The organism is Prosthecodimorpha staleyi, from assembly GCF_018729455.1.
Lineage (GTDB): Bacteria > Pseudomonadota > Alphaproteobacteria > Rhizobiales > Ancalomicrobiaceae > Prosthecodimorpha > Prosthecodimorpha staleyi.
Map to the genome: position 1 here is coordinate 171,362 of NZ_JAHHZF010000005.1, position 112,773 is coordinate 284,134.

Genomic DNA, 112,773 nt, shown 5'->3' on the forward strand with positions numbered 1-112,773 from the left:
CACCGCCCCGCGCCGGGCCGGTCACGCTCCAGGGGTCAAAAAGTGAGCGGTTCAGATTCACGAGACGGATGAGAACCATCCGTCTCGATCGAACCACTCGCACCATCCGCGACGGCGCCGATACCCCGATCCTGAACCTTCGAAGTGTCGTCGCTCAAGATCGGCCGCGTCCGCTTCCGGCCGGCCTGCACCCCGGGGGGCACCACGACGGCCATGGTCCCGCGACAACCCGACCTCGAAACGGCCGGCCTTCAAAGCAATTCGGACATCACACCAACATCACTCTCAAAACAAAAACCCGGCAGTTGCCCGCCGGGTTCTCGTGTCCGTCAGAGGACTTCCGGATCCTTGTTAGGATCAGAAGTTCCGCTGGAAGCGGAGCAGACCGACCAGGGCGTCGGTGTCGCCGCCCTTGGTGAAGTCGATCTTGCGGTATTCGAGCTCGCCGCCGATCGTCATGCCCGGAACGATCGTGTAGACCGTGTTGATCTGAGCGTCGATCTGCTTGTAGTCCAGGAAGGACGTGGTCGCGGTGTCGACCTTCAGGTACGAACCGTTGACCGCGGTGGACAGCTTCGGGGTCCAGTAGTGGACGACGCCACCGGCGACCGACCAGGCAGTGCTCTGGGCGAGGTTGTTCTTGCCGGTCTGGATGAAGTCGAGAGCGCCCATCGAGAGGTCGGCGCCGGCATAGGCAACCGCGCCCTTCGAGTAGACGGCCTGCAGGTTGATGGTGTCGCCAGCGGCGATCATCGGCAGGTTGACGGTCACGCCGCCGCCGACGGCATAGCCCCACTTGGTGGTGTTGGTGAGGCTCGACACGTCCTCATGAGCAGCGGCCATCAGCTGGGCAGAACCCCAGGCCTGGGCGATGCGCACGTTGCCGACCACGTCGAGCATCTTGACGCCGCCATAGGGAGACGTGGCGAAGCCGTTGAAGATCGACGACAGACGGCGGCTGTTCGAGCCGACGGTCGGGTCTTCCAGCGAGAGGCTGGCGGACACGCCGTTGCCGAACGAGAAGGTGTAGGCGAGCAGGTTGACCTTCGTGTCCGAATGCGCGGCTTCGAAATACGAGCCGTAGGTCGTGCCGGTGTAGAAGTCGAAGAAGGACTGGGCGCGACCGGCGGTCAGGCCACCGAACTGGATGTAGGCGTTCCAGAGGGTGACGGTCGGGGTCGAGTTGCCCGAGTCGACGGTCCACCAGGCTTCGGTGAACGAACGCAGCAGACCGAACTCGGTGTTGGTGCGGGCGTCGAGGGTCACCTGAGCGCGAACGCGGGTGGTGAAGTCGTTGTGGGTCGGATTGTTGGTGCCGACCGTCTTGCCGGCGAGAGCGGCGAAGGTGTCGTCGAAGTCGTAGGCGCGATACTCGGCGCGGACATAGCCGCCGATCTTGAGGCAGGTCTGGCTGCCCGGGATGTAGAAGAAGCCGGCGCCGTAGGCGTCGCAAACCTTGACGTAGTCGACCGCGGCCGGGGCCGGACGGCCCAGGTCGGCCGCCGAGGCGGCACCGGTGGCGGCGAACATGGCGGCAGCCATGGTGGCGAGCTTGAACTTCATGTGGTGAACCCCCTGTTGGTTCGTGTCTGCCGGTGACCAATCCTGACCCGATTGGAGGTTCACGTGGACCCTCGCGTCACCGATCGACACGACATTACGCACCGACGCTCGAATTTGAAGTCTAATCAGTCCCCAAATGCTGCCGGAGGGGCGCTATCGGATGGAACGTTGCAGCCAAAGCACGATAATTATTCTGATAGATGAATTTTAAAGAACGACGATATTGCTCAATATTCATTTTTATAGATATATTTGACTTTCTATATTGAAACTCGAGAAGGTTCAAAAACTGCCGCGTTTCAGCCATTCGGGAGCGGTCGGATCGAATCCGTCGGGCGGCCGCTCCCGAGCTCGGGCACGCAGGCGCGCCCCCTCTTCCGTTCGGGAGCCGCCGGATCGATTCCCCCCGGGCGCCGGCCGAACCAATGGACGGCAGCGATCCGGAGCGGGCAGATTCGGGGGGGCGCACCCCGCCGCCATCGCTCGAATCGACCGCAATGCCGGTCGGTTGCCGGGCGTGCGACGATCGCCGCCTGTCCGGACGGGAATCGTCCGACGGACGCGACGAGCGAGGCGGCCGCATCCGGAGCACCGTCCGATTCCTGCGGATCCGACCGAGCAGTCAAAAATGTAAGTGGTTCGATCGAGACGGTTGGGAGATCATCCGTCTCGATCGAACCACGAACTCTAACGCAGGTCGTTGCGCCGGCGGCGGCTGCGTTCCCAGGCCAGGGCATGGCCGACGATGGTATCGAGATCGTCCCAGCGCGGCGCCCAGCCGAGCACCTGCCGAACACGCTCCGACCGCGCCACCACCTTCGGGCTGTCACCGGGACGGCGCGGCGCGATGCGGACCGGCAGGCTCAGGCCGGCGACGCGCTCCACTGCCTTCAACACCTCCAGAACCGAAAACCCCCGCTCGTAGCCGCAATTGGCGATGAGGCTCGGATTGCCGGCGCGCAGATGGTCGAGGGCGCGGACATGCGCGTCGATCAGATCGGCGACATGGATATAGTCGCGCACGCCGGTGCCGTCGGGCGTGTCGTAGTCGGTGCCGAAGACCTGGATCTCCGGCCGATCGCCGAGCGCGGTCTCCACCGCCACCTTGATCAGATGCGTCGCGCCGCGGGTCGACTGGCCGGTGCGCCCCTTCGGATCGGCGCCGGCGACATTGAAGTAGCGCAGGGCGGCATAGCGGAAGTCGTGAGCGGCCGCGACGTCGGCCAGCATCAGTTCGGTCATCAGCTTGGAGGTGCCGTAGGGCGACAGCGGCTTCAGCGGCGCATCCTCGCCGACGGGGATCGTCGGCGGATCGCCATAGACGGCCGAGGTCGAGGAGAAGACGAAGTGCCGGACGCCGTTGCGCACGGCGGCGGCGATGACAGCGCGGGATTTGACGGTGTTGTTGAGATAGTAGCCGAGCGGGTCGGCGACCGAATCCGGGACCACGACCGAACCGGCGAAATGGATGATGGCATCGACGCCGAAACGCGCGATCACGTCGTCGAGCAGTGCCTCGTCGCCGATGTCGCCCTCGACGAATGCCGCCTCGGGCGCCACGGCCCAGCGGAAGCCGGTGCTCAGCCGGTCGAGAACCACCACCGGCTCGTCGCGGTCGACCAGTTCCCAGACCATGTGGCTGCCGATATAGCCGGCGCCGCCGGTGACCAGTACCGTCATTCCGCTCTCCGCGTCTCGTCCATGGCGCGCGCTCCCTTGCGGAGGCGCAGCCGGAGCATGTCGGAGAAGGGTTGCGCGTCCGTGAAGAGCGCCGGCGTGGCTGACATTCCGGGTTTCGACCGATCCCGGCCGCTGCCCGGTACCCGCCGTCGGTCAGGCCGCAGCCTGGGCCCGGCCGAGCCCGTCATAGAGATCGAGGCAACGCTCGAACCAGGCGGCAACCGGGTCGTCCTCGGCGATCAGACGGAAGGACGACACCACGCGCGGCCATTGCAGGGTGCCGAACAGGATATGGTCGGCGTAGTTGGCGCCCGCTCCGCCGACGAAGGGCTGGTGGCGCAGCATCAGGCGCAGCGGCAGCAACGTTTCGCGGAAGCCGGCCAGCCGGTCCTCGCGCCCCGCGACGACCTCCTCGAGCGGCTTGCCGAAGCGCTTCTCGCGCGTGGTCCGGAAGTAGCTCCGGTCCTCGGGGCGCAGAATGCCCTCGATGTCGAGCGTGACCATGCGTCCGATCTGCACGAGAAGGCTTGTCGCATAGCCGTCGATCAGCCGCGCTGCGGCCCGGCCGCCCGGCCCGCCGAACAGGCTCGGCCGGTCGGCGAACCGGTCTTCCAGATACTCGGCGATCACGAAGCTCTCGCGAATCTGCCGTTCGCCATCGATCAGGACCGGAACGGTGCGATGGCTGCCGTCGCCGATCGCGGCGATCTGCGTGAAACCGGTCGCCACCGTCTCGAACGGCAGCCCCTTGTGCGCCAGCGCCAGCTTCACCCGCCAGCAATAGGGACTGAAACGGCGATCGTCGGCACCGGCGAGATCATAGAGCAGCATGAGGGGATCCGGTTGTGTCCGTCGCGATCTTCGCGACCGAGGCGATGGAGACTGGCATGGCGGGCCACCGCTGGCCAGACCGCCGATCTGCCGGTCTGCCAACCGGCCCCGGCAGAGGTGCGGGCCGGGCTTCGCCGATGCCGACCGGCGCGGCCATGCTCAGGCCCGCGCCAAGCCGTCCCGGATGGTGCCGGGCCCAAGCAGACCGATGCGCCGGGAGGCCGGGCGCCGGCGCGCCCCGCCCGGTGCGGGCGCGATCGGGGGACGCGGCGCCTTCATCGCCGGATCGCCGTCCGCTGGGTCGCCATCAGCTTCTCGCCGGCAACGACATAGATCATCACGGCATGCGCGCCCGGCCGATCGGCAACCTCGAACCGCGCCTTCACGGGCGTCAGCGCCTGACCGCACAGGTCGCCGCTGCGTTTGACCCGCATGGTCACCGGAAGCGTCGCGTCCGGCTCGACCAGCCCCGCCGGGGCGCCCTCGGTCGCACCGTCGAAGGTCCAGCAGGTCTGCGCGGCGACCCAACCGGTCTCCACCGCCACCTTCCCGCCGGCGATCGCCTTGGCATGGGTCCCCGGATCGCTGGCACGCGGCGCATCGAACGTGGCGATGGCGAGCGCAATGATGCCGAGCAGCACGACGCGGGTGTCGAGGGGGCGAAACATGGGCGGTCCTTTCCGGCGGCTTGCAGCGGCAGCGGGCGCACATAGCCTCGCCGACCCGTGCCGCAGCCGATCAGGCCGCCAGACGGTCAGGGAGACGCCGATTCCCGTTGCCGAGGTTCAGGTTGGCGGGTCGATGGGGCGACAATCGGGCTCGATCGGGGCACCCGCTGGGCCGCACTTTCCTCGCCGCCTTTCAAAGACCCTCAAGGTTACCGGATTCCTAACATCCACCGCCGTCCACAGGACGCGTCACCCCGTCACCCGCGGCGCCGACCCTCTCCGCGGGCCTCTGCGCATCGAGCGTGAAAGGCGCTCGATCTTGGCTTGAAAGACAGCAGCGCCTTTGGCAGACTGCAGATATTCGTTGGAATATGGAGATTATGCCATGTCATTTCATCGAACCAATCTCATCGTTTTTTTATTTGCCGTCGTTTTTGTCTTCATGCCACAAATTGCCGAGGCCAAGCGCGTTGCGCTGCTGATCGGGAATGCTGCATACCGGAACGATGCCGCATTGCAAAATCCTGAAAACGACCTTCGAACCATGCGGAGAGTTCTTGAAGAGGCAGGTTTTGACGTCATTATCGATCGTACGAACGTGGATCGAATGGCGTTTTCCGATGCCCTGAATGCCTTTGAATTGGAATCGAAAGGGGCAGAAATCGGGGTCGTCTTCTTTTCCGGCCACGGCATCGAGGTCAACGGGGTCAACTATCTGATCCCGGTCGACGCACATCTGACCTCCGATCGGGAGGTCAAATATCAGGCCATCCCGCTCGACGACGTCATGGCGGCGCTGGAGGGCGCATCGCGGCTGAAATTGATCTTGCTGGATGCCTGCCGGGACAATCCTTTCATCGGCACTCTGCGCCGGACGAAGGGATCGGTGAGCAAGGGTCTGAGGCGGATCGACGATACCCCCGAGGATGTTCTCGTCGCCTATGCGGCGGCGCCCGGCCAGACTGCCCTTGACGGGAGCGGCCCGAACAGTCCCTTCACCAGCGCCCTCGCCCGCCATCTGACCACAGTGGGTCTGGATATCCGCCTCGCTCTCGGCCGCGTCCGCGACGATGTCGCCAAAGCCACGACCAATCGACAGATACCCTATGTCGCCGGGTCGCTCGGCGGGCGGACGGTCGCGCTCCGCCCGGGGGCCGGGAACGCGCCTTCGAGCAACGACCGACCGGGGCCGGGAAGCACGACCGCGGCGACCTGGAATCCCCCGATCGACGCATCCCCGACGCGTTCGCGGGTGCGCGACTTCATCGTCTACGAATATCTCAAGGAAACTGCCCGCTACGCGGAGTCCGTCGACTACTATCAGAAGGGCTTGGTCCGCCGCGATTTCGTGCTCGCCGACCAGATCGCGTTTCAGAACCGCTGGCCTATCCGCAGCTTTCAACTCATCGAAGAAACCTTGCAGGTCGCCACCTTCTCAAGCGACAAGCTGATCGTGACGTTCAAGATCATGTATCGCCACGCGCGGAGCGACAAGACGACCAGCGGCGTCAGCGCCGTACAGCTCACCTTGAGGCATCTGCAGGGGTCCTTCGTGGTCGAGGCCGTAAAGGAGGTTCTTCTGTAGCGGCCGCCGGTTCCTGTTTGGGCAGAGGGCGCGAGACCACCGACATCCGGCACCGCCGGCCCGGCGACGGAGGCGGTCATTCCGCCCGGGTCGGACCGAGCCGCGCAGACACGATCGTAGTGCGAAGGCAGGGCGGCGCGGATCCTGGGGGATCACCGCCGCCCCGACCATCTCAAACCAGGGCGAGGATGCGGCTCGGGCCGCCGGTGGCGTCCTTGACCTTGGGCTGGCCGACCACGATGGTCGCGCCGACCGGCGGCACGGCGCCGAGATTGGCGACGCATTCCAGGCCGAAGCGGCCCGACGGCAGCCACATGTAGTGGACCTTGAAGTCCTTCGACGGCCCGTGGTCGAGCGAGGCGGAATCGACCGCCATGCCGCGCACGGTGCGGTTCTTGATCAGGAATTCGGCCGCCTCGGGCGAGAATCCGGGGAAGTGCAGCACCCCGCCGGCATCCTTGCCCATGAATTTCGGGCTCGTGACATGCTTGTCCCAGCCGGAATTCATCGCCACCACGCAATTGTCCGGCAGCTTGCCGTGGGCCTTCTCCCAGGCCTCGATGTCGGCGACGGTGACCAGCGCGTCGACATCCGCGGCCGCCTTGGCGGTGATGTCGATCACGGCCAGCGGCGCGACCAGCTGGTCGGCGGCGATCTTGTCGATCGTGGCGCCGGCCTCGGAGAAGTGGATCGGGGCATCCATATGGGTGCCGGCATGCTCGATGATGCGCCACCAATAGAGATTGAAGCCGTCCTTCTTGAAGTCGAACTGCTTCTGCATCTCGATGCCGGGCACGCCGAAGAAGGTCGGGAAATCCGGGCTCATCGTGTGGGTCAGGTCGACCACCTTGGAGAAGCTGCGCGCCGTCGACTGGGCGGCCGCCACGCCCGGCACCGCCGTCGCCGCGAAGCCGGCCGCCGTGACCGCGCCGAAGCCCTTGAAGAGACCGCGCCGGGACAGGCGCTTCAGCACCGCTTCCTCACATCCGGGTACGCACATTCGGTCATCTCCCTCGCTGACGGACCTGTCATGTCCGGCCCGTTCACCGGGAGACTATTGCCCTTAACCGTGGATCGTCATCCCGTTATTAAGTAACACTACGCTGTCGGCAGGCAGACGAAGCGGCCGGCGGCATTGGGAGGTTTGCAAGTGAGAATGCCCCTCTGCCTGGCGGTCGGTCTGGCGCTTTGCAGCCAACCCGCCACGGCCGCCCCGCCCGCCTCAGTCGGCCCGGCGCCGCAGACATCGACGGCCGGGATCCGGGCCGATCCGGCCGCCGGCTATGCGCTGGTCAAGCGCCTCATCGCGGGACTGCCGGAGGTGGCCGAGCGCCTCGCCGCCGCCGAGGCGGCCGGAACGGGGAGTGAGGTATGGGATTTCGGCTGCCCGATCGTCACGGTGGCGGCGGGTCCCGACGCCGACCATGCCGGCCTTCTGGTCGATCTCGCCCTGATGTCGGTCGTCGCCCGCGCAGAGATCGTCAAGCTCGGCTATGCCAAGGTCGAGGTCGACCGGATCCTCGACGGGCTGGAGGCGAAACGCCTCGCCGCCCTCAAGCCCGTCCTACGCGACGCGACCGATGCGGACATCGCCTACAGCAAGGTGCAGCGCGAGACCGAGAAGGCCGCCGTGGCCGCCTTCGCCAAGCTGCGCGCCGGCATGAAGCGCAAGCCGATGCGGATCGTGGTGCCGGAAGAGTGCTTCGACGAGGGCTTCTCGAAATCCGTCGTCACCGAACCGCCCGGCGGCAAGGTCCGCCTGCTGGCCGATTTCGCCGAACGCCTGTGCCGCGCCCAAGGGCTCGACCCGGCCGACCCGGCGCGCTGCGACCGCTGGACGGCAGCCGATGCGGAGGCCGCCGTCGGGCATTGGGGCCGCTATCGCTATGCGATCGCCTGGGCCGACGGCCGCTCGGCGACCGGCACCGTCGACATCGCGGTCGATCAGGCCGAGACGGTGACGATCCCGCCGCCCTCCCCGCCCCGCTGAACCGCAGGACGGCACCGCCGCCCCCAGTCGCCGGCCCGCCAGTCGTCCGGTCCGGCAACCATCCGGGCCGGCTTCGCCCGGTCAGAAGCGCCAGCGCTGGTCGGTCACCGAACCGTTCGGGTTCCGGCCGCTATTCTCGCAGTCCCAGAGCTGGACCGGGGCACCGTTGCCGACACCGGGAGCCCCCGACACGTCGATGCACTTGCCGGACGTCTGGTTGACGATGAATCCGTCCGGACGCAGGGTCCAGAGCTGGTCGGTCGCCGCTCCGTTGGCGCTGCGCCCCGAGGTCTCGCAATCCCAAAGCTGCAGCTTCGCGCCATTGACGACGCCCGGCGCGCCGGCAACGTCGATGCACTTGCCCGACAGCGCATTGCGGATGAAGCCGCCGGAAAAAATCCAGAACTGGTCGGACGGCGTTCCGTTCGGATTGATGCCGGAGCGCTCGCAATCATAGAGAATCAGCGGCGCCCCGCGGTTGACGCCGGGCGCCCCGGATACGTCCAGGCACTTGCCGGACAGCGTGTTGACGATCATCCGGCCCTGCTGCTGGGCCTCGGCGGCCGGCGATACCAGAAGGGCGGCGAAGGCGATGGCAAGTAGACGCTGCATGGTCGGTCCCCGTTGACGGGCGCAGGGATCCCGACGGCCACCGCGAAGTCAACACGGGCAGGTGGCCCAATCGCGCGACCCGCGTGCCGTTCCGGCGATCCCGTACCGTGTTCTGGCCGCCCGCCGCCGTTTCGGTCTCGACGAGCCGGCGTTCCGCGGCTATGCCCTGCCGCATGATCAGCATCTCCGAACTCACCTACCGGATCGCCGGGCGCACGCTCCTGGACAAGGCCTCCGTCGTGGTGCCGACCGGCGCCAAGGTCGGGCTCGTCGGCAAGAACGGGACCGGCAAGACGACCCTGTTCAAGCTGATCACGGGCGACATCGCCGCCGAATCCGGCGCGATCGGCATGCCGCGCGGCGCGCGCATCGGCGGCGTCGCCCAGGAGGCGCCGGGCAGCGCGATCACGCTGCTCGATTTCGTGCTCGCCGCCGATACCGAGCGGGCCGCGCTGCTGACCGAAGCCGAACACGCCACCGATGCGCACCGGATCGCCGAGATCCACACCCGGCTGGCCGACATCCGCGCCCATTCGGCGGAAGCGCGCGCCGCCACCATCCTGGCCGGCCTCGGCTTCGACCACGAGGCGCAGCGGCGGCCCTGCTCGGACTTCTCCGGTGGCTGGCGCATGCGCGTGGCGCTCGCCGGGGTGCTGTTCGCCGAGCCGGACCTGCTGCTCCTCGACGAGCCGACCAACTATCTCGACCTCGAAGGCACGCTCTGGCTCGAGACCTATGTGGCGCGCTACCCGCATACCGTTCTGATCATCAGCCACGACCGCGATCTGCTCAATGTCGCGGTCGACACAATCGTGCATCTCGACCAGGGCAAGCTCGTCGCCTATCGCGGCGGCTATGACAGCTTCGAGCGGCAGCGGCGGGAAAAGATGATCCTGACGCAGAAGATGCGCGAGAAGCAGGATGCGCAGCGCGCCCATCTGCAGGCCTTCATCGACCGCTTCAAGGCCAAGGCGACCAAGGCGCGCCAGGCGCAGAGCCGCGTCAAGGCGCTCGCCCGGATGGAGCCGATCGCCGCGCTCGCCGCCGACGAGGTGATGCCCTTCACCTTCCAGGCGCCGGCCGTGAAGCTGTCGCCGCCGATCATCGCCCTCGACAAGGCCTCGGTCGGCTACGAGCCGGGCCGCCCGATTCTGAAGAACCTGACGCTGCGCATCGACGACGACGACCGCATCGGCCTGCTCGGCGCCAACGGCAACGGCAAGTCGACGCTCGCCAAGCTGATCGCCGGCCGGCTCGACCCGATGGGCGGCGAAATCCGGCGCGCGACCAAGCTCGACATCGCCTTCTTCGCCCAGCACCAGCTCGACGACCTGATGCCGAACGGCTCGCCGGTCGACCATGTCGCGCCGCTGATGAAGGACCAGCCGGAGGCGCGCATCCGCTCGCGCGTCGCCCAGATGGGCCTGCCGACCAGCCGCATGGACACGCCCGCCAAGGACCTCTCCGGCGGCGAGAAGGCGCGCCTGCTGATGGGGCTCGCCACCTTCGCCGGCCCCAACCTGATGATCCTCGACGAGCCGACCAACCATCTCGACATCGACAGCCGCGAGGCGCTGGTCCAGGCGCTCGCCGATTATGACGGCGCCGTCATCCTGATCAGCCATGACCGGCACCTGGTCGAGGCGACCGTCGACCGCCTGCTGATCGTCGCCGACGGCACCGTCTCGGCCTTCGACGGCGACATGGACGACTACAAGAAGTTCATCCTCGATCGCGCCAGCCGCGAGGCGCGCCAGGACAACGCGTCCGGCGCCGCGGAGGCGCCGAAACTCTCCGCCCAGGACCGCCGCCGCATCGCCGCGACCTTACGCGAGCAGATGGCGCCCCTGCGCAAGAAGATCCGCGAGGCCGAACAGCGGATTGAGAAGCTGCAGGGCGAGCTCGCCAAACTCGACCGCGACCTCGCCGATCCCGCCCTCTTCACCAAGGACCCGGCCCGCGGCACCCGCCTTTCCAAGCAGCGCGCCGACACCGAGAAGGCCATCGCCGAGACCGAAGAGGCCTGGCTGACGATGTCCGCCGAATACGAGGCGGCGGAGAAGGCGGCCGTGGAGGGATAGGCGGCGCCGCCGCGGCGGACCGACATCGCGGTCGCAGGCCCTTTTGTCGGCATGCGCCGGCGCCGGCTGCCGCGACCATCAGGACTGGCGACGATCGTCGGCGTCCGGACCGACGACGCCGGCTACGCAAGGTCCTGACCCGCGCTCTGGCCCCCGGTCTGTCATGCCAGGGCTTGTCCCTGGCATCCACGAGCGATGCCCGATCTGGCCGAGTGCCCCCCGGGGACAAGACAAGACAGGGCTGATGTTTGCGCTCTTTGCTGTTTGCGCGTTGCGCCTGGCATCGGCAGCGTCGCCCTGCCGGGCTGCCGAGGATTACCCCTCGGGGTAACATGCCCGACCGGCAGACGAGGGCAGCGCGTCAGACCACGCCGGCTTCGCGCAAGGCGTCGGCGCCCCGCAAGACCCGCCGCACAGCGGCTCCGAGATCCTCCAATTCGGGCCTTACCTCCGCGTGGACGGTGATCGACGGGTGCAGCGTCTTTCTCGGCCGGGCGTCGAGGAGCACGCCATGCAAATGCGCCTCTATGGCGACCTGGAACGATCGACTTTCAAATGACGTCATTGATTTCGCTTTTGATGCCATAAAAATCGGCCAGTTATTTTTAATTGAATAACTCATGCCCCTGGGCGATCCGCCTAATATCGGGTTGCTAGACTCATGGCGCAAAAGATGCTCACAGATAGTCTTGTTCAGAACTTCGTTTTCGATATCGATGGGCAACACGGATGGATCACCGAATTCGCGTGACAACCCATCTTTCCATTGTATGGACGTAACAAGGAACATCTTCCGGTCGTAACGATACACCGTCGCCTTGAGCGGGTGTCCGTAATGTTCGCACAGAACCCGGATCGGAATGTGCAGTGGGCCGCCCCCAAAATTCCGGACAGCGTCAATATCGAGTCCCTGTTGGAGCCCCTTGTCGACCGCTGGCTGGACGTCGGCGACGATCTTCTTCAGCCAATCGACCATCTTCATCGCGGCAACCTTCGATATCGTCCAATCCTGATGCTACAATCGATTTCAGCATCCCGTTCAAGCGCCATGACGAAGCGCCCTGCCCGCGGAAGGCCGGTGCAGGTGACGACGCCATGGCCGGATTCCAATCCGGAACGGACCCTGACGAATCGCCGCCGTCGGCGAGGCGCCTTCGAACGGTGCGAACCTCAGTTCTGGCCCTGAAACAAAAAAGCCCCGCAATCGCGAGGCTTCTGATTGACCGGGAATGGCGTGGTCAGCCGCAGGCGACCGACTTGTTGCCTTTGAGTTTGGCCCGCAGAGCACGCGCCTCATCGGCATGCTTCCGGAACACGCCCTTGTCGGCCATCACCTGAATCCAAGCGACCGCCCGCCCCTTCGCCTGTTCAGCGTCGGTGAGGATCTCAATCTGACGGTCGAGGTCCATTCCAAACACTTCTATCGTTGCCACCATTTCACGCCGGCGACCAAAAAAATGAACGATCGAACAAGAACAGCTTTATGTTGTACAAGATTTAAGGCCGGCGTGTGGCGATATGCCGGGAATGCCGATCCGGACAACGCCTGCGGAAATCCGCGTGCCTCTGCCCCCTCACCGCACCGGGAAATCGAAATAGGTTTCGGGGAACGGTTCCGGCGACAGCGTGAAGTGCCACCATTCCTTTGCGTAGCCGACGAAGCCGGCGGCCTGCATGGCCTGGGCGAGGCGGGCGCGGTTGTTCGCGGGGGCGCCGGCGATGGCGGGGTGGCCGGTCGCGGCGCGCGGGTCGAAGCAGTCGAAGGCGGTGCCCATGTCGAGGCTGTCGTCCGGCGCGCGCTCGGCCTCAGGGGCCGTGCAGGGGCCGTGGGGGCCGGCGGCGCCGCGCAGGCCGGGCGCGCCGGCGGGCACGAGGGTGAGATCGACGGTCGAGCCGCGCGAATGGCCGGACCTCCCGGAAATATAGCCGTGGCCGAACAGGCGCGCCTTGTCGACCGCGGGGTAGAATTCCGCCTTGGTCGCCTGATCCGGCGAGCGTGCCCAGCGGCCGAAATCGGCGACCGCCCGGGCCGGGCGGTAGCAGTCGTAGACCTTGAGCGACAGTCCGTCGGCGGCGAGCCGCTTCTGCGCCTGAGACAGCGCCGTCGCGGCCGCCCGGGTCAGGATGCAGACCGGCTTCTCGTAGCCGGCGACCGGCCGGCCGACGAAATTCTGCGCGCCGGCATAGCGCATGTCCTGGCGGATGCTGGCGTCGATGTCGGCCAAGCGGACGAAGCCGGGCGGCAGATCCTCCGCGGCCCCGGCCGGCAGCGCGGCAATCGCCACGACGCCCGCCAGCGCCGCCGCCGGGACCGAACACGATCGGACCCTGCCCCCGGTCACGGCGGCCTTGATCGCCCCGTCCTTCGAGTGGACCGTGCGCAAACCGGCCGTTTTCATCCCGGTAGCCGTCATCGATCCGCCTCCCCGGCGGTACCGGCGGCCCCCTCGGCAACATCGGCGGCCCGCTCCGCGCGCGCGCCCGCCAGGAACGTGACCACCAGCCGGTCGGCCAGCGCGCCGGCGGATTCCGCCGTGACGATGCCAAGCTTGCCGCGCAGCGCCAGGGCGGTGATGCCGTGGACCGAGGCCCAAAGCACGTCGACCGAGGCCTTCACGTCGGCGCCCGAACCGTCCAGTACCGCGGCCGCATGGGCCTGCACGTCGGCGACCAGGCGCGCGATCCGCTCCAGGTGCCAGTCCGGCATCGGTCGTTCCGAGGCGGTGGTGTATTCGAATAGCATCGTCCAGAGCCGCGGATGGGCGACCGCGAAGGCGAGATAGCGCTGGGCGAGATCGCGTAGCGCCGCGACCGGTTCGGCCGGCAGCGGCGCGGCGAACAGGGCGCCATGCATCTCGTCGAGCACGGTCGCGGCAACATGGACGATCAGGTCGTCGAGATCGGCGAAGATGTTGTAGATCGTGCCGACCGAGCAGCCGATCGTCTCGGCGACCCGGCGCACGGTCAACGCCGCCGTCCCCTCGCCGACGACCAGCGCCCGCGCCGCGGCGACCGCGTCCCGCCGCAGGTCGTCATGCGATTTCGCCATCCGCCTGGCCATGCTGCGCCCGTCCCGTCGTTGCTCCGACCCGGATCTAGAGCGGAAATGAGCACCGTTCAATGACGTTCCGCGACAGACCTCACGCCTTCTTGATCCAGCGACCGCGCTCGTCCTGCTGCCAATAGGTGACCTCGAAGCCGGCCGCCTTGGCCTCGCGCCAGCGGCGGCGGGCATCCTGCAGGGCATCGGGATCGTTACCGTCGAAGATGTAGACGGCGCGCGCATAGCCGGCGAGATCGGGCGGCTCCGCCCGGTCGACCAGGAAGCGCACCGTCGCGCCGTTCGGATTGTCGGCCTCGGCGGTCAGGTAGACCGGCTGCACGGCCGGGTCGCCGTCCTTGCGGGTGCCGTGCGGCAGGAAGGACTCGTCGGCATAGGTCCATAGATGCGCGTCGAGCGCGTCGCGCCGCTCCTCCGAGCCGGCCTGCACCACGACCCGCCAGCCGCGCTCCAGCGACCGTTCGACAAGCCCCGGCAGGACCTGTTCGAGCGTGCGGTCACGCAGGTGATAGAACCAGGCTTCGACGGGCACGGCGGCTGGTCCCACGATTTAACGATTGAAGAGGCGCCCGAGTCCCGGGCCGTCTCGCCCTACCATTCTAGCTTCGGCGGCTTGTGCGCGGCAAATAGCGGCGCGGCCGCCTCGACCAGTTCGCGCGGCATCATCCGCAAGGCCTCCGCCTCGAACGGCAGATGCAGAAGCCGCGTCGCCACGATTTCGGCCACGGCCCGCGCCTGTCCGGCATCGCGCTGGCGCTTGGCGGGGTCGCGATAAAGCCGTCCCGACAGCCAGAGTTTGTGGACCGCAAAGGCCCGGGGGTCGCAGGCGACCAACCGGACCGGTACCCCCTTCTGGTCAAAGGCCACAGTCTCCACCGTCGGGGCATTCTGGAGCCAAAACAGGCCCTCAATCCCTGAAGCGACAAGATCGTCGACGTCCGAACTGACGCCTTCGGGTTCCGGTCGCCAGGGTGGCCTGGGTTCGGGCTTGATCAGATCGACATAGAAGCCATCGCGGTTGACAGCCCGAAAAGTCGCGCCAGCCCGCCCGAAACTGCGGTCGACACGACGCAAAAGGGCGATCAGGGACTCGCGCGACAACTCTTCCTGAGCGGTAAACCGCAACCCGGCGCCAGCATGGAACAGGAGGTCCATGTCCTCGGTCGTCGTCAGACCGGGATCGAAGTTGGCCGCAGCGATCGCCTCGTAGGCAAATAGCGCGTTGGTGCCCACCAATCGCAGCTTTCGGCCGAGAAGTCCGGCATCGTCCAGCATCCGGAGAATTCGGGCCGAGAGAGAAGGAACCCGCCCCAGCCCGAGCGATTCCACGACGGCCGCCATGCGCGCGACGCCATCCTCCAGGTTGACAACCCGCGCTTCGGCCTCCGCGCGCCCGACTTCGAATTCGCGTTTCAAGGCCTCGGTTTCAGGACTGCGCAATCCCAAAGACTTTTGACGGCGAGCGCTTCCGCCTTCCGGGTAAAGCGAGCGGATAAGATACTCCGCCCCGCCTCGCTCAACCCAGGTCATGGACCCGCGATAACCGTCACGTCGGCGGCGGGCATCGACGAGCGCAGAAAAGCGCTGGCGCGCATCGATGACCATCCGCGCTTGATCGTTGTTATACGGAACGAAACTCGCTTCCATGTCGCCCTCAACGACATGCACCCTATGCGAGAGATTCTTATTTTTCAACAGTGAAGTTGGATGTCAACGGTTGTCTGTTGAAATCCATGAATTTTATCATGTTTTTTCCGTCTTAAGTCGAGATACAACCGAGGATCTACCCCTCATAGTTGTCTTTCACCATCCGGTCGAGCAGGCGGACGCCCCAGCCGGAGGACCAGGCCTTGTTGATCTCGGAGGCGCTCGCCTCCATGCCGGTGCCGGCAATGTCGAGATGCACCCAGGGCACGTCGTTGGTGAAGCGCTTGATGAACTGCGCCGCGGTGATCGAGCCGCCGTAGCGGCCGCCGGTATTCTTCATGTCGGCGAAAGTGGAATCGATCATCTTGTCGTAGTCGGGCCCGAGCGGCATGCGCCAGACGCGCTCGCCGGTCGCCTCGCCGGCGGCGCTGACCTGGGCGGCAAGCTCGTCGGAGGTCGAGAACAGGCCCGCATGGGTCTTGCCGAGCGCGACCAGGATCGCACCGGTCAGGGTGGCGAGATCGAGCATGAAGCGCGGCTTGAAGCGGTCCTGGACGTACCAGACCACGTCGGCCAGCACGAGCCGGCCCTCGGCATCGGTGTTGATGATCTCGATCGTCTGGCCCGACATCGAGGTGACGATGTCGCCCGGACGCTGCGCGTTGCCGTCGGGCATGTTCTCGACCAGACCGATCGCACCGATCACATTGGCCTTGGCCTTGCGGGCGGCGAGCGCGTGCATCAGTCCAGTGACGCAGGCCGCGCCAGCCATGTCGCCCTTCATGTCCTCCATGCCGGCGGCCGGCTTGATCGAGATGCCGCCGGTATCGAACACGACGCCCTTGCCGATGAAGGCGATCGGCTGATCCTTCTCCTTGCCGCCGCTCCAGCGCATCACCACCAGCCGTGGCGGCCGCGACGAGCCCTGGCCGACGCCCAGGAAAGCCCCCATGCCGAGCTTCTTCATCTCCTTCTCGGTCAGGATCTCGACTTCCACGCCGAGTTTCTGAAGCTCTTTGGCACGGCGCGCGAACTCTTCCGGCGACAGCACGTTCGGCGGCTCGATGACCAGATCGCGCGCGATCGTCACGCCGTCGGCGACCGCCTGCCGGCCGGCCCAGGCCTTCTTGGCCGCCGCATGGCCCTCGACCGCCAACGAGAGCTTCAACCCCTTGGAGCCGTTCGCCTCGTCGTCCTTCTTCTTGGTCTTGTAGCGGTCGAAGCGGTAGTGGCGCAGCGACGCGCCGAGCGCGATGTCGGCCGCCTGCGCCGCCTCGATCGCGACGCCGTCCGGCCGCTCGACGACCAGCGTGGCGGCCTCGGCCTTGATCTCGCCGAGCTTGCCGGCGATCGCGCCGCCGAGGCGGGTCCAGTCATATTCCTTCATCTCGGCCGGCTTGCCGAGGCCGACGACCAGCACCCGGTCGAGGCCCGAGCCGGCCGGCGCGATCAGGTCGAGCATTGCGAACTGCTTGCCCTTGTAGGCTGCCGCCGCGATCGCCCGCGCCAACGTTCCGCCCGTGGCGGTGTCGAGTTCGCCGGCCACCGGACCGAGCGCCGCGCCGTCGCCGGCGAGAAGAACGACGATGCCGGTCTCAGGGAGGACAGGTTTCTGGAACGCAATCGTGGCGGCGGACATCGGCTCTCCTCCGAGGCGGGTATCGGTCTCAGCCGCGCGTCAGGGGCGCGCGAATGGGGCGGGACAGCGAACATGGCGGGGCGGAGCGCGGACGGCAAGGGCTGCGGCGCATCTGTGGCCTGCACGCGACACCGGCACGCAGACGTTCGGGCACCGCCGGGCCATGACAGGAATCCGCTGCGTCATCCGGGCATTAACCATAACTCTTCGTCAAGCATTAGGTCTTCATCGGTGGCATGGGGATAGGGTAAAGAGGACGGACCGGCCGCGTGCGCCGGGGTCGGACGGTGCATGGGACTGATCGAGCGATACCTGCTCAAACGGCTGACGGCAGCGTTTCTCACGACGCTGGTCGCCCTGGCCGGCGTCGTCTGGACCACCCAAGCGCTGCGGCAGATGAGTCTCGTCACCGCCAAGGGCCAGACGCTGCTGATCCTGGTCGAGATCTCGGTGCTGGCTCTGCCCTATCTGTCGGTCGTGATCGCCCCGTTCGCGCTCCTGGTCGCCGCGATCTTCACGCTCAACGCGCTCAATGCCGACAGCGAACTGGTTGTCATCAATGCCAGCGGCGGTTCGCGCATGGTCGTGCTGCGCCCGCTCCTGATTCTCGCCGGCCTCGTCGGTGTGGCCATGCTGGCGATCGCCACCGTCGCCGCACCGGAGGCCCAGAAGCTGCTGCGCACCGAAATCACCAAGGTCAACGTCGATCTGATCGCCACCATCGTCCGGCCCGGCCGGTTCACCGAGATCGAGCCCGGCCTGACCTTCCACATCCGCAGCCGCGGCGGCGACGGGTCGCTGGTCGGACTGGTCATCGACGACCGGCGCGACAAGGAGATCGCCTATACCTACATCGCCGACCGCGCCGTGGTCCTGGAGACGCCGGGCCGGACGCTGCTCGTCATGCGCGACGGCGTGTTGCAGCGCATCCAGACCCGCGACGATTCGCTGTCGATCGTAAAATTCGAGGCCTACGCCTTCGATCTGTCCGAACTGACGCCGCAAAACGCCAAGCCGGTCTTCCGCGCCAACGAACGCAGCACGGCGGAATTGTTGGCGCCCGATCTCGCCGACGACTACACCGCGAAGAATATCGGCCGCTTCCGCTACGAACTCAACGATCGCCTGTCGCAGCCGCTGCTGCCGGTCGCCTTCGCGGTGATCGCCTTCCTGTTCCTCGGCGATGCCCGGACGAACCGCCAGGGCCGCGGCCTGGCGGTCGCGCTGACCCTGGTGGCCGCGGTGCTGGTGCGCGGCCTGCATTTCGCGGCGCTGAGCGGCTCGATCGGTTCGGCCGCCGCCGCCGGGCTGACCTATGTCGTGCCCGTGGCGGTAATCGTCGCCGGGCTTGCCATGATCCGGCTCGACCGCCAGTTCGCGCTGCCGCGCACCGCCGAGCGCCTGCTCGAGACTCTGGCCGATTTCGGCCAGTCGATCGTCGACCGCTTCGGTCCGCGCACGCGGGGGGAGGCCGGATGATCGGTCGCACTCTCGCCACCTATTTCGCCGGCCGCTTCGTCCGCGCGATCCTGCTCGTGTTTGGTTTTTCCTGCGCGATCATCTGGTTGTTCGACTTTCTGGAGTTGTTCCGGCGCACCGCCGACGCCAAGGGCTTCTCGGCCGGAGGGGTCGCGCTGATCTCGCTGTTCCGGGTGCCGTCGATCGCCGAGCAGGTGCTGCCCTTCGCCACCCTGTTCGGCGCCATCGCTGCCTTCCTGGGCCTGTCGCGCAACCTCGAACTGGTCGTGGCGCGTGCGGCCGGCATATCGGTCTGGCAGTTCATCGCGCCGGCCCTGGTCGTGGCGGTGACGCTCGGCGCGATCGGTACCGCGCTCTGGAACCCTGTCGCCGCCGGCCTCAAGGACCGCGCGGAGGAACGCCTCTACGAACTGACCGGGCGCGACAAGCGCCTGAACCCGAGCGCATCGACCAGCGATGTCTGGCTGAGACAGGACGGGCCGAACGGCGAGTCTGTGATTCGCGCCCGGCAGTCGCTCGACCAGGGCGCCCGACTCGGCGACCTGACCGTGATGAGCTTCGACCGGCAGGGCCGTTTCCGGGCGCGAATCGATGCCCGCGAGGCGGTCTTTGCCGACGGCGCCTGGGTACTTTCGCAAGCTCTGGTACGCAGCGAGGACCAGGCTCCCGCGGAACATGCGGCTTATACGATCCCGACCTATCTGACGATCGAGCAGATCCGGGAGAGCCTGTCGACGCCGGAGACCATCTCGTTCTGGGCCCTGCGGAGCTATGTCGAGATTGCCCGCAATGCCGGATTGCCGGCCTACGGCTATGAACTGCAGTATCAGATGCTGATGGCGCGCCCGCTTCTGCTGGCCGCCATGGTGCTGATCGCGGCCACCGTTTCGCTGGGGGTGTTCCGGTTCGGCAATGTCGGCCGCTTGATTCTCGGTGGCGTGTCCGCGGGCTTCGTGCTTTATGTCGTGGTCGAGGTAGCCCGGGATCTGGGCGGGGTCGGGATCGTCAATCCGGCCCTCGCAGCCTGGACGCCGGCAGTGATCGGTTCCTTGATGGGATTTACGATTTTGCTGTACCGGGAGGATGGCTAGGCATGTCGCCGCCCCTCCATGAACGGCGCCAAAGCCGAGCCGCGGAACCTGTCGGTCCGCGGAAAGCGAAGGTGTGCGCCGACCAACGGACGAGTGATCCGGGCGTTTCCAGCGTCCCGACTGCGGCCGGCGCCCAAGCCCGGCTGCGCGCCCCATTCTGGTGTCGCGCCGCGGCGCTCGGCGCCGTCGTGCTGACGGCGCTGTCGCTGGCCGATGCCGGCCTCGCCGGCGGGGCGGCCGCGCAGGACATCATGAAGCGCCTGACGCAGCCGAAGAACGGCGCGGCTCCGAAGATGTTCCTGGAGTCCGATCAGGTCGTCTACGACAACAAGCGCAACACCGTTACGGCCGTCGGCAAGGTCGAGATCCGCTACAACGGCTACACGCTGTCCGCCGCCCGCGTGACCTTCCATCGCGTCACCAAGCGCGTCGTGGCCGAGGGCTCGGCCCGCCTGGTCGAACCGCAGGGCAACGTCATCAACGGCGAGACCATCGACGTCACGGAGAATTTCCGCGACGGATTCGTCACGTCGCTGGCCATCGACACCACTGAACGGTCGCGCTTCTCGGCCGGCAAGGCGGATCGGCGCGACGGCAACGTCACGGTCTTCGAGAACGGCGTCTATTCGGCCTGCCAGACCTGCGTCACCGAGCCGAACAAGCCTCCCTTCTGGCAGATCCGCGCGGCCAAGATCATCCACAATCAGCAGGAGAAGACGGTCTACTACGAGGATGCGAAGCTCGAATTCCTGGGCACGCCGATCGCCTACGTGCCCTATTTCTCGCATCCCGACCCGACCGTCGCCCGCAAGACCGGCTTCCTGGCGCCCGGCTTCCTCGCCTCCAGCACGCTCGGCTTCGGCATGCAGGCGCCCTATTTCTGGGCGCCGACGCACGACTGGGACGTGACCCTGGCACCGACGCTGCTGTCCCGCCAGGGCGTGCTCGGCGACGTAGAGGTGCGCAACCGCCTGGAGACCGGCAAGTGGTCGGTCCGCCTCGTTGGCATCAATCAGAACGATCCGAGCGCCTTTTCCGGCACGAGCGGCGACCGCGTCTCGCGCGGTGCCGTCTTCACCAAGGGCGAGTTCAACATCAACGAACAGTGGAAGTGGGGCTGGGACGCCGTCCTGCTGTCCGACCGCAAGTTCCTGCTCGACTACAAGCTGGTTCCGTCCGACCGACAGGAAGCAACCTCGACCATCTATATGACCGGCAAGGGCGAGCGGAACTATTTCGACGCGCGCATCTATCAGTTCCAGGTGTTCGAGGACGACTACTACGTCTTCCGCAAGGATAACGGCAAGCCGCTGCCCTATGGCCGCTTCCTGGAACAGAAGCAGCCGCTGGTGGCGCCGGTCATCGACTATGACTTCGTCTATCCCGACCCGGTCATGGGCGGCGAACTGGCGGGTCGCTTCAACTTCACCAGCCTCAACCGGCTGAAGACCGACATCGATCAGATGCGTCAGGTCTACGGTGCTTCGGGCAACTACACCCGCATGTCGGCTGATGTGACCTGGCGGCGCCAGTATATCGACTCGATCGGTCAGATCTTTACGCCGTTCCTCGGCCTCAGGGCCGACCTGTTCTCGTCCCAGAGCACCAATCCGCATATCGGCTGGGTCGACACCGGCACCTATGCTCGGATCATGCCGACCGTCGGCCTCGAATATCGCTACCCGTTCATCGCCAACACGACCTTCGGCAACCACATCTTCGAACCGATCGCCCAGCTGGTGGCGCGGCCGAACGAGCAGTATGTCGGTCATCTGCCGAACGAGGATGCACAGAGCTTCGTCTTCGACACGAGCAATCTGTTCGATCCGGACAAATTCTCCGGATTCGACCGGGCCGAAGGCGCGACGCGGGCCAATATGGGCTTCCGTTACACCTTCCTGCCGACCGGCGGCGGGTCTGTGACCGTGCTGGCCGGACAGTCCTACCTGCTCGCCGGGACCAACAGCTTCGCCGACCCGCAGATCGCCCGGATCATGGTCATGGATCCGCGCCCGCTGACCGGCTACGGCTCCGGCCTCGACACTGACCGGTCCGACTACGTCACTTCGATCGCCATCGACACCGGCCGCGGCTTCCGGTTCGGGTCGAGCGCCCGCTTCGACAACCGGAGCCTGGCGCTGAACCGCGCCGAACTGCAGGCGACCGGCACCAGCGGCCCGCTGAGCGGCTCGCTGACCTATGCCTACCTGCGCACGCCGCAGTATTATTACAACCTTCTGAACAACACCTCCTACCAGATCGGCAAGCTCGATCCCGCACGCGAAGAAGTGCAGAGTGCCCTTAACCTGCGCATGGCTCAGAACTGGCGCCTGTTCGGCGGCATCCGCTACGATGTCGAGAATTCCTTCGTGGTCAACAACACGCTCGGGCTCGGTTTCGACAATGACAGCTTCTCCGCGTCGCTTGCCTACACGGAGGATACCGACCGGGCGCTGACCAAGTCGAAGGACAGCCGCATCCTGTCGGACCGTGTGCTCTATTTCCGTTTCGGCCTGCGCACGATCGGCGACGGCGCCGTCTCGAACAGCCTGATGCGCTGAGGTCCGGCTACCGGTCAAACCGGGGCCGTCCGGGCATTCCCCCCGCGGCCGATTCGGGTCCCACCGATGGCTCGATCGGATCCCCTGGCTCGGGCCGCCGGGATGGGCCGCCGGGGGCGGGCCGACGACTTGGCGGCCCGCCGCGATGGGGGCGAGTCCCGGCCTCTGGGCCTGCCGGTCCTGAGGCCGGTTGCCGATTTACCGGATCGACCGCATTCCGCCCGGACCCGAGTTGCGCTACAGCGGTGCGCATCGGGCCGGGTGGCTGGCGACCCGGTGCGGCAACATGCTTTCGCCATGTCGGCAGGGCATAGGGCGCTGGGGCCGCTGGCCGATCGCTGCATCCCGCATCGATCGGTCCGACGGGACCCGCGATACACATGTTGACTGGTTCGGATCCAGGAACGGGACGGCATCGTTCCTCCTTCTCGGATCTCCGGGTCGGTGCCGGACCAAGAGAGGGCTTCGAAGAATGCATCGCATCGGCAGCGCGATCCTGGGATGCGGCTTCGCCGTGGCGGCCTTCGTCACGACGACGGGCGCGACGACCACCGGCGCTGCGGCGCAATCGGCGATCAAGGCGATCGTCAACGGCGAGCCGGTGACCACCAACGAGATCGCGCAGCGCGCCCGCTTCCTGCGCCTGGTGCAGCGCGACCTGTCCGGCGACGCCCTGATGAAGCAGGCGACCGAGGAGATGGTCGAGGAGAAGCTGAAGCTGCAGGAGGCTAAGCGGCTCAAGATCTCCGTCAACGAAGGCCAGGTCGATGCCGCGGTGGCGTCCATCGCCCAGCGCGTCCGCCTGACGCCCGATCAGCTGCGCATGGCGCTCGGCCAGCAGGGTATCGACTTCGCCACCCTGCGCGGGCGGCTGCGCACCCAGGTGGTCTGGCAGCAGATGGTGGTGCAGCGGTTCCAGCGCACCGTCTCGATCACCGACAGCCAGATTGCCGCCGCGCTCGAGAAGCAGCGCGCCAAGGACGGCGGCAAGACGCCCGACGCCAGCCAGCGCACCACCGCCGAATATGCCCTGCAGCAGATCACCTTCGTGGTCTCCAAGGCGCAGCCGGGTTCCGGCGCGGCGCGGCTCAAGGAGGCCGAGGCCTTCCGCGCCAAGGTCAATGGCTGCGAGGGCATGGTGGCGATCGCCAAGGGCTTCTCGGAAGTCGTGATCAAGGGCATCGGCAAGCGGACGGAAGACGAACTGCCGCCGCAGTTCCGCGGCGTGCTCGCCGAGACCGGCGTCGGCAAGGTCTCCAAGCCGGTTCCGACCCCGACCGGCGTCGAAATGCTGGCCGTCTGCGCCCGGCGCGACATCAAGGGCGACTTCTCAGTGCGCGGCAAGATCGAGGACGAACTGCGCGAGCAGGAGGGCCAGTTGCTTGCCCGGCAATATATTACCGAGTTGCGGCGTATCGCCGTGATCGACTACAAGCGGTGAACCGATGGCCGCTGCGCCTGCGATCGCCGGGGCCGGGACGGCTCCGGCAAAATCCGCCCTGCCATCAGCCCCCCTGCCGCTGGCCCTGACGCTCGGCGAGCCCGGTGGAATCGGCCTCGACGTGACGCTTGCCGCCTATCACCGGCACCGCGACCTGCCGCCCTTCTATGTTCTCGGCGACGCGGGCGCCCTCGCGCGCCGCGCCGCGCGCCTCGGTCTCGAGGTCCCGATCGAAGCCACTGAGCCGTCCGCCGCCGCCACGGTCTTCGCCCGCGCGCTGCCGGTCGTCGCGACCGGCCATCCGGTCGTCGGCGAGCCGGGCCGCCTGGTCCCTGCCGACGCACCGGCCGTGATCGCCTCGATCGAGACGGCGGTCGAGCATGTCCGGACCGGCCTCGCCGCGGCGGTCGTCACCAACCCGATCAACAAGCACGCGCTCTACGGCGCCGGTTTCCGCTTCCCCGGCCATACCGAATTCCTCGGCGAACTCGCCCGCCGATTCGGGCCAGGACCCGCTGCGGGCGGTGCCTGGACGCCGATCATGATGCTGGCCGGCCCGGAACTGCGGACCGTACCGGTGACGGTCCATGTCGCGCTCGCCGCCGTGCCGGGGCTCCTGACGACCGATCTGATCGTCGCGACCGGCCGCATCGTCGCCGCCGATCTCGCCGGCCGCTTCGGGCTCCGGACGCCGCGCCTGGCCGTCGGCGGGCTGAATCCGCATGCCGGCGAGAACGGCACGATGGGCCGGGAGGACGACGAGATCGTCGCCCCGGCGGTCGCCGCTCTGAAGGGTCTCGGCATCGATGCCTTCGGCCCCCTGCCCTCAGACACAATGTTCCACCCCGCCGCGCGCCGGGGCTATGACGCAGCGCTGCTGATGTATCACGATCAGGCCCTGATCCCGGTCAAGACCATCGCCTTCGACGAGACCGTCAACGTCACCCTCGGCCTGCCCTTTGTGCGCACGTCGCCGGATCACGGCACCGCGCTCGATATCGCCGGCACCGGCCGGGCGCGGCCGGACAGCCTCGTGGCCGCCCTGCGCATGGCCGCACGCATGGCTGCAGCGGATGCGACCGGCATCGCTGCCGGCGCGGCCGCCTGACATGGCGCAGATCGACGATCTGCCGCCGCTGCGCGACGTGATCAGCCGGTTCGGGCTCGATGCGCGCAAATCGCTCGGCCAGAACTTCCTGCTCGACCTGAACCTGACGGCCCGAATCGCCCGGGCCTCCGGCGAGCTCGAAGGCGCCACGGTGGTCGAGGTCGGCCCGGGGCCGGGCGGGCTGACGCGGGCGCTCTTGGCCGGCGGCGCGCGCCGCGTCGTCGCCATCGAGCGCGACGAGCGTTGCCTGGCGGCGCTCGCCGAGATCGCCGCCCATTATCCGGGCCGGCTCGAAGTGATCTCGGGCGACGCGCTGGCGGTCGACATGGCGGTGCTGGCCGGCGGCCCGGCCCGCATCGTCGCCAACCTGCCCTACAATGTCGCCACCCCGCTGCTGGTCGGCTGGCTGCGCGCCGAGCCCTGGCCGCCATGGTGGACCAGCGCGACGCTGATGTTCCAGCGCGAGGTCGCCGAACGGATCGTGGCGGCTGCCGGCGACGACGCCTATGGCCGGCTCGGCGTGCTCGCCGGCTGGCGCTCGGAGGCCCGCATCCTGTTCGAGGTCGGTCCCAAGGCCTTCGTACCGCCGCCCAAGGTCACATCCGCGATCGTCCATCTGGTGCCGCGCCCGGCGCCGCTCGCCGCCGATCCGGACCGGCTGGAGAAGGTCGTCGCCGCCGCCTTCAACCAGCGCCGCAAGATGCTGCGCTCCAGCCTGAAGTCCGTCTTCGCCGACCCGGAAGCCGCGCTTGCTGCCGCCGGCATCGAGCCGACCCGGCGCGCCGAGGAGGTCGACGTGGCCGGCTTCGCCGCCCTGGCGCGAATCGGTCGGCCAGAGGCCTGATCCGGCCGGCCGGCCGATCGACCCGCCGGCTGCCGCCCCTGCCCTGCCGAAGGTCTCGCCGCTCCGTCGTGCTCGAACGGCCTTGTCGCATCAGCCGACCGGCGGGCCGACGATCGTCTGCCGCCGGAGAGCCCGGGGGGTTGGGACGGCGACAATGCCGGCGCGACAGCGAGGCCCGGACTTCCGTGCCGGGCGGTCGCGCGCGCGCCGATCCGGCGCGGTCCCGACCCCCTGCTCCGAAGCAGGCTCGGAACAGATCGGCCCGATTCGATCGGGAAGACTTCCGCGCAGTCAAAAAAGGATGCGGAGCGCTCTCCGATCCCCGCAGATCGGAAGCTCCTTTCGTTCAAGAGCCAATCCGCCTTCGGAGCGATCGCTTCCCGGTCAGGGCGCGACAAGGACCCGATCGGTCCAGCCGCAGATCGGGCGGCGGGTTCGCCGGAGTGTTGAATTCCGTATTCGAGCGCCGTTCCTACAGAATCTTAAATATTGCCCAATCAGGAATGCGTTAGAATTATTTTTTATTTCAGGAACAATCAGATAAATCATATCATGCAGATCATGAAATGACCCTATTTTGGTATAATTGGAATGAATACTATGCAGTCTCATATGTCTTTCCGAATGTACAAAGCTACGGCATGGAGCGGCAAGTATACAGGCGATCTCGGCACTTGCGGGATACGAAGCCGATGATCGAGCGCCGGTCCGAGGGTTTCGACGCGACCGCAATGCCCGTTTATCAATCCAAGATATATAGTAAATAAAAATGCAATTTTGACTACACGAAACCGAAAGACCCCTCGCCGATGCAGCCCGATCCAGCCGTTTCGCCACGCGCGAATGCATCCGACGCCGTGGCGGATGCGAGCGATCCGATCACCCAGCAGACTTTGGCAGATGCCGCCGTCAAGCCGACATCGGGCTCACGAGCAGCACCGGCACGCAGTCGCCGCCCCGCGCGCCGCGACGGATTTCTGGCCCAGGTGCTGACTTCGGTCGGGGCGCTGCTGCCGTTGCCGCGGAACACGGGCAGCCTGCGGATCCGCTTCGCTTCAGGTCCTCTTCGCAGCCGCATGACGGATGCGGACGCCAAGGCATCGCAGCGCCTGGAAGCGCCCGTTCCGCCCCCCGACCAATGCGCCGCCGCCGTCTCGGCAGCGGAGTCGCCGGCGAGCGCCGGCCTGCCGCCGATCGATCGAGACGCGGCCCGAGCCCAGGACCACGCGTCCATTCCCGCCGGGAGGATCGCGCCCGTTCACGATGGACAGGCATTGGCGGACGAGATCGCCGGCTCCGATCTGTTCGACGCGGATTTCTATGTCACGCGCAATCAGGGCCACCCGATCGGGGACATGAGCCCCGCCCTCCACTACATCCTGTTCGGGGCAGCGCGCGGGATCGCGCCGTCGGAGCGTTTCGACGGCAATCTCTATCTCGAACTCAACGCCGACGTTCAAACGTCGGGGATGAACCCGCTGATCCACTACCTTCGCCACGGCCGGGCCGAAGGTCGCCCGATCGCGAAAGGCGCAGCGCAGCGCCCCCCCGAACCGGCCCCCAAGCGCGCCAAGTCTGCGCCCGCCTTCGACGAGGCCAACAAGAGCACCTTTTCGCGGCGACGGCTCTATGAATTCGCGGCTGCCGAGCGTCTGGAGGCGGACCGCATCCGCTACTTCGCTGCGCGTGCCGACCGCTGTCGGGTCGGCATTTTCACGGCCAATGTCAATGCCTATGAGAGCATCAAGTATCACGAATACATCAACCCAGGTCACGACTACATCCTCTATACGGACCAGCCCCCGCTCTATCCGCATGTCTATACCGTCCGCCCGGTGCCGCTGTACGATCAGGACCCGACCCGAAGGGTGCGGTATATCAAGAACCATCCGCATCTCCTGATGGCCGACTACGAGGTTGCCGTCTGGATCGACAGCAACATTCTGATCCGCGGCGACATCGAGCCGATCGTGCAGGCCTTCAAGGAGTCGGGCGAGCCGATCGGCACCATCCCGCACCCCTTGCGCCGATCGGTCTATGAGGAGGGCGAGGCATGCATCAAGAGGAGCAAGGACGACGCCGAGGTCATTCGCGCCCAGATGCTGCGCTATCGCCAGGAGGGCTTCGACTGTGACACGCTGGTCGAAAGCTGCATGATCCTCTATCGCATCGGGCATCCCCAGTTGATGCCGGCCATGGCGAACTGGTGGAAGGAGATCGACGGCGGCTCGCGACGCGACCAGCTGTCCTTCAACATCGCCCTGGCGCGGGCCCAGGCATCCTTTCATCCGGTGATGCAGCGCCCGGTCAGTGCCCGCAACCACCCGGCCCTGGCCTTCTTCCACCATGATTGCGACGGGACTCCGATCAGCGCCTTCCGGGCCACCGGATGGGAGCCCATTCCCGCGCGGCGCGACGACCTGGAGTGCCGCATCGGCGCGCAGGCGGAGCGGTCGGCCGATATCGTGATCTGCGTCCACAATGCCCCCGACTGGGTCCGGCGTTGCCTCGCCTCCGTGGCGGCGACCCGCAATGCAGAGCGCCATCGCATCATCCTGATCGACGACGGCTCGGGTGCCGAAACGGCTGACCTGCTGCAGTCTTTCGCCGCCGAAACCGACAATGTCCTGCTCGTCCGCCACGATACGGCGCTCGGCTATACCCGCGCGGCCAATGTCGGGTTGAAGCTCTCCGAGGCCGAATTTGTTGTGCTGCTGAACAGCGACACCGTCGTGACCACGCACTGGATCGAGAAGCTGATGGATGTGGCCTTCTCGAAGCCGCATATCGGCTTGGTCGGCCCCCTGTCCAATGCGGCCTCCAACCAATCCCTGCCCGATCACCGCAGCACGCCCGGACAGACGGCCGTCAACGATCTGCCGCCCGGGATGGAGCCGGACGACATGAACGCCTGGTGCGAGGCGCATGCCCGCGCCGACGGATGCGTTCATGCGCCCCTCGTGCATGGCTTCTGCCTGGGCGTCACGCGCGCATTGATCGATCGGATCGGCGTCTTCGACGAGGAGAACTTCAAACTCGGCTACGGCGAGGAGGACGACTACTGCTTCCGGGCCGTCGACGCCGGGTTTGCACTGGCGATCGCAACCCACACCTTCGTGTACCATGCGAAGACCCAGAGCTATGGCGCCGACCGGCGCAAGGCGCTCTCCAAGGCCGGCAACACCCGGCTGCGCGAACTTCACAGCAGCGTCCGGGTCGATCGCGCGACCAGAAACCTCGCCGAGGACCCCGAGCTGGTGCGGCTGCGGACGCTCTGCGCGGCGCTCCATCGCGCGGGACCGCACGGCGAACTCGCCGTGACCGAGCCAACCGATGCACCGGGGGTAACCGCGCCGCCGGCGATGCCGGACGGGATGCCGGACGGCTAGAGGTCCGGATCGGGATGCCGTCGGCAACCCGGCTCGGCCGCAGTTCCCGGAGTGCGGCCGCACAGCGCCAGCGCTCACCTGAGGCGCCCGCCGCGCCCGGCTCCGCCGCCCTGGCGCGGATGTGAGGATCGGCGGGCACGGTCGCCCGGATTGCGCGCCGACCCGTTCGGCCGCAGCCGCCCGACCGCTTGATTTCGCCTGTCTGCTCCGGCTCTAATCCGTTGCGCGACAACGAGAAGAAAGGCCGGGGGGATGCTGCGCCAGGCGATCGTCGAATATGGGATGCCGCTGTGCGAGGCGGTCGAGCCGACGCCGGAGCCGCGCGGGCGGGAGGTGCTGCTGCGCATCCGCCATTGCGGCGTCTGCCATTCCGACCTGCACCTGCTCGACGGCCATTTCGATCTCGGCGGCGGCAAGAGCCTCGACGTGCGCGGCGGCCGCGAACTCCCGTTCACGCTCGGCCACGAGATCGAGGGCGAAGTCGAGGCGGTCGGACCGGAGGCGACCGGCGTCGCGATCGGCCAGCGCCGCGTGGTGTTTCCCTGGATCGGCTGCGGCCAGTGCGACAGCTGCCGGGCCGGCGAGGAGCAGATCTGCGTCAAGCCGCAGCAGATGGGCATCCAGGTCGACGGCGGCTATGCGACCCATCTTCTGGTGCCGGACGCGCGCTATCTGATCGACTATGCCGGCATCCCGGCCGAGCGCGCCGGCAGCCTGATGTGCTCCGGCCTGACCGCCTATGCGGCGCTGCGGCGGCTCGGCAGTCTGGCCGAGCGCGGTCCCGTCCTGATCATGGGGCTCGGCGGTGTCGGCATGATGGGCTTCGCCTTCGCCAAGGCGATGTTCGCCCATGCGCCCGTGGTCGCCGACATCTCCGCGGCCAAGCGCGAGGCGGCACTCGCCGCCGGCGCCGCCTCGGCCTGGGACCCGTCCGATCCGGAAGCCCGGCGCGCCTTCCTGAAGGCGACCGGCGGCGTCTTCGGCGCGGTCGACTTCGTCGGCGCCGAGGTGTCGTTCAACTTCGCCCAGGCGGCCCTCAAGAAGGGCGGCAAGCTGGTCGTGGCCGGCCTGTTCGGCGGTTCCTTTTCGATGCCGATTCCGTTCCTGCCGATGCGGGCGATTGCCATCGAGGGCAGCTATGTCGGCACGCTCGGCGAGGCCGAGGCGATGATCGATCTGGTCCGCTCCGGCAAGGTGCCGCCGCTGCCGATCGAGACGCGCCCGCTCTCGGCCGCCAACCAGGCCCTGGACGACCTGCGCGGCGGCCGGGTGATGGGCCGGATCGTGCTGACGCCCTGACGGGGTGGCGCCACGACTAGAGCCTGTCCCGTCTGGATCGAAGCGATCCAGACGAAAAGGACTGGCTCAAGGTGTTGATGCTGGAGCATTTCCTTATGGATCGGATGATTCCATCCGATCCGGAAATGCTCTAGGTCGGGCGGCCTCCGGTTTCCGGGCTGCCCGCGGCGTACTCAGGCCGATCGGGCGCGCTTGCGGTTCGGACGGCGGTCGGCCTTCTCGACCGGATCGGCAGGACGGGGCGCAGCCTCCGCCGCGACCGACGCTGCGGGGTCCGGCTTCCGGCCGTGCAGCGCCTCGGACATCATCTTCAGTTCCTCCGTCAGCGCCGCCAGGGCGGTGCCGAGCGGCCCGATCCGGGCGGCCGCGACCTTTGCATTGAAGGCGACGGGCCGGCCGGCCGCGGGTTCGCCTGCCGCCGCCGGGGGCGCGTTCGGTTCGGAAGGCTGGTGACCGCCGCCGGCACGCGGGCGCATGGCCAGGATGGCCGCACGCTCGGCCTCCAAGGCGCCGACGACCTCGCCCAAGGCCGTCAGGACGGCGTCGCAGCGGCGCTGGACCAGGCGGGTCACGGAAAGCGCGACCGGCATCCCGTCGGCGGGCGCCTCCGCCACCGCACGCACCTCCTCCAGGAAGGTGGTGACCCGCTCGCCGACCGAAGCCGCCCCGCCCTCGAACAGGCTGCGGGCGGTGCCGGCGGGCAGCGGCGGAATGCCCATCGCCGGATCGCCGGCGAGCAGGTCACGTTGTCCGGCCTCGAACTGGCCAACTGCCGTCAGCAGGCGCTCGCGCATTGCCGCGCGATCGTCCAGGCCGCCGAACAGCAGGAGTTGGAGCCCGATGCGCTGACTCAGCATGCGCAGCCGGCCCGCCAGGCTGATCCAATGCGCATAGAGGGCCGCGCCATCATCTTCGCGGCAATCTGGTTCGCGGTCGGTCGGCATGGACGGCGTCCCTCGGACGGAGCGTTGGCGTGGTTCGATACCGCCATGCTCTCGCCGACAGGGTTAATGCCGCGTTAATGCCGCGATCCGTCCGTTACGATTCGTTAAAACCGATGACGGCGCGCCGAAGGCGATCGCGCAAGGGCGCCGCGCGGCCGGGCGTCAGCCCGTCAATCCTTCGATGAAGCGGCCGATCCCCGTACGCCGGGCACGCTTCAGCCGCTCCGCGCGCAGGATGGCGGACACGTCCGCGAAGGCGCCGTCGAGATCGTCATTGACGATGACATAGTCGAAGCGCTTCCACTCGGCCATTTCGCGCGACGAGTTCTTGAGACGCTTCTCGATCACCTCCGGAGCATCCTCGGCCCGGCGCTGCAGGCGCAGGCGCAGTTCGGCCATGGTCGGCGGCAGGATGAAGATGGTCGCCACATCGTCCGGCATCCGGTCGATCAATTGCACGGCGCCCTGCCAGTCGATGTCGAACAGCACGTCCCGCCCCGCCGCGATCGCCCGTTCGACCGGCGCGAGCGGCGTGCCGTAATAGTTGCCGTGTACTTCCGCCCATTCGAGCAGCCCGTTGCGGTCGCGCAACGATTCGAATTCCGGCACCGAGATGAAATGGTAGTGGACGCCGTTGACCTCGCTCTGCCGGCGCTCCCGGGTGGTCACCGACACCGACAGTACGATCTGCCGGTCGGTATCGAGCAGCAGCCGCGACAGCGTCCCCTTGCCGGCACCCGACGGCGACGACAGCACCAGCATCACGCCGCGCCGGCCGATTTCTGTGCGGGAGCGGCCCGCTTGCTGCAGGCTCTGGGGAAGGTCGGCGGAGGCCATCGGTTTCACTCGACGTTCTGGATCTGCTCGCGGAACTGGTCGACCACCGTCTTCAGGTCGAGACCGATCGCCGTCAATGCCCGATCGTTCGATTTCGAGCAGAGCGTGTTGGATTCGCGATTGAATTCCTGGGCCAGAAAGTCGAGCCGGCGGCCGACCGCGCCGCCGTCGCGAATCAGGGCGCGGCCCTGGGCGACATGGGCGAAGAGCCGGTCGAGTTCCTCGCGAATGTCCGCGCGCGTGGCGATCAGCACGGCCTCCTGGTGCAGGCGCTGCGGATCGAGCGCCGGCACGGCGTCCAGCAAGGCCCGCACCTGCTCGGCGAGACGCTCGCGGATGGCCTCGACGCTGCGCGCCGGATTGGCCTCGGCGGCCTTGGCCAGCGCCTCGACGGTGTCGAGATGACCGGCCAGCACGGCGGCCACCGCAGCCCCTTCGCGCGCGCGCGCCTCGACCAGGGCGTCGAGCGCACGGTCGAGGCCGTCGAGCACCGCCGCGTCGAACGCCGCCCGCGCCGCTTCGTCATCCTCCGCGTCGGCGGTCTCCACCACCCCCTTCACGGCCAGGATGCCGTCGAGGCTCGGCGGCGCGGTCTCGATCCGCTCCGCGATCAGGCGCATGGCTTCGACGACGGCCGCGAGCGCCGCCTCGTTGATGCGCAACTGAGTGGCGGCATGCTCGCGCAGCACCGTCAGCGTGAAGCTGCAATTGCCGCGCACCAGCCGCCGGCCGGCCCGCTCGCGGGTCGGTATCTCCAGGCGTTCCAGGCCGGGCGGCAGGCGCAGGCGCACGTCGAGGCCCTTGCCGTTGACGCTGCGCAGTTCCCAGGTCCATCGCTGCCCCGCACTGGAGCCATCGGTGCGGGCAAAACCGGTCATGCTGTTGAGGGCCATGACGCCTCCGTGAAATCCGATTGTCCTGCCCGCCGGCACCGTGCCGAAGCCCGCCGAACGGACCGGCACCTTACCGGCTGCCGTTGCAGGGCGAAATTGCTCATTGGTGTCACGTCCGCGGAATCCTGCCGGGCGCGCCCGGTCACCGGCGCCCCCAGCCGGCACGAAAGGCGGGCATGATGTGGTCGCGCGACAACTCCGCGATCTCGATCGGCGGCAGGTCGAAGGGATCGACCCAGACAATCTCCTCGATCTCGGCCTCCGGCCGGACCGGCCGATCGATCCGGATCACGAACACCTCGGCCTCGACCCGGTGGCCCGCTTCGTGGGCCGCCCGGGCCGCGAAGCGGCCGAGCGGTTCGGGCATGTCCGCGCCGAGCGCCAGCCCGAGCTCTTCCATGAGTTCCCGGCGCAGCGCATCGATCGGGCTCTCGCCGGGCTCGATCTTGCCGCCGGCCTGCATGAAGGTGCGGCTGCCGCGCTTGCGCACCAGCAGCACCCGGCCGCTCGGATCGGCAATGACCGCCGCGGCGATGCGGATGACCGGACCCTGCGGCGGCAGTCGGTCGCTCACGACCGGACGCGCCCCGTGCCGATGCATCGGCTGCATCGGCCGATGCCATTGCACAGAACCGGCCTCGGCCACGACGCGCTCGCCGCCGCTGCCGGGTGCCGGCCTGGACCGGGCACAGGGGCGAGGGTGAAGGACGCGGCGTCTGCCAGCAAGACCACGGACCGGATCCGGCTACTCCGCCGCGGGCGGCGGTGGGGGTGGCGGCGGAGGCGGAGGCGCTCCGGCCGGCGGTCGAGCCGCCGGAGGGGCGCCCGTCTGGCCGGACGGGCGGGCCGCCGCTCCGGGCGTCGCTCCACCCGTACGCGGCGTGGCCGGCGTGCCGGCGGCAGGCGTGACCGGGCGCGGGGCGGCCGCACCGCCGCCTCCCGGCGTGACGGCGGGTCGCACGACCGGAGGCTTGGCCGTCGGCGTTGCGAGGCCTGACGGACGCGCCCCGGCCGGCGCCGGCAGGCCGCCCAGGCCTTGCGCCACGGGTTCGCCCTCGGCCCCGGCTGCGCCGCCGCGGCGGGCCGCCTCGATCAGACGCCAGCGCTGGACGTTGCGATTGTGCTCTTCGATCGTCTCCGCAAAGGCATGCCCGCCTGTGCCGTCGGCAACGAAGAACAGTTCGTTGGTGCGCGACGGATTGGCGACGGCCTCCAGGGCCGCCCGCCCCGGATTGCCGATCGGCCCCGGTGGCAGGCCGGCATTCTTGTAGGTGTTGTAGGCATTGGGCGCGGCGAGGTCGGCCTTGGTGATCGTCCGCCCCTCAAGCCAGGCCTTGCCGCCGTAAAGCCCGTACAGGATGGTCGGATCGGTCTCCAGGCGCATGCCCTTGCGCAGGCGGTTGATGAACACCGCGGCGACGCGCGAGCGCTCGTCGGCGCGCGAGGTCTCCTTCTCGACGATCGAGGCCAGCACGACCATGTCGCGCGGCGTGGCCAGCGGCAGTCCGTCGACGCGCTTGCCCCAGATTTCGGCGAGGCGGCGCTCCTGGGTCGCCTTCATCTGGGCGATCAGGCTCTCACGGGTACGCCCGCGCTCGAACTTGTAGGTGTCGGGCATCAGCGAGCCCTCTTCGGGCACGGCTGCGATCTTGCCGGTCAACATCGTGTTTTCCAGCAGGCGCGCAACGATCTGCTCGCTGGTCCAGCCTTCCGGGAAGGTCAGCGAATGCTGCACGACCTTGCCGTCGGCGATCAGGTCGGCGACCTCGTGCATCGAGATGCCGGCCTTGAACTCGTACTCGCCCGGCTTGAGCCGGTCGGCGAGGCCGGACAGCCGCACCCCCCAGGTGAAGACGAGATCGTAGGTGATCACGCCGTTCTTGGCGAGGATGTCGGAGATTTCGCTCAGGCCGACCCGCTGCGGGATCGCGACCACCTTGGTCTCCTTGAGCGGGCCCGGGTCCTCAAACTCGCTACGCCCCATATAGACCGCCGCGCCGAGGCCGAGCAGAATCAGCGTCACGAAGGTGATCAGGCCGCTCATGAAGCCGAGCGTGGAGGAACGCGCCATCCTGGAGCGGACGCGCTTCGCCGGCGGCGGCGGGACCTCGCCGGTGACGATCGATTCGCGCGGCGATTTCGGCACGGCTTCCCTGACCGCCTTCGGCGCCGGACGCGGCGCGAGTTGATCGGAGCGGTCGGCCATGAGGATGCCAGGATCGCGAGCCGGGCCCGCGGTCGGCCTTCTCTCCTCCGGTTCCGGTGCTACGTCGGACATCGTGCTGGTCAACTCCCCGCGGCCACGGATGCGGGCCGCAGATTCGGCCCAGCCTCGTCGCTTCTCGTACGAGAGGGTGGCGAGAATACGCCGAATCCTCCCGTCACGACGGAGTTAATCCATTTCGCGCCGCAATTGCCAGCCGCACCGTTACGGCATGGCGAGCGTCGAGGGCACGGTCGCAGCGCCGGCGGCTCCCGCCGGGACGGCTGCCGGGCAGGCCGAACGATGCGCCGACGGCGTCGTTCAGGCGACGCGGCGCAGGATCAGGGTGGCGTTGGTGCCGCCGAAACCGAAGGAATTCGACAGCACCGTGTCGATCCGACGCGGCTTGGCCTGCAGCGGAACCAGATCGATCGGCGTCTCCACCGACGGATTGTCGAGGTTGATGGTCGGCGGGGCGACCTGGTCGCGGATCGCCAGGATCGAGAAGATCGCCTCGATCGCGCCGGCGGCGCCGAGCAGGTGGCCGGTCATCGACTTGGTCGACGACATCGAGATGCCGGCCGCGGCATTGCCGACCAGACGCTGCACGGCGCCCAGTTCGATCTCGTCGCCGAGCGGCGTCGAGGTGCCGTGGGCGTTGATGTAGTCGATGTCGGCGGCCGTGATGCCGGCCCGCTTCATGGCGGCCGACATGCAGCGGAAGGCACCGTCGCCGTCCTCGGACGGCGCCGTGATGTGATGGGCATCGCCCGACATGCCGTAGCCGACCACCTCGGCATAGATCCGCGCGCCGCGCGCCTGGGCATGTTCCAGGCTTTCGAGCACGACGCAGCCGGCGCCCTCGCCCATCACGAAGCCGTCGCGATCCTTGTCGTAGGGCCGCGAGGCGCGGGTCGGATCGTCGTTGAAGCCGGTCGACAGCGCCCTGCAGGCGGCGAAGCCGGCGATCGAGATGCGGTTGACCGGCGATTCGCTACCGCCGGCGACCATCACCTCGGCGTCGCCGAGCGCGACCAAGCGCGCCGCATCGCCGATCGCGTGGGCGCCGGTCGAGCAGGCGGTGACGACGGCGTGGTTGGGTCCCTTCAGGCCGTGCTGGATCGAGACGTGGCCGCTGGCCAGGTTGATCAGCCGGCCCGGAATGAAGAACGGCGAAACGCGCCGCGGACCGCGCTCCTTGAGCGTGATCGAAGCCTCGTAGATGCCCCCGATGCCGCCGATGCCGGACCCGATCATGACGCCCGAGGCGATCTGCTCCTCGTAGGTCTTCGGGTGCCAGTTGGCGTCGTTGAGGGCCTGGGTGGCAGCCGCAACGGCATAGACGATGAAATCGTCGACCTTGCGCTGCTCCTTCGGCTCCATCCACTGGTCGGCATTGAAGGTGCCGTTGGAGCCGTCGCCGCGCGGAACCTGGCAGGCGATGCGGCAGGCGAGATCGTCGACCTCGATCGAAGTCACCTTGGCGGCTCCGCTCTTGCCGGCAAGGATGTTGGCCCAGGTGGCCTCGACGCCGCATCCGAGCGGCGAGACCATGCCCAATCCGGTGATGACGACCCTGCGCATCGTGATGAGATGTTCCCGATCCGGTCCGGCGCGAAGGACCGCGCCGCTTCAGAAAAAAATGCCGACCGGGCACGGTTGCGCCCGGCCTGGCCGGTTCGACGAAGGTCCGCGCGCGAACGCGCGGCAAACCTTCAGCCCGCGTTCTTCTCGAGGAACTTGACGGCGTCGCCGACGGTCAGGATCGTCTCGGCCGCGTCATCAGGGATCTCGACGCCGAACTCTTCCTCGAAGGCCATCACCAGCTCGACAACGTCGAGCGAGTCAGAGCCGAGGTCGTCGATGAAGCTCGCGTTCTCGGTCACCTTCTCGGCGTCGACGCCGAGGTGCTCGATCACGATCTTCTTCACCCGCTCCGCGATATCGCTCATGTCATTCTTCCTCGAAGTGATACGACTGTTTCGACCTAGGTCTTTTGCGAACATCGTCGCCGGGGACCGCAGTCCAGCCGGTTCCGATACCATCCGATCGTCGCGGGGAAAAGGCTCGTGCTCTTTCGACCGATCGCCGCCGGGCTGCTCAGGCCACCCGGACCCAAGGCCGGACCACCGTCGCTTCCGGCCTCATGGACCGCCCCCAGCCTCGCGACCGCCCTCATCGCACCCGTTTTGCCGACGAGACGCGCGTGGTGCTAGCATACTTTAAATTCCTTGACCAGCCGCCGGAATGGCCGGAAAGCGCGCTTCCCGCCCCTTGCTCCGGCGGTTGTTTTCGTCGTCAGATCATGGCCATGCCACCGTTGACGTGAAGCGTCTGACCGGTCGTGTAGGCGGCTTCGTCGCTCGCCAGATAGACCGCCGCAGCCGCGATCTCCTCGGAGGAGCCAAGCCGGCCGGCCGGGACCACGCCGAGAATCGTCTCCTTCTGCTTCTCGTTCAGCGCATCCGTCATGGCCGTGCCGATAAAGCCCGGCGCGATGCAGTTGACGGTGATGTTGCGGCTGGCGACTTCCTGGGCGAGCGACTTCGACATGCCGATCATGCCGGCCTTGGCGGCGGCATAGTTGCCCTGGCCTGGATTGCCGGTGACGCCGACCACCGAGGTGATGCCGATGATGCGGCCGAAGCGCCGCTTCATCATGCCCCGGAGCGCCGCGCGGGCGAGACGGAAGCCGGCGGTGAGGTTCACCTCCAGCACCTTGTCCCATTCCTCGTCCTTCATGCGCATGAACAGGTTGTCGCGCGTGATGCCGGCATTGTTGACCAGGATGTCGATCTTGCCGAGGGCCGCCTCGACGGCCGGCACCAGCGCGTCGACCGAGGCGCGGTCGCCGAGATCGGCGACGAAGACATGGGCGCGAGCGCCCAGTTCGGCGGCCAGTTCGCCGAGCACCGCTTCGCGGGTGCCGGACAGTGCCACCGTGGCACCCTGGGCGTAGAGGGCTCGGGCGATCGCGCCGCCGATGCCTCCGGTCGCGCCGGTCACGAGCGCGGTCTTGCCGGTCAGGTCGAACATGCGGTCGGACTCCAATGAGAATGGACGGGAACGCGGATCAGGCGAGCGCCGCGGCGGCCTTGGCCACGTCGTCGGGCGTGTTGACGGCGAGGCCTTCGACGCCGTCGGCGATCCGCTTGACGAGACCGGTCAAGACCTTGCCGGAGCCGATCTCGACGAGACGCGTGACGCCGTTGGCGGCGAGCCACTGGACGCTTTCGCGCCAGCGCACCGTGCCGGTCACCTGTTCGACGAGGCGGCGCCGGATGTCCGCCGGATCGCTGATCGGAGCCGCAAGCACGTTGGCGACGAGCGGCACGATCGGCGCCTTCAGGTCGACCTCGGCCAGCGCCGCCGCCATGGCGTCGGCGGCCGGCTGCATCAGCGCACAATGGAACGGGGCGGAGACGTTGAGCAGCATCGCCCGCTTGGCGCCGCGGGCCTTGGCCAGCGCGACCGCGCGTTCGACCGCCGCCTTGCTGCCGGAGACGACCACCTGGCCGTCGGCATTGTCGTTGGCGGCCTGGCAGACTTCGTTTTCGGCCGCGGCGGCGGCGACCTCGGTGGCGGTGGCGAAGTCGAGACCGAGCAGGGCCGCCATGGCGCCCTCCCCGACCGGCACGGCGGCCTGCATGGCGCGGCCGCGAATCTTCAGGAGCCGCGCGGCGTCGGCGATGGTCAGCGAACCGGCCGCGGCCAGCGCCGAATATTCGCCGAGCGAATGGCCGGCCACATAGGCGACCGGCCCGCCGATGCGGACACCATCGGCTTCCAGCGCCCGGAGCGCCGCCAGGCTGACGGCCATCAGGGCCGGCTGGGCATTCTCGGTCAGCGTCAGTTCGGCCTCGGGTCCGTCCCACATCAGCGCCGAGAGCTTCTGGCCGAGCGCCGCGTCGACCTCCTCGAACACCGCGCGCGCCGCCGGCACGGCCTCGGCCAGCGCCTTGCCCATGCCGACCGCCTGGCTGCCCTGACCCGGAAAGGTGAATGCCGTCGTCATCGCTCGCGTTCCGCCCTGGCTGGATTTTGGCGCGATCAAGCGGAGATACGGAAGCGAGTCAAGACGAGGCACACCGTTTTCGAAGGCCGGGTCCGGAATATCACGCTCAGATCGTGAGCGTACCGGCCTTGGCGGCCGCGTAGCGCTCGGCGACCTTGTCCCAGTTGACGACGTTCCACCAGGCCTTCAGATAGTCGGCGCGCTTGTTCTGATACTTCAGATAGTAGGCGTGCTCCCAAACGTCGTTGCCGATCAGGACGCGGGCGCCATCCATCAGCGGGGTGTCCTGGTTCGGCTTGGCGACAATCGCCAGCTTACCCTCGCGGGTCACCGTCACGAACACCCAGCCCGAGCCGAAGACCCGGGTGCCGGCGGTGTTGAAATCGGTCTGCAGCTTGTCGAGCCCGCCGAGATCGCGCTCGACGGCGGCGGCGAGTTCGCCCGACGGGGCACCACCCTTGCCGCCCATGATCTGCCAGAACATGGTGTGGTTGGCATGGCCGCCGCCATTGTTGCGCAGCGCCGTGCGCATCGCGTCCGGCATCTCGCCGAGCTTGGCGAGAATCTCGTGCAGCGGCAGCTTGGCAGCCTCGCCGTTCTGGGCGAGCGCGGCGTTGAGGTTCGAGACATAGGCCGCATGATGCCGATCGTGATGGATCTCCATCGTCATGGCGTCGATATGCGGCTCGTTTGCGGCCGGCGCATAGGGCAGCGGATCGAGCTTGAACGGCCCCGCGGGCGCTTGCGCTCGGACGCGGGTGCCCGTGCAGGCGGTCAGCGTGAGGGCAGCCGCGCCGAACAGCATGCCGCGGCGGGTGGTCAGGACGTTGGTCATGGTCGTCTCCTCCACGGCCCGTCTTCGGTTGGGCCTGTCGACGAAGAAGCTACCGCGGCAGGGCCGAAGCACAAGACCGGAGCGCGCGCTTCCCGCACCCGGTCGGTCTCCTCTGCCGAAAACGACCCTTTTCCGGCCGAACTGTTCTGCTATCACGGTCAGCCGATCGAACGAGCCCCGACAAGACGAGGAAACCCCATGCCCGCCTACCGCTCGCGCACGACCACCCACGGACGCAACATGGCCGGTGCCCGCGGCCTCTGGCGCGCGACCGGCATGAAGGACGCCGATTTCGGCAAGCCGATCATCGCAGTGGTCAATTCCTTCACGCAGTTCGTGCCCGGCCACGTGCACCTGAAGGATCTCGGCCAGCTGGTCGCCCGCGAGATCGAGCAGGCCGGCGGCGTCGCCAAGGAATTCAACACCATCGCGGTCGACGACGGCATCGCGATGGGCCATGACGGCATGCTCTATTCGCTGCCCTCGCGCGACCTGATCGCCGACAGCGTCGAATACATGGTCAATGCCCATTGCGCCGACGCGATGGTCTGCATCTCCAACTGCGACAAGATCACGCCCGGCATGCTGATGGCCGCGATGCGGCTCAACATCCCGACGGTGTTCGTCTCCGGCGGCCCGATGGAGGCCGGCAAGGTCGTGCTGCGCGGCGCCAATCGCGCGCTCGACCTGGTCGACGCCATGGTGGCGGCGGCGGACGAGAAATACACCGACGACGAGGTCAAGGTGATCGAGCGGTCGGCCTGCCCGACCTGCGGGTCCTGCTCCGGCATGTTCACCGCCAACTCGATGAACTGCCTGACCGAGGCGCTCGGCCTGTCGCTGCCCGGCAACGGCTCGGTGCTCGCCACCCATGCCGACCGGCGCCGCCTGTTCGTCGAGGCCGGCCACCTGATCGTCGATCTCGCCCGCCGCTACTACGAGCAGGACGATGCCAGCGTGCTGCCGCGTTCGATCGGCGGCATGACGGCTTTCGAGAATGCAATGACGCTCGACATCGCCATGGGCGGCTCGACCAACACCGTGCTGCACCTGCTCGCCGCCGCCCATGAGGCCGAGGTGGACTTCACCATGGCCGACATCGACCGGCTGTCGCGCCGCGTGCCGGTGCTGTGCAAGGTCGCCCCGTCGGTGCCGGACGTGCACATGGAGGACGTCCATCGCGCCGGCGGCATCATGGCGATCCTGGGCGAATTGGAGAAGGCCGGCCTGGTCGACACCAACGTGCCGACCGTCCATGCCGAGACGCTCGGCGCGGCGATCAACCGCTGGGACATCAGCCGGACCAAGTCCGAGACGGCGCTCAAGTTCTTCTCGGCCGCGCCGGGCGGCGTGCCGACCACGGAAGCCTTCAGCCAGGAGGCGCGCTGGGAACCGGATACCGATCGCGCCAAGGGTGCGATCCGCTCGGTCGAGAATGCCTTCTCGAAGGATGGCGGCCTCGCCGTGCTCTACGGCAACATCGCGCTCGACGGCTGCATCGTGAAGACCGCCGGCGTCGATGCCTCGATCCTGAAATTCACCGGCCCGGCCAAGGTGTTCGAGAGCCAGGACGATGCCGTCAAGGGTATCCTGGGCGGCAAGGTCCAGGCCGGCGACGTGGTGGTGATCCGCTACGAAGGTCCGCGCGGCGGCCCGGGCATGCAGGAAATGCTCTACCCGACCAGCTACCTGAAGTCGAAAGGTCTCGGCAAGGCCTGCGCGCTGGTCACCGACGGCCGCTTTTCGGGCGGCACCTCGGGCCTGTCCATCGGCCATTGCTCGCCGGAAGCGGCCGAGGGCGGCACGATCGGTCTGGTCGAGGACGGCGACACCGTGGCGATCGACATCCCGAACCGGACGATCAATCTGCTGGTCGCCGACGAGGTGCTGGCCGCCCGCCGCACCGCCCGCGAGGCGGCTGGCTGGAAACCCGCCAAGTCGCGCCCGCGCAAGGTGACCGCCGCCCTGAAGGCCTATGCGGCCATGGCGACCAGCGCCGCCAGGGGCGCCGTGCGCGATGTCGAGCAGCTGACCCGCAAGTAAGTCTTGCCGGGCGATCGCACGCTGCGCGATCGCCCGATCGGGGGCATCGGACCGGACGGCGCGGCGGGAGGCCTCGGCTTCCCGCCGCGCTTGCGTTCCGGCAGGTGCTCAGCCTGCCGCGATCAGGGCGGCGATCTGGCCGACCAGCGCCTCGACGTCCAGCCGCCAGTCCGACGGCTCGTCGGGCACGCCGCCGATATCGATGTGCCGGCCGCGCAGTTCGGCCGCGAAATCGATCACCGCCTGGTTGACCAATAACCGGGTCGCCAGCGAGATCACCATCGTGCCCGGGCGCGCGAACAGCGCCATGTGCAGGGCGGAGCCGTCGAGGCCGGCGACGATCTCGGCATTGCGGATATGGGCGATCTGCCGCTCGACGCTCAGCTCTTCGGGATAGATGACCTTGAAGCCCAGTGCCTCCGCGAGACGGGCCTCCAGCGCGCGCTCATTGACCGGCGTCGGCCGAGTCGGCGTGAAGCGCGATCGGGACAGGTAGATCCGGCGATGCGCCTCGACCGGCGGCAGCGGCATGCGCCGCACGATGCGACGGTAGACATCGTGAAAACCGGCCCGGATGCTCTGGCTGATCGCGATCGTCGGCTGCGGCACCAGCAAGTCCTCGCACAGCATCGGCCCCCGCACGACCACGATCCGCCGCCGCCCGAGCCCGGCGGCGAGGAGCAGCGGCCCGAGATAGGACCAGGATTCGTCCATGCGGTTTGCCGGTGACTGGACCTGATGGAAAACCACCGGCCGCCGATCGCCGGGATCCGGACAGGCCCAGAGCCGACCGGGCAGTTCCAGCAGGTTGTGGCCGAACTGCGGATAGATCAGGCCGCCATAGACGGCCGGCCGCCGGATGACGCGGATCGGTACGAACTGGGCGGGATCGATCGCTTCAGGCGCGAATGCCAGGCTTTCGGTCCGCCGCGCCGAAATGGGCACCACGAAGCCGTGGCGATCATAGACCGCGGACGCGTAGGTCTGCTCCCAATGCGGCACCGCCTTGGGCGCGATCGGTGGCGTCAACGGCAACAGGGCCCCGTCCACCCGCACCGCGGTCGGCACTTGGCGATAACCTTTCGGAATGTCGGCGATCGCCCGCCGCTGCCGATCGAATTTAGAGGTTTCGAAGCCGATCAGACGAATCCAATCCGAAAGCCCGGTCAGATCGGCTCGCGGCAGGACGGCCGGCATGACGGACGGGCCGTCGGCGACACGATCGATCGCTGCCTCAATCGGCGCCCGATCCGCCTGCCCGCGCGGCGCCGTCCGGCCGCGCGCAGACGGCGCAGCCCCCCCGATTTCCGCTTGCATGAATAGGTCACCGATCGTCTCGCCGTCGAAACCCTTGACAGCCAAGCGTCATGTTAAACGATACGCAATGCAAACAGAAACATTCGGGAAGCGGGAGGCACGCCTCGGCGGGGACGGCGCGGCGAGTGTGTCTCGGAAGCAACAACGCGGCGTTGGCAATCCAGATACTCGCGACGCGGCGCCAGTCGCCCCCGCACCGGAAGCGGCCATTGGGTCCCCGAGCGGCCGGCAGCCGGTATGGTCACGAGGCGGCTACAGCCAGCGGCGATAGGTCTCGAAGTCCCGCGCATAGAGCCGCGCGATGCGCTCGCGCGCCGCGGGCGTCAACAGGGAGGCTTCTTCCGGCCATGGGTCGTCCCCCCTGGCATGGCGGATCGTCAGCAATGTCTGATCGTCGGCGCCGGTCGCCTCGATGCGCGCGGGCCGCCGTCTCGCTTCGAGCGAATGCAGCCAGGAGATCGAGGTGAAGTCGGTCGCCTTCAGTCCGAGCCGGCGTTCGACTCGGTTCAGTTCCTTGAACAGATTCTGTCGCGAGACGTTGATTACCGTGTCCGGATCGAGATGCTCCTCGATCGGGTGCCATTGCTGCCGGAAATGCGGATCGCAGGATACGACCCCGACATGCTCCATGTAGGTCAGAAAATCGGACAACGAGTAGCCTCGAACCCGGTGCAGGCGACCATGCGCCCAGTCCATCGAACCGGCAGCGTTAAGGCCGTAGATCAGGGAATGGCGGTAGCTGGACAGGAAGCGCGAATAGGGGTCTCGAAATACCCGGACGATCCGATAGGTCGACAGGTTGCGGGCGACCGCCGCCTTGGTCTCCGGCGAGACCTCATAGACCCCGGTGCGATGATCATGCGGCCACGCACTGCGGGCGCGGACATCCTCCAGACGACCCGTAATCCCGGCGAACCAGGTGTAGACGGTCGTGCAGGCCGATTTCGGCGACCATAACACCATCAGCTTCAGGTGAGGGTCGATCAATGGCAGATTGGTGCTGCGCAGGATGCGCGGCTGCCCTTTCGGCAGCGGTAACTCGCGCCCCCAGAACCGCAACCATTGCCGTTTCGAAATCATCGCCTGACCGCCTCTCCGACTCCGCTGCCATGGCATGACCACGCGATCGGCAACAGGACGAATGAACCCCTAGTCCAGGCGGACACCGGATCGCAAGGGAGGCGCGGCCTGCCGAGCCGGCGCGCCGGTCGCGATTGGCGCTTGCAATCCGGCCGGGTTTCTGTAGAACCCCCGAATTCCGTCGGGCACCCGGCCGGGGGCTGAACGGACGGTCATGCGCGCGTCACGGCATCGTGGATCGCGTCTGACAGGAGCAACAGACGTGCTCCGTCGTCCGGTGTCTCCGCTCTCCGACAGCTGAATTTCTTTCCGTGTGTCCTCGTCCGGGGGCTCCGGGAGGCTTGGCGCCGGTGCCCGATGGCGACGAGGAAAGGTCTGAATATCCATGGCGCTCTATGAGCACGTCTTTATGGCTCGCCAGGACGCATCGCCCCAACAGGTCGACGCCCTGATCGAGCAGTTCAAGTCCATCATTGAATCCAATGGTGGCAAGATCGCGAAGGTCGAGAACTGGGGCCTCAAGTCCCTGGCCTATCGCATCAAGAAGAACCGCAAGGCCTTCTATGCGCTCCTCAACATCGACGCCCCGTCGGCGGCGGTGGTCGAGCTCGAGCGCCAGATGCGCATCAACGAGGACATCCTCCGCTTCATGACCATCCGGGTCGAGGCGCACGAGGAAGGCCTCTCGGCGATGATGCAGAAGCGCGACCGCGACGACCGTCGCGGCGATCGCGACGACCGCCCCGGCGGCCGTGACCGCGACCGTGGCGATCGCGGTGATCGTGGCGACCGCCGCGGCCCGCCGCGCGACCGTGCGCCGCGCCGTGAGGAATTCGTCGCCGCTGTCGAAGCCGAGGAGAACGACTGATGGTCGACATCAACCAGTTGCCCACCCGCCGTCCCTTCTTCCGCCGGCGCAAGACCTGCCCGTTCTCGGGCGCCAACGCCCCGAAGATCGACTACAAGGACGTGAAGCTGCTGCAGCGCTTCATCTCCGAGCGCGGCAAGATCGTGCCGAGCCGCATCACGGCGGTGTCGACCAAGAAGCAGCGCGAGCTCGCCCAGGCGATCAAGCGCGCCCGCTTCCTCGGCCTGCTGCCCTTCGTCATCAAGTGACGGCAGCCGCAAGGCTCTGACCATCGGTGGCCCCGTCGCGACGGGGCCACATCTCTTTCGAAGCCCGTTCCGGTCCGGCGCCTCGGCGGCGTGGTCCGGAACCGGCTTCGAAAGTCGCCGGGCGGTTCGTCTGCCCCGGCCTTGAGAATGATCGCGCGCCGCAGCCGGCCGATTCGAACAGGCTGCCAGATTTGTCGGGTTGGGGCCCTTGCGGCTCCTAACCGCTCGAAAGGCGGGACAGCTGGACGATGCCCATGCTCGCATCGCCCTATGCACTGATGATGGCGCTCGGCTCCGGCCTGGCGTCCGCGGTGCTGTTTGCCTCGGTGATCGCCGGCACGACGCTGGCGCTGCCGCTGTTCATGATGTCGGCGCTGCCGATCGTGATCGCGGCGCTCGGCTGGGGCACGCGGGCCGGCATCCTGGCCTCGATCGTCGCCGGCGCCGTCGTCGCGGCCGGCCTGACCGGGCTTTCGGCCGCCTCCTATCTGGCCAATATCGCCTTCCCGGCCGTGTTCGCCTCGCACCTGATCGGCCTTGCCCGGACCGAGGGCGACCATGTCGAATGGTATCCGCTCGGGCGCGTCCTGGTCGCCTCGGCGCTGATCATGGCGGTGCTGGCGGTGATCATCGGCAGCGTCTACGGCTATGCGCCCGAAGGCATGCTGCCGCGGCTCGCCGGCATGTTCGCCGAAATGTCGCGCGCGCCGGGTGATACCACCCCGATCGAGACGCTGCGCGTCCAGTACGAGCCGGTCGCCCGGCTGACGCTGCGCATGCTGCCGGTGGTCATCCCGATCGTCTCCACCGTGGTGCTGGTGCTCAATCTGTGGCTCGGCGCCAAGGTGGTGGCCCGCTCCGACCGGCTGGCGCGGCCGTGGGAGGATCTGTCCGCCATTCGGGCGCCAGGCAGGCTCGGGGTTGTCTACGCGGTGGCGGTCGCCGGAACGGCCCTGCCGGATCCGGTCGGCCTGTTCGCCGGACCCTTCTTCGGCGCCCTCTCGGCCGTCTACACGCTGATCGGCCTCGCCGTGATCCACCACGTCACGCGCGGCACCGGCCCCCGGCCGATCGTGCTGGCGACCGTCTACGGTCTCCTGTTCCTGATTCCCTTCGCGGCCCTGGTTCCGATCCTGATCGGGCTCCTGGACCCCGTGTTCAAATTTCGCGAAAGGCGGCGCAACGGCCCGCCCGCCGCGACCTGACAATCCCGCGCATTCGAAGGAGAGAAGCCATGGAAGTCATTCTGCTGGAACGCGTCGGCCGCCTCGGCCAGATGGGCGACATCGTCCGCGTCAAGGACGGCTATGCCCGCAACTTCCTGCTGCCGCGCCACAAGGCGCTGCGCGCCACCAAGGCCAACAAGGAGCGCTTCGAGGGCCAGCGCGCCCAGCTCGAGGCCCGCAACCTCGAACTGAAGAGCGAAGCCCAGACGATCGCGGAGAAGATCGACGGTCACGTCTCGATCGTGATCCGTTCGGCCGGCGACATGGGCCAGCTCTACGGCTCGGTCTCCGCGCGCGACATCGCCGAACTGCTGACCAAGGACGGCTTCTCGGTCGACCGTTCGCAGGTCGTCCTGCACACCCCGATCAAGACCATCGGCCTGCACAACATCGTCGTTGCCCTGCATGCCGAGGTCCAGGCCAAGGTCGTCGTCAACGTCGCCCGCAGCCAGGACGAAGCCGAGCGCCAGGGTCGCGGCGAGGAAGTCCTCGCCCGTGAGGAGGATGTCTACGAGCGCGAAGTCGGCCCGATCACCGACGAAGAAGGCTATTCGGACCTCTGAGTCCGGATCGGCGGCGGCCCTCGGGCCGCTGCCCCGCTCCACTCTGCCAACGCCTCCGGACCGGGCCGCCCCCGATTCGGAGGCGTGTTCGTGCCTGCACGGCCGCTGCGGGATGGCTAGCCCGGGCCGCCGGCACTGGCCCGGAAAACCCGATCGCCGTTAACGCATCCTTTCCGGATTGCGCGTCATTTTCGCTCCATGATGCGCTCAGCCCCTGGTATTGCGTTGCTGATCGGCGCCTCGCTCCTGCTCACGGGTTGCGGAGGCCTGTTCGGATCCTTCGGGCCGGCCCGCCAGGCATGGCGGGGCGCGGCCGAGAAACAGTGCCTCGCCTCCGGGCGGGTCAAGGTCTCCGCCTATGTCCAGCCGATGGGCGAGGCGGACGGCCCGGGCAATTGCGGCGCGGACAATCCGTTCCGTGTCTCGGGCGCCCTGGACGGTCAGGTCGGCATCCGCCCGACCGCCACCATCAACTGCCCGATGACCGCCGCCCTCGACGACTGGCTGTACAATGTCGTCGAACCGGCCGCGATGCAGACCCACGGCCAGCCGGTGGTCGAGGTCAAGCTGCTCTCCTCCTACAGCTGCCGCCGGATCAACGGCGCCGCCTCGGGTTCCATGTCCGAGCACGCCTACATGAACGCGCTCGATATCGGCGGCTTCAAGTTCGCCGACGGCAAGGACATCAGCGTCAAGAACGGCTGGCGTTCGCAGGATCTCGCCACCGTCACCTTCCTGCAGGAGGTCGGCGAGCGATCCTGCCTGATCTTTAACACGGTGATCGGCCCGGACGGCGACATCCACCACCAGGACCATTTCCACATCGATCTGGCCAACCGGCGCAGCGGCCGATACTGCAAGGGCGGGCCGGTTCGCGGCGGCACCGGACTGATGTCCTATATGGGCGGCGACAAGTCTTTCTTCCGCAACTCGCCCTTCTTCGGGGTGCTCGCCGACAGGCCCCTGCCCGGCCACGACCCGAACCACGACGACTGACGACTGACGGCAGCCGCAGCGCCGTCGTCTTCCGGCTGTCGTCTTCCGGTCACCGTCGTCCCGCATCAGGACCGAGCCCGCCGGGACCGGCCGGCACCAGCCCGCAGAAGGGATCGACCGTGAACGGACAGGTGATGCAGCGGTTCGACACCGGACGGGAGGCGGCGCTGGCCCTGCGCCCCGATCATCCGGTCTACTGCTTCCGGCCCTCGGTGCTCTACGCCGATACCCGGGCCTTCCTGAAGGCCTTCCCGGGCAAGACCGCCTATGCGGTCAAGACCAACGGCGAACCGCTGGTCCTGGAGACGATCGCGGCGGCCGGCGTGACCGCCTTCGATGTCGCCTCGCCGGCCGAGTTCGAGGCGGTCGCCGCCGTCGCGCCGAAGGCCGAGCAGCTCTACATGCACCCGGTCAAGGCGCAGGCCGATATCCGCCTGGCGCTCGAAGGCTTCGGCATCCGCACGCTGTCGCTCGACCATCCGGTCGAGTTCGACAAGATCCAGCGCATCGTGCAGGCCTTCGATATCGATCCCGGCGAGGTCAACCTGTTCGTCCGCCTGCAGACCCGCGGTGCCGCCGCCTACGAACTCTCCAAGAAATTCGGCGCCGCCCCGCGCGAGGCGACGGAACTCGCCCAGCGCATCGACCGCCAGGGCTTCCGCGTCGGTCTGTGTTTCCATGTCGGCAGCCAGGTCGAGGATGTCGAGACCTATGATGCAGCGCTGAAGGTCGCCGCTCAGGTCCGCGCGCAGGCTGGCGTGCCGCTGGTCGGGCTCGATATCGGCGGCGGCTTTCCCGCCCCCTACGGCCGCGATCCGCGCGGCGCGCAGCGTCCCGTGCCCGATCCGGTCTCGCTGATCGGCGAGATCGGCGCGGATCTGCGCCGCCACGGCTTCGGCGACCTGCCGCTGGTGGCTGAGCCGGGCCGGGTCATCGTCGCCCGTTCCCTGTCGGTGATCGTGCGGGTGCTGCTGCGCGACGGCAAGCGGCTCTACATCAATGACGGCATCTGGGGCTCGCTGTCGGACAGTTGGACCGGCAAGATCACGCTGCCGGCCCGCCTGATCCCGGATCCGGCCAGGAAGCGCCGCGCCGGCAACCCGAACAAGCTCGACGATTTCCGCATTTGCGGCGTCACCTGCGATTCCGTCGACATCCTGTCCCGGCCGTTCTGGCTGCCGGAATCCGTCGATACCGGCGACTTCATCGAGATCGGCCATATCGGCGCCTATTCGCTGTCGCTCAGGACGCGCTTCAACGGCTTCTATCCGGACACCATCGTCGAGGTCGAACATCCTTTCGAGGACGATCGCGATGGTCTGGAAGGCTTCGCCAATGTCGAGACCTGGGGCGAGGCGACCGTCGAGCCGGTCAGCGGCACCGAAGCCGTCTGAGCCGGTCGCAGAAGAAGAAAGGCCCGGCGCTCGATCCCTTGCGGGAGAGCGCCGGGCCTGCGGACGCCTCAAAATGCCGCCCGCCACTACCGTCGGTCAGACAACGCCGCTTCGCCGCACCGGTTCCCGACCGCTCGCCATGATCCCTGTCCCGATCGATGGCGCCCGATCGATAGCGACGGGCGCACCACAAGTTGTACACATAGACGTGACGCCGCTGCGGCGGGCGGACGGAAACCATCCTGACTCCGGAGTGTTGTATTGATAAGTTTCACGATGGAGCCAAACCATGTGGCCAATGAATAAGCCAGAAGAACTAAAGCTAAGCTTGAGAATGCGAACGATCTATCCGCCGGCCGATTCCGGCGCGATGCCGGGGCGGATGACCGCACTGTTGGACAGACTGTCAGAGACGACTCGCCCGGTCGACGCCGAGGATCGCCGCCGCAGGAACACGGAAGCGATGACTGCCAATGGCAGTGAAAGCGCAACCCGATCCGCCGATCGCCCTCCCCCGAAACCGGAGCCGGAGCGGCGTTAGAACGGTCTGGGACATGCCATGCGTTGGCGAATGGATCGGCGCACTCCTGCGGGCTTGGCCCCTCGAGGAGACGGTCACTTGTGGACCAAAGGCCGTTGACGGTTCGGCGGCATTGACTGAAAGACATTCATGTAATCTGATATATAGGAATCAAAATTAGGGGCTGGCCATGAATGTCTGGGCATTTCTGACAAGTGCGGTGATCACTGCGATCTCGACAGGGGCCGCGCTTGCGCAGGGTCAGGGGCCGTGGAGCGGAAGCTATGTCGGCTTGTCGGGAGGCATCGCAAGCGTCGACAATAAGATCACCCAGGTCGAGGGCACCGAATTCGAGAAGCCATCCTACTCGAATACGGGCCGCGGCTTCTTCGGCGGCATCTTCTTCGGTCACAACATCCAGTGGGGCTCGGTGGTCGCCGGCGGCGAGGCGGATTTTTCCTTGGCCTCCGTGCGCAAGAAGTCGTTCGAGAAGGCGGATCCGGACGACGGCATGAGCTCCAGGCTTGACGCCTTCTCGACGGTGCGCGGTCGGCTCGGCTATGCGGCGAGTTCATCCTTGCTTATCTACGCAACCGGCGGCTTGGCACTGGGCCAGTTCAACCAGATTGCCGGCGACACCGATCTGTCCCCCTCGGGCAACAAGAAGTGGGACAAGGTGGACACGTCCGGTATGCGCGACCACTGGAAGGTCGGCTGGGCGGCCGGCGGCGGCGTCGAAATGATGATGCTCGGCAATTGGACTGTGCGCGGCGAATATCTTCACGCGGATTTCGGCACTGCACTGTCGGGCAACGACTATAATCTGAAGGACAAGTACTCCAATTCCGGTCATTTCGGCCGCGTGGCGGTCGGCTATAAATTCTAGTGGTTTGATTCTGGCGGATGCTTGCCATCCGTCTCGTGAATCCGAGCACTCACTCTTTGATTGCGTGGCCAAAGTCCGGCATTGACGGTCCCCCCAATGCCGGACGATATCGGTCACGCGATCCAGGCATTGGCAGGTTCGATCGAGAGCGGCGGGAATCATCCGTCTCGATCTGGGCGCAGGCATGCCGATGCCGATCGGATGCGACATACGATCGGCCTGAAAACCCCGTCCTTCGGATGTCGAGCCTGTCCTGTTCGGATACGAACCGGGCCGGTTTTCAGCGTGACGTCGAAGCCATGTGGCGCCGGCTGAGCAGCACATAGAGGGTCGCGACGGCGACGGTCAGCACCACGAAAACCACGCCGACGACATTGACCACCGGCGACAGGCCGAAGCGCAGGCGCGAGCCGACCTCGGTCACCAGCGTCCAGTCGCCGCCGATCGAGAAAACGGTGGTGTTGTAGTTCTCGAAGGACTGCAGAAAGGCGATGGCCGAGGCGGTGATCGCCGTCGGGCGCAGGTAGGGAAACAGGATCCGCCGCATCACCATGACCTTGGATGCGCCGAGGTCGAGCGCCGCCTCCTCCAGCGTCAGATCGAAGCGTTCGAGCCGGGCCAGGAACATCAGCATGCAGTAGGAGGCGATGAAGCTCGCCTGGGCGACCATGGCCAGGAACAGCCCGCCCGGCACGCTGAAATGGCGCCAGAAGATCAGCGTCGAGAGCCCGATGATCAGTCCCGGCATCAGCACCGGCGAGACCATGATGGCATAGAGCAGCCCGCCGGCGCGCGACTGCAGCCGGTGCAGCACCAAAGCTCCGGCCAGGCCGAACGGGATCGACAGCGCGATCACGCCGAGCGCGATCACGATCGAGTTGAACAGCCCGCGCATCAGGCGTTCGTCGCGGAACAGCGCCGGAAACCAGTCGAGCGTGAAGCCGCGCCACTGGGTCACCGACGGATACGGATAGGCATTGAAGGCCGCCACCGACATCACCACCAGCGGGGCGAACAGATAGACCAGGAACAGCCCGATATAGACATCGAGCACGATGCGGGCGGCGCGTCCTTCGGACCGGGTCATCGCGCGATATCCTTCAGCCGGATGCCGAACACGGTCATGACCAGGAACACGAAGACCATGCAGGCGGCCAGCAGCGAGAAGGCGTAGGCCGCGCCGATGTTCCAGTTGTTGGCTTCGAAGAACTGCCGGTAGACGAGTTGGCTGAACCAGTCGCCGCCTTGCCCGCGCGTCATGATCTGCGGCACCGAATAGGAGCCGGCCGACAGCATGAAGGTCATGATGCAGCCGACCGCGATCCCGGGCTTGGCATGCGGGATGATCACGCGGGCATGGATGCGCGGTACCGAGGCGCCGAGGTCGCGTGCCGCCTCGATCTGGTTGCGATCGAGCGTTTCCAGCGTGTTGTAGATCGGGAAGACCATGAACAGGACGTAGGTATAGACCATCGCCATGAACACCGCCGCCGGGCTTTCCAGGAACGGAATCCAGCGCCGGGCCGCCAGGTCGGTGATGCCGAACCACTCCAGGACGCCGTTGATGACGCCCTGGTAGTCGAGGATCATCAGCCAGGCATAGATGCGCAGAAGCTCATTCAGCGCGTAGGGAATGACCAGGGCCAGCAGCAGCAGCGTCGCGCGCAGGCCCGACGAGGCGAGCGCCGCCATATAGGCGACCGGATAGCACACGACCAGCGCCAGCAGCGTGACCATCACGGCATAGAAGATAGTCTTCATGAAGATCTGCAGATGGATGTCGGTCATCCGCGTATAGTTCTGAAGGCCGTAGACCTTGTCGGGCTGCTTCTCTTTCAGCTCCAGTTCGGCGATCTTCTGGGTAAGCCCCTGGATCTTGACATCGAGTGCCAGGCGCGCCTCGGCGTCCTTGCTGTGCTCGTAGTCGTATTTGGCGGTGGACAATTCGTTATAGGTGCGGTCGATCTCGACGGTCAGGTCGACGGTGCCGCGTTCGAGCGACCACAATGACTGGTCGAGCATGGTCGCCTGCGGGGCGATCACCATGCCGAGGGTCCAGATCGCCACCAGGAGGAGGAGGATCGTTGTGATCCCGGCGCCGTAGGCGTCGACGAGCTTACGCATCGGACGCCTCCGCCGGGAACACGACCGCGTCGTCGGCATCGAAGCCGATGGCATGGACCGAGGCGAGCCAGTGCGAACGGATGCCGAGATTGGGCGCCTGCGCCACCATGGTGCCGCCGTCCATGGCGAATTCGTGGGTGACGACGGGCCCTTCCAGCACGCGGTTGGTCAGATGCGCCTCGAAGCGGTTGGCGGTCTCGCGGTCGCCGACCAGGCCGACCCGCTCGGGCCGGACCATCGCGATGGCTGCGGCGCCGACCGAAACCGGCTGGGCGGCGCGTCCCCGAATCCGGCCGATCGGCGTGTCGACCGCCGCATAGCCGTCCGCCGTCTCGGCGACCCGGCCGCGATAGCTGTTCTGCTCGCCGACGAAGCCGGCCACGAAGGGCGTCGCCGGAAGCGCATAGAGCCGGTCGGGGGTGTCGACCTGTTCGATCCGGCCGGCATTCATCACCGCGATCCGATCCGACATGGCGAGCGCCTCGGATTGGTCGTGGGTGATGTAAATGAAGGTGACGCCCGTGCGGCGCTGGATCGTCTTCAATTCCGCCCGCATGTGCTGGCGCAGCTTCAGGTCGAGCGCCGAGAGCGGCTCGTCGAGCAGCAGCACGGCGGGCTCGACCGCCAGGGCCCGGGCCACCGCGACGCGCTGGCGCTGGCCGCCGGACAATTGCCCCGGCATGCGGTCGCCCATGCCGGACAGCGCGACCAGATCGAGCAGTTCGTCCGCCCGCCGCCGCCGCTCCTTGCGGCCGACACCGCGCGCCTCGAGCCCGAAGGCGACATTCTCGGCGACCGTCATCAGCGGGAACAGCGCCAGATTCTGGAAGATCAGCGCGGTCGGCCGCTCGTTGGGGCCGAGATCCGTCATGTCGGTGCCGCCGATCAGGACGCGGCCCGCCGTCGGCGACAGGAAGCCGGAGATCACGCGCAGCAGCGTGGTCTTGCCGCAGCCCGAAGGACCGAGAATCGAGAAGAATTCGCCGGCCTTGACCTCCAGGTGGTTCGGCGCCACGGCCGTGAAGGTGTCGAAGGTGACCGACACGGCCTTGAGGTGAACGTCCCTGCCATGCGTTGCCATGAGCCCCCCGAGCGCCCCGGTGGGCGCACCGCCCGATCCGGCTGAAACCGTCGATCGTACCCGACCCGCGCCATGCCCGCGCGCGGAGACCCGATGGCCGATCGTCTTGAATTCCGAGCCCTGACGAAAGACGGGCCGGACACTGCCGGCCCTCCGCCCCCTCCTCGGGAACGGAGACCCGGGTCGGACGCGAATCCGACCCAGGCCGTCCGGCACCGTCAGCCCCCGGCCCGGTCAGGCGTTGGTGAGCTTCTCGACATACTCGCCGCGCAGCTTGCTGAAGAACGGCGTCATGATCGGCCACCACCAGAGATTGTCGATGGTGCCCGGCGCATAGGCCATCTCGAAAGCCGCCTTGGCCTCGTCGCTCAGATACTTCTCGGCCCCGACCGCGCAGGAATTGTAGCCGGTGGTGTTGGCGAAGACGCCGCCGGTCTCGGGCGTGAAGATGTAGTTCATGAAAGCATAGGCCTGATCGACATTGGCGGCGCCGGCCGGCATAGCGATGGTGTCGGTCCAGGCGAGGCCACCCTCCTTGGGCATGCCGTACTTCCACTTCTTGTTGGTCTTCCGGTTCAGGAGGATGCCGGTCGTATCCCAGGTCTGGCCGATCACGCAGCCGGCGTCGGTGAAGGCGGCCGTCGCCTCGGTCGCATTGTTCCAGTAGGCGCCGAAATTCTTCTTCTTGGAAACCGCGAACTTCAGGCACGCCTCGAAGATCCGGCGCGAATCGTCCTCGGACTTGTACATGTCCAGGGCGCGGTTGGTCTTCAGCTGGCCAGTGGCGTCCAGATAGATCGCGATCGAGGTGAAGATCGACTTCTGGCGCAGCGCCACCTTCTTGTCGAGGCCGTCGGCCCAGAGGTCGCCGTAGGAGAGTTCGCCGGACTTCTTCGCGAGGATCGAGCTGTCATAGGTGATCGCTTCGGTACCCCAGTCGAACGGCACCAGATAGCGCTTGCCGCGATTGGTCGCGCCGAGCGTGATCGAGTTGCGGTAGATCGACGGCACCACCGCCGCGACGTTGAACTTCTTTTCGTCGATCTCGGCGAGCAGATTGTCCTTGTAGTAGTTCGGACCGGTATCGACCGAAGGCGTCACGATGTCGAAGCCCTTGGCGCCGGCGGCACGCAGCTTGTTCTCGGCCTCTTCGTTCGATCCGAAGGTCGAGAGATTGACCTTGATGCCGGTCTTCTTCTCGAAATCCGCCAGGATGGTGTTCTTGTCGAAATAGTCACCCCAGGCGAAGACGTTGACCGAGCCGGACGTGGCGAGCGCATCGTGCGCGCGCAGGATGGCCGGCAAAGCCACGGCGGCAGCCCCGGTCTTGAGCAGGGAACGACGGTTGATCATGATAGTCCTCCAAGGCCTTCCCGGTCCGATCGCTTGGGCGACCGCCCGAGTGCTCCTCCCCGCAAGCGCCCTTGCGTCCGGATGGACGGAAGCGGGCGCTCTCTCTTTGGTTCCGGAGCATCCAAAACGCGATCGGGTGATTCTGCCCGATCGGAGGATGCTCTAGTGGTCGACGCTGAAATGCCGATGACACCGGAACGACGATAGGATCGAGTCCCGATGCTGGGCAAGCGATCGCACGGAGCAATCCGCGCAAACCGAGGACAAGTGACACCGATGCGCAATGTCGTCTTCATCACGGCCGACCAGTGGCGTGCCGATTGCGTCGGCGCGGCAGGCCATCCGGTCGTCCGGACGCCGAACATCGACCGCCTGGCCGCCGAGGGCGTCCGCTTCGCTCGCCACTTCACGCAGGCCGCGCCCTGCGCCCCGGCGCGGGCCTGCCTCTATACCGGCCTCTACCAGATGACCAACCGGGTGGTGCGCAACGGCACGCCGCTCGACGCCCGGCACCTGACCCTCGCCCAGGCGGTGCGCGGGCTCGGCTACGACCCGACGCTGTTCGGCTATACCGATACCGGCCTCGACCCGCGCTCGACCGTGCCCGAGGATCCCTGGCTCAAGACCTACGAAGGCATCCTGCCGGGCATGACGGTCCGGACCTTTCTGCCCGAATATCCCGGCCCCTGGCTGTCCTGGCTCGCCGCCCGCGGCGTCGACGTTCCGGGTTCCTGGCAGAATGTCTACATGCCCGCCGACGGCGAACCGGCCCTGTGGGGAAAGCCGCCGCGCTACGGTGCCGACGAGACGCAGACCGCCTTTCTGGTCGGCGAGTTCGAGCGCTGGGTCTCAGAACAGCGCGCGCCGTGGTTCTGCCATCTCTCCTTCCTGATGCCGCATCCGCCCTTCGTGGTGCCCGAGCCCTACTGCTCGATGTACGATCCGGCCTCCGGACCCGCCTTCGCCCGCGCCGCCCATTTCGAGGTCGAGGCGCAGAAGCATCCCTATCTGCGCTACGCCCAGGAGGCCCTGCGCAAGCACGAGCGCATCTACGGCCCGCCGGGTCCGACCACCGACGGCTCGGAGGCCGACGCCCGCCAGGTGCGCGCGACCTATTGGGGCATGGTCAGCGAGGTCGATGCCCAGATCGGCCGCATCCGGTCGATCCTGGAGAAGGCCGGCCAGTGGGACGACACGCTCTTCATCGTCACCTCCGACCACGCCGAACAGCTCGGCGACCATCACCTGTGGGGCAAGCTCGGCTTCTACGACCAGAGCTATGCGGTGCCGCTGATCATCCGCGATCCGGGCCGCCGCGCTAGCGCCGGCCGCGTGGTCGAGGACTTCACCGAGGCGGTCGACCTGATGCCGACCATCGTCGACCTCCTCGGCGGCGCGGTCCCGAACCATCTCGACGGCCGCCCGCTGACCGCCTATCTCGACGGCGGCGCTCCCGCCGACCCCCGTCGCGAGGTGCATTGGGAGTTCGATTTCCGCGACGGCGCCGACCGACGCCCGTCGAAGCATCTCGGCATCGGCTTCGACGACTGCGCCCTGGCGGTGATCCGCGACGAGCGCTTCAAATATGTCCACTTCGCCGGCTTGCCGCCGCTTCTGTTCGACATCGCCGCCGACCCGGCCGAGCTGGTCAATCTGGCCGAGGATCCGGCCTACCAGACGGTCCGCATCGCCTATGCCGAACGCATGCTGGCCTGGCGCGCCCGCCACCTCGACCGCCGCCTGAGCGGCATCGAACTGACGGACGCCGGACCGGTCGACGGACGGGCGGGATAGGTCAGCGCTTGGATTGCGAGGGCTTGAGGGGCGGCGTAAAGACCGGCCCCTCATCAATCATTCGCTTCTGCAGGGCCGTTGGCGTCTTGTTCTTGTCACTGCGGCGTTGTGCGAAAAACCGCCTTGCAAGATCGCGAACGGCCTCCGACGGCTGGCCTCGTTCTTCATGCGTCGTAGTTTGCTCTCGCGTGCGAGATTTCAGCATCTCTGTCGCTCCGGGTCCACGCAACCTCTGAGACGCGAGACGGAGCAGAGGGCGAATCTTCAACAAAAAGTTGGGTGTAATCGTACTCTTCTTTACCGCTGCGCGCAGCTCTGCTGCAAGCCGCGGATCATAGGCTTCGAGACGGCCGTCATGGAGAATCGCAGAAATCTTCCGCCTGTAGTGAAGAAGACTGCTTTGAAGCTGCGCCTTAGAGGAGCTTTTGTCCACTGAAGACGACGACCTCCCAACAGGTTGACCAAGTCGGGCTGCTTCACTCCTTGTCTCTCGACCGGATCTAATCGACATGGCCGACCAATTCCCTCAACTCAAACAATGCGCCGTCGCCATCTTCCTCGTAGATTGCGCGCTCAACGCGAAATCTAGCACCAGGCGCAAAGAGAACCTCGTTCTCTCCGGGCATGGAAGTGTAATATTCAATCAGTCTGCCGGATAAACCGTAAACAATGAGTTGCGTGTTGCCCTTGAAGCCATCGATGGCCGCCAAGGTTGTGGTCGTACTCGTGAAGCCATAAAGCGTAACTTCAGGTCGCGCAAACAGCTGCCGTCGCTCTTCCAACCGCATATTCATGCCGCGATAGGTAACCCCCGAATAGGGCGGCAGCTTGCTCAATGCGGATGACAAGCAATTGGCGACGATTTGAATATGGCCAGGGCAGCGACCGGATCGCAGCGCGCGGTTGATTTCGAGATGGTAGCCCTCCGTCGTCGTATAGACGTAAATGGCGAGCCGTTCCCACGTCGACAAGTCACCGATACCATCCTTGATATCCGGCCGATCGAGTAATTCCTGGCAGCGCTCACTGCCCAGGAGACGATTGAAGGCATGCTGAAACATTGAGCAGAACGAATCAACTTTGTAGGAGACTGTAACAATTTACCACTTCGACTTGCTTTCACAAGAATGATGCGAGATCGCGGAGCCGATATGCGACGGCGCCAAGACGGTTTTCGGGCGATCGGTCTCCCGCTATGGTGCCGCCGGATCAGGAGTATTCCCGGATGAAATACACCCGCCTCGGCCGGACCGGCCTGGAAGTCTCGCGCATCTGTCTCGGCTGCATGACCTATGGCGATCCGACCTGGCGCGGCTGGAATTGGGTCCTGACCGAGGAGCAGGCGCGTCCGTTCATCGTCAAGGCGCTGGAACTCGGCATCACCATGTTCGACACCGCCGACTATTACAGCGGCGGCGAGAGCGAGCGCATCGTCGGGCGGGCGCTGAAGGACTATGCCAGGCGCGAGGACGTGGTCATCGCCACCAAGGTCTGCCTGCCGATGAACGACCGGCCGAACGGCAAGGGCCTGTCGCGCAAGCACATCATGGAGGGGATCGACGCCAGCCTGAAGCGGCTCGGCACCGACTATGTCGACCTCTACCAGATCCACCGCTTCGACTATGCGACCCCGATCGAGGAAACGCTCGACGCGCTCAACGACGTGGTCAAGGCCGGCAAGGCGCTCTATCTCGGCGCCTCGTCGATGTGGGCGCGCCAGTTCGCCCGCATGGTCATGACCCAGCGCGCCAAGGGCTGGGCCGAATTCGTCTCGATGCAGAATTTCTACAACCTCGCCTATCGCGAAGAGGAGCGCGAGATGATCCCCTTCTGCCAGGAGGAGGGCATCGGGCTGATCCCGTGGTCGCCGCTCGCGCGCGGCTTCCTGGCCGGCAACAGGCCGAAGGACGGCGAGGCCTCGACCCGCGCCAAGGTCGACACGCTGGCGCAGGGCTATTTCGGCACCGAGCAGGACTACCGGGTCAAGGACCGCCTCGACGAGACCGCCGCGAAGCTCGGCCTGAAGCCGACCGTTCTGGCGCTGGCCTGGGTGCTGGCGCGCGACGGCCTGACCGCGCCGATCGTCGGCGCCTCCAAGCCCTATCATCTCGACGACGCCGTCGCCGCGCTCGACGTGACGCTCGACGCGGAGACCATCGCGGCCCTGGAGGAGCCCTACGCGCCGCGCCCCGTGCAGGGTCATCAGTGACCGTGCCGGCTGCGGGTCCGCTCTCCCTCGAAAGCCGCCGTATCGAAGCCCTGCTGGTCGATCTCGACGGCACGCTGACCGACCCGTTCGACGGCATCACGCGCTCGCTGCGCGAGGCCGCCGCGGCGATCGGCCGGCCGGTGCCGGCGTCGGACGATCTCTCATGGGCGATCGGCCCGCCGCTGTTCGAGAATATCCGCCGCGTCGCACCGGATGCCGACGAGGCGACCGTGACGGCCGGCGTCGCCGCCTATCGGGCGCGCTACGGCGCGGTCGGCAAGTTCGAGAACGTCGTTTATCCGGGCATCCCGGAGGCGCTCGCGGCGCTCAATGCGGCCGGGCTGACGCTGCATCTCGCCACCTCGAAGCTGGAAGCCCACGCCATCGAGATCCTGGAGCATTTCGGGCTCGCCGGCTTCTTCGCCTCGGCCTACGGCTCGCAACTCGACGGCTCGCGCGCCAACAAGGCCGAGCTGATCGCCCATATCCTGTCCGATCGGGGCCTGTCCGCCGACCGGCTCGCCATGGTCGGCGACCGCAAGCACGACTGCCTCGGCGCCGCCGCCCACGGCATTCCGACCATCGGGGTCGAATGGGGCTATGGCGGCCGCGCGGAATTGACCGCCGCCGGCGCCGCCGCGATCGTGGCGACGCCGGCGGCGTGGGTCGCGCTCGCCCGGTCGGCGGCGGGCCTCTGACGGCGGCGCGAGGGGGAGCGGGATGACGGTTCGGACGATACGGGCGACGGTGTCGGGCCGGGTACAGGGCGTCGGCTATCGCGAATGGACCCGCCGCAATGCCGGCGCGGCAGGCTTGGCCGGCTGGGTGCGCAACCGGCGCGAAGGGACGGTCGAAGCCGTCCTGTCCGGACCCGACGCGGCGGTCGCCGGATTGATCGAGCGGCTCCGGCGTGGACCGCGCAGCGCCGAGGTGACCGGTGTCGCGATCGAGGAGATCGCGGCACCGGAAGGACTTCCGGCGGAATTCGAGATCCGCCCGACGGTCTGAGGGGCGAACCCTACAATTCCGCACCGATCTGAGGTCGCCCCGGGCATCGGGGCGGCGTGCCGACCGCCCGTCTTCCGGACGGATCGCCGCCGCGCCGTTCGATCCGGGCGGAGCGGCCCGGCCCTCAGCCCTTGTCGGCCGCCTTGACCAGCGGGCACTTGCTGTCGGACAGCGGCCAGACGGTCTCCTCCGGCGGGATCTTGCGGACGATCTCCAAGTAGTCCCAGGGATATTTCGAGGCCGCCGGCGCCTTGACCCGGGCCAGATACATGGTCCGCGTCACCCGGCCATCCGGCCGGATGCGGGCATCCTGCGAGAAGAGATCGTCGACCGGGATCTCGCGCATCGCGGCCGCGACCTTGTCGGCATCGTCGGTGCCGGCCTTGGCGACGGCCTTCAGATAGTGCCGCACCGCGCCGTAGACGCCGGCATGAAGCATCGAGGGCATCATGCCGGTCCGCGCCATGAAGCCCTTCGACCAGGCGCGGGTCTCGTCGTTCAGATCCCAATAGGAGGCCGTGGTCAGATAGGTGCCCTGCGCGGCGGCGAGGCCGAGGCCGTGGATGTCCTGCAGGAACAGGATCAGCGCCGCCAGGCTCTGGCCGCCTTGGACGAGGCCGAAATCGTTGGCCTGCTTCATGGCCGTGACCGTGTCGTTGCCGGCGTTGGCGAGGCCGACCACCTTGGCGCCGGACGCCTGCGCCTGCAGCAGATAGGACGAGAAATCGGCTGTGTTGAGCGGGTGACGCACCGCCCCCTTGACCGATCCGCCGCCCGCCGTGACGACGGCGGTTGCGTCGGCCTGCAGCTGGTGGCCGAAGGCATAATCCGAGGCGAGGAAGAACCAGGACGTGCCGCCGGCCTTGACCACGGCGGAGGCCGTGCCGTGCGAGACCGCATAGGTGTCGTAGGTCCAGTGGAAGCCGTAGGGCGAACAGCGGTCGTTGGTCAGAGCCGTGGTGCCGGCTCCCGAATAGAGCACGATGCGCTTCTTCTCGCGCGCCAGGTCCTGGACGGCGAGCGCGACGCCCGAATTGGGCACGTCGGCGATCGCGTCGACGCCGTCGACATCGAACCAGCGCCGGGCGATGCCGGTGCCGACATCGGCCTTGTGCTGGTGGTCGGCCGAGACGATCTCGATCCGCTTGCCGAGGACCGTGCCGCCGAACTCGGCGACCGCGATCTCGGCGGCGGCGAGCGAGCCCTTGCCGGTGATGTCGGCGGTCACGCCGTTCATATCGGTCAGCACGCCGATCTTGACCACGTCCCCACTCACCTGAGCTTCGGCGGCTGGCGTCATCAGCAGGCCGGCCAGGCCCGCGGCAAATAGTGCCGGCTTCATGACATATCCTCCCATGGTGTTTCTTGGTCGTTCAGGCCCGATCGCCCGGCAGGCCGTCCAGCCATTGGCCGATCAGCCGCACGATCGCATCGGAATTGTCCTCGATCATCATCATGTGGCCGTTGCCGGTGATGCCGCGGTCGGGCAGCCACAGGAACGTGGCGCCGAGATAGGCAGCGGTCGCCGCATCGACGGATCGCGGATGGCGGCGGTCGTGATCGCCGGTGACGATCAGGATCGGCCGGCCGGCAAGGTTGGCGGGATCGGCGATCCGCAAACCGCAGCCGCCGATGTTGAAGCGTTCGTTGAGAACGCGCGCGCTCTCCGGGACAATCGAGCGCAGATAGGCGGCAAATCCGGCCTGCGGGAAGCGCGGGGCATTCGCCCAGTAGGCGGCCGCGAAGGCCTCGTCGAACCAGACCGGCCGGTCCTCGCGCGAGTAGACCGGACAACCGACGCTCTCGTCGTCCTTGAGCGCCAGGACGGCGGCCGGGTCTCCGGGCAGATCGGGCAGGAGGTTGGCCGGCGGCCCCGGCGCGATACCGACGATGGCGGCAACCAGGTCGGGCCGCTTCTCGGCCATCCACCAGCCGATCGGGCCGGCGGCCGAATGGGTCATCAGGACCGCCGGGCCGACCTCCTCGAGCAGGACCAGCAGGGCGCGGGCGATGTCCTCGGTGCCCAGGGCGGCGAAATCGGCCGCCATGGGCGAGCGGCCGTGGCCGGGCCAGTCGGCCACGAACACGTCCCGGCCGCCGGCGGCGAAAAGCGGCGCCCAGCCGGCCCGGCCGTCGGGCGTCGCCATCCAACAGGTGCCCGTATGGCCGCCGCCATGCAGCATCACGAGCGGCAGGCGCCGGGGCGCCGCGGACGGCGGACTGAAGCGGTCGACATAGACCGGGTGGCGCCGGGTGCCGGAATAGAAGCACCGCGCATATGCGCCGCCGACGGCCGCCGGGACCGCCGTCCCCTCTGGAGCGTCGCCCATCATCCCCTCCCCTGCGATCTCTGCGGATCGTTTCTTGTGATCGGGCGGGATGCTAGGATGCGGGTTCCGAAACCGCAAGAGTAATGTCTCATATGAGACTATTATCGATCGCAGATGAGACCAACTCCCCATCCGCCGACCCAGCGCCGGGCAGTCCCGGCATGGCCGGCGTGCTCGGCGGCACTGAGATCGCAATCGCCTACAAGATCGGCTACGTGCTGAACTTCTACCGGGAGCCGTCGTTCCGGCGCATCGAGACGGAGTTCGGCATCACGCGTCCGGAAATCGTGACGCTGATCGTGCTGACCTATCGCGAGGGCGTCACGGCGAGCGACATCTGCGAGTTTTCCGGCCATCTCAAGGCCAATATCAGCCGCGGCATCCTGGCGCTGGAGAAGAAGGGTCTGTTGCGCCGCGAAGCGGATGCGACCGACCGCCGGCGGCAGTTCCTGTTCATGACCGAGGCCGGCCGGGCGCTCTATGCGCGCTACATTCCGATGCTGCGCGAGCGGGAGAAGGCGATGCTCGCCTGCCTGACCGCGGCGGAACGGCGCAGCTTCGAGCGCATCCTGGACAAGCTGGCCGCGCATGTGCCCGACTGGTCGGAGGCCGGCGACCTGTAGCCGGCGCACGGCATTCGATGCCTCGGCGGCCGATGACGCGGTGCGGGACGGACCCGGCCGCAGAAAGCGAAATCGGCCGATCCAGGGGGCGGAACCGGCCGATTTGCTTGATTCACTTCCATCCAACCGATGGTGCCTTGACCGGCTCTTGTTGGGTCCGGGACCGCCGCCGCTGGTGCCCCGTCTCCGCCGTCGGGACGCTCCGTTCAGAGCGCTCCAACCAGAACTGCGCCGACAAATGCGAACGCGGCGCAGATCATGAAGAACTCCATGCTACGGGTCATGGTCATGAGTGGCCTCCGCAGTCGTTCTCCGATGGGAGGACATTAAGGCGTGGCGCGGCCGCAACGAAGCAAAAAAGTTTGTGCGCCGCCGCGCCGCATGGCGAGACCGTGGCGGCGAAGCCAGGGTCCGCCTGATTTGTGCCACAGAGATTGACGCTTAGCTCATGCTGCAGTGCAGCAACGATTCTGGTGGGCCGTGGCCTCACCAGGGCAGTTCGGAGCCGTCGTAGTTGTAGAAGCGTGGGCTGTCCTTGGCGCGCATCTTGTCGATGACCCGGACGATTCCCGCCGCGCTGACATCCGGCGACAGGTCCGCGGTGGTGCCGCCCATGTCGGTCGCGACCCAGCCGGGATGCACCACCGAAACCGCGATCCCCTCCCCGCGCAGATCGGTGGCGAGGCCCTGCATGACCTTGTTGACCGCCGATTTCGAGGTCCGGTAGGCGATCCGGTCGGAGCGGTTGTAGGCGAGCGAACCCATCCGGCTGGACACGGTCAGGATCTTGGCGGCGGCGGACAGGCGCAGGTTCGGCAGGAAGGCCTGCACGACCCGCAGCGGCGAGATGGTGTTGATCTCGAAGGTCCGGAGCCACGCGTCGAAATCGATGTCGAGGGTGGACTGGCGATCCGGGCCGAGCACGCCGGCATTGTTGACCAGGATGTCGATCGGCCGGCCGGTCAGGGCCGTCGCGGCGGCACGAATCGAGGCCGGGTCGGCGACATCCATGCCGATCACCTCGACGGCGAAACCCGGGCTTGCGGCGAGCGCCTTCAGATCGGCCGCCTCGCCCGGCCGGCGGCAGGTCGCATGGATGCGGTCTCCGCGCATGGCGAGACTCCTGACGAGCGCCAGACCGATGCCTCGGTTCGCTCCCGTGATCAGGACCTCAGCCACGCCGTGCCTCCGACACGCCTTCGAGCCGGTACGGCCGTCGGGCCGCCCATGCTTCTCTCGTCTTGACCGGCACCGCGTCCCTCTCCTCCGGCCTATCCGGACGAAAAGGCGCGGCCCTTGGATCGGACTTATAGCGCAAAGCGCCCTCGGCTACCTATGCCGTCGAGGCACCATGTCGGCAGGACATGGACGGCCGCGTAAGCGTGGCCGCGACGACACAGCAGTCTCACCGTAGTCGGTGGATGGCCCCGGTGGAACAGGCCCGCGCCGATTCCCGCCGGCAATTTTCCGGCACCGGTCAGGCGCCGGACAGTTGCCGCTCGAGGAACCGGCCGGCCTCCAGGCAGGCCCGATCGCGACCGAACGGGGCGACGATCTGGACCCCGAGCGGCAAGCCACCGGCCCCGGTCAGGCCCGGCACGTTGAGCGCGGGCGTGCCCATCAGGGTCCACAGGCGGTTGAAGATCGAGGTGCCGGTGGTGGCGAGCCCTTCCGGCGCCGCGCCCGGCGCCGAGGGCGTCAGGATCACGTCGATGTCTGCAAAGAGCTCCCGCAGCGCCAGGCGGGCCTGCCGGGCGGTGCGGCGGGCGCGGTCGTAGTCGGCGGGCGTCAGCATCCGCCCGAGCGTCAGCGCATCGCGCAGGATCGGGCTCAGCGCCGCGGCGTGGTGGTCGTATTCCCAGGCGAGCGCCTGCGCGGCCTGGAAGTCCTGGATCACCTGATGGGCCGAGAAGGCATCGGCAAAGAGGCCGGGCAGGTCGATGTCGACGAGGCTCGCACCGCCGGCTTCCGCCAGCCTTCCGGCGGTCTCGACCGCCTGGCGCATCTCCGCGCTCGCCTCCTCCCAAAGATGCGTGCGGACGAGGCCGATGCGCGGGGCCGACGGCGCGACGGTATCGACGCGCAGGTCGCGACCGGTCAGCGCGGCCAGAAAATAGGCCGCGTCCGCCACGCCGGCGCCGAACACCCCGACCGTGTCGAGCGACCAGGAGAAGCATTTCACCCCGACGGTCGGGATCAGGCGGAACGACGGCTTGAACCCCGCCACCCCGCAGAAGGCGGCCGGACGCACGACCGAACCGCCGGTCTGGGTGCCGAAGGCGAGCGGGATCAGTCCGGCCGCCACCGCCGCCGCCGAGCCCGACGAGGAGCCGCCGGGCGTATGGTCGAGCCGGGCCGGATTGCGCGTCGGCCCGGGCTGCAGATAGGCGAATTCGGTCGTCACCGTCTTGCCGATCACGGCCGCGCCGGCCCGCCGGGCCAGGGCGACGACCGGGGCATCGGCACGCGGCCGGTTGCCGGCATAGAGAGGCGAGCCCATCTCGGTCGCCATGCCGGCGGTATCGATGATGTCCTTGACGCCGAGCGCCAGGCCGGCCAGCGGCCCCGAGACCGCCGCCGCAGCCCGGGCGTCGTCGAATGAGGTCGCCACGAAGGCCGAAAGCATCTCGTCATGGGCTTCGACCGCCGCGATCGAACGCTCGATGGCTTCGGCGGCCGTCGTCCGGCCGTCCTCGACGGCAGCGGCGAGGGCGACGGCGGAGACGGGCGCGGGAAAGCGCGATGCGGACATGACGACATTCTCCTCAAGGCGGCGGACGGAGGCGACGTCTGGCACGGCGGCGGCCGAAGCGCCATCTCCGGGCACCCCCTCCCGCCGCACAAACAGCCAGGCTCCGACCGGCTCCGGCCTTCAGGCGCCCGGAGCCGCGAGCCGGCGGCGCAGGAAGATTTCCGTCGTGCCGGTCACGGCGAGATCGGGGATGGGTCCAACCGCCTCGAAACCGAGCCCTTCGTAGAAGGCGCGCGCGGGCGCGTTCCAGTCGGTGACGCAGAGCCAGAGATTGCTGCCGCCGGCCTTGAGCCCCTCCCCGGCCAGCCAGTCCATCACCGCCCGCCCGATGCCGTGCCCCTGAAAGGCCGGCAGCACGGCGAGAAGCTCCAGATAGGGCCCGCGCATAAAGGGATCGCGCACCGCGACCGCCCCGGCGAGTTCGCCGTCCGCCAGGATCGCGAAGCGAAACGTGGTCGGATCCCGCCGCCGCCAATAGGCCTCCAGCGACGCCGCCGGCCGCCCGACCCGCGCCCAGGGATCGATCGCCGCCAGCGCAAGCCCGAGCGCGGCCTCGTAGCCGTCGACGGGGGCCAGCCGGAGCGGGTCTGACCGGTTGCCGCCGATGTCGTAGCAACCTGCCGCAAAGGCGCCCGTCATCGGTGCGCTCCATGAATCGATTCGGGGCTGCCTCGCTCGGCCGGATGCGACCGACCCGACCCACAATTATTCATTGCACAACCTGAAATATAAGGCATTCTGAATGAATTGTCGGAGGAGCTGTTCATGAGCGTGTTAACCTCCCTTACGCAAGGGCTCCGCAGCCTGTTCGGCGGCAGCGCCGATGCGAAAACACCGGCCGACGACGAGACGCTGACCTCGATGCTCGCGCAGCGGATCACAATCCTGCAATCGCGCCTCGCCGCCGCGAAGTCCAGTTTCGCGGCAACCAAGGCGCCCGCCGACCCCGCTCCGGCGGCTGGCGCCGATGCCGCGAAGGCGAATGCCGCGGCGGCGATGGCGGCCGAGATCGAAGTGCTCGAGGGCCAGCTGAAATCGTCCAAAAGTTGGAACACCGCCAATTTCGTCGAGTTGCGCCTGCTCGACATCATACCTGACGCGTCCGTGCGGCCGAACCTGCAGGCGACCCTCCAGGAAGGCCGTGTCCTTGATGCCGGTCTGCCGGCCGGCCTGCTGGGAACGGCCGAAGCAATCCTGAAGGACGACAGTCCTAACGAAGCCGCCCGGCGGGTCGTTTTGCGCACCATCGTCGAGCATGTGCAGTGGGTCGAGACCAAGAAATATCGGCTGCGAAGATTGACCACCCAGATCGCCAACATGGTATTGCTTTGGGCGATGTTGTCGACATTCGCGTTCAGCATGGCCATTCTCTTGCCGTTGCTCGCCCACACTTTCGATCGGCGCGCGGAATCCGATACCGCAACGATAACGGCCCCCAAACCGGCATCGACGATTCTGGCGTCAGCCGGCTCGCCCCTCCTGTCCCAGGCGACGCCTTCGGCCACAGGAAACCCGGCACCCGTCGGCACGCCGGCGGCCCCGAAGGCCGACATTCCGCTGCTCGAACGCCCCTTCGGACTGATCTGGGCGTTCATGTTCGGCATCATGGGCGCCAATCTCAGCATCCTGTATTTCTTCCGCGACCGCGTCTCGACCATGTCGATCGAGGAGGCTGAGTGGAACGCCCGCGGGTATGTGCCGGCTACGAAATTGCTGATCGGCGGACTCGGCGCGGTGGTGGTCTATTTCTTTCTCCGATCCGAGATCGTCACCGGCTTGATCGCGCCAAAATTTGCCGATCTCGGCTTCTGGGTACAAACGGCCCGCAAGACGTCCGACGGCTTCACGGTACTGCCGGAGCAAATGCTGATTCCAAGTGCAGAATTGGCAAAGCTGGCAGTCTGGTCCCTGATCGCGGGCACCTCCGAAAGCTTCGTCCCCTCGGTCCTGCGCGAAACCGAACAGAAGCTGTCCGCACGCGCGGCGAAGACGGCTCAATAGGCAAGCCGGGCCGCCACCGATCGCCGTGGCAGATCCCCCTAGCGGCTTGCTCAAAAGCTCGTAGCAATGCGGTCAGAAGCGGGAAATCTCAACTCTGTCATCCCCGGGACAAGCCCGGGGATGACAAATGGCGGGGTCGGAGTGCATTTGAACAGCCGGCGAGGCTATGACGCCGGAGCCCGAACACTACCCCATCCGCTCCGGCAGTTGCTCGTCGCGGATCAGGTCGGAGAAGCGGGTATATTCGCCGGCGAAGTGCAGTTCGACGGTGCCGGTCGGGCCGTGGCGCTGCTTGCCGACGATCACCTCGGCGACGCCGCGCATGCGGTTCATGTCGGCCTCCCACTTGAACCAGGCTTCCGAGCCCTTCTCGGCCGGCTCCTTGCTCTTCAGGTAGTATTCCTCGCGGTAGATGAACATGACCACGTCGGCGTCTTGCTCGATCGAGCCGGATTCGCGCAGGTCCGACAGCTGCGGGCGCTTGTCGTCGCGCGATTCGACCTGGCGGGAGAGCTGGGACAGCGCCAGGATCGGCACCGACAGCTCCTTGGCGAGCGCCTTGAGGCCGGTGGTGATCTCGGTGATCTCCTGGACGCGGCCCTCGCCGGTGCGCTTGGAGCCGGTCAGAAGCTGCAGGTAGTCGACGATCAGCACGTCGAGACCGCGCTGCCGCTTCAGACGGCGGGCGCGGGCGGAGAGCTGGGCGATCGAGATGCCGCCGGTCTGGTCCACATAGAGCGGGATCTGCTGCATCATCTGCGAGGCGCCGACCAGCTTCTCGAATTCCATGTCGGTGATGTCGCCGCGCCGGATCTTGTTGGACGGGATCTCCGTCTGCTCCGACATGATGCGGGTGGCGAGCTGCTCGGACGACATTTCGAGCGAGAAGAAGCCGACCACGCCGCCGTCCATGGTCTTGTAGCTGCCGTCCTGCTGCTCCTCGGCACGGAAGGCGGCGGCGATGTTGAAGGCGATGTTGGTGGCGAGCGAGGTCTTGCCCATGGCCGGGCGGGCCGCGAGCACGATCAGGTCGGAATGCTGCAGGCCGCCCATCATGCGGTCGAGGCTGGCGATGCCGGTCGAAATGCCGGACAGCTTGCCCTGCCGCTGGAAGGCGGCCGCCGCCATGTCGATCGAGCCCTTGAGGGCGTCGGCGAAGGAGACGAAGCCGCCATCGTAGCGGCCGGTCTCGGCCAATTCGAACAGCCGCCGTTCGGCATCCTCGATCTGGATTCGCGGCGGCCGGTCGACCGGTGCGTCGTAGGCGACGTTGACCATGTCCTCGCCGATGCGGATCAGGTTCCGGCGCATGGCGAGGTCGCGCACCAGCCGGCCGTAATCCTCGGCATTGATGATCGTGGTCGCGTCGGAGGCCAGCCGCAGCAGATACTGCGTCACCGACAGGTCGGCGATCTGGTGATCGACGGGGAAGAAGGTCTTGACGGTGATCGGCGAGGCGACCTTGCCGGCGCGGATCAGCTGGGTGACGCGCTCGTAGATCTGCCGGTGCGGCTCCAGGAAGAAGTGCAGCGGCTCGAGGAAGTCGGAGACCCGGTAGAAGGTCTCGTTGTTGACCAGGATCGCGCCGAGGAGCTGCCGTTCCGCCTCCGCATTGTGCGGGGCGTGGCGCTCCAGGGTCGGTTCCTGCTCGACGCGGCGGATGGGCAGTTTCATCAGAAGTCCCGGTTCTCTCGGAGCCTTCTTAACGGCTCGTTGACGGCTTTGAAGCGGGCGGCCGCTTATACAGGCCGATCCACAGGTTTATTGCCCGCCGCCATGACGGCGCTTGACCGCCCCGGAGCGTCGGGCACCGGTCGGATCGACCGACCTCCCGGAACCGTCCGTCACCCGATTCGGCCCCGCCCGGCCATGGGACGTCACGATCCGCGCGGATCAAAGCCCCGTCGCTGGCAATCCCGTCGGGGCGACTCCGGTCGGTGAGACTGCGAATCGGGCTTGCGGTTCCCGACCCCGAGCTTACATCTCAATGCATGCGGCAACGGCACACCGACATCCTGCGGCGGATCGCAATCCTGGCGATCACGCTGGTGCTTGCCGTCGCGCCGATGTTGGCCCAGGCGCAGACCGCGCTGGCCGCCTGCCACGAGTTGGCGCTCGCGGCGCCCGCGCCGCTGCACACGACCGCCAGCCCGTCAGGCCATCGGCATCAGGGCCATCAGCACGGCGGGCTTGCCGCTTCCGGGGAACGGCAGGCCTCCGAGGCCGCCGCCCTGCCCGACGGGAGCGCGTCGGCCGCGACGGCGTCATCACATCACGGCAGCACCATCGCCGTGGAGAAGGGCCAGCCGGCATCGCCGGAGCCGGGCCAGGCGCGGCTGATTGCCGGCCTTGCCTGCGTGCTGCACTGCTCGGTGCTGGCCGATGCTCAGCATGTCCTCGGCCCCGCCACGCATGTCCTGGCCCGGACCGCGCCGGTGGTGACCATCGTGCTCGCCTCGCTCGACGCCGAACCGGCCGTGCCGCCGCCCCGTCGCTAGGGATCAAAGAACTGCTGGTTCGCAGTCACGAGTCGGATGGGAACCATTCGGCCCGGTTGAACCACCAGCTCGGCACCATTCTCCCCATCCTGACGGTCGTCCCGGCGGATCAAACGCCCCGCGCGCATCGGACATCCCTGGCCGTTCCGGTCGGGCCCGCGCATGGGCGGCCGCCTCCCAACTCGAATTCGGAGTGACAGACATGAAGACCACCACGCTCGCCGCCGCCCTCGCCGTCGGCCTCCTCGCCACCGCGGCCTTCGCCCAGTCCCCCGGCATGCCGATGCAGGGCCATGGTGGTATGCACGGCGCCGGTCCCGGGGCCGGCCACGGCGCCATGGCGGGTGCCGCCGCCAAGCCCAAGGGCGATACCAGCCCGTCCAGCCTCGCCTTCGCGGCGGTCAACGCCAAGATGCACGAGGGGATGGACATCACCTTCTCGGGCAATGCCGATATCGACTTCGTCAAGGGCATGATCGCCCACCACCAGGGCGCGATCGACATGGCCAAGGTGCAGCTCGCCTTCGGCCGCGACGACAAGATCAAGAAGCTGTCCGAGGAGATCATCAAGGCCCAGGAGGGCGAGATCGCGATGATGAAGGACTGGCTCGCCAAGAACGCGCGCTGAAACCACACGCCGGCCGGCCGCTCCCGCGCCCGGGACGCGGCCGGCACGCCCCGGGCGGACGCCCGTTCGGCAGCTCGCAACCGCGCCGAAGAGGCTGCCGCTGCGGCGCATGGGTGCCGAGCCGCCGCCGCGGTGGAGCGCGGGTTGACAGGCCCGCGCCCCGGGGGCACCCAGGAGCGATGCACGATCCTGTCCTCGATGCCGGGCGCGCCGGTGCCCGGCTGACGATCGACCTCGCCGCCCTCGAGGCGAACTGGCGCGACTTGGCCGCCCGCGCGGCACCGGCCGAATGCGCCGCGGCCGTGAAGGCGGACGCCTACGGCCTCGGGCTCGAACCGATCGTCCGCCGCCTGCACGATGCCGGCTGCCTGACCTTCTTCGTCGCCCTGCCCGAAGAGGCGCTGCGCCTGCGCGCCGTCGCTCCCGACGCGACCGTCTATCTCCTCAACGGCCTGCTGCCCGGCTGGGTCGACACGGTCGCCGCCGCCGGCATCCGCCCTGTGCTCGGTTCGCCGGAGGAATGGGACAACTGGGCCGCGGCGGGTGCGCGCGCCGGCCGGCCCCTGCCCGCCGCGCTGCATATCGATACCGGCATGAACCGGCTCGGCCTCACACTCGCCGAAGCCGAGAGCCTGGCGGCCGATCCCGGCCGGCGCGGCGCCGTCGACCTGCGGCTGGTCATGAGCCATCTGGCCACCGCGGACGAGCCGGGCCATGCCCTGACCGGCCGGCAACTCGCCCGCTTCCGGGCCGCGACGGCGCTTTATCCCGGCGTGCCGGCCTCGCTCGCCAATTCGGCCGGCATCTTCGCCGGGGCGGATTTCCATTTCGGGCTGGTCCGCCCGGGCGTCGCCCTCTATGGCGGCGCGGTGCAGGCGGGACGCCCGTCGCCTATGATGCCGGTGGTGCGCCTGGAGGCGCCGATCCTGCGCGTCCGGCCGGTGCCGGCCGGCGAGGCGATCGGCTACGGGGCGGCCCGGACGTTGGCGCGCGACAGCCGCATCGCCATCCTGTCGGTCGGCTACGCCGACGGCTATCACCGCCTCGCCTCGTCGACCGACGCTCACCCCGGCGGCCATGTCGCCATCGACGGCCGCCCGGCTCCGATCGTCGGCCGCATCTCGATGGACCTGATGGCGGTCGACGTGACCGATCACCGGCACGCCCATCGCGGCACGCGGGTCGAACTGATCGGGCCGCATGTGCCGCTCGCGTCGGTCGCCGCCGCCATGGGCACGATCGACTACGAGGTGCTGACCAGCCTCGGCCGGCGCGCCCGGCGGGTCTATCTCGACGAGGCCTGACGGAGCACGCCTTGTCGCCCTGCCCCGCAGCCGTCAGGGCAGCGAAGCCATCGCCTGCTTGACCCTGCCGCAATAGGCGAGATGCAGCTGGGTCTGCTTCTCGACATAGTGGCCGCCTTGGAACTTCATCGTCGTGCGGCAGATGTCGCCGTCCGCGCGCCGGTAGGCGCCGGCGAGATATTTCATGCCCCAGCGGATGTTGGTCTCCGGCTCGGCCAGCGCCTTCGCGCTGCCCTTGTAGCCGAGCGCCGTGGCGATGCGGTAGCTGACCTGCGTCACGCCGACCCGCCCGTCCGGCCCGCGCTTGCCGGCATCGAGCCCGCTTTCGGTCTCGAACACCGCCAGCGCCAGCTTCGGCGGCACCTTGAGCGCCTCCGCCTCGCGCTGGATCAGGGAACGGACACGACCGTCGTCCGGCTCGCCGGTGGCCGCCCGGCTGGGCTTCGGTGTCGGCGTGGCGTGCTCGAGGGCACGGGCGGCGGGATCGGGCGGCGACGGATCGACGCCGGCCCTATCGACCGCCGCGAGGGCGAACGGAACGGGCTCGGCCTCGGGAACGGGCGGCTCGCGCGCGACGCCCGCCGGCAGGTCCGGCGCCGGCTTGCCGAGCGCGATCGGACCGGGCGGCAGCAGCATCCGCGCGGCCGACGGCGGCGGCGCGGCGACGGCGTCGAAGCCGGCGGCCACGCGTGCGGCGATCTGGGCGCCGGCCGGCGGCGGCGACACGGCTCCGGGCGCGGCCGCGCCGGTCGGGCCCGGCCTGAAGGCCGGATCGTCGAAGTCCAGCTTGCCTTGGGCTTTCGGGAGCGTCGCGGACACGACCACGGAGGTCGCGGCCGGCTCGATCGGGTCGAAGGTTTCGACCAGGATGACCGAGGCCGGCACGGCCGCCGCAACCGCGGCACCGGCAGCCAGCCCAAGTTTGATCGGCGTGAGCATGTCGAGGTCCCCTCGTTTTGGGTCGGGCAGCGGGACCCCAGCGAACGGACCCGATCGGATCCGGTCGTCCCGCGCGGACCGGGCGCCCCGGCCCATGCGCGGACGCGCGGGACGAGGTGGCCGGCCTGAACGGCGCAGGTCCCTCGGAACCGCTGCACCGACCGTGCGATCCGGCCAGAAGAGGCTGCGAATCGTGCGGCAAGGCGGACCGAATGAGGAATCATTGCGGGCGGGCGGAGACGAATCCGGCGGAATCGCGGCTTTAGCGCCGCCGTGGGCGAATGTTCCGGCTCTGTGCCGCGAACGCATCGGCCGATCGCCGCAAACGATTTCGCGGGCGATACGGAGAGGCGCGGAATCCATCGGCAGGAAAGGGCGTCCGGGGCTGGCCTATGCGGCCACGAGAGGTCCGGCCGAAAGGGTCCGCCGGTCGCGGATCATCACGGGCCGCCTGGGCCTTCAGACGCCGAACCGGGACGGCAGAAACCTAACGCAGCGGGGCGCCGTCCTCCCGGGCGGCGATCGTCCCGGGATAGTCGGTCCGGGACCCGGCCCGGCGCCCGATCGGCGCAGGCTCGCCGTTCGGGACCGCGGCGGTCCGAACGGTCGCGACCGGCGCCGGCTACCGGGGCGACCACACCGGCACCAGCAATGCCGATGTGGTCAAAAGGTTAGTGGTTCGTATTCACGAGACACATAGCGACCATCTGTCTCGATCGGCCTTCTAGCGATAGGCCGTCTTGGTGTCGTAGAGCGGCGCGCCGAGCTTGACGTAGTTGACGCCGTCCATGCCGGTCACGGCACGCAGCTGATCGCAGTAGCGGCGGGCGCCGGCATTGATGGTCTTGGTCATGAAGCCGCCCTTGTACTTGGCGACGGCCAGGCACAATTCGCCCTTGGCGTATTGCAGATCCTTGGCCAGCTCCTTCATGCCCCATTTGACGTTGACCTCGGGCTTGAGCAGGTCCTGGTTGGAGCCGCGATAGCCGAGATAGCGCGCCGTCGAGGGCATCACCTGCATCAGGCCGACCACCGAATGGGTGCCGCGCAGGTTGGGATCGTATTTGCTTTCGACCCAGATCACGCCGAGCGGGACCCAGACCGGCACGCCGTTGGCGGCGGCCTCGCGCTTGATGATGTCGAGATAGGGCGCAGCCCCCTTGGGCATCTTGCGCGGCATGCCCTCGGCCAGGATCGGCGCGGCCTCGGCGGGCGCATTGGGACGGGCGGCGGCGGCCGGGGCCGGCATGGCCAGCGAGGCGACCTGGACCTCCCCGGCCGTATCGGTCGGCTTCCGCCGCGGGGTGCGGAAGGAGAGCGTCGGGGCGGTCGCCACCGGCAGCACGGTGAAGCGCGCGCTGGCGCCGTCGAAGACCTGGAACACCTCGTCGAACCGGGCGGCACCCGCGGCACGCCCGGTCGTCTCGACCGCCGCGTCGCCATCGAGATCGAATGCCGCGAAGGCCGCGACCGTCGCACCGGCCGACGCCGCCGCGAAGCGCCCGGGCGGCGGCACGGCCGCGTCCGGGACGGCCGCCGGCTCGTCGCCGGTCCGGATGGCCCAGCCTTCGCCGTCGACCTTGACGCTCTGCACCGTGATGCCAACCCGCGACGCCCGCACGGGGCCGCCGAGATCGGCGAGCGCCGCCGCCGCGACGGCGCCGCCGGCAATCGCCAGACTGCCCGTCGCAACGAGAGCGAAACCGGCACGGGGAACGGGGAGAAAAGACATGGCTCGTGCCCTCACGCTGCGTCCGCCAACCGGCAGGCACGCAGGAGCCGGTGGAGGGTCGTTACGGTGGACTGGTCGGCAACGCCGTCGACCAGGGCGGGGCGCCAGTGGCGCTGGAAGGCGGCAACCACGTCGGCGGTGCGCTCGTCGAACACGCCGTCGATCTCGATGCCGTAGCCGTAAAGGCCGAACAGGGCCTGCATGGCAGCGACAGGTTCGCCCCGGTCGCCACGGGTCATGAACCGGCCGCCGCCGACCGGTTCGGGATCGAGCCACAGCCCGACGCCGGACTGAGCCAGCTGCGCCCAGGGAAACCTCTCGCCCGGATCGCGCTTGCGCCCCGGCGCCACGTCGGAATGGGCGAGAACGCGCTCGGCCACGATACCGTTGCGGGCGACGATGTCGGCCGCCAGCCGGGTCACCGCGTCGATCTGCACGGCGGGGAAATCGCAATAGCCCGGATGCACCGGCGCCGGCTCGGCCGGATCGGCGTCGGGCGCCTTTGCGAGATCCCAGGGATGGCCCGGATGGGCGATCTCGATGCCGACCGAACGGGAATTGATGTCGCTGTCACCCATCCAGGACGAGACGCCGGCATGCCAGGCGCGCCGGCTCTCGGCGACCATCTGGGTGATGCGGCCGTCCTCGGCGACGACGTAGTGACAGGAAACCTGGCTCTCCGGCGCGGCCAGCCAGCGGATCGCGCGTTCGGCCATATCCAGGCCGCGGCCGGCCGGCATGCCGGTGTAGTGGAGAATCAGGGTGTCGACGCGTGCATGCCCCCTGCGCTCGCCGTGGTTCGGCGAGGGGCGGAGATCCTGGACGAGGCCCGTGTCGGGTTGCTCGATCGATGGTGCGATCTCGACGGTCATCCACACCTTAATAACCGATGAACGACGAAATTCACATCCCCCGTTCGGCCCGTATGGTTTCGTAGGCCTTATTGAGCTCGGCGACCCGGTCGGTGAGCAGTTGCAGGGCTTCCTCCGGCACGCCCTTGGCGAAGTGCAGGTCGGGATGGCTCTCGGTCACGAGCTGCCGCCAGCGCCGCTTGACCGCCTCGTCGGTCGCCTCGCGGGCGAGCCCGAGCACCCGGTAGGGGTCGGGTCCGCCGAGCCGGACATGGCGGGCGGCGGCGCGCTCGAAGGCGTTCCGGTCGAGACCGAAAATCTCCGCCACCCGTTCGAGATAGGCGATTTCGAGATGGTGGACGAAGAGGTCCGCGGTGGCGATGTGGAAGAGCCCGTCGAGCACGTCGGCGAGGAACATGCCGTCGCCCTCGGCGAGGTCGGCCATGCGCGCCGCATAGGCCTCGAAGCCGGCCACGTCGGCCTTGGCGAGGTCGAACAGGCGCTGCACGTTGGCCTCCTCGCCGGGCGGGATCTCGACCACGCGACGGAACGCCGCGACCTCGTCGTGGGATACGATGCCGTCCGCCTTCGCCATCTTGGCCGACAGCGCGATCAGCGCGACCGTGAAGGCGACCGGCTTCGAATCGGCCCCGAGCCGGCGAATCGCCGCGACCAGGCGATCGATCAGCGGCACGATCCCTGTCGCCTGGCCGAGCGCGGCGACCACATCGCTGACGGCAGTCCAGATCGCCACGGCGCCCCCTCCCCTCGCCGGTCTCGCGCCGCGCGAACCCGGCCCGTGCTCAGAGCACCACGATACCGTGATGCTTGGCCTTTTCCTCCGGCTCGATGTGAATGGTCACGATCGAATCCGGTACGTCGGCCTCGATCGCATCCTCGATCCGGTCGCAGATGTCGTGGGCGTCGGAGACCGTCATGCCGCCGGGCACGACGAGATGAAAGTCCACGAAGGTGACGCGCCCGGCATGGCGGGTCCTGAGGTCGTGGGCCTCGATGGCGCCCTCCCCGTGGGTCGACACCGCCTTGCGGATCTTCTCCTGGATGTCCGGCGCCGCAGCCGCATCCATCAGCCCGCCGACCGATTCGGTGACCAGGCTCCAGCCCGACCAGAGGATGTTGATCGCCACCAGGCCGGCCAGCAGCGGGTCGAGCACATGCCAGCCGGTCACGACCGCCAGGCCGACGCCGGCCAACACGCCGACCGAGGAGACCACGTCGGTCAGGAGATGGCGACCGTCGGCGATCAGCGCCGGCGACCGGTTGCGACGCCCGTAGCCGATCAGCAACCAGCACCACAGGCCGTTGATCGCGCTCGCCGCGATGTTGACGGCGAGGCCGCGCCAGTCGGCATTGATCGGCTTCGGGTCGACATAGCCGCCCCAGGCCTCGCGCGCGATCGACAGCGCCGCGACCAGGATCAGCGCGCCTTCCAGCACGGCGGCGAAATATTCGACCTTGTGGTGGCCGTAGGGATGGTTGCGGTCGGCCGGCTTGGCCGACAGGCTCACGGCGATGAAGGCCGCAACGGCGGCGACCACGTTGATCACGCTTTCCAGCGCATCCGAATAGAGCGCGATCGATCCGGTCCAGAGATAGGCCAGATACTTGAGGCCGAGCACCACGACGCCGACCACGATGCTGCCGAACGCAATCCTGCCGGTCATGGTCATGACGCCTCCTCGCATGCGACGGGTCTGGTCCGGGGCGGCCCGTGCCTCCCCATCCTGCGCCCCTAATGACGGAAGGGCATGACACGGCCCTTCAGGACCGCATCATGCCCTCAGGGGCACCGGCGCCGACCCCTCGATCAAACCGCCTGAGGCGAGGGAATGGCGAAGAAAAAGAAAGAGTTCAACCTCTTTTTTTGCACCTGCGAACGAGTTGCACAGACAACGGTGGACAGCGGATCGATGGTCGATCCGCGTCTCCGTCGACTTCAAATCATTCGAATTCCATGATCACGGCGTCGACCGCGAGGCTATCGCCCGGTTTCGCCTTGACGGCCTTGACGGTCAGGTCGCGTTCGGCGCGCAGAACGTTCTGCATCTTCATGGCCTCGACCACCGCCAGCGTCTCGCCGGCTTTGACCTCCTGGCCCTCGACCACCTCGATGGTCACCACAAGGCCCGGCATCGGACAGAGCAGGAAGCGCGACGTATCCGGCGGCGCCTTCTCGGGCATCAGCGCCTCGAGCTTGGCGATGCGCGGCGTCATCACCTTGGCGACGACCGAGATGCCGCGATAGCGCAGTTCCGCCCCGTTCGGCACCGGGCGCACCTGCACGGTCAGGCTCTCCTCGCCGACGATCCCGGTCCACAGAAGATCGCCCGGCTGCCAGCGCGAGACGACGTTGACCGGCGCCGCGCCCTCGCCGACCGAGAGATCGAGTTCCAGCGGGATGGCGGCGAAGCCCTCGTGAATGGTGACCGGGATATAGTCCTTGTCGAGCCGGACCACCCAGTCCTTGCGCAGGTCGCCGGAGGCCGGGCGCAGCCGGCCGGGCAGCGCCTCCAGCCGGTCCTGCCGGATCACCTCCATGGCGACGGCCGCCGCCGCCAGGAGCGGCTTGGCCGCCGCGTCGACCGCGCGCACGCCGAAGCCGTCGGGATATTCCTCGCGGATGAAGCCGGTCGACAGCCGGCCCTCGCGCCAGCGCGGATGGTGGTGCAGCGAGGTCAGGAACGGGATGTTGTGCTGGATGCCGTCGATCACGAAGGCGTCGAGCGCGTCGGACTGCGCCTCGATGGCGTCCAGGCGGGTCGGCCCGTGGGTGACCAGCTTGGCGATCATCGGGTCGTAGAACATCGAGATCTCGGAGCCCTCGACCACGCCGGTGTCGTTGCGCACCGTGATCTCGCCGTCGCTGCCCTCCTCCGGCGGCCGGTAGCGGACCAGCCGGCCGATCGAGGGCAGGAAGTTGCGGAACGGATCCTCGGCATAGATGCGGCTTTCCACCGCCCAGCCGGTCAGCGTCACGTCCTTCTGGCGGAACGACAGCTCCTCGCCGGCGGCGACGCGGATCATCTGCTCGACGAGGTCGATGCCGGTGACCAGTTCGGTGACCGGATGCTCGACCTGGAGGCGGGTGTTCATCTCCAGGAAGTAGAAGTTCCGGTTCTGGTCGGCGACGAATTCGACCGTGCCGGCGCTGTCATAGGCGACCGCCTTGGCCAGCGCGACCGACTGCTCGCCCATCGCGGCCCGCGTGGCGGCGTCGATCAGCGGCGACGGCGCCTCCTCGATGACCTTCTGGTTGCGGCGCTGGATCGAGCATTCGCGCTCGCCCAGATAGACGACGTTCCCGTGCTTGTCGCCGAGGATCTGGATCTCGATATGGCGCGGGTCGACGATGAACTTCTCGACGAAGACGCGATCGTCGCCGAAGCTCGCCGCCGCCTCGTTCTTGGACAGCGTATAGCCCTCGCGGCATTCCGCATCGTTCCAGGCGATGCGCATGCCCTTGCCGCCGCCGCCGGCCGAGGCCTTGATCATCACCGGATAGCCGATCTCGCGGGCGATCTCGACGGCATGGTCGGCGCTCTCGATGGTGCCGAGGAAGCCCGGCACGGTCGAGACCTTGGCGGCATTGGCGAATTTCTTGGATTCGATCTTGTCGCCCATCGCCTCGATGGCGCGCGGGTTGGGACCGATGAAGACGATGCCCTTCTCGGCCAGCGCGACCGGGAAGGCCGCCCGCTCGGACAGGAAGCCGTAGCCGGGATGGACCGCCTCGGCGCCGGTCTGCAGGCAGGCTTCGACGATCTTGTCGATCAGAAGATAGGACTGGGCGGCCGCCGGCGGGCCGATATGGACGCGCTCGTCGGCCATCTCGACATGGACGGCATCCCGGTCGGCGTCGGAATAGACCGCCACCGTCCGGATCCCCATCTTGCGCGCGGTCTTGATGACCCGGCAGGCGATCTCGCCACGGTTGGCGATCAGGATCTTCTTGAACATCGTGGCGAATGCCCCCGCGTGACATGTCGAAGTCGGCTGGTTCTAGGCGGTTCCCATGGGCGCCGCAACATGGCCGAAGGATTGAGCGGCGCGGCGCACGGGCGCATCGGCGGGATCGGATGCGCCCGTCGGCGTCGGGACGGCACCGAGCGGCGGCAAACGCGGAATCCGGCCCCCGAATCCGCCCCTTGATTGCCCCGATCAATCCTGGCCGGCGGTGCCGCGATCAATCCTGGCCGGCAGTGCCCGCAGGGGTCGGCGGTGCGGGGGCTCGGGCGACGAACTCGCGGGTCGACCAGGCGACCCAGCGGTTCGGGTGCTCGCGGCTCTGGCTGGAATGGAAGCGGTGGCCGGTCTTTTCGGGCGGCAGGACCTGGTCGGTCATGTTGTCGAGGATCATGGGGCCCTGGTCGGTGTCGACGGTCAGCACCGCATGCCATTCGCCATTATAGGCGAGCACGACCGTCATCAGGAGCGCGGCGCGCGGCCAGCCGAGCGCCATCAGGCGGCGGCGCTTCTCCAAGGCGAAATCCTCGCAGTCGCCGGTGCCGTCGATCGGCAGGCTCCAATATTCCTCGCGGCCGAGGAAGGCCTGGTCGGTGACGTAGCGGATCGTATGATTGACGTCCTGATTGACGTCGACCAGCTGCTGCATCGTCTCGGCGCTGAGCCGGACCCGATCGAGGGCGCGATTGTGATGGCTGCACAGGGCGGGGCTGCGCTTGCACAGATCCGCCCAGCCGGCCGGCGCATCGACCGGACGCAGTCCGGCCCCCTGCCCGCCGTCCAGCGCATTCGCCTGAGAAACGGTCAGGCCGACGCCCAAGCCGACAAGAAGCGCGCAGCGGAGGACCCATCCGGCCGGGACCGGCCCGATCGGTCCGGCTCGCATGGCGATCGCGCCGCGCCCGAAGGCCGCGCCCGGCACGGTGCGGGCGACATGGGAGGCCGCCCCCGTCCGTCCGACCGGCAGGCGCAGGGCGCGCAACAAGGCACCCGCGCGGCGCTTTGCTGCATCCGCAACGTCCACGGCAAACCCCGTCGAATGATCTTGGCAGACTTCTTGAGCAGAGCGTTCAGCGATCGTCTGAATCGCAAAGGCTCTTTTGTTCCCATCACTATGCAAAAAATTTTTGCCGTGTCACACGGATTTCGGCCCGTGCTGGGGACCCGCCGGAAGGCGATGAATTGTCCGTGGCATTCGAGACACAGCGGGCTGTGGCATTCTAGTGATCGATTCGACTGGGCGGTCCGTGCCGGTAACTTGGCCGTGACCATGGCGATGCCTGCAATTCACCGCAACTTTTACCGGTGCCGCCCAGACGCCCCCAGGCGCTGCCTGCCGCCCCCGGCCGCCGCCGCCGAATTTGCCGTCCCCCGGGGAATCGATCGCGCCGACGGCGCCCGCGACAACCGGTCCGACGGACGTCACGAGGGCCGCGCGGCTTGCGCCGGCGGCCCTCGTCACACCTCAAACGGACCTTCGGTCAGATGGCGCGCTTGCGCTGCTGCACCATCATGAAGGTGTCGTAGGTATACTCGGAGATCTGGAACCACAGATACTGATCGCCGCGGAAGGCGGTGATCGAGTCGTAGATCTTCTTGAAGGCCGGGTTCTTGGCATTCACCTCGGCATAGATCTCGTTGGAGGCCTTGAAGCAGGCTTCCATCACCTCACTCGGGAACGGCTTCAGCTGTGCGCCGCCGGCGGCCAGGCGCTTGATCGCGGCCGGATTGACCGCGTCATACTTGGCCTGCATGTGGACGTTGGCCATCGCGGCCGCCGATTGCACCGCCGCCTGGTAGGGCTTCGGAAGTTCGGCATAGGCGTCCTTGTTGATGAAGAATTCGAGCATGGCGCCGCCTTCCCACCAGCCCGGATAGTAGTAGTAGGGCGCCACCTTGACGAAGCCGAGCTTCTCGTCGTCATAGGGGCCGACCCATTCGGCCGCGTCGATCGTGCCCTTCTCCAGCGCCGGATAGATGTCGCCGCCGGCCAGCTGCTGCGGCACGCCGCCGAGCTTGGCGAGCACCTGCCCGGCGAAGCCGGCGATGCGCATCTTGAGACCCTTCAGGTCGTCGACGGTCTTGATCTCCTTGCGGAACCAGCCGCCCATCTGCGAACCGGTATTGCCGCCCGGAAGGCCGATGAAGTTGTATTTGGCATAGAACTCGTTCATGAGATCGATGCCGCCGCCGTAATAGCGCCAGGCGTTCTGCATGCGCGAGTTCAGCAGGAACGGCGCCGCGGTGCCGAGCGCGAAGGTCGGATCCTTGCCGACATAGTAGTAGGCGGCGCTATGCGCCATCTCGACGGTGCGGTTGGTGACCGCATCGGCGGCCTGCAGGCCGGGCACCAGCTCGCCGGCGGCGAAGACCTGGATCTGGAAATTGTTGTCGGTGGCTTCCGCGATGTTCTTGGCGAACAGTTCGGCGGCGCCGAAGATGGTGTCGAGCGACTTCGGGAAGCTCGAGGTCAGACGCCACTTGATCGGCGGGGTGGACTGGGCGATGGCCGGCATGGCCAGGCCGGTCGAGGCGACGGCGCCGACGGCGGCCGTCTTCAAGAACTGACGACGGGACATTGTTGCTCCTCCACGAGGCCGGCGCTGCATGGACGCCGACCGATAGTCCGAAGCCGTTGGAACTCCGGGGTTTCCGGGTATAGCGAAGCCGCGGCAACCCGGCTGGCCGGCCGGCGCATGGCAGCCTCCCGATCGGGCCGAGATCTCGTTGCGGCACCTCGCCGGCGACCCGCTATCCGGCCTGCCGGGCCGCGCGCCAGAGCACCCATTGCTTGCGCCATTGCGGCAGGTCGACGACCGTCCGGAACGGGTCCCGGCCCGGCCTCTCCAGCGCCCTCAGGAAGGGCTCGACCAGGGCGACCGGCAGGAAGGCCGGCCGGATCGCCGGACCGACGCCGCCGATCAGAGCGCGGGTTCGCTGCAGATGATCGCGTGCCAGGACCGCCGTTTCGGCCAGCGCGGCGGTCAGGCCGGGCGTCGAGCGCCCGGACAGGATGTCGGCGCGCGCGATGCCGTGCCGACCCAGAAGGTCCTCCGGCAGGAAGACCTGGCCGCGCGCGGCGTGGAAAGGGAAGGCGCGCAGCAGACCGGTCAGTGCATAGGCGACCCCGGCATGGCCGGCGACCTCGGCCGTACCGGGATCCGCACCGCCGGCCAGCACGATCGCGGAGAGCTGCAGCAGAGCGGACGACGTGTCCCCGGCATAGCCCTCCAGATCGTTCACGCTCGGCATCGGATCGTCATAGAGATCGAAGATGCGCGCGTCGATCAGCCGGACCAGCGCCGCCCGCGGCAGGGCGAAGCGCTCGACCGTGTCGAGGAGGGCGGCGGCGAGCGGGTTGGCGTTCGCCTCGCCATGGGCCGAGCCTTCGATCAGGTCGCGCCACCATTGCAGCCGCACCTCGCCGGGCAGCGGGTCGGAGACCACGTCGCGCACCCGCGCGATCTCGGCCGAGAAGGCATAGAGCGCATAGACTTGCGGCCGTGCCTGCGCGGGCACGAACAGGCCGGCGAGCCAGCGGTCCTTGTCGAGCGCACGCACGCGCTCCGCAGCCAGGGCGTAGGCATCGGTGAGGGACGGCGAGATCATGGATGGGGAGATAGGGGCCGATGGCGCCGCGGCGACCGGCTCGATCATAGTTCAACCGCCAGAAAGGCCCCGGCGACCCGCCGATTCTCAGCCAGCAGCACGTTGTAGGTACTGACCGCAGCCCCGGTCGCCATGGAATCGGAGCTGATGCCGCGCTCCCGGAAGCGGGCCTTGAGGGCCGGCGGCAGCGGCACGAGACCGGTCCCGGTGCCGACCAGCAGGATGTCGATCGGCTGCGTCTCGTCGAAGATCAGCCGGAACGCGGCCGGCGTCAGGTCGGCCGGCCCGGCCGCCGCCCAGGCATGGATCCCCGACGGCAGGCACAGGATCGAGCCGCGATGGCTCATGCCGGCAAAGCGGAAGCCGCCGCTGCCATAGGCCTCGACGGCGGCCCGTCCGGGAAAGAAGCCTTGAACCGGTGCGCTCGCCATGGCGGCGGATCAGGGCCGGGCCTTGGCGGCGGCGGCCGCATCGGACTTGGCCACCCCCTCAGGGCTGCCGCCGGTACGCAGCTTGAGGAAGATCAGCATCGGCGCGGAGACCACGATCGACGAATAGGTGCCGATCACAATGCCGACCAGCATGGTGAAGTTGAAGCCACGCAGGGCCTCGCCGCCGAACACGAACAGGGCCAGGACGGCCATGAAGGTGGTCAGCGCCGTGCAGATGGTCCGCGACAGGGTCTGGTTGATCGACAGGTCGATCAGATCCGGCAGCGGCATCTTCTTGTATTTCCGCAGACTTTCGCGGATGCGGTCGTACACCACGACGGTGTCGTTGAGCGAATAGCCGACGATCGTCAGAACCGCGGCCAGGGACTGCAGGTCGAACTGCAGCTGGAAGATGATGATCACCCCCATGGTGAGGACGATGTCATGGGCGGTGGTCAGCACGGCACCGATGGCGAACTGCCATTCGAAGCGGAACCAGAGATAGATCAGCACGAGACCGAGCGAGACGGCGACCGCGATGGCGCCGTCGCGGCGCAGGTCGGCCGAGACGCTCGGGCCGACCACCTCGGTGCGGCGGATCTCGTAGGCGTCGCCGAGCTTGTCTTTGACCTTGTTCAGCGCCACCTGCTGGGCCGCGTCGCCGCCGGGCTGTTCCGGCAGGCGGATCATCACGTCGTCGCCCTGGCCGAAGCCTTGCACCTGGGCCTCGCCGAGCTCCAGCCCGCCGATCATCTTGCGCAGTTCGGACAGATCGGCCGGCCCGCCCTTGTGGCGCACCTCGATCAGATTGCCGCCCGTGAAGTCGATGCCGTAGTTGATGCCCAAGGCGCCCCAGGCCATTACGGTCAGGACGAGCAGGCAGACCGAGATCGGAAAGGTGACGGTCCGCCACCTCATGAAGGGGATCTTGGTATCGTCCGGTATGAGCCGCAGCATGGGTCAATCCATCCGGGGCGGGCGACGTTCGAAGGAGCGCCGCGCCTGGGTGATAAGAATCGGGATCAGAGCGGAACGCGCGCGGGGCGGTAGTGCCGCACCCACAGCGCCACCATCAGCCGGGTGACGGTCACGGCGGTGAAGAAGCTGGTGATGTTGCCGATCGCCAGCGTCACCGCGAAGCCGCGGATCGGGCCGGTGCCGAGGAAGAACAGCACCGCGGCGGCGATCAGCGTCGTCAGGTTGGAGTCGGTGATCGTTCCGATGGCCCGCGTGAAGCCGGTATCGATGGCCGAAATCGCGGACCGGCCGAGCCGCTGCTCCTCGCGCACGCGCTCGTAGATCAGCACGTTGGCATCGACCGCCATGCCGATCGACAGCGCGATGCCGGCGATGCCCGGCAGCGACAGCGTCGCCCCGAGACTGGACAGGATCGCGAAGGTGAAGAAGACGTTGATGATCATCGCGACATTCGCGAAGATTCCGAGCAGCCCGTAGCTCGCCATCATGAACACGATCACGGCGACGCCGCCGATCACGGTCGCGAGCTTGCCGGCCGCGATCGAATCCGCGCCGAGGCCCGGACCGACGGTGCGCTCCTCGACGATGGTCAGCGTCGCCGGCAGTGCGCCGGCGCGCAGCAGGAGCGCGAGGTCGTTGGCCGACTGGACGGTGAAATTGCCCGAGATCTGGCCGGAGCCGCCGAGGATCGGCTCGCGGATGACCGGATCGCTGATCACCGTGCGGTCGAGCACGATCGCGAAGGGCCGGCCGACATTCTGCTGCGAGATGGTGGCGAATTTCTGCGCGCCTGACGTGTTGAAGCGGAATGACACCACCGCCTCACTCGACTGCTGGCTGAAGGTCGCCTGCGCATCGACCAGTTCCTCGCCGGTCAGCATCGCGCGGCGCTGGATCAGCACCGGGACCGGGGTCGGGTCGTTGGTGTAGAGGACTTCGGTGTCGGACGACTTGGCGCCTTCGAGCACGCTCGGCCCGCGGTCCTCGACCATGTGGAAGGTCAGCCGCGCGGTCTGCTGCAGGATCGCCTTCAGCCGGTCGGTATCCTGCAGGCCGGGCACCTGGACCAGGATGCGGTTCGCGCCCTGGCGCGCGATCGACGGTTCGGTCGTGCCGAGTTGGTCGACGCGGCGGCGGATGACCTCGATCGACTGCTCGACGGCGCGCCGGACGCGGTGGTCGAGACCGGCCTGGGTCAGCGTCAGGCGGTAGAGCCCGGGCTCCGGGGTCTCGACCGTCAGGTCGTTGACCGGCTTGCCGCCGAAGGTGGTGTCGGCCAGATTCTGGATCAGGCCGTTGAGCTTGGCGGTGGCCTTCTCGATCTGGTTCTGGTCGGTGATGCGCACCTGCACGCTGGTCTGCTGGCTGCCGAGACCGGTATAGCCGATCCGGTCCTCGCGCAGCACGCGGCGCACGTCGTCGCGCAGGATCTCGACCCGGTCCTTGACCAGCGCCGGCGTATCGACCTCGAGCACCACATGGGCGCCACCCTGCAGGTCGAGACCGAGCGTCATCTGGCGCGCCGGCACCCAGGAGGGCAACGCGGCCAGCTGCTCGCGCGTGAAGAAGTTCGGCAGCGTGAAGAGGATGCCGGCGAGGCAGACCGCCACGATGGCGATGATTTTCCAGCGCGAGAAATACAGCATGTCTCACCGTTCATTGCCGCCCGGCTCGGCCGGGCTGGACATCGGCCGGCCGCGCTCGGCCGGCCGGGGTTGCCCCGATGGCGTCACGCCTCCTTGGCGGGCTCGCCCTTGGTGCGGACCTCGGCGATCGCGCTGCGGACGACACGCACCTTGGTGCTCTCGCCGAGATCGACTTCGAGTTCGGTTTCGCTCACCACCTTGGAGACCTTGCCGATCAGACCACCGGTGGTCACGATCGTATCGCCACGGCGGACGCCGGCGAGCATCTCCTGATGACGCTTGGCCTGCTGGCGCTGCGGGCGGATGATCATGAAATACATGATCGGCAGGATGAAGAGGAACGGGGCCAACGTCATGAACAGATCGTTGGCTCCGGCTCCGGGCGCCGCCGCTTGAGCGAAGGCAGGCGTGACGAACATCGAAGACTCCTCGGAGGGCGGACGGGATAGCGCGCCTGATATGGTCCGGGCCGGGCGGTCCGGCAAGCGCACGGAAGCTTGTTTTCGGGACGGAGGCCCCGTCCCGAAGCGCGGCGGACTATAGCGACAGCGCGGATCTTTGCAAACGCCGCGTGCCGGCCCTGCACGAATCCGCTTCCCGGGCGGGGCGCTGCGGCCTTCGCAGGGCTCGGGCGCGCCCAGCGACCACACCAGGCGGCGACCAGCTGCGCAGCGATCAGTCGCGCGGCCACCAATCGCGCAGCGACCATGCGGGCGGTCGGCTTTCGCCCCGTGCGCCGGCCGTGCTATGGCGGCGGCCCGGTTTCGACCGCGATGCTCCAAGAAAACGCCCGGGAGGCGCGCCCTTGTCCGATCCATCCGCCGACTTCGCCGCCCTCGTCGCCCGGCTCGACACGCTGATCGGGTTGATCGCCCGCGCGGTGCCGGACGCCCCGAAGCCGGTCGACCTCGCCGCCGCCGACGCCTTCGTCTGGCATCCGGTCGGCGACCGGCTGCAGCCGGTGCCCAAGGTCAACCGGGTCGAGATGACGCTCCTGCAGGGCATCGACCGGGCACGCGACACGCTGCTCGCCAATACCGAGCGCTTCGCGCGCGGCCTGCCGGCCAACAACGCGCTGCTCTGGGGCGCGCGCGGCATGGGCAAGTCGTCGCTGGTCAAGGCGGCGCATGCCACCGTCAATCAGACGCTGCGCCAGGAGGGCGCGCTGCCGCTGAAACTCGTCGAGATCCATCGCGAGGACATCGAATCCCTGCCCGTTCTGATGGGGCTGGTCCGAGACGATCCGCACCGCTTCATCGTCTTCTGCGACGACCTCTCCTTCGATAGCGACGACACCTCCTACAAGTCGCTGAAGGCGGTGCTCGAAGGCGGCATCGAGGGACGGCCGGCCAACGTGATCTTCTATGCGACCTCCAACCGGCGCCATCTGCTGCCGCGCGACATGATGGAGAACGAGCGCTCGACGGCCATCAATCCGCACGAGGCGGTCGAGGAGAAGGTGTCGCTGTCCGACCGCTTCGGCCTCTGGCTCGGCTTCCACAAATGCAGTCAGGACGAATATCTGGCCATGGTGCGCGGCTATGCGGCCCATCTCGGACTGACGCTCGACGACGACCGCCTGGTGCGCGATTGCCTCGAATGGTCGACCACCCGCGGCTCCCGCTCCGGCCGCACCGCCTGGCAGTACATCCAGGACCTCGCCGGCCGCCAGGGCGTCCGCATCGACGGGTGAGGCGGGTACGAAGGGCTGGTTCCGGAGGAGCCGGCTTCAGGGCGTGCTGACGGCCTTGCGCCCAAACGATAGTCGGACCTGCGAAAGCGCCCGGCGAGGGGCGCTTGGGGGTCGTGCCGCATGCCGGCGGGGCCGCGGCAGGAAGTCCCTCGAAAAACAATGGAGGCGGCGGGGGCCTTTCGTGGGACCCTGGTCGCCGCCTCGAGGCTGCCGTCGATCCGGGCGGATCGGCGGCGGTCAGTTGGATGCGAGGAACTGTTTCGGATCGACCGGACGCTGTCCCTTGCGGATTTCGAAATGCAGCTGCGGCTGGTTGACGCCGCCGGTGGCACCGGCCCGGGCGATGATCTGGCCGCGGGTGATGCGCTCGCCCTTGTTGACCAGAAGCTCGCTGGCATGGGCATAGGCGGTGACCCAGCCGTCCTGATGGCGGACCAGGACGAGGTTGCCGTAGCCCTTCAGTTCGTTGCCAGAATAGATCACCTCGCCGTCCTCGGCCGCCTTGATCGAAGTGCCTTCCGGGACCGCGAGGTTGATGCCGTCGTTGCGCTCGCCGTTGGCGGAGCCGAATTCCTTGATCACGCGGCCGCGCACCGGCCAGCGGAACGACGGGGTGCCGCTCTTGGCCTCGCCGCGGGTGGCTTGGCCGTCGACGCCGGGCTCCTTGGCGACGGCGATGCTCTCCGTCGTGGTCGGGGCGGGCGTCGGGGCCGGAGCGGCGGCCGGCGGCGCGCCGATCGTGGCCACGCGGGTCTCGCCCGGCTTGCCCGGCATCGGCTTGACGGCGATCTGCGGCGCGGGCACCACGACGGCCGGCGCCGGCATCGGCTTGACCGCAACCTGCGGCGCCGGAGCGGGCGCGGCCGGTGTCTTGTCCGCGAGGCGCAGCACGGCGCCCGAGGGCAGCAGCAGCTTCTGGCCGGGCTTCACGTCGTCGCCCTTAAGGCCATTGGCCTCCTTCAGCTTCGCCTTGGTGATGCCGTAGCTGGCCGCGATCCGCTCCAGGCTCTCGCCGCTGCGCACGATATGCGGGCCGACCTTGACGCCCGTCACGGCCGTTGCGGTCACGCTCGGCGCCTTCACGGTCGCGGTCACCACCGGGGCAGGCGCCGGCCTTGCGACCACGGTCGGGGCGGCAGCCAGGCGCGGCGGAGCCACGGCGACGCGGGGCGCGGCGGGCGCCGGTGCGGCGGCGACCGCCGGGGCCGGCACCGAATAGGTCGGGATGACGATGCGGGTGCCCGGCGTCACGCGCGAGCCGTCGGCGAAATTGTTCGCCTGCAGGATCGCCGAGGATGGAATGCCGTAGCGGCGCGACAGGGTGTCGATCGTCTCGCCCTGCTTCAGCACGACCGCGTTCGGACCGACCTGCCAGCCGTTGGCGGTCGGGGTCGCGATCGGGGCCGGCGCGGCGGCGACGGGCGGCGGGGTGTAGGTCGGCGTGCCATAGGCCGGCGCCGAATAGGTCGGCTGGGTGGCGACCCGCGGCGGCTGATAGACCGGGGCGTTCTGGGCCGGCGGCGGCGCGTAGCCCTGGGTCGCCGGGGGCGGCAGCATCGCCCGGCTGACCGGCGCGGGTGCCGCGTTGATCGAGCCGGTGGTGTCGGAGGCGGCCGGCGCCGGGGTGCCCGAAAGGATGGAGCGCTGGTTATCCGTGTCGCCGAAACGGGCGATTTCAGAGCTGCAGCCGGCCACCGTGGAAGCCATCAGGGCGACCGCGACCGCATGCGAAACCTTAGAAGACCGGGAAATCGTGACGGGCATACGCATCGCAACTCACTCACGCGCACTGGATCAACTTCCGCATGATTAAGCCGCTGTAACGTTGATAAAGCCTTAAGCCGAGGGTTGGGCTCTTGAAATATCGGACGCGATCGTGGCCGATCCGCCACAGTCGAGTCGGAATCCTCAGTGCGGTCGCGCCGCCGTTCCGGCCAGAAGGCCTCCATCGATGACCAGTTCGGCGCCGGTCATATAGGCCACCTCGTCGGAGGCGGCGAGCACGCACAGCGCGGCGACCTCCTCGGGCCGACCGAAACGCCGCAGCGGCGTATCGGCCACGAAAGCCGCCATCCGGGCCGCCCGTTCGGGGCCATCGCCGAGCATCGGCTCCCACATCGGCGTCAGCACGGCGGCCGGATGAATCGAGTTGCACCGGATGGCGAGACCCTGTTCGGCGCACCAGAGCGCCACCGTCTTGGTGTGGTTGCGCACCGCCGCCTTGGAGGCCGCATAGGCGGCCGCGGCCGGGATGCCGACCATACCGGATCGGGACGAGATGTTAACGATCGCCCCCTGCCCGGCCGGCCGCATGGCCCGGATGGCATGCTTGCAACCGAGAAACACGCCGTCGAGATTGGTCGCGTGCACGGCGCGCCAGTCCGCCAGACTGGCATGCTCGGGATCGTGGGCGACGAAGCCGCCCTCGAAGCCGGTGATGCCGGCATTGTTGACGAGGATGTCGAGCCGGCCATGCGCGGCGACGGCGGCTGCGACGACGCGCTCCCAGTCCGCCTCGACGCGGACGTCCAGCCGCTCGAAGCGGTGCGGGGCGCCGAGCGCGGCGGCCACGGCCCGGCCGCCGGCCTCGCCGATGTCGGTCGCCCAGACGATCGCCCCCTCGACCGCGAAGGCCGCGGCCACCGCCGCGCCGATGCCGCGTGCGGCCCCGGTGACGATCGCGATCTTGTCCTGCAGTCGTTTCATGCCGCCTCCGGACCCGGTTCGGGAGCCCGGGATCGCGAGCGAAGGCGGCGGAACCATGGCGGCTGCCGCCGTTGAAGGCCCGGTCCGGCGATCAGCCGACCAGGGCGTCGACCGCGGCGCCGAGCGGCAGGTCGATCGCCCGGATGTTCTGGTCGGCGAGGAATTTCGCCTCGTTGCGCGTCAGGGCCGCGGCGTCGACAACGGCGAAATGCGGCCCGGCCGACCGCTTCATGATCTGGCGGGCATAGGTGCGCAGCATCTGGTCGTGGAAGCGGCAGCCGACGAACAGGAAGCCGCGCGTCGCCCGCCGCACCTTGACGGCCTCCGGGATCGGCGACTGGATGTCGATCTCGGTCAGCACCTCGACATAGTCGGAATCCGCGACCAGGAAATTCCTCGCCGGCCGGATGCCGCCATGCGGCGCATAGAGCACCGTCGCCGCCGCCTCGGCCGCCTCGGGCAGGATCTCGGCGCCGGAGGGGCCGTAGGTCCGGGTCCAGATGTCGCGGAATTCGCCGGCGCGGGTCACGCCCTGAATCTCAGCGAAATCGGTCCGGCCCGCGCGCCTGAGGCCCGCCGCCATGGCGCCCTCGTACCAGGTGTCGACGATCAGCGAGAGCGGCAGCGCGGCGAGGCCGGCATGCAGCCGGTTCGGCGCGACCGCATGGGCGAAGATGTCGGCCATGAAGGCCTGCAGCGTCTTGCGATGGCGGCGGCTCTCGATGAACTGGGCGACCGACCACATCGAATTGCGGATGCGCCCGGGCGCGGGCGCCCGCTTGTGCAGTTCGGCGGCGACCGCCTCCGGCGTCGCCGGCACCGGTGCGGGTCCTTCCAGGCCGATCAGGGCCGGCCCGAGATAGGGCACCAGCTGGTCGGCGGCGAGCCGGGTCCGGATGTCGGCCAGGACGGCTGGAGCCGCGGCGGGGGCGACGATGTCGAGTTCGATCGTGGCGGCCATTTCAATCCTCCCCGCCGAGCTTGCGGGCGTTGACGGTGATCGGCAGCCGGGTATCGGCCGGCATGTCGGGCAGGATCAGGGTCCAGCCGTTCTTGAGTTTCACAGAGCCGCCCCAGAGCGTGTCCTTCTCGGTCTCGACGATCGGCTCCTCAAGGTCCTTCTTCGGCACATAGGCCGAGAGCCCCTTGTCGCCGCGGCGGATCATCACTTTCATCGGCTTACTCCCCGGAAGTCGGTGCGGTCGGAGCGGCAGGCCCCGGCGCCATCGGTCGTCATGCCGTCGCTTCGGGCCCGCCGGCTCTCGGGCGCGCGCGCACCGGTTCGGGCTTGTCGAGGCTGACCAGTTCCTTGCCGCGCATGCCCACGATGGTGCCGCGGTCGATCCATTCGACGGCATAGATATAGAATTGCTGCAGGAAGGTTCCGATGTCGCGCACATAGCCGACATCGCCCTTGGCGACCAGCATCTCACCGATATCCTTGCCCCGATAGGTGCCGTCATTCTTGACATATTTGGTCGATCGCACCTTCTCTCCGGGCATGAAGACAGGGGGCTTGCGGATTTCGATCTCCTGTTCGACGCCGAGACCCATCATTCCTCTCCCTGTTCCAGTCGTGATTGCGCCATCTCGCGCACGCTCTCGTCGGCATCGGCCAGCAGGCGGACGACCAGTCCGGCCGGCAGCCGCTCCGCGCACAGGAAGCGGACCCGGAAATCCGGATCGCCGGTCATCAGCACCAGCCGGTCCGGCGCCAGCCGGCGCGCCACCTCGACCCGGACCAGCGGATCGGGATCGGCGACGAGGCCGGGCAGCGCATAGTCGGGCGCGCGCCGGGCGACCTCGCGGCGCACCGAGGCGTCGATATCGCGGAGGAGCCGGATCAGCAGCGCCGGCTCCGCCCGCCGGGCAGCAGCCAGCCGCACGGTGTAGTCCGGGTCCTCGAACAGCACGCCGAGATCGTCGCCGGCCAATCTCATGGCCAGGGCGATGCGGACGCGTGGCTCCGGATCGTCCTTCAGCGCCCGAACCCGGCTGAGCGGCAGCCGCAGGGCGACCATGGCGCGCACATCCGGCTCGGGATCGTCCATCAGGCCGACCAGCCGGAACGGCGAGGCATAGCGGGCGGCGAGCGTGCGGACCTCGAAATAGGGATGATCGAGGTAACGCTCGGCGTGACGCGGGTTGGCCGCGAAGAAGCGGTCGATCCGCCGGCCGCGCCGGTCCATCACGCAGGTTCGGCCGAACTCGCAGCGGCCGGCGGCCCGGGTCTCCTCGTGCGGGCAATCCGAACAGGAGACCGGGTTGCCGAGCCAGTCGGTCGGCCCCTCGTCGGGATCGAAATCGGCACCCGCATCCGCCATGGCGGCCGGCCTCCCCGCTCGTCGCAGTGCTCGGACCCGATGGCCCGGCTCAGGCCGCCTTCACGCAGGTGTTCGGCACCGGGCAGACATTGGCGCATTGCTGCACGTCGAAGGCGCCCTCGCATTCGGTGCACTTCTTCGGATCGATGATGTAGGTCTCGCCCTTGAACCGGATCGCCGCCGAGGGGCACTCGAATTCGCAGGCGCCGCAGGCGGTGCACTGGGAGGCGATGATCTTGAACGCCATGGGTCTCTCCTTGACTTCCGGGGATGGAGACGACCGGCGGCCTTTCCCGCCGGTCCGGTGGGAAGGGTTCAGGCGACGGCCTGCTCGATCGCGCGCCCGAAGGTCGCCGCGTAGAGGGCGCCGATCGCGGTCTCGATGTAGTCGAGGGCATAGCGGTCGGTCGCCGTGATGCCGGCCGCCGTCAGCATGTCCTGCGGGCAGTCGCCGATCTTGGCGCAGAGCACCACCGCGATGCCCTCCAGCGCCGCGATCACCCCGTCGAGCGTCGCGTCCTCGCCGAAGCCGCCCATGCAGTAATTGTCGACCTTGCGGTGGCCGACGAAGGCGATGCCCTTCGGTGAGGCCTCGTAGACCTGGAACTCGCGGGCATGGCCGAAATGCTCGTTGATCCGGCCGCCGCCCTTGGTCGCCACCGCGACCAGCAGTGTGCCGCCCTCCTGGGCGCTGTCCTTGACGGTCGCAACGGCGGATTGCTTGGCCGCGACATGGTCGCCGCGCTCCTTGGCGACGACCTCCCGATAGGCCGCCCGCCTGGCCGGGTCGTAGGCGACCGCCTCGGGCAGCTGGTCGAGGGTGAATTCCTGGCCACGATCCTCGCCGAGCAGGCCGACCGCATCGGCACGGCATTGGCGGCAATGGCGCATCAGCTTGGCGCCGCCTTCGAGCCGGTCCTGCAGCGCCTTCAACTCCATGGCGGTCGGCCCGCGCTGGCCGGTCAGGCCGTAATGGGTGCCGTGCGCCGGGTCGGAGATCAGCGGCATGACATTGTGCAGGAAGGCGCCGCGCGCCTTGACCCAGCGATTGACCTCGATCAGGTGCTCGTCGTTGACGCCCGGGATCATGACCGAGTTGATCTTGGTCAGGATGCCGCGCGCGGTGAGCATCTCCAGGCCGAGCATCTGCCGCTCGTGCAGGATCCGCGCGGCCTCGATGCCGTGCCAGCGCCGGTGCTGATAGAAGATCCAGGGATAGATCTTCGCCCCGATCTCCGGATCGACCATGTTGATCGTGATCGTGACGTGATCGACGTTCATCGCCGCCAGTTCGTCGACATGGTCCGGCAGGGCCAGACCGTTGGTCGAGATGCACAGCTTGATGTCGGGAATGTCCTTGGAGATCTGGTTGAAAGTCGCCCTGGTCTTGTTCCAGTCGTAACAGGCGTCGCCCGGGCCGGCGATGCCGAGCACGGACAGTTGCGGCACCTCGTTGGCGACCGCGATCACCTTGCGCCGGGCCTGGTCGGGGGTCAGCTTCTCGGAGACGACGCCGGGCCGGCTCTCGTTGGCGCAATCGTATTTCCGGTTGCAGTAGTGGCACTGGATGTTGCAGGCCGGTGCGACCGCGACATGCATGCGCGCGAAATAGTGGTGCGCCTCTTCCGAGTAGCAGGGGTGATCCTTGATCCGCTCCCAGACATCCGCGTCCATGTCGTCCGGCTTGGCGGACGATCCGCAGGACGAGGACGCGCAGCCGCCGGACTTGGCGGTGGCTTCGAGCGCCTCGAAGTCGATCGGCTGGGCCAGACTGTCGAGCGAGATCATCAGCGGCTGGTTCATCCTGGTCACTCCCCTCCGAGTGTGGTCGGGGACAGGATCGCAAGCCGCGCGCCAGGATTTTTATCGTTTGATTTCAGTATGATGAACGAAATCGACAGAGTCCCGGCACGGAGTCCGACAGCCGAATGTCGAGACCCCGACAAGGATGAACGATATTTTTACCCGGATGATATTGCCTTCAAAATAATATCCGGGTAGAAATCGCGACCCGTTCGGAGGCTCACGATGATGACGACGACAGCGACGACCACGACCGTCACCGCATTCCTGGACGGCCGGCGCCTGGCGGCCGGACCGCGCGCCGCCGTGGCGCAAGCCCTGTCCGCCCTGTCGGAGGAAGGCCAGATCATGGCGCTCGTCTTCGACGACAGGTCCGGCGGGCAGGTCGATCTCGATCTGAGCGGGGGGCCCGAGGCGATTGCGGCCCGCTATGCCGAGGCCATGGCGCCGACCGGCGCGCCGGACAACAGCAACGACGAAGCCGGCAAGGCCGGTACTTCCGACGAGGCCGGTAGAGCCGGCCGGGGCCGCCCGAAGCTGGGCGTGGTGGCCCGCGAGATCACGCTGCTGCCGCGGCATTGGGACTGGCTCGCCAGCCAGCCGGGCGGCGCGTCCGTAGCCTTGCGCAAGCTGATCGATCGGGAACGCAAGCAGGCGGCCTGGGACGACATGGTCCGCGACCTGCGCACGGCGACGCAGCGGTTCATGACCGCCATGGCCGGCGACCTGCCCGGCTACGAGGAGGCCAGCCGCGCGCTCTATGCCGGCGACCACGCCCGCTTCGTCGCCGAGACCGAAGCCTGGCCCGCCGACATCCGCGACCACGCCCGCCGCCTGGCCGAGGGCGCGTTGGCCTGACCGGACGGCGCCGCCGGCCCGGGCGGGCAGAATCCGACATTTCCATCCCGCCGATGGCGGATCGAATTGACCGCGTCATCCAAGAGCAGGCGGTTCGGCTTGGGCATGCGAACGGACTCCGGCGATCCCGAGCGGACGAGCGGCCCTATCGCAGCCCGCAGTGCGTCCGACCCCGTTCGCCCGTGGCGGCCCAGCAATGGCAGCGAGCGTCAGTCCACCGTCTTCCAGTCGTCGAGCAGGAAGGTAGTCGACGTACGGGCACCATGCGCCGTGATGCGCTTGCCGACCAGCCTCTCCAATTCTTCGTCCTGAAAGGCATTGCCGCCCTTGCGGCGCAGGATCAGGGGCGCGCGTCCCCCGCCCTCGTTCAATACGACCGCGGTATGGTCGCTCTTCGATCCGGCGCCGACACGGCGGCGCTCGACCGTTCCCAGCACGGCTTCCATGACGACAGGCATCAGCGACTCTCGCTCAGTTCGATTTTCACCAGTCGATCGTTGGCGACAGCGACATTGAGGACTCGGATGCGCACGGACTTTCCCGCCCCCTCGATGCGCTGACAGTAGACCACATTGGCGCGAGTCTCCATCCGAGCCTTGAGCTGTCGGCCGAGGACCGCGCCGCCGCGGACGTCTAGAACACGTGGTTTGACCTTCGAAAATCCATAGCGTCCGGCGATGCGGTCCAGTGCGTCGTCGAAGCGCAGATGGAAGTTGCCGTCGATCTCCTTGCCGGTCAGGTAGAGAGCCTGACCGGCTGCGGCAATGCCCGAAGCCTTCAGAACCGCGCGGCTCTTCACATTGAGCCCCTGCAATTCCGGCATCGCAAAGGCGAGATCGGTTCTACGCACCGCCTCGGCACAGGCCTGGATCGACGGATCGCCCAACAGGACGAACTGGGCCAGCGTCTTCAGATTGGTCGGATTGGCCAGAGACTGGCTGCGCACGAATTCCTGCCGCGCCTCCAGTAAGGCGCGCCCGAGCGTCAGACCGCGGCGCACGCCCGCCATGAAAAGGTGCGTCAGGACATCGGCCTGTCCGTTCGAATCGGCAGGTCCATAGGCGATGTTGGTCGAGCCCAGAAAGCCGACTGCGCCTTGATCCAGATAGGTCAACGCGATCGGCAGGGTGCCGCCGGTCAGATCGGGATCGAAAAGTTGTGCGCCGTAGCAGCATTCCGCGACCGCTACCGTTCCCGCTCGGACAGGGCCGGCAAGGCCCGTGCTCGTCAGCGCCACCGGCATGGATGCGTCGTCCTGGCCATAGAACTGCACGTCGCTGTCCGCGCCGTGGCAATTGATGAAATGCGGCAACCGGCCCAACGCGACATCCAGCCCGCTCGGGCCACTCGGCGGACTGACGAGCACCTCGCGATCCGACCCGAACACCTTCTCGATGCTGAGCCTAGTCGAGACGTCCCACACCTTAGCGGTCAAGGCGAAGGGAACGGCGAAATCCGAACGCGCGGCGGGCTTATGCCGGACCAGACGGTCGATCTGACGCAGCATGAAGCCCAGCGAATCGTGATCGGCCGGCGGCGCCGGAAGGCGGCCGACGACGCGAGTGACGGCCCCGTATCTGGTAGGATACGGTGAATAGGGGGCGCTGCAGGCATAGGGCAGATCGCTCGGGATGTTCGGATCCGGGTCTTCATGTAGCCCCTTCGGCATCCGGAGGTCGACATGCGGCAGGATGTCCGGTCCGTCGAGCAGCACGAAGAAGTCTGGATTGAGGGCCTTGTCGAGCCCGTCGATCGCAGCCTTCAATTGCTGCGCACTCTGGCGAAGCGTCACCGGCGGCGACGATATATCTGCCATCTGCCGCGCGTCGTCGACATCGACGATGCGCGTCTCGATCCCACGCGCGGCATCCGCGGCAATCAAATTCGCTAGCGATTCGTCCAGGCGGCGCAGCCCGTCCTCACCATATTTCTCAACACTTGCAGTGCGGTTGCGGATGATCAGCTTCAAGGCGCGCCCCCGATCTATTCTCACGCTGCGATGGAGCGTAACGATAGATTGGAGAATATTCCCCTTCAAGTTGTTTAATCATTAAGTGCCCGCAAACCTCCCCTCGACCGCAGACCGTGAGCCGGTGCAACGCCGCAGCCGGCTCCCGGCCTTGCCTCCGGTCAATACCGCTTCATCTCGACGCCGTAGCGCTTCAGGGCGTAGCCGATCTGGCGGGGGGTGATGCCGAGCAGGCGGGCGGCCTTGGCCTGGACCCAGCCGGTCCGCTCCATGGCGTCGATCAGCCGATCCTTCTCGGTCAGGCGCGACCCGAGCGCCGGACAGGTGCCATCGCCGGCATGTTCGCAGGTCTGCGGGTCGGCGGTGCGCGGCCCGGATGGAGCGGCCCCCGCGGAGGGAAGCCCCGGGGTCGCCGGCCCGTGGGATGAGAAGTGGGATGAGCCGCGGGACGGGCCGTTCGGCGCGGCCATTGGGAGCGCAGCGGCAGCGGATGGGGTCGGCAGCGGTGCGGCCGCACCGGACTCCGCTGCGGGCACCCGGGCGGGCGCGGGGGACGGCGCCGGCGCGCGCGCCACCACCGGCGTGACGGCACGACCGGCCGCCAGATCGCCGACCGCGTCGGAAGGCGCGCGCTTGCCGTGCCCGGTCCAGAGCAGCGCGGACAGGCAATTGCCGGAGGCGCAGGCGAAGTCGTCATGCTGGATCAGGCTGCCGCGCGCCAAGGTGGCGGTGCGGCGGACGCAGTTCTCCAGCTCACGCACATTGCCGGGAAAATAGCAGGACTTGAGCAGGTCCATGGCCTGCCCGGAGATATCCAGCTTGCGCCCGTTTTCCCGGTTGAAGCGATCCAGAAAGGAACGGGCGAGCAGCGCGATGTCGCCGGGGCGCTCGCGCAGCGGCGGCAGGAAGACCGGCACGACGTTGATGCGATAGTAGAGATCGGCGCGGAATTCGCCTTTCGCGACGGCCTCTTCGAGATTCTTGTTGGTGGCGCAGATCAGGCGCACGTCGACCTTCAGCGTGCGGTTGCCGCCGACCCGCTCGAACTCGCCCTCCTGCAATACCCGCAAGAGTTTGGCCTGGAAGCTCGCCGAGATCTCGCCGATCTCGTCGAGCAGCAGCGTGCCGCCATGGGCCATCTCGAAGCGGCCGGCCCGCTGCGTCAACGCGCCCGTAAAGGCGCCCTTCTCGTGACCGAACAGTTCCGATTCCAGCACGCTCTCGGGCAGCGCGGCGCAGTTCAGCTTGACGAAGGGCTTGGCCTTGCGTGGCGACAGGTCGTGGATCGCGCGCGCGAACAGTTCCTTGCCGGTGCCGCTTTCGCCGCGTAAGAGCACGGTCGAATTGGACTTGGCGACGATCGCGATCGTCTCCAGCACCTTGCGCACCGGCAGGCTCTCGCCGACGATGCCGCCGACTTTCGGCGTCGGCACCCGTCCGCGCGCGGCCAGTTCGTCGCCGAGCGCCTTTTCCAGCGACCGGCGCTCGTCGAGCAGGCGCTGTCGGTCGGCTGCCAGAATCTTGTGCAACCGTACCGTTTGCCCGACCAGGTTGGCCACCATGGCCAGGAAGCGCAGGTCCTCGTCGAAGCGGAATTGCGCGCCGCCGTCCCAGACCCGGTCGATGGTCAGCGTGCCGAGAACCCGGTCGTCGGCCTTGATCGGGACGCCCAGGAAGGAGACGCGCCCCTTCAGATCACGCCCGCCGGAGCCGGACGCGCCGGCAAAGAGCGGGTCGTTGGCGATGTCCTGCACCACCATCGGGGTCGCGGTGGCGACCAGCCGGTCGATCACGGATTGCGGCAGCGTCTCGATCGGCCGGCCCTTGGCGTCGCCGGCCCAGCCGGCGGTGGCGACGATCTCCGGATCGCCGGCCTCGTCGAGGATGACGATCATGCCGAGCCGCATCTGCAGGAACGAACTCATCACATTCACGACGCCGGTCAGCAGGCGCTCGAGCCGGACCGGTTCGGTCAGGATCTTCGAGATCTCGTAGATGCCAAGAAGCGCGATGTCCGACGATGTCTGGCTGCGTCGCATGGGAGCTTTCGCGGGTTCAAACTGACATGCATTCTCGACGAGCGTCACGGCGTGTTGCATGGCCGGTCCCCGTATACGAAAGGCCTGACGGCATTGCGAAATCTTCGATTGCTATCAGGTTGCCACCGAATGACGGTACTGTCTTGCGCGAATTGCCGGCAAACGCATCCATTACTGCTTATTCGCACTGCACATCGACAAACCGACTGTCCGTCTTTTTGCGTAGACCGTCGCCGTCAAAGCAGCTGTCCGCCGTTGATGTTGATCTCCTCACCGGTGACGTAGCTGGCGGCGTCCGAACACAAGAAGGAGACCACGGCGGCGACCTCCTCCGGCCGGCCGAGACGCTTCATCGGAATGAGCGGCACGAAGCGCTCCTCGGTTCCCGGCGACAGGATGTCGGTGACGATCTCGCCGGGTGCGACCGCGTTGACGCGGATGCCGTAGGGGGCGAAATCGACCGCCATCTCGCGGGTCAGTGCGGACAGCGCCGCCTTCGAGGTCGCGTAGGCGGCGCCGGCGAAGGGATGCACGCGGGTGCCGACCACCGAGGTGATGTTGACGACTGAGCCGCGCGCGCGGGCGAGTTCCTCGAACAGGCCGCGGGCGAGCAGCAGCGGCGCCAGGAAATTGACGTGGAAGACGCCCATCCAGAGCGCATCGGGCGTGGTCAGCGCGTTCAACCGCTCGCCCGCCGCGCCTTTCGGCGAGACGCCGGCATTGTTGACCAGCGCATCGAGCGGGGCGCCGGCGAGCCGGCGGCGGATTTCGGCGATGCCCTCCGGCAGGCCGTTGCGGTCGGCGAGATCGAGGCGGATATGGTCGTCGGGGCCCGTCTCCCAGGGGCAGAGGCCGGCATCGAAGGGATGCCGGGAACAGGTCAGGATCCGCCAACCCTCGGCGGCGAAGCGCTTGACGATGGCGTGGCCGATGCCGCGGCTACCGCCCGTGACGACGACGGTGCGCCGGCGCTGCGGGTCGGCGGCCACGGGCTCGCCATGCGGAAACGGGCAGCGGCCGGCAGCGGGCGGATCCGAAAGGGCCAGCATCCGCGCCCTCCCCTACTCGGCCGCCGCGGCGGCAAAGCCGAGCGTCTCCAGCGCCACGGCGGCCGACTGGATCACAGCCGCGAAGCGCACCGCCGTCTGGATCGTCGCCGCGCCGATGCCGGCCTCGCGCAGCACCTTCTCGTGGCTGTCGATGCACAGGCCGCAGCCGTTGACCGCCGAGACGGCCAGCGACCAGAGCTCGAAATCGACCTTCTCGACCCCCGGCTTGCCGACGACCGACATGCGCAGCCGGGCCGGCATGGCACGATATTCCGCATTCGTGGCGAGATGCACGAAGCGGTAGTAGATGTTGTTCATGGCCATGATGGCCGCCGCCGCCCGCGCCGCGTCGAGCGCCTCCGGGGCGAGATGCGGCGCGGCCTCGGCCTCCAGCGCGGCGGCGACCTCGCCGTTGCGGGTGGCGTGGCCGCAGGCGACCATCAACCCGTATTTCTGCTGCGCGGTCAGACCGTCCTCCTCGGCGATCGAGGAGAGGTTCAGGCCGACGTCCTTGGCATAGGCCGGCAGGCGTGCCTTGAGCGCGGCAATCGACATGCGTCACTCCGATCTCGACGGATAGCGGGAGCCCGAGGGCGTGTTGGCGGAGGCCGTCCGGTGCGCGGCCGAGACGCGGCCGCGCACCGGGGATCAGGCGGCCTTCAGGGTCGCACCGCCGACATCGCGGTTGCACGGGCACAGTTCGTCGGTCTGCAGGGCGTCGAGCACCCGCAGCGTGTCCTTCGGGTTGCGCCCGACATTGAGATTGGTCGCGTAGACATGCTGGATCGTGTTGTCGGGATCGACCACGTAGGTGATGCGATAGGCGACCCCGTCGGGCGATCGGATGCCGAGACCGTCGACCAGCAGGCCCTTGGTGTCGGCGAACTGCCAGATCGGCAGCCGGTCGAGATCCTTGTGGTCGCGCCGCCAGGCCAGCTTGACGAACTCGTTGTCGGTCGAGCCGCCGAGCACGACCGCATCGCGGTCGGCGAAATCGGCGCCCAGTCGGGCGAATTCGGCGATCTCGGTCGGGCAAACGAAGGTGAAGTCCTTCGGATAGAAGAAGATCACCTTCCACTTGCCCGCAAAGCTCGCCTCGGTCAGCGTCTCGAAGGCGGAAACGCCGTTTTCCACATGGCTGTTGAAGCCGGGTCTGACGCCGACGATCTCGAAGGCCGGCAGCTTGTCACCAATTCCGAGCATGGCACCCTCTCCGCAATGGACCGAGGGATAGAATGCAGGCATCATGCCACCCATTAAAATATTGATTTCATGATATTTTTCTGGCACGCCCGGAATTGTCGAATGTCGCCCCTGTCGGAAAGCCGACATCACCCCGGCGGAACGCGGAGGGGGCGAGCGGGTGGGACACGGCCGCCCGCCTCCGCGGCACGGCCGCCTCTGTGTGCCGTCGGCGACGCGCAAGTCCCGATGCGGAATCTGCAAGGCATGCCCGCAATGCAAAAACGTCGCATTGTGCAGTGCCGCAAAATTGGCTATACACAATCCCGCAACGGTGACGTTGCAGCCCTCCTTGGGCGTTTCCTCCCTAGACTTAAGACCGCCCTCGAAAGAGCCGGCGGTCTTTTTTTGACCCGCAGTGCCGGCTGGTGCCGGACCGTCGCGACCGGCAGCAGCAACAGCCCGGCGGCCGAGCCAGGCAGCCCGGCGACTGTCCCGAGGGCGGGCGCTCCCGGTTGCAGACTCCGGTGGAAAACCTTTGTTAACTTTCCCGCGCCGCCCGGGCTCCTGTACTCTTGAATGAGTCGCGGTTTGGCAGGGGGCGGCCATGGACGACGACATCGATCTTGAAATCGATACCATGTTCGCGCGAACCGCGTTCACGCATCTTCTGCCGCTTAAACGTTTGGGCGTACCGGTCGCATCGCTGACGGCCTGTGGCCCGGCGGTGGGTGAACGGTCGATGCTGATCCTCGAGACCTTGCTTGAGGAAGCCGGATTTTCGATCAACGATCTGGCCGTCACCCGCGACGGCATGACCTACCGGGTCAAGCCGCATGTCGCACGCGAACTCGGCTTCCGGCCGATGGTGCTCGACACCCAATTGCGACGGGTCGACGGGCGGCGGGTCTGGTCTGCCGTCACGGCCGATCAGCGGCGCGGCCTCGCCGTGACGGAGGCCGGGGTCGTGGTCGGGCTGCGCTTCACGGCCGCCGCCCTGCCCGTACAGACTGCACCCGACCGGATCGTGCCCGATCACATCCCGCCTCTGCGCATCGCGGCGGAGTAGGCCCGCCGGGCTGGAGCGACTTGAGGCCCGGCGCCCGACCCCATGATCTTACGTTACGGTATCGTTGCCGGCGCGGGGATGCCCGCCTTCGCCCGTGCGGCAACCAGCCGGCAGGCGACACGGGTTTCCGTATCGACGGCCACCAGAGGCGGCGGTGCCACGCGGCAGGCCGGCTCAACCAGCGGGCAACGGCTGGCGAAGGCGCAGCCCGCCGGACGGTCGATCGGATTCGGCACCTCGCCGGCCATCGGCGCGCGGTCGCGATTGGGCGCCTCGACATCCGGCACGGTCTCGATCAGCAGCCGGCTGTAGGGATGGCGCGGGGTTGTGAAGACCGCATCGGCCGGGCCGGATTCCACAAAGCGGCCGAGATACATCACCGCGATATCGTCGGACAGGTGCCGCACCACCGAGAGATTGTGGCTGATGAACAGGTAGGTGAGGCCCAGTTCGGCCTGCAGCTGGCGCATCAGGTTGAGCACCTGCGCCTGGACGGAGACGTCGAGCGCCGAGGTCGGCTCGTCGCACACCAGGAGATCGGCCTCGGTGGCGAGCGCCCGGGCGATCGAGATGCGCTGGCGCTGACCGCCGGAGAATTCATGCGGGAACTTGACGGCATCCGTGGCCGCGAGGCCGACCAGGCCGAGCAGTTCGCGCACCCGCGCCGACCGGGCCGCCGCCCCGGACAGGAGACCCAGTTCCACCAGCGGCTCGGCGACGATGTCCTCCACCCGCCAGCGCGGGTTGAGGCTGGCATAGGGGTCCTGGAAGATCATCTGCAGCCGCGGCCGGCGCGGGCGGCCCTCGGCGTCGGGCAGGTCGTGGAGACGGATCGAGCCCGATGTCGGCCGTTCCAGTCCGACCACGAGCTTGGCGAGGGTCGACTTGCCGCAGCCCGATTCGCCGACCACGCTGAAGGTTCGGCCACGGCGGACCTGGAACGAGACCCCGTCGACCGCCTTCAGGATGCGGCGCGGCCGGCGCTCGACGATGCGCGTGATCAGCGGCGCCGAGACGTCGAAATGGCAGGCCGCATCGACGGCCTCGAGCAGGATGGCGTCAGACGCGGACATCGGCGGCCTCCGGCAGGAACGCAGCCGCAGCCGCCGCGTCGGCATGGATGCAGGCGGCACGATGGCCCGGTGTGGTCGGCTGGCCGGACTCGGTTCGAGGGCCCGAGACGATCTCGGCCAGCGGCGGCACCGCGGCGCGGCAGGCCGGCTCGGCCTTCGGGCAGCGCGGATGGAAGGCGCAGCCCTGCGGCATGGCGTCGAGGCGCGGCATGGCGCCGTCGATCTGGGCGAGCGCGGCGTTACGCCGGCGCATCGACGGGATCGAGGCCATCAGGCCGGCCGTGTAGGGATGGCGCGGGCGGCGCAGCACCTCGGCGACCGGGCCGATCTCGACCACCCGCCCGGCATACATCACCGCGACCCGGTCGGCGGTCTCCGCGATCACCCCCATGTCGTGGGTGACCAGCATCACCGCCATGCCGCGCTCGCGACACAGCCGCTTGATCAGGCTGGTGATCTGCGCCTGGATCGACACGTCGAGCGCGGTCGTCGGTTCGTCGGCGACGAGCAGGACCGGGTCGGCGGCGAGCGCCAGGGCGATCACCACGCGCTGGCGCATGCCGCCGGAGAACTGGTGCGGATATTGGCCGATGCGTTCCTCGGCGGCCGGGAAGCCGACCTCCTTGAGGAGCGCCAGGGCGCGTGCCTCCGCGGCCGTGCGATCGAGCGGCAGATGGGCGCGGATCGTCTCGACCAGCTGGTCGCCGACGCGGATCAGGGGATTGAGCGAGGTCAGCGGGTCCTGGAACACGACGCCGATGCGCCGGCCGCGGATGCGCCGCATGGCGCTCGCGTCGAGCCCGTCGATGCGCGTGCCTTCCAGCATCACGGCGCCGCCGGCAAGCCGGCCGGGCGGCTCCAGGAGGCCGATCACGGCCGTCCCGGTCAGCGACTTGCCGGCCCCGGATTCGCCGACCACGCCCAGGATCTCGCCCGCCGCGATCTCGAAACTGACGCCACGCAGCGCCGGCAGCACGCCGCGCCGGGTGTCGAAGGCGACCTCCAGGCCGCGGATGTCCAGAACCGGCCCCGCACTCATGCTTCGCCCCTCACCACCGGATAGGCCGACGAGAAGATGTCCTCGACCGGCGGATGCCCCCAGGTGCGGACCGGATAGAGCGCGATCAGCTTCTCGAACTGGGCCTGCGCGCGGCGCTTGTCCGCCGCCTCGTCGACGCCCGGGATGACGCCGTCGAACATCGACCAGCGCCCGTCGACCATGACATGGCGCACGTCGCGGCCATGGCCGGCGAGCAACAGGGTCTGGATCGGATCGATCTGCTGGCCGAAATGCGGGCGGTCGAAATCGACCACGATCAGGTCGGCCTTGCTGCCCGGGGCGAGCCGGCCGAGATCAGGCCGCCGCAGCGCATCGGCGCCGTTGAGGGTGGCGGCATCGAAATAATGCTCCGACCGGCAGGCGGTCGAGCCGTCCATGACGCGCGCCAGGATCATGCCGACCTGCATGTTCATGATCATGTCGGGCGGCGCCGTATCGGTGCCCATGGCGACGTTGAGGCCCATCTCGCGGTAGCGCGTGAAGGAGCGGATGACATTGCCGTGCCGCCCGGAGACCAGCGGGCAATGCACCACGGTGGCGCCGTGATCGCGGATGATCTCCAGGTCGCGGCCGGGGCGGTCGATGCCGGGCACGCCGGAGACCCAGGTGGCATGCGGCAGGAGCGTCATGGCACCGAAGATGCCGAGACTTTCCAGCCATTCCGGCGGGCTCATGCCACGCAGCTTCAGCACCATCTCGTATTCGATCTTCGACTGGCAGCAATGCAGCCGGACCGGAATATCCATCTCGCGAGCCGCGGCCGCGGTGCGGGTCAGCAGGTCGGGCGTGCAGGTCTCGATCCGGTCGGGCGCCAGCATGGCGCGGACGAGGCCGCCTGCCCGGCCCTCGACGTCGCGCGCAAAGGCGAGCGCCGCGTCGAGGCTTTCGAGCCCGCGCGCCTCGTCGAACCAGGGTTCGATCTGCCCCTCGGCGACCAGAACCTGATTGCCGGTGCGATAGGCCGGGCCGAGATAGACGCGCAGGCCCAGCTCCTCGGCTGCCGCCGCCGCGCCCTCGAACTCGTCGCGCGTCTCGCCCCAGGCCCGGTAGAACAGCGAGGCGATCGGCAGCGCCGTGGTGATGCCGTTGCGCAGGAGCGAGGCGAAGGCGTAGCGCTTCTGGAAGACCAGTTCGTCCTCCGACAGCATCTCGAACGGGCCGGCCTCGAGATAATCCTGCGGCCAGACGCGGCCCTTCTTCCAGGCCGGCTGGTTGTCGAAGCCGAGGATGGTCGTGTCGAGATCCGACAGGGCGTCGAGATCGACGAAGCCCGGCGCGATCATGGCATTGCCGAAATCGAGCCGCCGGGCGACCTCGCCGGGGAAGCCGTGGCCGACGAAGATCACGCGGTCGTCCTCGACCACCACCTCGCCGTCGGCGAAGAGCACATGCCCGCCGCGCCCGCCCGCGGTGCCGGCCCGGTGGCCGACCACCCAGCGGGCGGTCATGAGCGTCCGGCCGGTGACCTGCGCCGGCGCCATCACGGCGCCTCCCGGAGGACTGCGCCGTCGCGCGCCACGACACGGCCGCGCTTGATCACGATCCTGTTCGCCGGCCGCGACACGACCGCCTCGGTGATCGCCGCGCCGGGCACGATCAGGAGATCGGCGACGCAGCCGATGTCGAGCCCGTAGCCGGCCAGATCCATCACCCGCGCGCCGCCATGGGTGACCACGTCGAAGGCCAGTTCGACCTCCTCGTCCTTGCGGAAATTGTTGCGCAGGCCAAGGAACATGGCGCGTTCCAGCATGTCGGCGTTGCCGTAGGGACCCCAGGTGTCGCGGATGCCGTCCGAGCCCGAGCAGAGACGCACGCCGGCCGCGGCGAGTTTGGCGACCGGCGGCGCCGGGCGGCTGGCCGGACCGGTGGTCATGATCGCGATGTCGAGTTCGGCCAAGGCCGCGATCAGCGGATCGACCAGCGCCGGATCGGGATCGCCGAGGCAAAAGGCGTGGCTGACCGTGACCTTGCCGGCCATGCCGAGCGCGCGGGTGCGCTCGATGATCAGCTCCATCGAGAAGGCCCCCATCGTGCCGCCCTCGTGCAGATGGATGTCGACCGGCTTGCCGTAGCGCTCGGCCAGCCCGAAGACCACGTCGAGCTGGCCCTTCGGGTCGCGGTCGATGGCGCAGGGGTCGAGACCGCCGACCACGTCCGCGCCCATCTTCATCGCCTGATCGAGCAGTTCCGCCGTGCCGGGCCGGATCATCAGGCCGGATTGCGGGAAGGCGACGATGTCGATGTCCATGATGTCGGCATAGTCGGCGCGGGTCTTGAGCACGCCCTCCATGCCCCACAGGCCGATCTCGGTATCGACGTCGACATGGCTGCGGATCGCGGTCGAGCCCATGCGCGAGGATTGCACCACCTGGCGGGCGGACTGGCGCGCCGGATCGATGTTGATCAGCTTCTTCAGCCGGCGCTCGTTGTCGATCTTGTCGATCAGCCGCGGCCCGGCATCATGCGGGCGCCAGCCCATGCCCCACAGCGACTTGTCGAGATGGGTATGGGCCTCGACCAGGCCGGGCGTCAGGATCGCCCCGGCCCCGTCCAGCACCTCGACGCCCGCCGGCACCGGCAGATCCGGGCCGATCGCGGCGATCCGGCCGGCCTGGACATGGACATCGGCGGCGGAACGCGCCATCGGGCGGACGTTGCGGATGAAGAGATCGTGGCTCATCGGGCGGTCCTCGGTCGGGGCGCGCAAGGGTCGGGGCGGGTTCAGCGGAGCTTCGGGTTCAGCGCGTCGCGCAGCCAGTCGCCGATCAGGTTGACGGCGAGCACGATCAGGCCGAGCTGCAGGGCGGGAAAGACCACCACCCACCAGGAGCCGGAGAAGAGATACTGGTTGCCGATGCGGATCAGCGTGCCGAGCGAGGGCCGCGTCACCGGCATGCCGACGCCCAGGAAGGACAGCGTCGCCTCCGACAGGATGGCGAGGCCGAGATTGAGCGTCGCGGCGACCAGCACCGGCGTCAGCGTGTTGGGCAGGATGTGCCGGCGCATGATGCGCGCGGCGCTGACCCCGATGATGCGCGCGGCGAGCACATATTCGCGCCGCCGCTCGACCATGGTCGAGGCGCGCACCGTGCGGGCATATTGCACCCAGCCGGTCAGCGCGATGGCGCCGATCAGGATCACGGCCGAGAAGTTGTCGCGGATGCCGGCCGGCAGCAGGCCGCGGAAGATGGCGCTGACCAGGATGGCGACCAGCAGCGTCGGGATGCTCAGCACCGTGTCGGCGAAGCGCATCAGAAGCATGTCGGTGCGCCCGCCGAAGAAGCCGGCGACGAGGCCGATCGAGACGCCGATCGCCATGGCGGCGGCGACGCTGGCCAGCCCGATCAGGAGCGAGACGCGCGTGCCGTAGAGGATCGCCGACAGCATGTCGCGGCCCTGCGGGTCGGTGCCGAGGATGAAAGGCCATTCGCCGCCCTCGACCCAGACCGGCGGCAGTTCCGCCTTGTCGACAAAGAGCTGCGACAGGTCGTAGGGGTCCTGGGGCACGAACAGCGGCGCCGCGAAGGCGCTGACCACCAGGATGGCGAGCAGCAGCGCGCCGAGGATCGCGGTCGGCGACTTGCGAAAGCTCCAGCCGAGATCGCTGTCGAGGAAGCGCCGCAGCGCATGCGGGCGGGCCGGCGGGGTCGTCGCTTCAGCGGCCATGTCCGCCTCCCACGGTGTCGACGCGCAGGCGCGGGTCGACCAGCGCATAGGTCATGTCGACCAGTGTGTTGACGGCCACGAACACCGCCGAGACCACCATCAGGTAGCCGGCCATGACCGGGATATCGACGAAGCTGACCGCCTGCACGAACAGGAGCCCCATGCCGGGCCACTGGAACACGGTCTCGGTGACCAGCGCGAAGGCGATCAGGTTGCCGATCTGCAGGCCGGTGACGGTGATCACCGGCATCAGGCAGTTGCGTAGCGCATGGCGGAACTGGACCGCCGGCTCGGACAGACCGCGGGCGCGGGCGAAGCGGATGAAGTCGGCCCGCATCACCTCGAGCATTTCCGCGCGCACCAGCCGCATGACCAGCGTGACCTGGAAGAAGGAGAGCGTGACGGCCGGCAGGATCAGCGCGGTCAGGCCGGATTTGGTCAGAAGGCCGGTCGACCAGCCGCCGAGCTTGACCACCTCGCCGCGCCCGAAGGCCGGCAGCCAACCGAGCGTCACCGAGAAGACCAGGATCAGCAGGATACCGACCGCGAAGCTCGGCAGCGAGACGCCGAGCACGGACAGGAACTGCAGCGCCTGCGCCAGGAAGGATTTTCGGTGGACCGCCGTGTAGACGCCGAGTGGAAGGCCGATCAGGAGCGACAGGACGGTGGCGACGATGACCAGCTCGAAGGTCGCCGGAAAACGCTCCGCGATCAGCGGGAAGACATCCTGCTGATTGCGGTAGGAGATGCCGAAATCGCCGCGCGCAGCATTGGCGACGAAGGCGAGATACTGCTCGGGAACCGAGCGGTTGAGGCCGAGCCGCTCGCGCAGTTCGTCGCGCTGCTGCTGGCTGGCCTGCTCGTTGAGCATCAGTTCGACCGGATCGCCGACGAAGCGGAAGATCGTGAAGGCGATCAGGGCGACGGCGAGCATCACCCCGACCGCCTCGGCGAGGCGCTTCACCAGAAAGGCGAGCATCGACAGTCTCCGTTAGGCCGCATGCGGACCGGCCGGCAGGCCGAACCGGGACGGCGGCGGATGCGCGGTCTCGACCGCCGCATCCGCCGCCGCCGGCGTCACTTCACCTTGGCGAGCCAGAGGCGCGGCTTGTTGTCCGGGCTCTGCACCATCACGTCGACCGAGCCGGAGCGGATCGCCCAGGCCATCGGCTGCTGGTGCATCGGAATGAAGATGATCTCGTCCTTGGCGATTTTGAGCGCCTCGGTCATCATCGGGATGCGCTTCTTGGGATCGAGCTCGACGCCGCCCTTGTCGGTCAGTTCGTCGATGCGCGGATCGCCCCAGCCGCCCCAGTTGAACACGCCCGCCGACCCGCTCTTGGAATGCAGCACCTGCACCAGCAGCGAATAGGTGTCGATCATCGGCTCGGTCGCCCAGCCGAAGGTGATCACGTCGAACTCGCCCTTGACGCGCTTCGGCGTCTGCTGGGCGCGCGGCGCGATCGAGAGGTTCGGCTTCAGCCCGGCGCGCGACCACATCGAGGCGACCGCCTGGCAGAGTTCCTCTTCGTTGACGAGGCTGTCGTTGTTGCAGTTCATCAGGAACGAGAAGCCGTTCGGATAACCCGCTTCGGCCAGGAGCTTCTTGGCGCCGTCGAGATCGAAGGGCGGGCGCTTGTCGAGGTCCGGCACATAGCCCGGGATGGCCGGGGCGACCAGCGAGCCGGTCGTGCGCGACAGTCCGCGCATGACGCGCTTCTGCACCGCGTCGGCATCGATCGCCTGGTAGAGCGCCTGGCGGACGCGCTTGTTCTTGAAGGGATTCTTGTCGGTCACGTCGCTTTCGACAAGCTTGTCCTTCATGTTGAAGACCATGTAGACGGTGCGCAGTTCATTCGACTGCAGCACCTTCACGTCCGGCGAGGCGGTCAGGCGCGGCAGGTCCTGCAGCGGCGCCAGATTGGTGAAGTCGATCTCGCCCGACAGCATGGCGGCGACGCGGGTCGCCGACGAGGTGATCGGGGTGAACTCGATCCGGTCGATATTGTGGACCGGCTTGTCCCACCAGTCCTTGTTGACGACGAACACGGTCTGGGCGTCGGCGCGGCGGGATTCGATCTTGAACGGGCCGGTGCCGTTGGTGTTGCGCGTGGCGTAGTTCTCGACGCCCTTGCCGCTGTCGGTCGGCAGCAGCGCGTCGTTGGCGACCATCCACTCCTTGTCGAGGATGTAGATGTTGGTCAGGTCGTTGAGGAGTAGCGGATAGGGGCCGTTGACCTCGATGTCGACGGTGAAGTCGTCGACCTTGGTGGCCGACTTGTAGGCCGGCAGGTTGCCCTTGAGCGGCGAGGTCGGATGGGTGACGCGCTCGAGCGAGGCGATCACGTCGTCGGCCGTGAAGGCATTGCCGTTGTGGAACTTGACGCCCTTGCGCAGGTGGAAGCGCCAGACGGTCGGCGACACGGTCTCCCAGCGTTCCGCCAGCGCCGGCTCGATCTTGAGTTCGCCGGTGTAGCGGACCAGGCCCTCATAGACGTGGTTCAGCACCGAGAGCGTGAAGGTCTCGCCGAACGAGTAGGGATCGAGCGAGGCGATCTCGCGGCCGGCACCCCATTTCAGCGTCTTCGCCTCGGCCGACGCGCCGGCCAGCATGGAGAGCGCGGCCACCGCCGCCAGGAGATTGCGCTTCATCGACATGGGTTCTCCCCCGATCCCGCGTCGCGGCTCCGTTGCCGCGCGCTTCGTCACGACCATGGCTGGCCGATTTCGTCGACCATCCGATACCCATATGGTATGCAGTATTGTCGCCGACGGGCCAAGAGGCTGCGCGCCGCAAATAGAGGCAAATCGCGGTGCACGCGCGTTCTGCGGCCCATCCGGAGGGTTGATTTCCCTGCAATCCCAGCGCGGTTTCAACCGTCCGGCATGCCGAAAATTTCCGCACTTGGTATGCGATTGAACGTTCTATATGTATGCGAAATGCCATTGTGGGAGCGCGCCATGCGCGAA

General features: G+C 67.8%; 103 protein-coding genes (1 of these 103 running past the window's edge). 32 read left to right on the plus strand and 71 right to left on the minus strand.

Annotation, left to right across the window (positions count from 1 at the left end; genetic code table 11):
• Positions 1–357 precede the first annotated feature (357 nt).
• The 4 genes from KL771_RS11465 to KL771_RS11480 all read right to left on the minus strand — a co-directional run bounded on the left by KL771_RS11465 (position 358) and on the right by KL771_RS11480 (position 4,742).
• A complete protein-coding gene (locus KL771_RS11465; protein ID WP_261968693.1) occupies positions 358–1,563 on the minus strand; it encodes a porin in 1,206 nt (401 codons plus the stop codon).
• A gap of 687 nt (positions 1,564–2,250) precedes the next feature.
• Entirely contained in the window at positions 2,251–3,243 is a 993-nt protein-coding gene (galE, locus tag KL771_RS11470; protein WP_261968694.1) for a UDP-glucose 4-epimerase GalE, read from the minus strand.
• Positions 3,244–3,396: 153 nt separating this feature from the next.
• Entirely contained in the window at positions 3,397–4,074 is a 678-nt protein-coding gene (locus KL771_RS11475) for a glutathione S-transferase family protein (RefSeq protein WP_261968695.1), read from the minus strand.
• Positions 4,075–4,349: 275 nt separating this feature from the next.
• Positions 4,350–4,742, minus strand: a complete 393-nt coding sequence (locus tag KL771_RS11480; RefSeq protein WP_261968696.1) for a hypothetical protein — start codon at positions 4,740–4,742, stop codon at positions 4,350–4,352.
• 385 nt (positions 4,743–5,127) lie between these two features.
• Between KL771_RS11480 and KL771_RS11485 the strand changes: the two genes are divergently transcribed.
• A complete protein-coding gene (locus tag KL771_RS11485) occupies positions 5,128–6,327 on the plus strand; it encodes a caspase family protein (RefSeq protein ID WP_261968697.1) in 1,200 nt (399 codons plus the stop codon).
• A 172-nt stretch (positions 6,328–6,499) separates the two neighbouring features.
• Here the strand turns inward: KL771_RS11485 and KL771_RS11490 are convergent, their stop codons facing one another.
• A complete protein-coding gene (locus KL771_RS11490) occupies positions 6,500–7,327 on the minus strand; it encodes a cyclase family protein (protein ID WP_261968698.1) in 828 nt (275 codons plus the stop codon).
• 150 nt (positions 7,328–7,477) lie between these two features.
• Between KL771_RS11490 and KL771_RS11495 the strand changes: the two genes are divergently transcribed.
• The gene (locus KL771_RS11495) at positions 7,478–8,317 is read left to right on the plus strand and encodes a hypothetical protein (protein ID WP_261968699.1); all 840 of its coding nucleotides are present in this window, start codon (positions 7,478–7,480) and stop codon (positions 8,315–8,317) included.
• Positions 8,318–8,398: 81 nt separating this feature from the next.
• Here KL771_RS11495 and KL771_RS11500 read toward each other — a convergent pair whose 3' ends face one another.
• The gene (locus tag KL771_RS11500; RefSeq protein WP_261968700.1) at positions 8,399–8,929 is read right to left on the minus strand and encodes an RICIN domain-containing protein; all 531 of its coding nucleotides are present in this window, start codon (positions 8,927–8,929) and stop codon (positions 8,399–8,401) included.
• Positions 8,930–9,102: 173 nt separating this feature from the next.
• On the opposite strand from KL771_RS11500, the gene KL771_RS11505 reads away from it, so the two are divergent.
• A complete protein-coding gene (locus tag KL771_RS11505) occupies positions 9,103–11,010 on the plus strand; it encodes an ABC-F family ATP-binding cassette domain-containing protein (protein WP_261968701.1) in 1,908 nt (635 codons plus the stop codon).
• 361 nt (positions 11,011–11,371) lie between these two features.
• On the opposite strand, the gene KL771_RS11510 is transcribed toward KL771_RS11505, so the two are convergent.
• The 7 genes from KL771_RS11510 to KL771_RS11540 form a co-directional block, all read right to left on the minus strand.
• On the minus strand, positions 11,372–11,992 hold the full coding sequence (locus tag KL771_RS11510; RefSeq protein ID WP_261968702.1) for a hypothetical protein: 621 nt from the start codon (positions 11,990–11,992) through the stop codon (positions 11,372–11,374).
• 256 nt (positions 11,993–12,248) lie between these two features.
• Positions 12,249–12,419 (minus strand): hypothetical protein, encoded by a 171-nt coding sequence (locus KL771_RS11515; protein ID WP_261968703.1) that lies wholly within the window; start codon positions 12,417–12,419, stop codon positions 12,249–12,251.
• Positions 12,420–12,584: 165 nt separating this feature from the next.
• Positions 12,585–13,424, minus strand: a complete 840-nt coding sequence (locus KL771_RS11520) for a M15 family metallopeptidase (protein ID WP_261968704.1) — start codon at positions 13,422–13,424, stop codon at positions 12,585–12,587.
• Positions 13,421–14,071, minus strand: coding sequence for a TetR/AcrR family transcriptional regulator (locus KL771_RS11525; RefSeq protein ID WP_261968705.1), 651 nt, complete (start codon positions 14,069–14,071; stop codon positions 13,421–13,423). The genes KL771_RS11520 and KL771_RS11525 overlap by 4 nt, the downstream gene beginning before the upstream one ends.
• A 79-nt stretch (positions 14,072–14,150) precedes the next feature.
• Positions 14,151–14,603, minus strand: coding sequence for a DNA polymerase III subunit chi (locus tag KL771_RS11530; protein ID WP_261968706.1), 453 nt, complete (start codon positions 14,601–14,603; stop codon positions 14,151–14,153).
• A gap of 59 nt (positions 14,604–14,662) precedes the next feature.
• Positions 14,663–15,718 carry a nucleotidyltransferase domain-containing protein gene (locus KL771_RS11535; protein WP_261968707.1) on the minus strand — a complete coding sequence of 352 codons (1,056 nt, stop codon included), beginning with the start codon at positions 15,716–15,718 and terminating at the stop codon, positions 14,663–14,665.
• 136 nt (positions 15,719–15,854) lie between these two features.
• Positions 15,855–17,357, minus strand: coding sequence for a leucyl aminopeptidase (locus KL771_RS11540; RefSeq protein ID WP_261968708.1), 1,503 nt, complete (start codon positions 17,355–17,357; stop codon positions 15,855–15,857).
• Between the two features lie 291 nt (positions 17,358–17,648).
• On the opposite strand from KL771_RS11540, the gene KL771_RS11545 reads away from it, so the two are divergent.
• From KL771_RS11545 to KL771_RS11580, 8 genes are all read left to right on the plus strand, one after another.
• Entirely contained in the window at positions 17,649–18,836 is a 1,188-nt protein-coding gene (locus tag KL771_RS11545; protein WP_261968709.1) for an LptF/LptG family permease, read from the plus strand.
• Positions 18,833–19,927, plus strand: a complete 1,095-nt coding sequence (gene lptG, locus KL771_RS11550) for an LPS export ABC transporter permease LptG (RefSeq protein WP_261968710.1) — start codon at positions 18,833–18,835, stop codon at positions 19,925–19,927. The genes KL771_RS11545 and lptG overlap by 4 nt, the downstream gene beginning before the upstream one ends.
• Positions 19,928–19,998: 71 nt before the next feature.
• Positions 19,999–22,488: an LPS-assembly protein LptD gene (locus KL771_RS11555; RefSeq protein WP_261968711.1), complete on the plus strand. Its 2,490-nt coding sequence runs from the start codon at positions 19,999–20,001 to the stop codon at positions 22,486–22,488.
• Positions 22,489–22,960: 472 nt separating this feature from the next.
• Positions 22,961–23,929, plus strand: coding sequence for a SurA N-terminal domain-containing protein (locus tag KL771_RS11560; RefSeq protein ID WP_261968712.1), 969 nt, complete (start codon positions 22,961–22,963; stop codon positions 23,927–23,929).
• A 4-nt stretch (positions 23,930–23,933) separates the two neighbouring features.
• On the plus strand, positions 23,934–25,037 hold the full coding sequence (gene pdxA, locus KL771_RS11565; RefSeq protein WP_261968713.1) for a 4-hydroxythreonine-4-phosphate dehydrogenase PdxA: 1,104 nt from the start codon (positions 23,934–23,936) through the stop codon (positions 25,035–25,037).
• 1 nt (position 25,038) lies between these two features.
• Positions 25,039–25,881, plus strand: a complete 843-nt coding sequence (gene rsmA, locus KL771_RS11570; protein WP_261968714.1) for a 16S rRNA (adenine(1518)-N(6)/adenine(1519)-N(6))-dimethyltransferase RsmA — start codon at positions 25,039–25,041, stop codon at positions 25,879–25,881.
• An 809-nt stretch (positions 25,882–26,690) separates the two neighbouring features.
• Positions 26,691–29,270, plus strand: a complete 2,580-nt coding sequence (locus tag KL771_RS11575) for a glycosyltransferase (RefSeq protein WP_261968715.1) — start codon at positions 26,691–26,693, stop codon at positions 29,268–29,270.
• A 252-nt stretch (positions 29,271–29,522) separates the two neighbouring features.
• Positions 29,523–30,569 (plus strand): alcohol dehydrogenase, encoded by a 1,047-nt coding sequence (locus tag KL771_RS11580; protein ID WP_261968716.1) that lies wholly within the window; start codon positions 29,523–29,525, stop codon positions 30,567–30,569.
• Between the two features lie 173 nt (positions 30,570–30,742).
• On the opposite strand, the gene KL771_RS11585 is transcribed toward KL771_RS11580, so the two are convergent.
• The 10 genes from KL771_RS11585 to KL771_RS11630 form a co-directional block, all read right to left on the minus strand.
• On the minus strand, positions 30,743–31,513 hold the full coding sequence (locus KL771_RS11585; protein ID WP_261968717.1) for a type IV pili methyl-accepting chemotaxis transducer N-terminal domain-containing protein: 771 nt from the start codon (positions 31,511–31,513) through the stop codon (positions 30,743–30,745).
• 162 nt (positions 31,514–31,675) lie between these two features.
• A complete protein-coding gene (gene gmk, locus KL771_RS11590) occupies positions 31,676–32,350 on the minus strand; it encodes a guanylate kinase (RefSeq protein ID WP_054361051.1) in 675 nt (224 codons plus the stop codon).
• 5 nt (positions 32,351–32,355) lie between these two features.
• Complete coding sequence (locus tag KL771_RS11595) at positions 32,356–33,243, minus strand: YicC/YloC family endoribonuclease (protein ID WP_261968718.1); 888 nt, start codon at positions 33,241–33,243, stop codon at positions 32,356–32,358.
• 142 nt (positions 33,244–33,385) lie between these two features.
• Positions 33,386–33,817: an NUDIX hydrolase gene (locus KL771_RS11600; protein WP_261968719.1), complete on the minus strand. Its 432-nt coding sequence runs from the start codon at positions 33,815–33,817 to the stop codon at positions 33,386–33,388.
• Between the two features lie 171 nt (positions 33,818–33,988).
• Complete coding sequence (mltG, locus tag KL771_RS11605) at positions 33,989–35,449, minus strand: endolytic transglycosylase MltG (protein ID WP_261968720.1); 1,461 nt, start codon at positions 35,447–35,449, stop codon at positions 33,989–33,991.
• A gap of 318 nt (positions 35,450–35,767) precedes the next feature.
• A complete protein-coding gene (fabF, locus tag KL771_RS11610) occupies positions 35,768–37,030 on the minus strand; it encodes a beta-ketoacyl-ACP synthase II (RefSeq protein WP_261968721.1) in 1,263 nt (420 codons plus the stop codon).
• Positions 37,031–37,161: 131 nt separating this feature from the next.
• The gene (locus tag KL771_RS11615) at positions 37,162–37,398 is read right to left on the minus strand and encodes an acyl carrier protein (RefSeq protein WP_054361047.1); all 237 of its coding nucleotides are present in this window, start codon (positions 37,396–37,398) and stop codon (positions 37,162–37,164) included.
• Positions 37,399–37,744: 346 nt separating this feature from the next.
• Positions 37,745–38,482 (minus strand): 3-oxoacyl-[acyl-carrier-protein] reductase, encoded by a 738-nt coding sequence (gene fabG, locus KL771_RS11620; protein WP_261968722.1) that lies wholly within the window; start codon positions 38,480–38,482, stop codon positions 37,745–37,747.
• Positions 38,483–38,519: 37 nt separating this feature from the next.
• Complete coding sequence (fabD, locus tag KL771_RS11625) at positions 38,520–39,461, minus strand: ACP S-malonyltransferase (RefSeq protein WP_261968723.1); 942 nt, start codon at positions 39,459–39,461, stop codon at positions 38,520–38,522.
• A 106-nt stretch (positions 39,462–39,567) separates the two neighbouring features.
• Positions 39,568–40,296 carry a superoxide dismutase gene (locus tag KL771_RS11630; protein ID WP_390866594.1) on the minus strand — a complete coding sequence of 243 codons (729 nt, stop codon included), beginning with the start codon at positions 40,294–40,296 and terminating at the stop codon, positions 39,568–39,570.
• 198 nt (positions 40,297–40,494) lie between these two features.
• On the opposite strand from KL771_RS11630, the gene ilvD reads away from it, so the two are divergent.
• Positions 40,495–42,339 (plus strand): dihydroxy-acid dehydratase, encoded by a 1,845-nt coding sequence (gene ilvD / locus KL771_RS11635; protein ID WP_261968724.1) that lies wholly within the window; start codon positions 40,495–40,497, stop codon positions 42,337–42,339.
• Positions 42,340–42,447: 108 nt separating this feature from the next.
• On the opposite strand, the gene KL771_RS11640 is transcribed toward ilvD, so the two are convergent.
• Both KL771_RS11640 and KL771_RS11645 read right to left on the minus strand, forming a co-directional pair.
• Entirely contained in the window at positions 42,448–43,374 is a 927-nt protein-coding gene (locus tag KL771_RS11640) for a glycosyltransferase family 61 protein (RefSeq protein WP_261968725.1), read from the minus strand.
• Between the two features lie 534 nt (positions 43,375–43,908).
• Complete coding sequence (locus KL771_RS11645) at positions 43,909–44,736, minus strand: sulfotransferase family protein (RefSeq protein ID WP_261968726.1); 828 nt, start codon at positions 44,734–44,736, stop codon at positions 43,909–43,911.
• 385 nt (positions 44,737–45,121) lie between these two features.
• Here KL771_RS11645 and rpsF point away from each other — a divergent pair, with 385 nt between their 5' ends.
• The 7 genes from rpsF (at position 45,122) to KL771_RS11680 (ending at position 51,437) form a co-directional block, all read left to right on the plus strand.
• A complete protein-coding gene (rpsF, locus tag KL771_RS11650; protein ID WP_261968727.1) occupies positions 45,122–45,604 on the plus strand; it encodes a 30S ribosomal protein S6 in 483 nt (160 codons plus the stop codon).
• Entirely contained in the window at positions 45,604–45,852 is a 249-nt protein-coding gene (gene rpsR, locus KL771_RS11655) for a 30S ribosomal protein S18 (RefSeq protein WP_054361040.1), read from the plus strand. The genes rpsF and rpsR overlap by 1 nt, the downstream gene beginning before the upstream one ends.
• A 248-nt stretch (positions 45,853–46,100) precedes the next feature.
• Complete coding sequence (locus tag KL771_RS11660; RefSeq protein WP_261968728.1) at positions 46,101–47,057, plus strand: YybS family protein; 957 nt, start codon at positions 46,101–46,103, stop codon at positions 47,055–47,057.
• Between the two features lie 29 nt (positions 47,058–47,086).
• Positions 47,087–47,641 carry a 50S ribosomal protein L9 gene (rplI, locus tag KL771_RS11665; protein WP_054361038.1) on the plus strand — a complete coding sequence of 185 codons (555 nt, stop codon included), beginning with the start codon at positions 47,087–47,089 and terminating at the stop codon, positions 47,639–47,641.
• Between the two features lie 198 nt (positions 47,642–47,839).
• On the plus strand, positions 47,840–48,637 hold the full coding sequence (locus KL771_RS11670) for an extensin-like domain-containing protein (RefSeq protein WP_261968729.1): 798 nt from the start codon (positions 47,840–47,842) through the stop codon (positions 48,635–48,637).
• A gap of 134 nt (positions 48,638–48,771) precedes the next feature.
• Positions 48,772–50,031, plus strand: a complete 1,260-nt coding sequence (locus tag KL771_RS11675) for an ornithine decarboxylase (RefSeq protein WP_261968926.1) — start codon at positions 48,772–48,774, stop codon at positions 50,029–50,031.
• A gap of 710 nt (positions 50,032–50,741) precedes the next feature.
• Positions 50,742–51,437, plus strand: a complete 696-nt coding sequence (locus KL771_RS11680; protein WP_261968730.1) for an outer membrane protein — start codon at positions 50,742–50,744, stop codon at positions 51,435–51,437.
• 280 nt (positions 51,438–51,717) lie between these two features.
• Here KL771_RS11680 and KL771_RS11685 read toward each other — a convergent pair whose 3' ends face one another.
• The 4 genes from KL771_RS11685 to KL771_RS11700 all read right to left on the minus strand — a co-directional run bounded on the left by KL771_RS11685 (position 51,718) and on the right by KL771_RS11700 (position 55,995).
• Positions 51,718–52,524, minus strand: a complete 807-nt coding sequence (locus tag KL771_RS11685; RefSeq protein WP_261968731.1) for an ABC transporter permease — start codon at positions 52,522–52,524, stop codon at positions 51,718–51,720.
• Positions 52,521–53,561 carry an ABC transporter permease gene (locus KL771_RS11690; protein WP_261968732.1) on the minus strand — a complete coding sequence of 347 codons (1,041 nt, stop codon included), beginning with the start codon at positions 53,559–53,561 and terminating at the stop codon, positions 52,521–52,523. The genes KL771_RS11685 and KL771_RS11690 overlap by 4 nt, the downstream gene beginning before the upstream one ends.
• Positions 53,554–54,642, minus strand: a complete 1,089-nt coding sequence (locus tag KL771_RS11695) for an ABC transporter ATP-binding protein (protein WP_261968733.1) — start codon at positions 54,640–54,642, stop codon at positions 53,554–53,556. Before KL771_RS11695 ends, KL771_RS11690 begins: the two co-directional genes overlap by 8 nt.
• Positions 54,643–54,876: 234 nt before the next feature.
• Positions 54,877–55,995 carry an extracellular solute-binding protein gene (locus KL771_RS11700; RefSeq protein ID WP_261968734.1) on the minus strand — a complete coding sequence of 373 codons (1,119 nt, stop codon included), beginning with the start codon at positions 55,993–55,995 and terminating at the stop codon, positions 54,877–54,879.
• 276 nt (positions 55,996–56,271) lie between these two features.
• Between KL771_RS11700 and KL771_RS11705 the strand changes: the two genes are divergently transcribed.
• Entirely contained in the window at positions 56,272–57,789 is a 1,518-nt protein-coding gene (locus tag KL771_RS11705; protein ID WP_261968735.1) for an alkaline phosphatase family protein, read from the plus strand.
• Between the two features lies 1 nt (position 57,790).
• On the opposite strand, the gene KL771_RS11710 is transcribed toward KL771_RS11705, so the two are convergent.
• Together KL771_RS11710 and KL771_RS11715 are read right to left on the minus strand one after the other, a co-directional pair.
• Positions 57,791–57,994, minus strand: a complete 204-nt coding sequence (locus KL771_RS11710; protein ID WP_261968736.1) for a hypothetical protein — start codon at positions 57,992–57,994, stop codon at positions 57,791–57,793.
• A gap of 295 nt (positions 57,995–58,289) precedes the next feature.
• Positions 58,290–58,850 (minus strand): ADP-ribosyltransferase, encoded by a 561-nt coding sequence (locus KL771_RS11715; protein WP_261968737.1) that lies wholly within the window; start codon positions 58,848–58,850, stop codon positions 58,290–58,292.
• A gap of 164 nt (positions 58,851–59,014) precedes the next feature.
• On the opposite strand from KL771_RS11715, the gene KL771_RS11720 reads away from it, so the two are divergent.
• Genes KL771_RS11720 through KL771_RS11730 form a run of 3 tightly spaced genes read left to right on the plus strand, consistent with a single transcriptional unit; the run spans position 59,015 to position 61,006 of the window.
• Entirely contained in the window at positions 59,015–59,998 is a 984-nt protein-coding gene (locus KL771_RS11720; protein WP_261968738.1) for an aldo/keto reductase, read from the plus strand.
• 2 nt (positions 59,999–60,000) lie between these two features.
• Complete coding sequence (locus KL771_RS11725) at positions 60,001–60,696, plus strand: HAD hydrolase-like protein (RefSeq protein ID WP_261968739.1); 696 nt, start codon at positions 60,001–60,003, stop codon at positions 60,694–60,696.
• A gap of 22 nt (positions 60,697–60,718) precedes the next feature.
• The gene (locus KL771_RS11730) at positions 60,719–61,006 is read left to right on the plus strand and encodes an acylphosphatase (RefSeq protein WP_261968740.1); all 288 of its coding nucleotides are present in this window, start codon (positions 60,719–60,721) and stop codon (positions 61,004–61,006) included.
• Positions 61,007–61,130: 124 nt separating this feature from the next.
• Here the strand turns inward: KL771_RS11730 and KL771_RS11735 are convergent, their stop codons facing one another.
• Together KL771_RS11735 and KL771_RS11740 are read right to left on the minus strand one after the other, a co-directional pair.
• Positions 61,131–62,348, minus strand: coding sequence for an ABC transporter substrate-binding protein (locus KL771_RS11735; RefSeq protein WP_261968741.1), 1,218 nt, complete (start codon positions 62,346–62,348; stop codon positions 61,131–61,133).
• Between the two features lie 31 nt (positions 62,349–62,379).
• Positions 62,380–63,336 carry an alpha/beta fold hydrolase gene (locus KL771_RS11740; RefSeq protein WP_261968742.1) on the minus strand — a complete coding sequence of 319 codons (957 nt, stop codon included), beginning with the start codon at positions 63,334–63,336 and terminating at the stop codon, positions 62,380–62,382.
• Between the two features lie 161 nt (positions 63,337–63,497).
• Here KL771_RS11740 and KL771_RS11745 point away from each other — a divergent pair, with 161 nt between their 5' ends.
• The gene (locus KL771_RS11745; protein ID WP_261968743.1) at positions 63,498–63,959 is read left to right on the plus strand and encodes a MarR family winged helix-turn-helix transcriptional regulator; all 462 of its coding nucleotides are present in this window, start codon (positions 63,498–63,500) and stop codon (positions 63,957–63,959) included.
• 486 nt (positions 63,960–64,445) lie between these two features.
• On the opposite strand, the gene KL771_RS11750 is transcribed toward KL771_RS11745, so the two are convergent.
• The 3 genes from KL771_RS11750 to KL771_RS11760 all read right to left on the minus strand — a co-directional run bounded on the left by KL771_RS11750 (position 64,446) and on the right by KL771_RS11760 (position 67,350).
• A complete protein-coding gene (locus tag KL771_RS11750) occupies positions 64,446–65,138 on the minus strand; it encodes an SDR family oxidoreductase (protein WP_261968744.1) in 693 nt (230 codons plus the stop codon).
• A gap of 298 nt (positions 65,139–65,436) precedes the next feature.
• Positions 65,437–66,711: an amidase gene (locus KL771_RS11755; protein WP_261968745.1), complete on the minus strand. Its 1,275-nt coding sequence runs from the start codon at positions 66,709–66,711 to the stop codon at positions 65,437–65,439.
• A 120-nt stretch (positions 66,712–66,831) separates the two neighbouring features.
• Positions 66,832–67,350 (minus strand): GNAT family N-acetyltransferase, encoded by a 519-nt coding sequence (locus KL771_RS11760; RefSeq protein WP_261968746.1) that lies wholly within the window; start codon positions 67,348–67,350, stop codon positions 66,832–66,834.
• Positions 67,351–67,476: 126 nt separating this feature from the next.
• Between KL771_RS11760 and KL771_RS11765 the strand changes: the two genes are divergently transcribed.
• The gene (locus KL771_RS11765) at positions 67,477–68,712 is read left to right on the plus strand and encodes a hypothetical protein (protein ID WP_261968747.1); all 1,236 of its coding nucleotides are present in this window, start codon (positions 67,477–67,479) and stop codon (positions 68,710–68,712) included.
• A 186-nt stretch (positions 68,713–68,898) separates the two neighbouring features.
• On the opposite strand, the gene KL771_RS11770 is transcribed toward KL771_RS11765, so the two are convergent.
• Positions 68,899–70,386, minus strand: a complete 1,488-nt coding sequence (locus KL771_RS11770) for a replicative DNA helicase (protein WP_261968748.1) — start codon at positions 70,384–70,386, stop codon at positions 68,899–68,901.
• A 317-nt stretch (positions 70,387–70,703) separates the two neighbouring features.
• On the opposite strand from KL771_RS11770, the gene KL771_RS11775 reads away from it, so the two are divergent.
• From KL771_RS11775 to alr, 3 genes are all read left to right on the plus strand, one after another.
• Positions 70,704–71,210, plus strand: coding sequence for a hypothetical protein (locus KL771_RS11775; protein WP_261968749.1), 507 nt, complete (start codon positions 70,704–70,706; stop codon positions 71,208–71,210).
• 202 nt (positions 71,211–71,412) lie between these two features.
• The gene (gene copM, locus KL771_RS11780; protein WP_261968750.1) at positions 71,413–71,838 is read left to right on the plus strand and encodes a CopM family metallochaperone; all 426 of its coding nucleotides are present in this window, start codon (positions 71,413–71,415) and stop codon (positions 71,836–71,838) included.
• A 179-nt stretch (positions 71,839–72,017) separates the two neighbouring features.
• Positions 72,018–73,142 carry an alanine racemase gene (gene alr, locus KL771_RS11785; protein ID WP_261968751.1) on the plus strand — a complete coding sequence of 375 codons (1,125 nt, stop codon included), beginning with the start codon at positions 72,018–72,020 and terminating at the stop codon, positions 73,140–73,142.
• Positions 73,143–73,175: 33 nt separating this feature from the next.
• Here the strand turns inward: alr and KL771_RS11790 are convergent, their stop codons facing one another.
• The 13 genes from KL771_RS11790 to yajC all read right to left on the minus strand — a co-directional run bounded on the left by KL771_RS11790 (position 73,176) and on the right by yajC (position 87,731).
• A complete protein-coding gene (locus KL771_RS11790) occupies positions 73,176–74,081 on the minus strand; it encodes a transglycosylase SLT domain-containing protein (RefSeq protein ID WP_261968752.1) in 906 nt (301 codons plus the stop codon).
• 724 nt (positions 74,082–74,805) lie between these two features.
• Positions 74,806–75,813 (minus strand): lytic transglycosylase domain-containing protein, encoded by a 1,008-nt coding sequence (locus KL771_RS11795; protein ID WP_261968753.1) that lies wholly within the window; start codon positions 75,811–75,813, stop codon positions 74,806–74,808.
• Between the two features lie 11 nt (positions 75,814–75,824).
• Positions 75,825–76,685: a peptidoglycan recognition protein family protein gene (locus tag KL771_RS11800; protein WP_261968754.1), complete on the minus strand. Its 861-nt coding sequence runs from the start codon at positions 76,683–76,685 to the stop codon at positions 75,825–75,827.
• Positions 76,686–76,716: 31 nt separating this feature from the next.
• Positions 76,717–77,418, minus strand: coding sequence for a J domain-containing protein (locus KL771_RS11805; protein WP_261968755.1), 702 nt, complete (start codon positions 77,416–77,418; stop codon positions 76,717–76,719).
• Between the two features lie 49 nt (positions 77,419–77,467).
• Positions 77,468–78,355, minus strand: a complete 888-nt coding sequence (locus KL771_RS11810) for a cation diffusion facilitator family transporter (RefSeq protein ID WP_261968756.1) — start codon at positions 78,353–78,355, stop codon at positions 77,468–77,470.
• A 271-nt stretch (positions 78,356–78,626) separates the two neighbouring features.
• On the minus strand, positions 78,627–80,642 hold the full coding sequence (locus KL771_RS11815; RefSeq protein WP_261968757.1) for an acetyl-CoA carboxylase biotin carboxylase subunit: 2,016 nt from the start codon (positions 80,640–80,642) through the stop codon (positions 78,627–78,629).
• Between the two features lie 226 nt (positions 80,643–80,868).
• The gene (locus tag KL771_RS11820; RefSeq protein ID WP_261968758.1) at positions 80,869–81,672 is read right to left on the minus strand and encodes a transglutaminase-like cysteine peptidase; all 804 of its coding nucleotides are present in this window, start codon (positions 81,670–81,672) and stop codon (positions 80,869–80,871) included.
• Between the two features lie 457 nt (positions 81,673–82,129).
• Positions 82,130–83,227 carry a TRAP transporter substrate-binding protein gene (locus KL771_RS11825; protein WP_261968759.1) on the minus strand — a complete coding sequence of 366 codons (1,098 nt, stop codon included), beginning with the start codon at positions 83,225–83,227 and terminating at the stop codon, positions 82,130–82,132.
• A gap of 172 nt (positions 83,228–83,399) precedes the next feature.
• A complete protein-coding gene (locus KL771_RS11830) occupies positions 83,400–84,257 on the minus strand; it encodes a phytoene/squalene synthase family protein (RefSeq protein ID WP_261968760.1) in 858 nt (285 codons plus the stop codon).
• Positions 84,258–84,301: 44 nt separating this feature from the next.
• Positions 84,302–84,688, minus strand: coding sequence for an Mth938-like domain-containing protein (locus KL771_RS11835; protein WP_261968761.1), 387 nt, complete (start codon positions 84,686–84,688; stop codon positions 84,302–84,304).
• Positions 84,689–84,697: 9 nt separating this feature from the next.
• Positions 84,698–85,645 (minus strand): protein translocase subunit SecF, encoded by a 948-nt coding sequence (secF, locus tag KL771_RS11840; protein ID WP_261968762.1) that lies wholly within the window; start codon positions 85,643–85,645, stop codon positions 84,698–84,700.
• 65 nt (positions 85,646–85,710) lie between these two features.
• Positions 85,711–87,312 (minus strand): protein translocase subunit SecD, encoded by a 1,602-nt coding sequence (gene secD, locus KL771_RS11845; protein WP_261968763.1) that lies wholly within the window; start codon positions 87,310–87,312, stop codon positions 85,711–85,713.
• An 83-nt stretch (positions 87,313–87,395) separates the two neighbouring features.
• Positions 87,396–87,731, minus strand: a complete 336-nt coding sequence (gene yajC, locus KL771_RS11850; protein ID WP_054361011.1) for a preprotein translocase subunit YajC — start codon at positions 87,729–87,731, stop codon at positions 87,396–87,398.
• Between the two features lie 386 nt (positions 87,732–88,117).
• Here yajC and KL771_RS11855 point away from each other — a divergent pair, with 386 nt between their 5' ends.
• Entirely contained in the window at positions 88,118–89,005 is an 888-nt protein-coding gene (locus KL771_RS11855) for an ATP-binding protein (protein ID WP_390866595.1), read from the plus strand.
• 237 nt (positions 89,006–89,242) lie between these two features.
• Here KL771_RS11855 and KL771_RS11860 read toward each other — a convergent pair whose 3' ends face one another.
• The 8 genes from KL771_RS11860 to nifB form a co-directional block, all read right to left on the minus strand.
• Entirely contained in the window at positions 89,243–90,775 is a 1,533-nt protein-coding gene (locus KL771_RS11860) for a peptidoglycan DD-metalloendopeptidase family protein (protein WP_261968764.1), read from the minus strand.
• Positions 90,776–90,913: 138 nt separating this feature from the next.
• Positions 90,914–91,711, minus strand: a complete 798-nt coding sequence (locus KL771_RS11865) for an SDR family oxidoreductase (protein WP_261968765.1) — start codon at positions 91,709–91,711, stop codon at positions 90,914–90,916.
• A 91-nt stretch (positions 91,712–91,802) separates the two neighbouring features.
• Positions 91,803–92,672 (minus strand): SIR2 family NAD-dependent protein deacylase, encoded by an 870-nt coding sequence (locus tag KL771_RS11870; protein WP_261968766.1) that lies wholly within the window; start codon positions 92,670–92,672, stop codon positions 91,803–91,805.
• 1 nt (position 92,673) lies between these two features.
• The gene (nifT, locus tag KL771_RS11875; RefSeq protein ID WP_261968767.1) at positions 92,674–92,886 is read right to left on the minus strand and encodes a putative nitrogen fixation protein NifT; all 213 of its coding nucleotides are present in this window, start codon (positions 92,884–92,886) and stop codon (positions 92,674–92,676) included.
• Between the two features lie 58 nt (positions 92,887–92,944).
• The gene (locus KL771_RS11880) at positions 92,945–93,265 is read right to left on the minus strand and encodes a nitrogen fixation protein NifZ (RefSeq protein WP_261968768.1); all 321 of its coding nucleotides are present in this window, start codon (positions 93,263–93,265) and stop codon (positions 92,945–92,947) included.
• Positions 93,265–94,035: a 4Fe4S-binding leucine-rich repeat protein gene (locus KL771_RS11885; protein WP_261968769.1), complete on the minus strand. Its 771-nt coding sequence runs from the start codon at positions 94,033–94,035 to the stop codon at positions 93,265–93,267. The genes KL771_RS11880 and KL771_RS11885 overlap by 1 nt, the downstream gene beginning before the upstream one ends.
• Positions 94,036–94,084: 49 nt before the next feature.
• Positions 94,085–94,282 (minus strand): 4Fe-4S dicluster domain-containing protein, encoded by a 198-nt coding sequence (locus tag KL771_RS11890; RefSeq protein ID WP_054361003.1) that lies wholly within the window; start codon positions 94,280–94,282, stop codon positions 94,085–94,087.
• A 68-nt stretch (positions 94,283–94,350) separates the two neighbouring features.
• Complete coding sequence (gene nifB / locus KL771_RS11895; protein ID WP_261968770.1) at positions 94,351–95,838, minus strand: nitrogenase cofactor biosynthesis protein NifB; 1,488 nt, start codon at positions 95,836–95,838, stop codon at positions 94,351–94,353.
• Between the two features lie 225 nt (positions 95,839–96,063).
• Here nifB and KL771_RS11900 point away from each other — a divergent pair, with 225 nt between their 5' ends.
• Entirely contained in the window at positions 96,064–96,696 is a 633-nt protein-coding gene (locus KL771_RS11900; protein ID WP_261968771.1) for a DUF2239 family protein, read from the plus strand.
• 209 nt (positions 96,697–96,905) lie between these two features.
• Here KL771_RS11900 and KL771_RS11905 read toward each other — a convergent pair whose 3' ends face one another.
• From KL771_RS11905 to KL771_RS11930, 6 genes are all read right to left on the minus strand, one after another.
• Positions 96,906–97,154: a hypothetical protein gene (locus KL771_RS11905; protein ID WP_261968772.1), complete on the minus strand. Its 249-nt coding sequence runs from the start codon at positions 97,152–97,154 to the stop codon at positions 96,906–96,908.
• Complete coding sequence (locus KL771_RS11910) at positions 97,154–98,665, minus strand: C25 family cysteine peptidase (RefSeq protein WP_261968773.1); 1,512 nt, start codon at positions 98,663–98,665, stop codon at positions 97,154–97,156. Before KL771_RS11910 ends, KL771_RS11905 begins: the two co-directional genes overlap by 1 nt.
• A 161-nt stretch (positions 98,666–98,826) precedes the next feature.
• Positions 98,827–100,704 carry a nif-specific transcriptional activator NifA gene (gene nifA, locus KL771_RS11915; protein ID WP_261968774.1) on the minus strand — a complete coding sequence of 626 codons (1,878 nt, stop codon included), beginning with the start codon at positions 100,702–100,704 and terminating at the stop codon, positions 98,827–98,829.
• Between the two features lie 236 nt (positions 100,705–100,940).
• Positions 100,941–101,753, minus strand: coding sequence for an SDR family NAD(P)-dependent oxidoreductase (locus KL771_RS11920; protein ID WP_261968775.1), 813 nt, complete (start codon positions 101,751–101,753; stop codon positions 100,941–100,943).
• A 12-nt stretch (positions 101,754–101,765) separates the two neighbouring features.
• Positions 101,766–102,308, minus strand: a complete 543-nt coding sequence (locus KL771_RS11925) for a carboxymuconolactone decarboxylase family protein (protein WP_261968776.1) — start codon at positions 102,306–102,308, stop codon at positions 101,766–101,768.
• Between the two features lie 93 nt (positions 102,309–102,401).
• Positions 102,402–102,956 (minus strand): peroxiredoxin, encoded by a 555-nt coding sequence (locus KL771_RS11930; RefSeq protein WP_261968777.1) that lies wholly within the window; start codon positions 102,954–102,956, stop codon positions 102,402–102,404.
• A 586-nt stretch (positions 102,957–103,542) separates the two neighbouring features.
• Between KL771_RS11930 and KL771_RS11935 the strand changes: the two genes are divergently transcribed.
• Positions 103,543–104,004: a hypothetical protein gene (locus tag KL771_RS11935; protein WP_261968778.1), complete on the plus strand. Its 462-nt coding sequence runs from the start codon at positions 103,543–103,545 to the stop codon at positions 104,002–104,004.
• A gap of 53 nt (positions 104,005–104,057) precedes the next feature.
• On the opposite strand, the gene KL771_RS11940 is transcribed toward KL771_RS11935, so the two are convergent.
• From KL771_RS11940 to KL771_RS11970, 7 genes are all read right to left on the minus strand, one after another.
• The gene (locus KL771_RS11940; protein WP_261968779.1) at positions 104,058–105,077 is read right to left on the minus strand and encodes an ABC transporter ATP-binding protein; all 1,020 of its coding nucleotides are present in this window, start codon (positions 105,075–105,077) and stop codon (positions 104,058–104,060) included.
• The gene (locus KL771_RS11945) at positions 105,064–106,116 is read right to left on the minus strand and encodes an ABC transporter ATP-binding protein (RefSeq protein ID WP_261968780.1); all 1,053 of its coding nucleotides are present in this window, start codon (positions 106,114–106,116) and stop codon (positions 105,064–105,066) included. Before KL771_RS11945 ends, KL771_RS11940 begins: the two co-directional genes overlap by 14 nt.
• A complete protein-coding gene (locus tag KL771_RS11950; RefSeq protein WP_261968781.1) occupies positions 106,113–107,618 on the minus strand; it encodes an amidohydrolase family protein in 1,506 nt (501 codons plus the stop codon). The genes KL771_RS11945 and KL771_RS11950 overlap by 4 nt, the downstream gene beginning before the upstream one ends.
• Positions 107,618–108,817, minus strand: a complete 1,200-nt coding sequence (locus KL771_RS11955; protein WP_261968782.1) for an amidohydrolase family protein — start codon at positions 108,815–108,817, stop codon at positions 107,618–107,620. Before KL771_RS11955 ends, KL771_RS11950 begins: the two co-directional genes overlap by 1 nt.
• Positions 108,818–108,858: 41 nt before the next feature.
• Positions 108,859–109,803 carry an ABC transporter permease gene (locus tag KL771_RS11960; RefSeq protein WP_261968783.1) on the minus strand — a complete coding sequence of 315 codons (945 nt, stop codon included), beginning with the start codon at positions 109,801–109,803 and terminating at the stop codon, positions 108,859–108,861.
• Positions 109,793–110,782, minus strand: coding sequence for an ABC transporter permease (locus KL771_RS11965; protein ID WP_261968784.1), 990 nt, complete (start codon positions 110,780–110,782; stop codon positions 109,793–109,795). The genes KL771_RS11960 and KL771_RS11965 overlap by 11 nt, the downstream gene beginning before the upstream one ends.
• Positions 110,783–110,880: 98 nt before the next feature.
• A complete protein-coding gene (locus tag KL771_RS11970) occupies positions 110,881–112,461 on the minus strand; it encodes an ABC transporter substrate-binding protein (RefSeq protein WP_390866597.1) in 1,581 nt (526 codons plus the stop codon).
• Between the two features lie 303 nt (positions 112,462–112,764).
• Between KL771_RS11970 and KL771_RS11975 the strand changes: the two genes are divergently transcribed.
• Positions 112,765–112,773 carry the 5' end (the start) of a GntR family transcriptional regulator gene (locus tag KL771_RS11975; RefSeq protein ID WP_261968785.1) on the plus strand. Its footprint extends 792 nt past the window's final position, so 9 of the gene's 801 nt are visible here — the first part of the coding sequence; it begins with the start codon at positions 112,765–112,767; the stop codon falls past the right edge of the window.

What these genes read in the sequence shown, in the direction of transcription:
- KL771_RS11465 (WP_261968693.1), bottom strand. Translation starts at nt 1,563, where the DNA reads ATGAAGTTCAAGCTCGCCACCATGGCTGCCGCCATGTTCGCCGCCACC.
- galE (WP_261968694.1), bottom strand. Translation starts at nt 3,243, where the DNA reads ATGACGGTACTGGTCACCGGCGGCGCCGGCTATATCGGCAGCCACATG.
- KL771_RS11475 (WP_261968695.1), bottom strand. Translation starts at nt 4,074, where the DNA reads ATGCTGCTCTATGATCTCGCCGGTGCCGACGATCGCCGTTTCAGTCCC.
- KL771_RS11480 (WP_261968696.1), bottom strand. Translation starts at nt 4,742, where the DNA reads ATGTTTCGCCCCCTCGACACCCGCGTCGTGCTGCTCGGCATCATTGCG.
- KL771_RS11485 (WP_261968697.1), top strand. Translation starts at nt 5,128, where the DNA reads ATGTCATTTCATCGAACCAATCTCATCGTTTTTTTATTTGCCGTCGTT.
- KL771_RS11490 (WP_261968698.1), bottom strand. Translation starts at nt 7,327, where the DNA reads ATGTGCGTACCCGGATGTGAGGAAGCGGTGCTGAAGCGCCTGTCCCGG.
- KL771_RS11500 (WP_261968700.1), bottom strand. Translation starts at nt 8,929, where the DNA reads ATGCAGCGTCTACTTGCCATCGCCTTCGCCGCCCTTCTGGTATCGCCG.
- KL771_RS11505 (WP_261968701.1), top strand. Translation starts at nt 9,103, where the DNA reads ATGATCAGCATCTCCGAACTCACCTACCGGATCGCCGGGCGCACGCTC.
- KL771_RS11510 (WP_261968702.1), bottom strand. Translation starts at nt 11,992, where the DNA reads ATGAAGATGGTCGATTGGCTGAAGAAGATCGTCGCCGACGTCCAGCCA.
- KL771_RS11515 (WP_261968703.1), bottom strand. Translation starts at nt 12,419, where the DNA reads ATGGACCTCGACCGTCAGATTGAGATCCTCACCGACGCTGAACAGGCG.
- KL771_RS11520 (WP_261968704.1), bottom strand. Translation starts at nt 13,424, where the DNA reads ATGACGGCTACCGGGATGAAAACGGCCGGTTTGCGCACGGTCCACTCG.
- KL771_RS11525 (WP_261968705.1), bottom strand. Translation starts at nt 14,071, where the DNA reads ATGGCCAGGCGGATGGCGAAATCGCATGACGACCTGCGGCGGGACGCG.
- KL771_RS11535 (WP_261968707.1), bottom strand. Translation starts at nt 15,718, where the DNA reads ATGGAAGCGAGTTTCGTTCCGTATAACAACGATCAAGCGCGGATGGTC.
- KL771_RS11540 (WP_261968708.1), bottom strand. Translation starts at nt 17,357, where the DNA reads ATGTCCGCCGCCACGATTGCGTTCCAGAAACCTGTCCTCCCTGAGACC.
- KL771_RS11545 (WP_261968709.1), top strand. Translation starts at nt 17,649, where the DNA reads ATGGGACTGATCGAGCGATACCTGCTCAAACGGCTGACGGCAGCGTTT.
- lptG (WP_261968710.1), top strand. Translation starts at nt 18,833, where the DNA reads ATGATCGGTCGCACTCTCGCCACCTATTTCGCCGGCCGCTTCGTCCGC.
- KL771_RS11560 (WP_261968712.1), top strand. Translation starts at nt 22,961, where the DNA reads ATGCATCGCATCGGCAGCGCGATCCTGGGATGCGGCTTCGCCGTGGCG.
- pdxA (WP_261968713.1), top strand. Translation starts at nt 23,934, where the DNA reads ATGGCCGCTGCGCCTGCGATCGCCGGGGCCGGGACGGCTCCGGCAAAA.
- rsmA (WP_261968714.1), top strand. Translation starts at nt 25,039, where the DNA reads ATGGCGCAGATCGACGATCTGCCGCCGCTGCGCGACGTGATCAGCCGG.
- KL771_RS11575 (WP_261968715.1), top strand. Translation starts at nt 26,691, where the DNA reads ATGCAGCCCGATCCAGCCGTTTCGCCACGCGCGAATGCATCCGACGCC.
- KL771_RS11580 (WP_261968716.1), top strand. Translation starts at nt 29,523, where the DNA reads ATGCTGCGCCAGGCGATCGTCGAATATGGGATGCCGCTGTGCGAGGCG.
- KL771_RS11585 (WP_261968717.1), bottom strand. Translation starts at nt 31,513, where the DNA reads ATGCCGACCGACCGCGAACCAGATTGCCGCGAAGATGATGGCGCGGCC.
- gmk (WP_054361051.1), bottom strand. Translation starts at nt 32,350, where the DNA reads ATGGCCTCCGCCGACCTTCCCCAGAGCCTGCAGCAAGCGGGCCGCTCC.
- KL771_RS11595 (WP_261968718.1), bottom strand. Translation starts at nt 33,243, where the DNA reads ATGGCCCTCAACAGCATGACCGGTTTTGCCCGCACCGATGGCTCCAGT.
- mltG (WP_261968720.1), bottom strand. Translation starts at nt 35,449, where the DNA reads ATGGCCGACCGCTCCGATCAACTCGCGCCGCGTCCGGCGCCGAAGGCG.
- fabF (WP_261968721.1), bottom strand. Translation starts at nt 37,030, where the DNA reads ATGCGCAGGGTCGTCATCACCGGATTGGGCATGGTCTCGCCGCTCGGA.
- KL771_RS11615 (WP_054361047.1), bottom strand. Translation starts at nt 37,398, where the DNA reads ATGAGCGATATCGCGGAGCGGGTGAAGAAGATCGTGATCGAGCACCTC.
- fabG (WP_261968722.1), bottom strand. Translation starts at nt 38,482, where the DNA reads ATGTTCGACCTGACCGGCAAGACCGCGCTCGTGACCGGCGCGACCGGA.
- fabD (WP_261968723.1), bottom strand. Translation starts at nt 39,461, where the DNA reads ATGACGACGGCATTCACCTTTCCGGGTCAGGGCAGCCAGGCGGTCGGC.
- KL771_RS11630 (WP_390866594.1), bottom strand. Translation starts at nt 40,296, where the DNA reads ATGACCAACGTCCTGACCACCCGCCGCGGCATGCTGTTCGGCGCGGCT.
- ilvD (WP_261968724.1), top strand. Translation starts at nt 40,495, where the DNA reads ATGCCCGCCTACCGCTCGCGCACGACCACCCACGGACGCAACATGGCC.
- KL771_RS11645 (WP_261968726.1), bottom strand. Translation starts at nt 44,736, where the DNA reads ATGATTTCGAAACGGCAATGGTTGCGGTTCTGGGGGCGCGAGTTACCG.
- rpsF (WP_261968727.1), top strand. Translation starts at nt 45,122, where the DNA reads ATGGCGCTCTATGAGCACGTCTTTATGGCTCGCCAGGACGCATCGCCC.
- rpsR (WP_054361040.1), top strand. Translation starts at nt 45,604, where the DNA reads ATGGTCGACATCAACCAGTTGCCCACCCGCCGTCCCTTCTTCCGCCGG.
- KL771_RS11660 (WP_261968728.1), top strand. Translation starts at nt 46,101, where the DNA reads ATGCCCATGCTCGCATCGCCCTATGCACTGATGATGGCGCTCGGCTCC.
- rplI (WP_054361038.1), top strand. Translation starts at nt 47,087, where the DNA reads ATGGAAGTCATTCTGCTGGAACGCGTCGGCCGCCTCGGCCAGATGGGC.
- KL771_RS11670 (WP_261968729.1), top strand. Translation starts at nt 47,840, where the DNA reads ATGATGCGCTCAGCCCCTGGTATTGCGTTGCTGATCGGCGCCTCGCTC.
- KL771_RS11675 (WP_261968926.1), top strand. Translation starts at nt 48,772, where the DNA reads ATGCAGCGGTTCGACACCGGACGGGAGGCGGCGCTGGCCCTGCGCCCC.
- KL771_RS11680 (WP_261968730.1), top strand. Translation starts at nt 50,742, where the DNA reads ATGAATGTCTGGGCATTTCTGACAAGTGCGGTGATCACTGCGATCTCG.
- KL771_RS11685 (WP_261968731.1), bottom strand. Translation starts at nt 52,524, where the DNA reads ATGACCCGGTCCGAAGGACGCGCCGCCCGCATCGTGCTCGATGTCTAT.
- KL771_RS11690 (WP_261968732.1), bottom strand. Translation starts at nt 53,561, where the DNA reads ATGCGTAAGCTCGTCGACGCCTACGGCGCCGGGATCACAACGATCCTC.
- KL771_RS11695 (WP_261968733.1), bottom strand. Translation starts at nt 54,642, where the DNA reads ATGGCAACGCATGGCAGGGACGTTCACCTCAAGGCCGTGTCGGTCACC.
- KL771_RS11700 (WP_261968734.1), bottom strand. Translation starts at nt 55,995, where the DNA reads ATGATCAACCGTCGTTCCCTGCTCAAGACCGGGGCTGCCGCCGTGGCT.
- KL771_RS11705 (WP_261968735.1), top strand. Translation starts at nt 56,272, where the DNA reads ATGCGCAATGTCGTCTTCATCACGGCCGACCAGTGGCGTGCCGATTGC.
- KL771_RS11710 (WP_261968736.1), bottom strand. Translation starts at nt 57,994, where the DNA reads ATGCTGAAATCTCGCACGCGAGAGCAAACTACGACGCATGAAGAACGA.
- KL771_RS11715 (WP_261968737.1), bottom strand. Translation starts at nt 58,850, where the DNA reads ATGTTTCAGCATGCCTTCAATCGTCTCCTGGGCAGTGAGCGCTGCCAG.
- KL771_RS11720 (WP_261968738.1), top strand. Translation starts at nt 59,015, where the DNA reads ATGAAATACACCCGCCTCGGCCGGACCGGCCTGGAAGTCTCGCGCATC.
- KL771_RS11730 (WP_261968740.1), top strand. Translation starts at nt 60,719, where the DNA reads ATGACGGTTCGGACGATACGGGCGACGGTGTCGGGCCGGGTACAGGGC.
- KL771_RS11735 (WP_261968741.1), bottom strand. Translation starts at nt 62,348, where the DNA reads ATGAAGCCGGCACTATTTGCCGCGGGCCTGGCCGGCCTGCTGATGACG.
- KL771_RS11740 (WP_261968742.1), bottom strand. Translation starts at nt 63,336, where the DNA reads ATGGGCGACGCTCCAGAGGGGACGGCGGTCCCGGCGGCCGTCGGCGGC.
- KL771_RS11745 (WP_261968743.1), top strand. Translation starts at nt 63,498, where the DNA reads ATGGCCGGCGTGCTCGGCGGCACTGAGATCGCAATCGCCTACAAGATC.
- KL771_RS11755 (WP_261968745.1), bottom strand. Translation starts at nt 66,711, where the DNA reads ATGTCCGCATCGCGCTTTCCCGCGCCCGTCTCCGCCGTCGCCCTCGCC.
- KL771_RS11760 (WP_261968746.1), bottom strand. Translation starts at nt 67,350, where the DNA reads ATGACGGGCGCCTTTGCGGCAGGTTGCTACGACATCGGCGGCAACCGG.
- KL771_RS11765 (WP_261968747.1), top strand. Translation starts at nt 67,477, where the DNA reads ATGAGCGTGTTAACCTCCCTTACGCAAGGGCTCCGCAGCCTGTTCGGC.
- KL771_RS11770 (WP_261968748.1), bottom strand. Translation starts at nt 70,386, where the DNA reads ATGAAACTGCCCATCCGCCGCGTCGAGCAGGAACCGACCCTGGAGCGC.
- KL771_RS11775 (WP_261968749.1), top strand. Translation starts at nt 70,704, where the DNA reads ATGCGGCAACGGCACACCGACATCCTGCGGCGGATCGCAATCCTGGCG.
- copM (WP_261968750.1), top strand. Translation starts at nt 71,413, where the DNA reads ATGAAGACCACCACGCTCGCCGCCGCCCTCGCCGTCGGCCTCCTCGCC.
- alr (WP_261968751.1), top strand. Translation starts at nt 72,018, where the DNA reads ATGCACGATCCTGTCCTCGATGCCGGGCGCGCCGGTGCCCGGCTGACG.
- KL771_RS11790 (WP_261968752.1), bottom strand. Translation starts at nt 74,081, where the DNA reads ATGCTCACGCCGATCAAACTTGGGCTGGCTGCCGGTGCCGCGGTTGCG.
- KL771_RS11795 (WP_261968753.1), bottom strand. Translation starts at nt 75,813, where the DNA reads ATGTCTTTTCTCCCCGTTCCCCGTGCCGGTTTCGCTCTCGTTGCGACG.
- KL771_RS11800 (WP_261968754.1), bottom strand. Translation starts at nt 76,685, where the DNA reads ATGACCGTCGAGATCGCACCATCGATCGAGCAACCCGACACGGGCCTC.
- KL771_RS11810 (WP_261968756.1), bottom strand. Translation starts at nt 78,355, where the DNA reads ATGACCATGACCGGCAGGATTGCGTTCGGCAGCATCGTGGTCGGCGTC.
- KL771_RS11815 (WP_261968757.1), bottom strand. Translation starts at nt 80,642, where the DNA reads ATGTTCAAGAAGATCCTGATCGCCAACCGTGGCGAGATCGCCTGCCGG.
- KL771_RS11825 (WP_261968759.1), bottom strand. Translation starts at nt 83,227, where the DNA reads ATGTCCCGTCGTCAGTTCTTGAAGACGGCCGCCGTCGGCGCCGTCGCC.
- KL771_RS11830 (WP_261968760.1), bottom strand. Translation starts at nt 84,257, where the DNA reads ATGATCTCGCCGTCCCTCACCGATGCCTACGCCCTGGCTGCGGAGCGC.
- KL771_RS11835 (WP_261968761.1), bottom strand. Translation starts at nt 84,688, where the DNA reads ATGGCGAGCGCACCGGTTCAAGGCTTCTTTCCCGGACGGGCCGCCGTC.
- secF (WP_261968762.1), bottom strand. Translation starts at nt 85,645, where the DNA reads ATGCTGCGGCTCATACCGGACGATACCAAGATCCCCTTCATGAGGTGG.
- secD (WP_261968763.1), bottom strand. Translation starts at nt 87,312, where the DNA reads ATGCTGTATTTCTCGCGCTGGAAAATCATCGCCATCGTGGCGGTCTGC.
- yajC (WP_054361011.1), bottom strand. Translation starts at nt 87,731, where the DNA reads ATGTTCGTCACGCCTGCCTTCGCTCAAGCGGCGGCGCCCGGAGCCGGA.
- KL771_RS11860 (WP_261968764.1), bottom strand. Translation starts at nt 90,775, where the DNA reads ATGCGTATGCCCGTCACGATTTCCCGGTCTTCTAAGGTTTCGCATGCG.
- KL771_RS11865 (WP_261968765.1), bottom strand. Translation starts at nt 91,711, where the DNA reads ATGAAACGACTGCAGGACAAGATCGCGATCGTCACCGGGGCCGCACGC.
- KL771_RS11870 (WP_261968766.1), bottom strand. Translation starts at nt 92,672, where the DNA reads ATGGCCGCCACGATCGAACTCGACATCGTCGCCCCCGCCGCGGCTCCA.
- nifT (WP_261968767.1), bottom strand. Translation starts at nt 92,886, where the DNA reads ATGAAAGTGATGATCCGCCGCGGCGACAAGGGGCTCTCGGCCTATGTG.
- KL771_RS11880 (WP_261968768.1), bottom strand. Translation starts at nt 93,265, where the DNA reads ATGGGTCTCGGCGTCGAACAGGAGATCGAAATCCGCAAGCCCCCTGTC.
- KL771_RS11885 (WP_261968769.1), bottom strand. Translation starts at nt 94,035, where the DNA reads ATGGCGGATGCGGGTGCCGATTTCGATCCCGACGAGGGGCCGACCGAC.
- KL771_RS11890 (WP_054361003.1), bottom strand. Translation starts at nt 94,282, where the DNA reads ATGGCGTTCAAGATCATCGCCTCCCAGTGCACCGCCTGCGGCGCCTGC.
- nifB (WP_261968770.1), bottom strand. Translation starts at nt 95,838, where the DNA reads ATGAACCAGCCGCTGATGATCTCGCTCGACAGTCTGGCCCAGCCGATC.
- KL771_RS11900 (WP_261968771.1), top strand. Translation starts at nt 96,064, where the DNA reads ATGATGACGACGACAGCGACGACCACGACCGTCACCGCATTCCTGGAC.
- KL771_RS11905 (WP_261968772.1), bottom strand. Translation starts at nt 97,154, where the DNA reads ATGCCTGTCGTCATGGAAGCCGTGCTGGGAACGGTCGAGCGCCGCCGT.
- nifA (WP_261968774.1), bottom strand. Translation starts at nt 100,704, where the DNA reads ATGCGACGCAGCCAGACATCGTCGGACATCGCGCTTCTTGGCATCTAC.
- KL771_RS11920 (WP_261968775.1), bottom strand. Translation starts at nt 101,753, where the DNA reads ATGCTGGCCCTTTCGGATCCGCCCGCTGCCGGCCGCTGCCCGTTTCCG.
- KL771_RS11925 (WP_261968776.1), bottom strand. Translation starts at nt 102,308, where the DNA reads ATGTCGATTGCCGCGCTCAAGGCACGCCTGCCGGCCTATGCCAAGGAC.
- KL771_RS11930 (WP_261968777.1), bottom strand. Translation starts at nt 102,956, where the DNA reads ATGCTCGGAATTGGTGACAAGCTGCCGGCCTTCGAGATCGTCGGCGTC.
- KL771_RS11935 (WP_261968778.1), top strand. Translation starts at nt 103,543, where the DNA reads ATGGACGACGACATCGATCTTGAAATCGATACCATGTTCGCGCGAACC.
- KL771_RS11940 (WP_261968779.1), bottom strand. Translation starts at nt 105,077, where the DNA reads ATGTCCGCGTCTGACGCCATCCTGCTCGAGGCCGTCGATGCGGCCTGC.
- KL771_RS11945 (WP_261968780.1), bottom strand. Translation starts at nt 106,116, where the DNA reads ATGAGTGCGGGGCCGGTTCTGGACATCCGCGGCCTGGAGGTCGCCTTC.
- KL771_RS11950 (WP_261968781.1), bottom strand. Translation starts at nt 107,618, where the DNA reads ATGGCGCCGGCGCAGGTCACCGGCCGGACGCTCATGACCGCCCGCTGG.
- KL771_RS11955 (WP_261968782.1), bottom strand. Translation starts at nt 108,817, where the DNA reads ATGAGCCACGATCTCTTCATCCGCAACGTCCGCCCGATGGCGCGTTCC.
- KL771_RS11960 (WP_261968783.1), bottom strand. Translation starts at nt 109,803, where the DNA reads ATGGCCGCTGAAGCGACGACCCCGCCGGCCCGCCCGCATGCGCTGCGG.
- KL771_RS11965 (WP_261968784.1), bottom strand. Translation starts at nt 110,782, where the DNA reads ATGCTCGCCTTTCTGGTGAAGCGCCTCGCCGAGGCGGTCGGGGTGATG.
- KL771_RS11970 (WP_390866597.1), bottom strand. Translation starts at nt 112,461, where the DNA reads ATGTCGATGAAGCGCAATCTCCTGGCGGCGGTGGCCGCGCTCTCCATG.